Raw genomic sequence first — 113,841 nt, forward strand, 5'->3', positions numbered from 1 at the left:
AGATCCGGGCGCACGCCGAGAGCACGCACCAGACGCCGCGGGCTGCTCCACGAAGATCCGCCGGACAGGCCCTAGCCGGACCGCCTGTTCTGGCCGCCCGCGCGGCTATTCGACGTCGCCGCCCGACGCCGCAGGCGCCCAGGAGCCGGTCCAGCCCAGCAACTCGGGGCTGTGCAGGGCCGGTACCCACAGGTCGGCGTGTTCCGCCTGGTCGCCGTCCGGGCGGGGACCGAGTCCGACGACCCGCAGCCCGGCCCGGCGCGCCGACTCCATCCCGGTCAGGGAGTCCTCGACCGCCAGCGCGCGCTCCGGGGACACACCGCAGAGGCGGGCGGCGGTGGCGTACACGTCCGGCCATGGCTTGGGTCGTACCGGGGTGCCGTCCGGTCCCGTGGACGGGACGACGATGTGCTCGAAGTGCCCGCGCAGACCCGCCCGTTCGAGGCTGCCCTCCACCACCTCGGACGGGCAGTTGCTGGCCACCGCGAGCGGCAGCCGACCCGAGAGCGAGCGCACCAGCTCGACGGCGCCCGGCATCGTCACCGGGTCGTCGGCGACGAGGGCCAGGAAGTGGCGCAGGAGGGCGGTCGTGAGGTCGGCGGTCAGCTCGGGCTTGTGCACGGACTCGGCCATGAGCCGCCCGCAGTCGGCGTAGTGCACGCCCTTGGCCTGCTCCGCGAACCCCGCGGGGGCACGGAGTCCGAAGTCCCGGAACGCCTGGGCGCGGGCGTCCTGCCAGTGGCGTTCGCTGTCCATCAGGGTCCCGTCGCAGTCGAAGACGACGGCATCCGGGGACCAGTTGAAGAGGGGATGGGCCGTGGTGGTCACAGGGGCCTCCTGGGGAGCGAGCAGTCGCGCGCGGCAGAGCCGCGGTTTCGGTCTGGCGGTGTCCCGTGTGCCGGACGCGCCGGGAATGAGCGCCTGCGCGGCGGAGCCTGCTGCAGGAATGGGGTATTCCCGATCTTCAGTGACGAAACGGAAACATCGCAGTCATTACGTTATTTCCGCGACGGAGAGCCCTGCAATGACTACAAGGAGTTATCGACGGAGGTGGGTGGCGGGGTGTATGGGATGCGGGGGAGCGGGGTGGCGCAGGGTGAGGGGCGAGGCTCCCAAAACGGCTTGTTTCGAAGCGAGTTGAGGTGTGCTCGCGGGACGGCGCGTGTTCGTCGCGCCGGGGCTGCCGGGGAGGGGTCGGGTGCCGAAACGGCGGCGGATCGGGCCCATTGCCACTCGTCGGCGTTCATCCTCGAAAGAAATACGCAATAACCGCGCGAGTATGGGTGCGGGGCGCTCCGGGCGCACGCGGGCGCACTACATTCTCCGCTGTCACGCAGGCTGAGCGAGGGTGGACGGGACGTTGCAGGAACGGGCCAGGGTAACCCGCAGATCACTCCTGGAGGCGGCAGCCGGACTCTTCGCCGAACGCGGCTACGCGGGCACCAGCGTGAATGACATAAGTGCCAGGTCGGGCCGTACGAGCGGCTCCATCTACTTCCACTACGCCAGCAAGGAGGGCATCGCCCTCGCCGTCGTCCAGGACCGGTTCGCGAGTTGGCCGGAACTCGCCCTGCGCTACGCCGACGAGGAGGTCCCGCCGATGGACCGGCTCGTCGCGCTGAGTTACGAGATCGCCCAGGCTCTGGCCGAGGACCCGGTGACGCGGGCGGGCGCCCGGCTGTGGGCCGAGCGGGACACCATCAACACCACGCTCCCCGACCCCTTCGGGCTCTGGACCACCGCCGTCACGCGGCTGCTCGCACAGGCGCGGGTCGCGGGGGACCTGGCCACCCATGTGCGACCCGCCCAGGCGGCGCGCGCTCTGGTCCGGGCGTTCTTCGGATTGTGCTCGCTGACCGAGGCTCTCGAGGGCGCCGCCACCGTCAGCGACCGGGTGGCGGACTGGTGGCATCTGACGCTGCCTGCGCTGCGGGCGGCGGGGTGAGGGTGCGGGTCCGCGGGTGTGTGGATGCGTTCCGGACGGCGGGAACCGTCCGGAACGGATCATGGTCGTCACACGTGGGTGGCCCACACGTGGGTGGCCCACACGTGGGTGGCCCACATGGAGGTGGCCCACATGGAGGTGGCCCACATGTGGCCGCCGCCTGTGTCGTCACCCCACATGTGGTCGCCGCACACGTGGGCGGCACCTATGAAGCTGTCTCACAGGAGACCGTCACACGTGCGGACGGTGTCCCCGCTCCTGGTGCGGGAAGGTCTGCTCCTCGCCGGGAAGCGTGGGCTCCGGCAGCGTGGCCACCTCTTCCTTCGCCTTCTCCAGTTGCTCGGCGGTGTCGTCGGGCAGCCGGGGCGGGCGGTGGTGGCTGTCGCGGAAGCGGAACGCGCTTGTCAGGTCGCCGAAGGTCTCCCGGCGCCAGTCGCTGACGTTCGGCTCCTCGATCCCGGTGAACCGCTCCAGGAACTGCAGCGCCGAGGTGTGGTCGAACGCCTCGGAGGCGACCCAGCCCCCGATGGTCCAGGGTGATATGACGATGGCGGGAACCCGGAAGCCGCCACCGATCGGCAGCCCCTGGATGAACTCGTCCGGCGTTCCCGCGGGCGGGGTCGGCGGGACCACGTGATCGAACAGGCCGTCGTTCTCGTCGTAGTTGAGGATGAAGGCGGTCTTGCGCCACACCTTCGGGTTGGACGCGATCGCCTCGATCTTCGAGGCGACGAAGTCGGCTCCGGCGGCCGGGAGGTAGTCCGGGTGCTCCGACTGGGTGCTCGTCGGGATGATCCAGCTCACCGCCGGGAGGCGGTCGTTGCGGGCATCGTCCTCGAAGGTGCCCTCGGGCTGCGGACGCACACCGCGCTCGTACAGGTCCGAACCGGGCTGCGCGGTACGGAAGTTCTCGAACTGCTCCAGCAGGTTGCAGCCGTAGTCGTCGTCCTGCTGGTACACCTTCCAGCTCACCCCGGCCGCCTGGAGGCGCTCGGCGTACGTCGTCCAGCGGTACGGCGTGGGCGCCTTGTTGCTGATGACCGGGCCGCCGTTCTGGCCGGACGGGTCGATCGAACCGGTCATCCACATCAGGCGGTTGGGCCAGGTCGGACCCATCACCGAGCAGAAGTAGTTGTCGCAGACCGTGAAGGTCTCGGCGAGCGCGAACTGGAACGGGATGTCCTCGCGCGTGTAGTACCCCATCACATAAGGACCGTTGACGCCGTCGGCCTTGCGGTGGGCAGGCAGCCACTGGTCCATCTTGCCGTTGTTCCACGCCTGGTGCTGCACGGACCAGGCATGACTGGTGGACGGGATGGCCTGGGCGCTCGACTTGTGGGTGTCGAGGTGGAAGGGGAGTAAGTACCCCTTCGGGTTCACGGTGTCGGGCTGGTAGAAGACGGAGTTGCCGTCGTCCAGCGTGAGGGCGTGCCGGTCGGCGAAGCCCCGGACCCCCGAGAGCGTGCCGAAGTAGTGGTCGAAGGACCTGTTCTCCTGCATCAGCATGACGACGTGCTCGATGTCGCGCAGCGAACCGCGCCTGGGCCGGTCGGCGGCCACGGCCTTCTGGACGCTCGGCGGGAGGAGGGAGATCGCCGCGGCGGCGCCCAGCGCACCGGCGGAACCCAGGACTCTACGACGGGTCAACTCGGCCATGTTTGCCCCTTCTTGAGCGAGAGAAGCACTCCGGAACGTCGGTGGCCCGGGTGGCTCCGCGGGCCGCCGATCACTCTCCGCCCGGGACGGCGTGATGCATCAGGGGTGGGTGGTGAACATGTGGTCAACGTATGGGAAAGCGTTGGCCAAACGGTGATCTCAACAAGCCTGTGAGGAACGGGCGTTCACGCAGATGAGAGACCTTGCGGGCTCACAGAGGGGCGAGTTCACCGGGCTGCCGCTCGCGTAAGGGGTGTGAGGTGCTTTCGGTGATGACCAGAGCCCGGTGAATGTGTCGTACACCGAGATCGGCGCCCGGCCGATGTCCCGCTCCGCCGAACGGGCGCGTCCGTCATGCGCTCGGAGGTCCATCTCTGGCGGTGCGGCGGGGTCTCCCGCAGCGTGGAGGGGAGAGTGCGACCGGTCGGGCGAGAGGTGTGACAGATGGACGCGGATGTCTCCAGGCCGAGGGTCGTCGTCGGCATCGACGGGTCGCCGTCCTCGTACGCGGCCCTGCGCTGGGCCACGCGCTACGCCGCTCTGGTCGGAGGCATCGTCGAGGCGGTCGCGGTGTGGGAGCTGCCGGGGCTGTACGGCTGGTCGGCGCCCGCCGTGGACATGGACGTCGACGCCGAGGAGGCGCGCGACCGGATGCGGCTGGAGCTGACCGAGGTGCTCGGCGGGGAGGGGTTCGACGCGGTCGAGATGCATCTGGTGCACGGCAACGCCACCGACGTGCTGCTGCGAGCTGCGGAGGGAGCCGAGGCGCTGGTGGTGGGCAGCCGGGGGCGGGGCGGGTTCGCCCGCGCGCTGCTCGGCTCCGTCAGCCAGCACCTGTCGCACCACGCGACCTGCCCGGTGGTGATCGTGCGCGCCGAGACCGCCTGAGCGGGGCTCGGTCCGCACGCCGTGAGCCTCGCACCGAGCCGCACGTGCACGTGTCGTTCAGGGGGTCACGGCCGCGTGCCCCGCTCCTCCTGGGTGAGCCGGGCGCACTCGGTCACCACGTCCCGCAGACTGCCGGTCCGCTCCAGGACGGCGCGCTGCACCACCGCGCCGTTCCCGTGCCGGAGGAGCCCCGCCAGGATGTCCCCGGCGACCTTGGCGTCCCCGTGGTCGTCCAGGGCGTCGCGCACATGGTCGTACAGCGCGCGCACCACCGTCTCGGCGGGGGCGGGGCGCATGGTCCCGGGGTGGAGCAGCGGGCCCTCCAGTCCGAAGCGGGCAGCCTGCCACGCGGCCAGCCGCAGCAACGCCACTCCGTGCCGGGCCGGAGGCTCCCCGCCCCGCCACTCGCGCGCGGCCGTCTCCACGAGCGCGCGGGTCAGCACGGCCAGCAGCACCGTCGAGTCCGCGTCGAGGCACACGTCCCCGACCCTGATCTCGACGGTGGGGTACTGGTGGGAGAGGCGGGCATCGAAGTAGATCATCCCGTCGTCCCGCAGGACCCCGGTACCGACCATGTCCCGCACCTGCGCGTGATACCGCTCGGGGGACCCGAAGATCTCGGTGGGACCGGCGGAGGGCCACCGCCCCCACACCTGGCTGCGGAAACTGGCGTATCCGCTGTCCTGGCCCTGCCAGAAGGGGGAGTTGCCGCTCAGTGCCAGCAGGACCGGCAGCCAGGGGCGGATACGGTCGAGGACGGCGACGCCCTCCTCGTCGGACTCCACCGAGACGTGGACATGGCAGCCGCAGGTGAGCTGCTCCTGAAGGGTCAGCCCGAAGCGCTCGGCCATCCAGCGGTAGCGCCGGTCGGGGGTCAGCGCGGGGCTGACCGGCAGCGGAGAGGTGGCCAGCGCGGCCACGGCGGCGCCGGTGTGCTCGGCGTGGCGCGCCGCCTCCGCGCGGAAACGGCGGATCTCCGCCGCCAGCTCGTCCCGCCGGGTCTGCGGATGGGTGGCGAACTCCAGTTGCTGGCGCTGCAGCTCCGGCTCGAACACCTGGTCCTCGCCGTCCTCGGCCGCCCGGCCCGCCGAGGCCAGCACCGCCGCCGACACGGACCGGGGCTCGCCCGTCTCCGCGTCGACCAGGAGAAGCTCCTCCTCCACTCCCAAGCTCCGCACGCCTCATCCTCCCTCGACCGTCCGGCTCCGGCTCCCTGCGGCGACTCTCGCACGAGCGGCGGCGCCGGGGGCCGTGGAGACCGGGCGACGCCGACTCGTACGACCGACCGGACGTACGGGAGCCACCGGGCCATGGCTGCGACCCGGGTCATCCTCCGCTTGCCCTCGGTCGGGCGGGTCAGTCCTGGTGGGGGCGGGGTGCCGTGCGGCGGTGACGCGGGGTGGCTCCGAGGCGAGGCGTCCGTCTTCGGAGTCCGAGCCCCGCCCGCCTCGGCTCAGCGGACGGCCGCCGTACCGAACCACCGCGCCAACTGGACTTCCAGCTCATCCTGTTCGTCCCCGACCCATGCCACGTGTCCGTCCGGCCGGAGCAGTACGGCGGGTGCGTCCAGGTCGTCGCTCACGTCCACGACGTGGTCGACCCGGTCGTCCCAGCCCGCCGCCGAGAGCGTGCCGGTGCCGTCGAGCAGCAACCCGCGCCCGCCATGCAGGAGTTCGTACAGCCGACCGCGCTTCAGCGGCAGGTCCCGCAGACGCCGTCCGAGCAGCGGGTGGCCCTCGCCGAGGTCGTAGCGCACCGAGATCGCGGTGATCATCTCAGTCACGTACCGGTTCACCTCCTCGAAGTCCAGGAGGTCCGAGAACAGCTCCCGCAACGCCACCACGCCGGGGTCGGTGCGCAACAGCACGAACTGCGCACGGGTGTTGGTGAGCACCCGTGCGGCCACGGGGTGGCGCTCGGCGTGGTACGTGTCCAACAGCCCTTCCGGCGCCCACCCGTTGACCTCGGCAGCCAGCTTCCAGCCCAGGTTGAAAGCGTCCTGCACACCGAGGTTGAGCCCCTGACCGCCGACCGGCGGATGGACGTGCGCCGCGTCGCCGGCCAGCAGCACCCGCCCCACCCGGTAGCGCTCGGCCTGCCGGGTGGCGTTCCCGAACCGGGACAGCCAGCGCGGTGAGTGCACCCCGAAGTCGGTGCCGGTCAGCGTCCGGAGCGCCTGCCGGAACTCCTCCAGGGTCGGCGCGGTCGTACGGTCCTCGGCCACTTCCCGGGACGGCACGATGATCCGGTACACCCCGTCCCCGAGCGGCATCGCGCCGAAGCGGAGTTCGGTTTTGCGGACCTCCGCCGTCGCGGCGGCCAGTGTCGCCGCGTCCGCGGTCGCCTCCATCTCGCCCAACAGGGTGTCGACGGTGGAGGGTTCGCCGGGGAAGCCGACGCCGATCAGCTTGCGTACGAGACTGCGGCCGCCGTCGCACCCGACGAGGTAGCGGGCCTCCAGCCGGGTGCCGTCGGCCAGTTCCGCGCTCACCCCGTCCTCGTCCTGGCTCAGCCCCACCACCTCGCACCCGCGCCGTATGCCGACACCCAGTTCCGCGGCGCGCTCGGCCAGCAGTCGCTCGGTGACGACCTGCGGAATGGCGAGGCCGTACGGGTGCGCGGTGTCCACGCCCTGCGGCCACGGCGCGGCGAACCCCGCGAACGGGCCGCCGACCTGGAACTTCTTCCCCAGCTCAAGGAACCGGTCGAGCAGCCCGCGCTGATCCATCACCTCGACACTGCGCACATGCAGCCCCAGCGCCCGCACCTGCGGGCTCGGCTCCACCGCCTTCTCCAGCACGACCGTCCGCACACCGTGCAGCCGCAGCTCGGCCGCCAGCATCAACCCGGTCGGCCCGCCGCCGACCACGATCACGTCAACCATGAATCCCCTGTCCCACAAGAAGTCCGACCCGCCCGCCCTTCGCCGCCCGGCCGAATGCCCAGATGCCAGCGAATGCGTCGATACGTAGCGAAGCTCGGATTCCACCCGACTCCGGGCGTCGGCCGCCCATTCTGAGGCACCATGGGGGCCTTGCCGCAAGGGCCCCCATGCGCTATATGTTTAATAGGGAGAGGAGTGGCCCTTCTTCCGTCGTCCCGCTCATCGTGGACGCGCCGTCCTCCCCAAACCCCGCACCGGTGTCTTGATACGGCCGACATTTGCCGTGAACACGTGCCAACACCCCCGCATGATCTCTACGGTTGGTCCCGTCGGTGGACGATGGCGACCGGAGCGTGGGGAGAACGGTGGAAGCCGAGATGATGGCGCTGGCCGCCATGTGCGCCAGCAGCCTCATGGGACTGGTTCTCCAGGACCTGTGGGGGTGGGGCAAGAAGCGGTTCGTCTCGCTCCTCGACCGGGGTACACGCGGAGAGCACGCGTCCGTCGAGGCGGAACTGGAGAACCTGCGGCAGGCGTTGCTCGACGCGCGCCGCACCGGGGACGAGGACGCGGTCGAGGCCGCGTTCGCCGCGTGGGCGCAGCGCTTCGAGGGACTGCTCGCCCAGCATCCCGAGATCGCGGAGCGGGCCCGGGCCGTCGTCGGCGAGACCATCGAACGCAGCCCCGCCCCGGTCGCCTTCGCGAACATCGTCCACTACGTCAACAACACCGCCGTGCTCCGCGCGATGAACGACTACTGGGCGCGCTGCACCGCCGCGCACCGCATGACCGCGATGTTCCTGTCCGGCCTGCCGGGAGTGGGCAAGCGCACCACACTCCGCCAGTGGCTCCAGTCCCACCAGGACGCGCTTCCCCACGACGTCCTGCACGCCGACCTGGCGCCCGACGAACGCGGGCGCCCCGCCGATCTCGCCGCGATCCTGGAACGCTGGCTGGACGAACTCGGCGTCCCACGCGAGGACCGCCCCGCCGCTCTCGACCGAAAAGCCGAGGACGTACGGCGACTTGTCCGCCGACGACCGACGGTGGTCCTCCTGGAGAACGTGACCAGACTCGGCCAAGTACGGCCCCTGCTCCAGGACTCGCCGAGCTGCGTCCTGTTGATGACGGGTCAGCAGGTCCCGCCCGCACTGGAGTCGCTGCTCGACTTCGCACCCGTGGACGTGGCACCCCTCGCGGACGACCACGCCCTCGAACTCCTCGTCAAGGTCAGCCACAGCACCGAGCACCCCGAGCGACTCCGGCCCATCGTGCGGCAGTTGGGCGGACTTCCGCTGGCGGTGCGGCTGGTCGCGGGCCGTCTGAAGTCACCGGTCCCGGGCACGCTGGAGGACATCACCGCCCGCCTCGCCGACCGGACTTCGCGACAGGAGCTGCTGACCGTGGACGACGCGCCGAACCTCCCCAGCGCACTGGAGGCGGGCTACACCTGCCTCGCCACGGACGCCGCCCGGCTCTACCGCCACCTCGGCATCGTGCCCCGCGTCGACTTCCAGATGGACACCGTGCTCGCACTCGGCACCGACGGCGAACCGTCCACCGCGCGCCACGCCCTCCAGGAACTGATCTCCTCCCGGCTGGTCGAGTTCGAGGGCGTCGACACCTACCGGCTGCACCCCCTCGTCCACGACCACGCCGCGAGCGTCGCGGAGCGCGAGGTCGGCGAGCCCGAGCGCAGGGAGGTGGTGGCCCGCATGGTCCGCCACTATCTGCACACCGCCGAGTCCGCCGAGGCGGCGCTGTCCTCGCGCTGGCGCTACGACCCGATGAACGTCTACGCGGAGTACGCCCGCTCCGCAGGGCGCAACGCCCACGCCGAGCGCGAACTCGGCCGCCGCCGCGCCGGACTGCTCGCCGCCGTGCGGCTCGCCCACGACATCGGCCTCGACGAGGAGGCGTGGCGGCTGTGCCAGGGGCTGTGGACCTTCTATCTGCGCACGTCCGCCCACGCCGAGTGGATCGAGTCCCACGAGACCGGTCTGGCCGCCGCCCGGCGCGGCGCCGACCCCATGGCCACCGCCCGGATGCGCTTCCAGCTCGGCTTCGCGCACCTGGACCGCTGGAACGTCGAGGAGGGCGACGCGGGCCGGGCGCGCGAGCACCTGGAGGCGGCCCTCGACCTCGTCCGTCCCGACGCGCCGGACCGGAGCGAGGGAGAGCGGCGCACGGAATCCAGCGCGCTGGAAGCACTCGGCATGCTGGAGCTGAAACTCAAGCGCCCGCAGCAGGCCCTCGCCCGTCTCGACCAAGCCGGAGCGGCCCTGGACGGAGTCGAACACCCCCGGGGTCTCGCCCTCCTCGCCTACCACCGAGCCGCCGCCTGCACGGCCCTGCGCCGCCACGACGACGCCGAACGCACCCTGCGAGAGGCCCGGGACCGCTTCGCGGCGCTCGGCGCGGGCAAGGACATCGCGCTCAACATCGGCAAGAGCTGGCTCAGGTACGCCGAGGACCGGCGCGTCTGCGGACGGCTCGACGAGGCGGTCCGCGCCGCCGACTCCGCCGTCGCGGAACTGCCGAAGGCGGAGTCCGCGTACAACCTCGCCGTCGCCCATCTGCTGCGCGGCGACCTCCACCGTGACCGGGGTGACACCCTTCGGGCGGCGGCGGACTGGGAGAGCGCGCGGGAGCTGTTCACCGTGGCCCGCAGCGGCCGTGCGGACGAGGCGCAGGAACGGCTGGACGGCTCAGGGGGCGAGCCCGCATAGCGCCGGGGGCATTCCGTCGCCCGCCGTGACGGTGAGCCGGACCTCGGAGACGGGCAGACCGTCTCCCGCCCCGGCACAGCGGGCCCAGGCGTGGACCGCCGACGCGGCGACGGTGAAGTCCGCCCACTCCGGGCGGTCGAGCCAGTTCACCCGCAGCCGCGTGTCATCGGCGAACAGGACCGTGCACCCCCGGTCGTCGTCCTCCAGGGCGACCAGCTCGCACCCGGGGAACCGCCCCGCGAAGTCGGACCACTTCGCCTCCGCCGGACGCGGACACCGCTCGCGCGGCAGGACCAGCACCTCGGCCGACCGGGGCCAGCGGGGGTCCGGGTCGTCCGGGTCGGCGGCCAGATGAGCACCGACGAGGTGACCGCTCAGGGTGCCCTGGAGACCACCGGGAAAGCGCCTGAGGGACACGGCGGACCCTGCTTCCGCCTCGCTCACCTCGGCGGTGACCAGCAGGGCGGGGAGGTGGGGCTGCCGCCGGGCGTACGGCGACGACAGCGACGGCACGGGGATCGCCCGGGTCGCTGCCGGGTGGGCGGGCTCGGGCAGGTTCAGCCGGCCGTAGAGGAGACGGCGCAGGAGAGCGGCCGATCTGCCGGGTTCCGACGTGACGCTTCCGCGCAGTGCGGCGAGTTCCGGGTCGTTCGGCTGGGTACGGGCGGCGTGCGTGAGCTGGTCGAGCAGGGGGCGGGTGGGGTGGAGCCGGGGGAGAATTCCGCCCACTTCGCGCATGGGGGAACCGGGGGCGATCACGGAATCCTGGAACGCGCCCAGGATTGCGGGTATGCCGAGTTCGACGCCGTAGAGGGTCAGTGATCCGGCGTCGCCCATGAGGAAATCCGCTGCGCAGAGCGCGGCTTTCCAGGTTTCGGTTTCGGGGGAGGGGAGGAGAAGCCCGCTGTCGAGGAACGGGGCGAGCCAGGTGCGTATTTGCCAGGCGCCGTGTCCGTACCAGGCATTGGGGTGTATGGCGGCAAGAATTCGGAATTCGTCGGCGGGGAGTTCCGCGAGTGCGCGGCGCAGAATGTGGGCGCGCGGAGAGCCGAGGATCGAGCCCGGTCCCCAGGTCGAGGAGACGACCACCAGGCGCTGACCGGGGAGGAGACCCAGGGCCCGCCGGTAGGTCTCACGGAACGCCCGTCCGGAGGTGAGCTGGTCGAGGCAGGGGTCGCCCGCGACGTGGGCCAGGGGGAGGGCTTGCGGGCAGCCGTCGGCGAGGCGGTCGAGCTGCTCGGCGTGGGACAGCACGATGGCGGCGGGAATCAGCCGCCCCTCATGCACCAGCCATTCCTCCGTCAGCCCGAAAGCCCCGGGTTCCGGGTTCCGGGTTCCGGGTTCCGGGTTCCGGGTTCCGGGTTCCGGGTTCCGGGTTCCGGGTTCCGGGTCAATTTTTTATTGTAGCCAGCTCCGTGCGGTGCTCCAACGAGCGGGAACGGTATGTCGTGAAGATTTCCGCCCCGATTTGTGGCGATCGCCAGATCGAAAGGCTGGGTGATCGCCTCGTTCCAGGGGATTTGCAGCATTCCCCGTGCCGAGAGGAATTCGTCCGTCCCCTCGTCCAGCGCCGAGGACCCCGTCCGGGTGAAGAGGACCTGCACCCGCTCGTCCCCGTCGAAGACGGAGAGGAGGTCCAGGAGGCGGGTCGCGGAGGTCACGTTGTGGACGATGCCGAGGACGCTGCGTTCCGCGTGCACCGTGCTCCAGCGCTGCCGGTCCGGGTGCAGGGGCACCGGCAGCCGGCCAGGCTCTCGCACGCGTACCCCTCATGATCGTTCGGCTCGGCTTGGTAACACGATAACCACATGAGGGTGAGCGAAAGGCTACGGCTGGGTCGTGCGGCCGCGCAGGCGCAGGAGCTGGTCCAGGCGGGCGGCGAGTTCCGTCGTGTCGCGGACCGGGGAGGGGAACGTCAGGCGCACGTCCCGGTGGGTGCGGGCGTACTCGAAGCGCAGGACGAGTCCGTGGCGGTCGAGGGCGACGGGGCGGAGGCGGAGGAGGGAGTCGTGGAAGTGCGGGTCGGCCAGCAGGCTCAGCTCGGTGACCAGGTCGGAGTGGTCGTGGTCGAGGTGGGTGAGGAGGGCGGACTCCGCCGTGGCCAGGGGGTCCGGGCGGGCAGCGGCCAGTTCGCGCAGGCCGATGCGGGCCGCTCTGCCGTCGCGCTGGAGGGCGGCGCGGGCGAGGTCCAGGCGCAGGACCAGGATGTCGGGCTCGGCCTGGACCTCGGCCGGGGTGAGGCGTCCGGCGAGGGCGACACGGCTGCGCACCCGGTCGCGCACCGGGGTCGGGGCGACGTCGGTGAAGTGCAGTCGGCACGGCAGCGTGGCGCGCGGCGCGGACACCGCCTCGGCGGCGAGCGGGCTTGCCGCGGGGACGCGCAGGCGCAGCGTGCCGCCGCCGTCGACGGTGTGCATGGAGATCAGCTCGTAACGGGTGGCGTCGGTCGTGAGACTCAGGGAGTCGGCACGAGCCAGGACCGAGCGCACCCGCTCCGCGTTGGTGGGGCCGGGAGCCATCAACCCTCCTTAGGTTAGCCTCACCTAACCTATCACTTCGGCGACACCGATACGGGCGTCCACGCGTCCAGGGACCGGTTGTCGAAGGTGTCCCGCCAGGTCTCGATGTCGGTGAGCCGCAGGAACGCCCCGATCCCGTAGTCGCGGCCGGGCTCCAGTCGGCCCGCCGGGACGGTCAGGGGGACGGTGAAGGCGCCCCCGCTCGCCCGCAGCGCGTCGTGGTAGAGCTGTCCGCCACTGGTCTGCGGCGATGTGGCGATCCAGGCGCGCGTGCCCTGCCGCCCCGGCTGCCAGACCGCGGCGTCGAAGAGGCCCAGGTCGAGCGAGTAGGTGAGCGTGGGACTTGCCCAGTCCGGCACGTCGAAGCCCGCCCCGAGCACGGTCAGCCGGGTCGGGGTCGACGGGTCCACGGGATCGTCCGGTACCACCACGAGCTGCGGTCTGCCCGTCGCCGGGAACACGCGCACGGAGAACGGAGCCGACGTCACCGTCGTGCCCTCCGTGTTCGCCGCCCTCACGCGGGCCAGGTCTCCGTCCGCCGTCAGCGGGATCGCCGGGATGGTGAACTGCCCCGCGCCGCCGCCGTATCGGGCTTCCGTCCAGGGCTTCCAGGTGGCTCCGGCGTCCGAACTCCGCTCCAGTGCGACCGACTTGGGGTCGACCGCCGGGTTGCCGGTCACCCGGAACGTGACCGCCGCGTCCGTGCCCTGGATCGCCGCCAGGTCGTGGGGCTGCTCGGAGAAGACGGGTGCCGCGTACGGGGCGGTGGTCAGGCGCAGCGCGGCGGAGACGGCGCGGCCCGCGGAGTTGGTGGCCGCGAGGCGTATGTGCGTGCCGTTCCAGGAGGAGTCGAGAGCCTGGATGGTCAGGCTCTCGCCGGTCGCGCCGTCGACGGGGGACCAGGGACCGTTCGCCGAGGCGGCGCGCTCCCACTGGAGGGCGGTGGCGTGCCGGGCATCGGCTTTGATCAAGAGGTCGCGGCCCTCGATGTACGGCGCGGTGGCCGTGGTGGCGGGGTTCGCGCGGATCACGGGGACGTTCCGGATCTCGGGCGCCGAGTCGAACCGTACCGAGAGGTCGTACGGCGGCTTGTCCGGGTCGGCGCTCAGGCCGCTGGTGTGCCAGTAGCTGGACAGGCCCGTCTCGTACTGGAGGTCCACGAACGACTCGGGCCACGAACCCCAGTCGGGCTTCGCCTTCTTGACCGCGTCGGGGATCGCGGAGGTGGCCGAGCGCACCCCGTCGACGAGCGGGAAGTAGTCCACGCCCGAGAAGCGCGGGGAGATCTGTGCGCCGCCGCCCCGGCCGGTCGTGCGGGCGAGCCGTACCCGGTCGAAGGTCGCCACGGTGACGCGGCGGGGCGGGACCTTCGTCTGCTGTTCCGGGTCGTTCCGGTCGGCGCCCGTGCCGCCGCCGGTCGCGGTGAGGGTTCCCGAACCGTCGCGGGCGACCGTGAGGGTGGGGTCCTTGAGGTACCAGGTGACCAGGCCGCCGTACGCGTTCGCGGTGAAGGCGCCCCTCCAGCGGATCGTGGCTTGGCCGGTCGCGCGGTCGGCCCTCCCGGTGCCGTCCGTGAACAGCACGCGCTGGCTCAGGCGCGTCCCCGGGCCACCCGGTACGCACTTGGTGGCGTCGGAGACGCCCTGTGCGGTGCCGTCGGGCATCCGGTGGACGACGCGCACGTGCCCGCGCACGGGGCGGAACTCCTTCTGTGTCCCCGCCGAGAAGAAGTTGCAGTTCGCGTTGGCCGGATTGCCGCCCTGGTAGATGGCGTTGACGCCCCACTCCAGGCTCGCGTGGGTGACGCGGTGGAGGGTGTGCGCGGTGCTTGAACTCCCTTGTGCCGCAAGGGCGTTGGACTGTGCGTGGGCCGGTGTGGTGACGGCCAGGGCGAGGGCCGATGCCGCTGCGGCGATGCCGAGGGTCGTGCGTCGTGCGGGTAACGGTCTGGAGGGCACGGTGACGTCCGTTCGTCGGGGGGAGTACGGCTGACGCGTGTCCACGGGCCCGTCGCGACCTCTCGCCAGACCACGCGCCGACCGGATAACTTAGGTGAGCCTAACCTAAAAATTCTTGCCGACAAGGCGTCGGCAAGGTGTTGACTTAGGGGAACCTAAGTTGCAGCATGACTGCGAGCCCTGCTTGGGAGGAATCGTTGTCAACGCCCCTTTTCTCGACGGTCATTCGCGCGGCGAGTCAGGACCGGCACACCGAGGCCGAGAGCGCGCCGTTCATGCACAACCTGCTCAGCGGTCGTTTCGGTGTGGACGCCTACATCCGCTACACGGAGCAACTGCTCTTCGTGTACCGGGCCTTGGAGAGCGCCGCCGCGTCGCTGCGCGAGGACCCGGTCGCCGGGCCGTTCCTGCGCCCGGAGTTGATGCGGGTCGCGGAGGTCGAGCGCGATCTGCGGCACCTGCTGGGGGAGGGCTGGCGCGAGCGGATCGCGCCGCTGCCCGCGACCGAGCGGTACGTGGACCGGATCGCGGAGGTCGCCGCCAAGTGGCCGGCCGGTTATGTGGCGCACCACTACACGCGCTACCTGGGCGATCTGTCGGGCGGTCAGGTCATCCGGAGCATCGCGGAGCGCACCTGGGGTCTGGAACACAAGGGTGACGGCGTGCGCTTCTACGTCTTCGAGGGCATCGACAACCCGGCCGCCTTCAAGCGGCAGTACCGGGACATGCTCGACGCCCTGCCGGTGGACGAGCTGGAGAAGCAGCGCGTGGTGGAGGAGTGCCGCAACGCCTTCGCGCTGAACAGTGCCGTGTTCGCGGATCTCGACGCGCTGTTCCCGCTCGGAGCCTGAGGCGGGGTGCCTCCTCGGGGGGCGACGGTGACACGCGAGCGTTGTTCAATTAGGTTAGCCTTACCTAAGTTTCGCGTGGGGGGTTGAACCGGCGCCGTAGTCGGCCCGTGCCCCCGCACGTTCCGCCGCCCTACCTGGAGGCAGCCCCGTGACGGGCAGCAACAGACCGGCCCCGCACCCGGGTTCACCGCCGTCGGCACACGCCCACGGCGGTGGGCCACCCCGCCCGGCTGTCCCCCTGTCCCAACGCGCCCTTGTCGCACTCCTGTTGGTCGTCCCGCTGCTCCTCAGTGGCTGCCGGGCGACCGGCGGCGGCACGCACGCGGGAGCGGAAGCCACCGGAACCGCCCGCACCGTCCCCTGGAGCAAGGTGAAGCCGCTGGCCGACCCGCGCTCCCACGACGGTCCCACCACGGCCCGGGTCGCGGACCCCGGTATCACCCCGGTGACCCGCACCGCCCACCCCCGCCTCCCGGCCACCGTCACCGACGCGCAGGGCACCAAGGTGACCGTCCGCAGCGACGACCGGATCCTGGCGCTCGACCTCTACGGCAGCCTCGCCGCCACCGTCTACGGACTCGGGCTCGGGGACCGGCTCGTCGGACGCGACCAGTCGACCGGATTCCCCGCCGCCAGGAAGCTGCCGCTGGTCACCCGGGGCGGACACCAGCTCAACGCCGAGGCGATCCTCGCCCTGCACCCGACCGTGCTCATCACCGACACCACCCTCGGACCCTGGGACGCGGTGCTCCAACTGCGCGACTCCGGCGTGCCGGTGGTCGTCGTCGGCGCCAAGCGCTCGCTGGACACCGTCGGCACCCTCGTGGACCAGGTCGCCGCGGGGCTCGGCGTGAAGGCCGAGGGACGGCAACTGCGCGCGCGGCTCGATCGCGAACTCGCCGCCGAACAGCGGCAGATCGCCGACATCGTGCCCGCCGACGCCGCCCGGCGCCCGCGCGTCATCTTCCTCTACGCACGCGGACAGGCGGGCGTCTACTACCTCTTCGGCAAGGGCTCGGGCGCCGACTCCCTCATCTCCGCGCTGCACGCGGTCGACGTGGCGAGCGACTCCGGCATCAACGGCTTCACCCCGCTCAACGCCGAGGCGATGGCCAAGGCGAGACCCGACGTCATCCTGATGATGAGCGAGGGACTGCGTTCCGTCGGAGGCGTGGACGGCGCCCTCAAGCTCCCCGGTGTCGCCCAGACCCCGGCGGGGCGGCACCACCGCATCGTCGACATGAGCGACTACCAGGTGCTGTCCTTCGGACCGCTCACCGCCCAGGTCCTGGACGCGCTCGCCCGCGCCGTCTACGCGCCCGACTCCGTCCCCGGACCCACCGCCGGAGCGCGGCCATGACCACACTCGACACCACCCCGCAGGCAGACAGCGCCCTTGCGTCCCGGAAGCCGCCGACCGGTCCGCAACCGGTGAAGTCCGCCAACTCCACAGCCCGCATTGCCCTGTTCGCAGGGCTCGGCGCCGCCCTGATCCTGGTCTCCCTCGGCTCGGCAGCCGTCGGCCAGTACGGCATCGGGTTCGCGGACGTGGCCGACTCCGTACTGCACCGCCTCTCCGGACCGCTCGCTCTCGGGCACCCCGTCGGCGACTCCTTCGCGGAGTCCGCGCTCTGGGAGATCCGGATGCCCCGGGTCGTCATGTCGCTCCTGGTCGGCGCCGTCCTGGCGACCGCGGGCGCGCTGATGCAGGGCGTGTTCGGCAACCCGCTCGCGGAACCCGGAGTCGTGGGCGTGTCCTCCGGCTCCGCGCTCGGCGCCGCCTTCGTGATCGTGGCCGGGGTGGACGTGCTCGGTCAGTTCACCGTCCCGGTGGCCGCCTTCGTGACCGGACTCGTCGCCGTGCTGCTCGTGTATCTGCTCTCCCGCGCGGGCGGCCGTACCGAGGTGGTCACGCTGGTGCTCACCGGGATCGCGATCAACGCCGTCGCCGGGGCGGGGCTCGCCTTCTGCATGTTCTTCGGCAGCCAGACCGCCCGCGACCAGATCGTCTTCTGGCAGCTCGGCAGCCTCAACGGCAGCCGCTGGGCGTACGTCGGCAGTGTCGCGCCGTTCGCCGCCGTCGGACTGCTCGGCGCCTGTCTGCTGGCCCGCCGCCTCGACCTGCTCGCGCTCGGCGACCGGGCCGCCCGGCACCTCGGGGTCGACGTCGAACGCCTCCGCGTCACCGCCATCGTGCTCATCGCCGTCATGGTCGCCGCCGCCGTCGCGTTCAGCGGGGTCATCGGCTTCGTCGGGCTCGTCGTACCGCACCTGGTCCGCATGGCCGTCGGTCCCGGACACCGGGTGCTGATCCCCGCCAGCATGCTCGGCGGGGCGGTGCTCCTCGCCGTCGCCGACGTCGTCGCGCGGACCGCCGTCGCCTACGCCGACCTGCCGATCGGCATGCTCACCGCCCTCGTCGGCGGCCCCTTCTTCTTCTGGTTGCTGCGCACCACCCGCGCACGGGCGGGAGGCTGGACGTGACCGCCCGCACCGCGCCGAATGCCGGCACCGCGCCGAACGCCCCCACCGCGCCGAACGCCCGCACCGCGCCGAAGATCCGTGCCTCGCTGAACCCCCGCACCGCGCTGACCCGGTTCACCCGCCGCAGACCCGGACCGCCCCGCACCCCCGAACCCGGCGCGGTGCTGCTCTCCGCGCGCGGTCTCGGTCTGCGCGTCGGCGGCACCTGGCTGCTCAGGGACGTGGACCTGGACCTCGCCGCCGGTACCCTGCTCGCGGTCGTCGGACCCAACGGCGCGGGCAAGTCGACGCTGCTGTCCCTGCTCGCCGGGGACCGCCCGCCCACCACCGGGACCGTGCACGTCGACGGACTGCCCACAGTCGGCACGCGCCCCGCCGACCTCGCGCGCCGCCGCGCCGTGCTGCCCCAACGCCCCCTGCTGTCCTTCCCGTTCACCGTGGCGGACGTGGTGGCGATGGGCCGGGCGCCCTGGGCGGGGACCGACGCGGAGGACGACGACGAGGACGCCGTCGCGGGGGCACTGACCGCCACCGGCATGACCGGCTTCGCGCACCGGCGCTACCCCACGCTCTCCGGCGGTGAACAGGCGCGCGCCTCCTTCGCCCGCGTCCTCGCCCAGCACACCCCGGTCCTGCTGCTCGACGAACCCACCGCCGCACTCGACCTGCGCCACCAGGAACAGCTCATGCGCACCGCCCGCGAGCGCGCCGACGCCGGACACGCCGTGCTGGCCGTCCTGCACGATCTGCAACTCGCCGCTGCGTACGCCGACGAGATCGCCGTACTGCACGACGGCCGCCTGGTCGAACGCGGCGAGCCCGCGACCGTACTCACCGAACCTCTCCTCGAAGAGGTCTACCAGCTCCCCGTCGAGGTCCTCCGGCACCCCGTCACCGGCGCGGTGCTGGTCGGTCCCCGACGGAACGGCAAAGGAACGCCCTCCTCATGACCACGTCCACCGATCAGATACCGGCCCCACCGGGACGGCGGAGAACGGGACTTCGTCTGTTCTCCTACCTCGTGGCCGCCGCCTTCCTCGCCCTGGCCGCCATCCTCGCCCCCGCACCGCCCGCCATGGCGGCCGCCCGGGTGAGCGCGAGCCCGGCCACCGCCGATCCCGAGTACGCCACGCAACTGCGGTTGCACGGCGCGGGGTTCCAGTCCGTCAAGAACGGATTCGGCGGCGTCTACGTGCTGTTCGGCACCGTCAGCGGTACTTGGCGCCCCAGCCAGGGCGGTACCAGCGGCATCGACTACGTCTACGTCCAGGACTCCGAGACCAAGGACAACCACGGCTACCAGCGGTTCGTCGCCTTCCCCGGCGACCCCACCGCGTACGCCGCGAACGGCGGGACCGTCCGCGCGGACGGCACCTGGGACGCCACCCTGGTCGTGCCCGGCGCCGTCTTCCCCGCCAAGGGCCGCGACGGCGCCGTCCGTCAGATCGACTGCCGCAAGGTCCGGTGCGGAGTGATCACCATCGGCGCGCACGGCGTGGCGAACCCGCGCAACGAGACCTTCACTCCGGTCGACTTCGCGGCGCCCGGCGCCGGTCGGGCACCAGCGACCAAGTCGGCACACCCGAGTCCGTCCAAGGCGAAGCGCGCCGAGTCCGCGAAGCCGACGCCCGCCGCGAGCCCGTCCTCGTCCGCCGCCGCGGCGAGCACCTCCGCACCGGCCACCCCGACCGCGTCCCCCTCCTCGACGCCCGCCGTGGCGGCGGACCCGGTCGTGAGCGCCACCTCCGTCTCCGGCACCGGGCTGCTCGTGGCCGGATGCGCCGTCGTCGTGGTGGTGGCCGTCATCCTGTCCGCCCTCTGGCTGTCGCGCCGACGCAAGCGCGGTGGCACGTCCGTGAATTCGGGAGAGAAGTGAGTACCCAGAGCAAGAGACGCCGTGGCCCCGTAGTCCGCAGCGCCCTCGTGGGGGTGGTGCTGGCGTCGGGCGTCGTCGTCGGAGCCGGTTCCGCCTCCGCCGCCCCGGGGCAGGTGTCGGGCGCGTCGTTCGCGTGGGGTCTGAGCGGTGAGCAGGGAGGTGGCGCGTTCTTCGGAGGGTGCAACTTCCTGTCCGCCGGGAAGGCGGGGGACACCGGGTCGAGCCGCTTGTGGACCCAGTCGGACGGCTTCTACGCGACGCATGACGGCGATGTCACGGTGGAGAAGCCGGACAGCGCCGGCGCCTGGTCGGAGCCGACCTGGACGACCAAGTGCCAGGACCCCAACGGCAAGGCGGTGACCGCCGGTTCGACCACCTCGCTGACCGGGAACCGGGTGGTGTTCCACAACGGGACGGGAACGGTGGACCGTTCGGCGGGCACGGCGACGGTTCACTGGAAGGGTTCGTTCACGTCCGTTTTCTACGGCGGTCTGACGTACTGGTCCGCCACCGATCCGACGTTGACGGTGAAGGCGGACGGTACGGGGACGTTGACGGCGACCGCCTCCGGTTACGGCGCGGACATGAACGACCCGGGGAAGTGGGTGCCGTTGCCCGCGACGACGGTGACGCTGGCGCACCTGAGCCATGTGGAGTTGGGGGAGTCGGGCTTCACGGTGACGCCGGACTACCTGGGCGAGTCGGTGTCGGTTCCTTCGGGGACGACCGGACAGCCCGCCAAGTCGGCTGCCAACGAGGCGTATTGGGGTGCGTTCCCGCAGGACTTCGTGGGCTTCCAGCAGTTGACCGGGCAGTCCTCGTACTGGTTCACCTCCGGCGGCGCCCGTGACGCGGCCAAGCCCGCCACCCCGCTGAGCGTCTCCTACACCGCCGCCGGTGGCACCGACGACCCCACGCCCAGCGATCCCGCCACCACCTCGCCCACGCCCAGCACCACGGCGTCCACCCCGGCGGACAAGCCGACGGGCTCGCCCTCGGCCACCGCGACCGGACGGGGCGGCTGCGAGCTGACCGACGGGGTGAAGGGCGGCAGCCTGACCTGGGGGTTCAAGAAGAGTTTCCGGTCGTACGTCGGTGGTCCGGCGGGCAACAGCATCACGGCCGCCGACGGGCTGAAGATCCTCTCCGAGGACCTTGCCGTCACGGGCAAGGACAGCACGGGCACCTACCGCTGGCCGTTCGAGTCCAGCTCCGCGTACACCTCGGCGGACGACTTCACCGTGCAGTACGGCGGAAAGATCACCTACTCCTACCCGGCGCACTACTTCAAGGTCGTCATCGCCGACCCGCGCCTGACCGTGCACGGCAAGACCGGCAAGCTGTACGCCGACGTCAGCCTGACCGTCAGCGCCCCGGGCAGCAAGCCGACGACCGACGCCCGCGAGGACGTCGCGCTCGCCTCCCTCGACCTGACCGGCGGCACCCCGCGCACCAGCACCTCCGGCATCACCCGCACCGTGCACACCGCGATCCTGGACACCAAGGCGTTCACCTTCCAGGGCACGAGCTTCTACCAGAAGGGCCAGCAGCTCGACGACGCGACCGTGGTGCTGTCCGGCTGCACGGGAAGCGGGAACGCGTCCGGCGGCGGCACGGACGCCGGAAGCACGGGAGGTACCGGAGGCTCCGACGCCGACGACTCCGCGCTCGTCCCCGACCTCCAGTACCGGCCCGGCGACACGCTGGCCAGCACCGGCACGGGCACCCCCGTCCTCGGCACCTCCGCCGCTGCCGCCGCCTGCGTGGCGGCGGGTCTGGCGCTGGTCGCCCTCGCGCGCCGCAGGCAGCCCGCCGGGGCGCATCGCTGAGGACGCACCACTGAGGCGCGCCGCTGAGGGCGCCCACCACAAGCCGAAGGGGCCGGGCCTGCCCGCCCGGCCCCTCGACCGGTGGGACACCGCGTGTCCCACCTGATTTCTCTACGGGAGAGAAGAAGCAAATGTATCGAATCACTGCGCGCCGGTCCGGCGCGAGAACGCACACCCGCCGCACCCTCACCGGCGTGGTCGTCGGCGCCCTGGCCGTCTCCGGCCTGATCGCGGGGACCGGTCCTGCCTCCGCCGCCCCGGCGCAGGTGTCGGGCGCGTCGTTCGCGTGGGGTCTGAGCGGTGAGCAGGGAGGTGGCGCGTTCTTCGGAGGGTGCAACTTCCTCTCCGCCGGAAAGGCCGGGAACACGGGGTCGAGCCGTCTGTGGACCCAGTCGGACGGCTTCTACGCGACGCACGACGGCGATGTCACGGTCGAGAAGCCGGACAGCGCCGGTGCCTGGGCCGAGCCGTCGTGGGCGACCAAGTGCCAGGACCCCAACGGCACTGCCGTGTCGGCGGGTTCGACGACCTCGCTCACGCGGAACCGGGTGGTGTTCCACAACGGGACCGGCACGGTGGACCGTTCGGCGGGTACGGCGACGATCCACTGGCAGGGGTCCTTCACGTCCGTCTTCTACGGCGGTCTGACGTACTGGTCCGCCACGGACCCGACGTTGACGGTGAAGGCGGACGGTACGGGGACGCTCACCGCGACCGCCTCCGGCTATGGCGCTGACATGAACGACCCTGGGAAGTGGGTGCCGTTGCCCGCGACGACGGTGACGCTGGCGAACCTGAGTCACGTCGAGTTGGGGGAGTCGGGCTTCACGGTGACGCCGGACTACCTCGGTGTGGCGGTGTCGGTACCTTCCGGTACCACCGGTCAGCCCGCCAAGTCCGCTGCGAACGCGCCGTATTGGGGTGCGTTCCCGCAGAGCTTCGTGGACTTCCAGCAGTCGACGGGTCAGTCCTCGTACTGGTTCACCTCCGGTGGCGCGCGTGACGCGGCCAAGCCCGCCACCCCGCTCAGCGTCTCCTACACCGCGGCGGCGGGCGGTGACGACCCGGCGCCCTCGGAAGGGCAGCAGACCATCACGGCCACCGTGCCCGAGCAGGCAGGTGAGTTCACCTGGACCATCGACGGCACCGACCACGCCGTGACCCTGACCGACGCCGTCAACAAGGGGGCGTACCTTCGGTCCACCGGTGATCTGAAGCCGGTCAAGGTGACCGACACGCGCGCCGGAGCCCCCGCCTGGTCCGTCTCCGGTCAGACCGGCGACTTCACCGGCGGGCTGTCCGGCAAGTACCTCGGCTGGACGCCCTCGGTGCTCGCCGACGGCGCCGGGGCGCACGCCGGTGCCGCCGTGGCGTCCGGCATCGACAGCGGTGCGGGGCTGACCGGGTCCGCCGTGCTCGGCTCCGCCGACGCCGGGCACGCCAAGGGCACCGCGACCCTCGGTGCCGCGCTCGATCTGCGGCTGCCCGCCACCACCGAGTCCGGCACCTACACCACCACCCTCACGCTGACCGCGCTGAGCTGACACCCCTCACACCAGCACAACTCCCGGCACGGGCAACCGCCTTCACCCGCTGTGCCCGTGCCGGGCAGGCACCACGTCGCGAGCGGCCGGACCCGGCTCACCCCCCACGGCGCGGCCGGCCGTTCGACGACGGAGAGAACCATGAACCGAAGACCCGCCACACCCGCGCCGCCCCGTCTCCTCCTCCCGCTCCTCCTCGCCGTGGTACTGACGGCGCTCACGGTCCTGCTGGGCACCGCCACGAACTCCTGGGCCGCACCGCCGAGTTCGCCCGGCGCGATCTCCTGGGGAGCGGCACCGGCCGACAGCCACGTCGGCAAGGGGCGCAGCCGGTTCGTCTACCGTCTCGCCCCCGGCGCCCGCGTCACCGACGCCCTCTCCGTGGTGAACCGCGGCGACAGCACGATCCGCCTCCGCGTCTACGCCAGTGACGCGTTCACCACGCCCAGTGGCGGTCTCGACCTGCTCGCCGGTGACAAGAAGCCCCGTGACGTCGGCTCCTGGATCACCATGAAGTCGACCACGCTCACGCTGAAGAGCCAGCAGTCCAAGACCGTGCCCTTCACGCTCAGGGTCCCCGCCGACGCCACCCCGGGCGACCACTCCGGCGGTGTGGTGACCTCGCTGATCACCAAGTCCGAGGACGGCACCGTACGCCTCGACCGCAGGCTCGGCGCGCGCCTCTACCTCCAGGTCACCGGCCCGCTCAAGCCCGCCCTCACCGTGAGCCGACTGCACGCCGACTACGCGGGCACTCTCAACCCGCTCGGCGGCGGCAGTCTGCGGCTCACCTACACGGTCACCAACACCGGGAACACACGGCTGAGAGCCCGCCAACTCGTCCAGTCCGACGGGTTGTTCGGGCTGATCAGACAGAGCGCCCCCGTCGGCGACCTGCCGGAGATCCTGCCCGGCGACTCGCTCACCCGTACCGTCACGGTGAAGGGCGTCTGGCCCGCCGTCCGGCTGAACGCCGGTCCGGTCCTGGAGCCGGTCGCCTCCGACGGCGACGGCACACCCGTACGGGTCGCCCCGGCGATGGCGAGTGAGTCCGTGTGGGCGTGGCCGTGGGGTCAACTCCTCGTGCTCGCCGCCCTCGTGGCGCTCGCGGGCGGATACGTGCTCCTGCGCGGGCGCCGCAGGCGCAAGGTGGAGGAGGCTGTCTCCGCTGCCGTGGCCAAGGCGCTCGACACCGCGAGAGACACAGCCTCTCCGGACTCGCCGGACAGTCCGCGCGACTGAGGGGTCAGCCGCGCGGATCGTCCAGGCGCAACAGCCACACCCCCAGCAGGGTTTCGAGCGCTTCCGCCTCGGCGGGGCTCAACAGGCCCACCAATTGACGCTCGTTGCGCATGTGGTCGGTGAACGCCTCGTCGATCAGCTTGCGTCCGGGTTCGGTAAGGGCGACGATCCGGCCGCGCTGGTCGTCGCCCGAGCGGCGCCGGGTGACGAGTCCGGCGCGCTCCAGGCGGTCGATCCGCTTCGTCATCGCGCCCGTGGTCACCATGGTGTGCGCGGCGAGTTCGCCGGGCGCCCGCTCGTAGGGGGCACCCGCGCGGCGCAGCGCGCACAGCACGTCGAACTCGCCCTCGCCGAGGCCGTATCGGCGGTACACCAGACACAGTTCCTCGGTGAGCCGGTCCGCCAGCCGGTGCAGTCGGCCGATCACGCCCTGCGGGGAGACGTCGAGGTCGGGGCGCTCACGGCGCCACTCCTCCTGGATGTGGGCCACACGGTCCACGGGGTGCCGGTTCTCCATGCCACGGTTCTCCATGCCTCCACTTTAGCTTCCCGGGAAGTTATATTGGCTTCCATGGAAGCTAATGCGCGCTGGGTGGCGCTGACCGCGATCGCACCGGTGGCGTGGGGGACCAACTACTTCGTCACGCACGAGTTCCTGCCGCCGGACCGCCCGCTGTACGGGGCCGCGCTGCGGGCGCTGCCCGCCGGTCTCGTCCTGCTGGCCCTCGCCCGCAAGCGCCCGCACGGCGCCTGGTGGTGGCGGTCGGCCGTCCTCGGGCTGCTCAACGTGAGCGTGTTCTTCGTGCTCGTCTACGTCGCCGCGCAGCTCCTGCCGACGAGCGTGGCGTCGACCGTCATGGCGGTGTCGCCGCTGACGATGATGCTGATCGCCTGGCTGCTGGTGGGGGAGCGTCCCCGAGGTGCCCATCTCGCCGGTGCCGTGACCGGGCTCGCCGGGGTGTGCCTCCTGCTGCTCACCGGTGCGGAAGCCGTGAGCCTGCCCGGAGTCGGGGCGTCCGTCGCCGCCATGCTGGTGTCGTCCCTCGGCTACATCCTGGCCAAGCGGTGGAGCACCGGCACCGGTGGCCAGGCGGGCACCGACGTACTCGCCTCGACAGCCTGGCAGCTCACCGCCGGAGGGCTGATGCTGCTCCCGGCCGCCGTCGCCGTGGAGGGGACGCCGCCCGTGCTCTCCGCACCGGCGATCCTCGCGTTCGGCTATGTCGGGCTGATCGCCACCGCGCTGGCCTGCGTCGCCTGGTTCACGGGGCTGCGGCGTCTGCCCGCGGGCACGGTCGGGCTGGTGGGGCTGCTCAATCCCGTCGCGGGCGTGCTGCTCGGCACGCTGGTCGCCGCCGAGGCGCTGACCGTACAGCAGTGGGGCGGGCTGCTGCTCGTCCTGGCCGGAGTCGTGCTCGGGCGTCCCTCCCGTACGGCGGACCGGGCGCCGAAGTCCCGCCCCGCCTCACGGAGTTTGCGGCGCCCCGAGCGGCTCAGCCGTCCAGATTGCTGAGGAATTTCCGGGCAGGGACGAAGAAGGTCACCCCGGTCACCGCCCGCGAATAGTCCAGGATGCGGTCGTGCAGTGGCGGCGGGTCCCCGATGAACATGCGCTCCATCATTTTCTCGATGACCCACAGATGCCGCGAGTAGCCGATGAAATACGTGCCGAACTCGCCCCGGCCGGGATGGGCGAAGGGCATGTTGTCGCGCAGGATGTCGTGCTCGCCCTCGGCGTCCTGGATGGTGCAGAGGGTCTTGTGCGACTTCTGGCCCTCAGTCGCGTCGGGCAGTTCGATGTTGTCGAACTTGGTGCGCCCGATGACGGCTTCCTGGGTCTCCGTGGTCTGCGACCGCCAGGCGGTCAGGTTGTGCAGATACTTCTGGATGACCACGTAACTGCCGCCCTCGTAGGCGGGGTCCTCCTCGCCGACGAGCGTGGCCTCCGGCAGGTCCAGGCCGTTGGGGTTCGCCGTGCCGTCGACGAATTCGAGAAGGTCCCGGCCGTTGTAGTAACGGAAACCGGTGACGTCATCCACCGCCGTCACCGAATCGCCGAACGCCTCCAGCAGGATCTTCTCGAATTCGATGACCAGATCGACCGAATCACAGCGAATGTGGTAGAGAAGATCGCCTTCGGTGGCGACCGCGGTGTGCTGGGCGCCCCGGACCTCCTGGAAGGGGCGGAGTTCCTTCGGCAGCGGTTTCCCGGTCAGTGGTTCCCAGACGTGGTGGGAGATGCCGACATTGCAGGTGAAGACCGAGGAATTGACCTGCTGGATCTGGATGTCCTTGACGAGGTCGTCCGTGCTCGCGACCACGGAGCGCGCCTTGTCCATCGCCTGCTCGCCGGAATTGACGGTGAGGACCAGGAACGCGGCGGCGGCGGTGAGCGGCGCGTCGATGTACTGCGGCTCGGTGTCGAGGGCGTGCTTGGCGGCGGCGGATCGTGCGTTCTGCGAGGCGGAGTAGTCCATTGGCCTCTCCCGGTGAGCGTCGTGCGGCTGTCACGGTGCTGTGCGTGGTCACCCCGACGCCGTTCGTGACGGGGCGATCCGGCCAGACCAGCATCGGACACGCGACGGCGCTTCGCCACCGCCCGCCCGTCAGCGCCCCTGGAGGGCGCGGTGCAGGGCGGCGACGGTCCACACGAGCGGGCGGCGCGCGCCGAGGGCGACCTGAGCCGCGTTGGCACCGGGGGCGCCGTGCACCCCGCCGCCGGGATGCGCGGAGGACGAGGCCAGATACAGACCCCGGATCGGCGTCTCGGGGCGCCCGGTGCCCGGGATCGGACGGAAGACCGCCTGCTGGTGCAGATTGGTGGTGCCGCCGTTGAGGGCGCCCTCGTTCAGATTGGCGTCGGCCGCCTGGAGCGAGGGCGGTGCCAGGACGCGCCGGTTCAGGATGCGCTCGCGGAAGCCCGGCGCGTGCTCCTCCACCCGCTGCTCGATCCGGTCCGCCATGATCTCGCGCTCCGCCGCGTCCCAGTTCCCCTTGAGCGGACCGCCCTCCGCCGCGTCACCGCGCGGGTCACGGGGCAGATGGGTGTACGCCCACGCGGACTCGGTGCCCGCGGGCGAACGCGTCGGGTCGGCGGTGGTCATCTGGCCGAGCAGCAGGAAGGGGCGGTCCGGGACGAGCCGCATGGCGATCTGCGCCGCGAACCGGGTCAGGTCGTCGACGCTGTCGGCGATGTGGACCGTCCCCGCCCGCCCCGTCTCCTCGGCCTTCCACGGGATCGGGCCGCTGAGCGCCCAGTCGACCTTGAAGGTGGCGAAGTCCCACTGGAAGCGCTCCATGTCCGAGCGGACCCGCTCCGGCAGATGCTCGGGCGCGACCAGAGCGCCGTACAGGTCGGGCGCCGACACGTCGGCGAGGACTGCGCGGCGCGCCGGGATCGCGTCGCCGTCGGCCGTGCGCACTCCGAGGGCACGGCCGTCGTGGACGACCACCTGGGTCACCCGCGCGCCGCAGCGGATGACGCCGCCCCGGCGCTCCAGCCTGCTCTGCAGCGCGCGGGTCAGGGCGCTCGCGCCGCCGACCGGCACCGGGAAGCCGTACGTCTGCCCGAGCATCGACATGATCCAGCCGAAGCCCGCGCCGCCCGCCGATTCCGGGCCCAGGTCGGCGTGCAGGGCGGTGCCCGCGACCAGCAGCCGCGCCGCCTCGCTGTCGAACTCCTCCTCGCCGAAGCGGCGCACGGGCAGCAGCAGGCTCCGCGCGAGCTGGAGGCTTCCGTGGGCCCGCATCCGCAGACCCAGCGACACCAGCGGCTTCACCGGCGGCATCGTGGCGAAGATGGCGCCGAGCAGGTCCTTGCCCGCCCGGTCCCAGGTCTCGCACAGCGCCTGCCAGGACCGTCCGTCGCCGTCGGCGAAGCTGTCCAGGTTCTCAGCGGTGACCTCACGGTCCCGGTCCAGGACCGCGCAGCGCCCGTCCGGCAGCGGATGGGCCAGCACCGTCGGCGCGTGGGACCAGCGCAGCCCCTCCTCCTCAAGGCGCAGGCCCTCGATGACCGGGGAGGCGGCGGCGAGCGGATAGAAGGAGCTGAAGATGTCGTTGACGAAGTCGGGGTGCACGCCGTGGTCGCTGCGCACCGCGCCGCCGGGCGTGTCCGCCGCCTCCAGCACGGTCACGCTCCAGCCGTGGTCGGCCAGTACGTTCGCCGCCACCAGCCCGTTGGGTCCGGACCCGATCACCACCGCGTCAGTCATGACCCGCCTCCCCGCTCGCCGAGGACCGCGCGGGCGAGGCGGCGCCCTTCTCCCCGCGCGCCCTCGGATGCGTCTCCTCCACCACCCGGGCCAGCCGCGCGAGCATGCCCCGGTGGCGGAGCTGGATCACCGCGTCGAGCAGGGTGTTGTGCAGCCGGTTGCCCAGTCCGCTCAGCGGATGCTCGTCCACGATGACGAGCGTGTTCTCGCCCCAGGGACGGATCTCGAAGGCGATCCGCGCGCTGCCGATCCCGCTGCGCGCCTCCAGCTCCAGATACTGCGGCGGATCGAAGCGGCGGACCACGGTGTATCCCTCGGCCACCCGGGGACCGAGCGGGATCGTGTAGGAGAGGGACGAGCCGAGTTCGGGCCAGTCGCCCTCGCGGGGAGCGGTCTCGGCGGTGCCGACGACCCAGTCCGCGTAGCGGTAGGGGTCCGCCAGCACGCTCCACACGTCGGCGGGCGCGCGTTCGATGAGCTGGTACCGGATCGCCACGGTCTCCTCCTCGCGGACGGCGCTGCGTTCCCGGGTGCCCGAGTAACCCCGTGGGTACGGCTCACACGCCGCGCCCCCGGGCCGTACGGGTCAGTCGAATGCCTCGCGCAGGGCGGACAGCAGCGTCTTGCGCGACCAGTCGATGAAGTCCGGCTGGGTCTCGCCGCCGATCTGCACCAGGGCGACCTCGGTGAACCCGGCGTCCACGTACGGCCGTACCGCCTCCACGAACGCCTCCGGGTCGTCGCCGCACGGAATCGAGGCGGCGACGTCCTCGCGGGTCACGAACTGCGTGGCCGAGGCGAAGGAGTCCGGGTGCGGCAGCTCGGAGTTGACCTTCCAGCCGAGCCCGAACCAGCGGAACTGGTCGTGCGCGCGGTCGATGGCCGCCTCGCGGTCGGGACCGTAGCTCACCGGGAGCTGCCCGACCCGGGGCTTGCCCGCGCCGCCGTGCCGGTCGAAGGCGTCCAGCAGCTCCTTCTTGGGCTCCGTCGCGATGACCAGGTCGCCCAGATGCCCGGCCAGCGTGCACGACTGCTCGCCCGAGACGGCGATGCCGATCGGCGGCGTCTTCTCCGGCAGGTCCCACAGCCGTGCCGACTCCACGTCGAAGTACGTGCCGTGATGGGTGACATGACCGCCCTCGAAGAGCGCGTGGATGATTTCCACCGCCTCTTCCAGCATCTCGTGCCGCACGTCCACGGCGGGCCAACCGCCGCCGGTCACATGCTCGTTGAGGTTCTCGCCCGAACCGAGCCCCAGCCGGAACCGGCCCTCGGCGAGGAGTTGCAGAGTCGCTGCCTTCTGCGCCACGACCACCGGGTGGTAGCGGACCGTCGGGCAGGTCACGTACGTCATGAGCGGGATCCGCGAGGTCGCCTGCGCCGCCGCGCCGAGCACCGTCCACGCGTAGGGGGCGTGGCCCTGCGAGCGCAGCCACGGGAAGTAGTGGTCGGAGGTGACGGAGAAGTCGAACCCCGCCTCCTCGGCGCGGACCACATGGTCCACCAGTTCCCGGGGTCCGGCCTGTTCGGTCATCATCGTGTATCCGATTCGCACCATAGATGCCCGAGTCCCCGCTCTCGCTCACGGAAAACAGACGGGAGCGGGCCGAATCGACCCGGCCCGCTCCGGCAGGGGGACGCGGTCACACCTGGGGCGTGAACCGCTCCCAGACCCGGTGACCGCCCAGCAGGGTCAGGATCTGCTCCAGCACCTCGGTCGCGTTCGCGCCGGTCACCACGCCGGGCGCGTCCTGCGGAATGCCCGCCGCGCGCAGCGTCTCCTCGGCGCCGTTCCAGCCGCCCAGCGCCTTGCCGTGCCGGAACGCCTCGTCCAGCAGCAGCGCCACCCGGGGATCGACCCCGGTGCCGTCCGCGCCGCCCGCCTTCGCGTCACGGGCGCCGTAGGCGTCGTCACCGACCGGGGCGGGTCCGGCGAGGAGCACGGCGTCGAACTCGGTCGAGCGCGTCGTGGCGTACGAGCGCTGCACCGTCAGCGGATCGCCGTCGGCGGGCAGCTCGCCGCCGGTCGGGGCGACGATCAGCGGGACGACGTCCGCCGCCAGGGCCGCCTTCTGCACCGCGCGCACCGACTCCGGGTCGGAGTCCGGACCCGCGACGATCCCGATGACCCGCCCGTCCACCGGCCAGACCCGCCCCACCTGCGACAGCGCGGGCGACGGTTCCACGTCCGCGAGCGGCACCGTCGGCTCCGGGACGGGCAGCCCGAGACCCTCCGCCACGCCCGCGCACAGCTCCGGGTCGATGTTCGCGAGGACCTGGAGACCGCGCTCCTTGATGGCTTTCTCGTAGCACTTGCCCAGCTCGAAGGTGTACGCCGCGACGATGTGCTCCTTCTCGACCGGGCTCATGCTCAGCCAGAACCGGCGCGCCTGGCTGAAGTGGTCCGCGAAGGTCTCCGGCGCCTCGCGCACCTTCTGCCCCTCGGGCACGGTCACCGGGGTCTCCACATAGGCGTGCTGCGCCTGACCGGCCAGGAACGGGCAGCCGCCGTCGAGGGAGTTGGGCCGGTAGGCGGCCACACCCGTGTGCACGGCCGTCTGGTGCATCCCGTCGCGCAGCATGTCGTTGACCGGCGCCAGCGTGCGGTTGACCGGGATCTGCGCGAAGTTGGGACCGCCCAGACGGCTGATCTGGGTGTCCAGATAGGAGAACAGCCGCCCGGTCAGCAGGGGGTCGTCGGTCACGTCGATGCCCGGCACCAGATGCCCGGGGTGGAAGGCGACCTGCTCCGTCTCGGCGAAGTAGTTGACCGGGTTGGCGTTCAGCGTGAGCAGCCCGATCGGCTGCACGGGCGCCAGCTCCTCGGGCACGAGGTTGGTCGGATCGAGCAGGTCGATGCCCTCGAAGGTCTGGTCCGGTGTGTCCGGGAAGGTCTGGATGCCCAGCTCCCACTGCGGATACGCGCCCGCCTCGATGGCGTCGGCGAGGTCACGCCGGTGGAAGTCCGGGTCCATGCCGCAGATGAGCTGCGCCTCCTCCCACACCAGGGAGTGCACGCCCAGCCGGGGCTTCCAGTGGAACTTGACGAGGGTGGTCTCGCCGTCGGCGTTCCGCAGGCGGAAGGTGTGGATGCCGAAGCCCTCCATCGTCCGCAGGGAGCGCGGCAGACCCCGGTCGGACATGTTCCAGAGGGTGTGGTGAGTGGCCTCGGTGTGCAGGGTGACGAAGTCCCAGAAGGTGTCGTGCGCGCTCTGCGCCTGCGGGATCTCCCGGTCGGGCTGCGGCTTGCCCGCGTGGATCACGTCCGGGAACTTGATCGCGTCCTGGATGAAGAACACCGGGATGTCGTTGCCCACCAGGTCGAACGTGCCCTCGTCGGTGTAGAACTTCGTGGCGAACCCGCGCGTGTCGCGCACCGTGTCCGCCGAGCCGCGCGAGCCGAGCACGGTCGAGAAGCGCACGAACACCGGCGTCTCGACGCCCTCCTGGAGGAAGCCCGCCCGGGTCACCCCGGAGGCGTTCCCATATGCCTGGAACACACCATGGGCGGCGGCACCCCGTGCGTGCACCACACGTTCCGGGATCCGCTCGTGGTCGAAGTGGGTGATCTTCTCGCGCAGATGGTGGTCCTGGAGCAGCACAGGACCGCGCGCGCCCGCCTTCAGCGAGTGATCGGTGTCGTACAGCCGATTGCCCTGGGCCGTGGTCAGCCACTCGCCGTCCTGCTCCCTGAGGTCCCGTTCGGCTCCGCTCGGGCGGCCGGTGGGACCGACCGTGGGAGGCGCCGTCTGGTCGGGCTGGGCGGGCGGCGGTCCGGTGGGCTCGGTGGGTTCGTCGAACGAGGGACGGTCGACCCCCGGTCCGCTCAGGACGTCGGCGGCCGACTCGGGGGGTCGCTCGCCCGGGGTCTTCGAAGCGCCGCTGTCCTGCCCGTCGTTCCGCTGGTCGTTCCGGTCCTGCATCGCGGCCTCCCAGGTTGTCGTCCGCGTCGTGAAGCGTCCGTTCGCGTGCCGTCGGCGGGGAGCCACGGGGGGTGGACCGCACCCGTCGACAGGATCGCGTGTTCCGTCAGGCCGGCGAGCGGTACGCGCACGGCGCCCGCCCTCGCCGTCCGTACGGGTTTCCATCCGACGGGCGCCCACACACGCTCGCGCCCCGATTCCGGAAAAGCGGCGCGAGGAGGTCCGGGAGCGCGGTGTGCCGTGACCCGTCCGGCACGGGCCACGGCACACCGGGCGTCAGCCGCGCGGGAAGGCGTCAGTCGCGCGGGAAGGCGTTGAGCAGCGGCAGTCCCGCGGCGAAGCGGCGCACCTGCTCCACGATCAGCCGCTCGGCACGCGGCCGGAACGCCGCGGAACCACCGCCGACGTGCGGAGTGATCAGCACGCCCGCGGCGTGGCGCAGCGGATGACCGGCGGGCAGCGGCTCCGGGTCGGTCACGTCGAGGGCGGCGCGCAGCCTGCCCCGGGCGGTCTCCGCGAGCAGCGCGCCGGTGTCCAGGGTGCGCCCGCGCCCCACGTTGACCACCAGCGCGCCGTCGGGCAGCGCCGCCAGCTCCTTCGCGCCCAACAGCCCTTCCGTCTCCGGCGTTTCGGGCAGCACGAGGACGACGATGTCGGTCGTGCGGAGCAGTTCCGGCAGCTCCGAGACGGAGTGCACGTCCTGCTCCGGGCGGGCCCGCCGCGCGACCCGGGTGACCTGGGCTTCGCAGGCCAGCAGGCGCTGCTCCAGGGCGGCGCCGATCGAGCCGTAGCCGACGATCGTGACCCGCGCGTCCGCCAGCGAGCGGGTGAAGTGCGGCTCCCAGCGTCCGGCGGTCTGGTCGGCGGCCCACTGCGGCAGATCGCGCTGCGCGGCCAGGATCAGCCCGAGCGCGTGCTCGGCGGTGGAGGCGTCGTGCAGCCCGCGCCCGTTGTGCAGATCGACGCCGGGCGGCAGCAGCGGGAGCAGCTTCTCGACGCCCGCGCTCAGCGACTGCACCGCCTTGAGGTTCGGCAGTGCGGGCAGCAGCCGTACGGCGTCAGGAACGGCGTACGGCATGACCCACAGGCCGACGCGGGCGAGCGTCTCCGCGTCCGGCTCGCTGTCGGGCGTCACCCCGTCCCAGACGTGCGTCCGCACGCCCTCGGGCCAGGCGCCGTGGCCGCGGTCCAGGTCGGGCCAGGGGAGAAGCACGTCGGTGGCGGAGTCGTGCACAGCTCTGGTCAACGGGGTCTCCTTCTCGTACGGTTCTTCCCGTCCAGTGAAACACTTTCCACCTCACGGAAAACAGGGGGTGCAGGAATGACAGCGACGTCACCTGCCACCGAGACCGCGGTGCCCGAGGCGGCGCCCACCGGGTTCTGGCGTTCGGCGCGCGCCCGGTATCTGATGCCGGTCGCCTTCGTCACGTACTCGCTCGCCTACCTCGACAAGTCGAACTACGCGATCGCCTCGGCGGGCGGCATGGCGGACGAGCTGCATCTGTCGGCAGGCACCGACTCCTTGATCGCCGCGTCCTTCTTCCTCGGCTACTTCTTCTTCCAGATACCCGGCACGATCTACGCCGAGCAGCGCAGCGCCCGCCGACTGGTCGCCTGGTCCACCGTGACCTGGGGCGTACTCGCCGTGATCCAGGGCCTGTTGAGCAGCCCGGCGCAGCTCGTCGCGGTGCGCTTCGCGCTCGGGGTGGTCGAGGGCGCGGTCCTGCCCTCGATGGTGATGCTGCTCAGCCGCTGGTTCACCCGCGGCGAGCGCGGACGCGCCAACACCGTGCTCATCCTGGGCAATCCGGTCACCGTGATGTGGCTGTCCGCCGTCTCCGGCTGGCTGGTGTCGGTCTCCGACTGGCGGGTGATGTTCGTCGCCGAGGGCGTCCCCTCGATCCTGTGGGGTCTGGCGTGTCTGTGGCTCATCAAGGACCGCCCCGAGCAGGCGAAGCTCCCCGAGTCCGAACTCCGTCACCTCGAAGCCGACCTGGCCGACCAGCGGGCCACCGCCCAGCCGGTCGCGGGGACGCTGCGCGAGCAGTACGCGAGCGTCGCGCGCTCCTCCCGCGTCCTCCTCATGGCCGCCCAGTACTTCTTCTGGTCCTTCGGCATGTACGGCTTCGTCTTCTGGCTGCCCGCCATCATCAAGAAGGGCTCCGGCGAGGGCATCGGCGCCACCGGACTGCTCACCGCCATCCCCTACGCCTGCGCGGCCGCCGCCATGCTCTTCAACTCCCGCCTGTCCGACCGCAGCGGGCGCCGCCGCGCCGCCGTCTGGCCCTGGCTCGCGGGCGGCGGACTCGCCCTGCTCGCCTCCTACGCGGCCGGTGACGACTTCCCGCTGGCCCTCACTCTGCTGGTCGTCGCGGGACTGTGCCTCTACGCCCCCTACGGCCCCTACTTCGCCCTCGTCTCCACGCTCGCCCCGCCCGGCGTCGCGGGCGCCGCCGTCGCGCTGGTCAACTCCTTCGGCGCGCTCGGCTCCTTCGCCGGGACCTACCTGGTCGGCTGGGTGCGCGGCACGGACCTCGGCGACGCGGGCGCCTTCGTCCTGATGGCGGTCTGCGCCCTGATCGCGGCGGCCCTCACCCTCGCCGTCCCCGAGCCGAGGACCGCCGCCGTCCGGCCCGCCCCGGTACGGTGATCATCCAAGCGGCTGCCGGGCCACCCGCCCCGGCAGTCGCCCGGAGGGCCCGCCCCCCCCAGAGATCGCCCGCCCCCAGAGCCTGCCCGCCCCAGAGAACCGCCCCACCACGGAGGACCACACGGTGACCACACCATCCGGCGACGACATGCTGGGCCGGGGACTGCGCCTGCTGAGCGTGCTCGCCGAGCACCCCGCGGGACTCGGTGTGAGCGCCGCCGCCCGTGCCGCCCGGCTCCCCGTGAGCAGCGCCCACCGCATCCTCGGCCGCCTGGTCGAGGAACGCTTCGCCACCTACGACGAGGATGCCCGCCGCTACGCGCTCGGTTCCCGCGTCCTCGAACTCTCCCGGGGCTTCCAGCGCTCCGCCGCCGGATACTCGGCCGCCGCCGGACCCATGGGCCGCCTCGCCGCCCGCACCGGACTCCCCGTCATCGCGGGCGTCCTCGACGGCGCCGACGTCCTCCTCGTCCTCACCGTCCAGGGCACCCAGCACCTGCAGTTGCGCAGCGCCGAGGGCACCCGCAACCCCTGGCACGCCACCTCCCTCGGCAAGGCGCTGGTCGCCCAACTCCCCGAGGCGGAACGGGAGGAGCTGCTCAAGGGTCCCCTGCCCGCCGTCACCCCGCGCACGGTGACCGACCCCGGTCTGCTGCGCGCCGAACTCGCCCGGGTGCGCGAGCGGGGCTGGGCGGAGGTGGACGAGGAGAACGAGATCGGCGTCCGCTCGCTGGCTGCCGCCCTGCCCGGCGCGTCCCGGCGCGGTCCGCTGCTCGCCGTCTCCCTCGCCGCCACCGTCATCCTCACCGAGGCAGACCAACTGCGGGAGCAGGCAACGGCGTTGACGGAGTGCGCCGAGGACATCGCCGCCCGCATGGCGCCCTGACCGAAAACCCCCTGCCCGCAGGCGCTTTGACCGCAAGACCCCGGACGCACGAAGGCCCCCGCACGAGGCGGGGGCCTTCGTCATGGCCGGGACCGACGCCCACGAGGACGCCGCTCCCGGCCGGGACACCCGGTGATCAGGTGCGGTAGGCGTAGAACGCCGCCGTCGGGTACGACGCGACGAGGGACGCCACCGACCTGTTGTAGGTGTTGGTGGAGTGGTACGTCACGTACGGCACGCCCTGGGCGTCCCGCTTGGTGACGATCATCGAGTGATCCTTGGACCCGTCCTTGTTGAAGTCCATCTGGATCACGTCACCGATGTCGGCCTGGAACACGTTGGCCAGCGGGGTGACGCGCTTCGAGGACAGGGCGAACCAGGAGAACTCGTTCACACCGATGAAGGAGTCGGACTGGATGTCCTTGGTCCCGAACCACTTGTGGAAGTCGTCCGTGGAACCCGGGACGTGCTTCCAGCCGCCCGCCTTCAGGGACTGGCTGACGAAGTTGGTGCAGTCGCCGCCGGCCCCCTCCCCGTTGAAGTCGGGGTACTCGGTGTTGTAGTTGTTCCAGTACTTCGTGGCGTACGCGACCATGGCCTTGTAGTCGTAGCCCGACGCCGTCATGTTCTTCGGGTTCGCGGGCGCGGGCCGCGTCGTGGCCGCCTTGGGGGCGTCCGGCGGGCCGTCGTCGGCGGCGGTGGCCGGCTTGGCGACCTCCGGCTTGGCGACCTGGTTGACCGCCAGATAACCGTCGTCGGTGTCCTTGACGTCGGTGAGCTGCCAGTTGCCCTCGCGGTCCGCCTTGAACGTCAGCTCGTGGTGGGCCTGGAAACCGGTGGTCTTCGGCTGGTTGGCCTCGACCTTCTTGTAGGTCAGGGAGGTCGTCTCGGTGACGTCCACCGTGGCGCGGCGGCCCTTGACCTGCGTGGCGTCCAGCTTCACGCTCGTGCTGCCCGCGCTGTACTGCTCGCCCAGCTTCGCCAGGCGGTCCTTGCGGCCGCGCAGCTCGGTGAGCGCCGACTTCTCCTGCCGCGTCTGCGTGCCCGACATCCGCACGTCGCCGGAGAACCGGTGCGTGCGCTGCTGCGGCGCGCTCTGCGTGGTGCCACCCACCAGGGCCTGCGTGCGGTCGGTGAAGACCGCGTCCGCCAGCTTCTGGAAGGTCGCCTTGGTGGCCGCGTCCACGGTCGGATCGTCGACGACCGCCGCTCCCGCACTCCAGTTGGGCACGAGCGCGACGCCCGCGACCACCGAAGCGGCAGCGGCCGACACTATGGCGGCACGGCTGCGCTTACGGCTCAGTTTTCTCGACTTCAATGATGATCCCCTCTACTCCGGTACACAGACCGGGACTCCGGTTACAGAGACCGGGCGAACGCATCTTCGCATGCCGCATGTGACGGGTGTGAAGAAGGTGTGCACAAGTGGAACCAGACCGTTTCAAACGTCACTTGACGACCGCGGACCAGTCCGGCGACTGCGCCGGGTCCAGGCTGCGGAGGTTCGCCAGCGTCTCGGGCGTCTGCGCGTCCATCCAGTCCGCCATCTCCTTGAAGGACACGCACTTCACGCCCTTCTTGGTGCAGACGTTCTTGATGACCTGGTCGATCGACTTCATGTAGATGCCGCCGTTCCAGTCCTCGAAGTGGTTGCCGATGAACAGCGGCGCACGGCTGCCGTAGTACACGCGGTTGAAGCCCGCCATGTACGAATCCACCGTCTGCTGCTCCCACTTGGGGTACTCGGCGGGGTCGCCGTGGGTCTCGCCCTTGGACTGGTTGTAGAGGAAGTTGAAGTCCATCGACAGACCCTGGAACTTGCCCGACTCGTACGGCAGCATCTGCAGCGGGAAGTCCCAGACGCCGTTCTTCTTCGTCGGCCAGATCTGGAAGTCACCGGCGGAGCTGGCGTCGTAGCGCCAGCCGAGCGGCTTGATGGCCTTCAGCAGGTTCGCCTGGCCCTCCAGGCAGGGCGCCCGGCCGCCGGTGACCTCCTTCTTGAAGTCGAAGGGCAGCGGCGCGATGTCCTTGTAGCCCGTGTTGGTCTTCCAGTTCTCCACGAAGGAGTAGAACTGGTCGATCTCGCTGCGCCACTCCTTGACGCTCCAGTCGCCGCCGCCCTTGGCGCCGCAGAAGTGCCCGTTGAAGTGCGTGCCGATCTCGTTGCCGTCGTCGTACGCCTTGCGCAACTGCTCCAGCGTCTCGCGTATGTGCTCGTCGGTCGCGTAGTCGATGGCCGCGGCGCCCACGCCGTGCTGCGGCGGGTGGTAGAGGTCCTTCTTCGCCTTCGGCAGCAGATAGATGCCGGTGAGGAAGAACGTCATGTGGGCGTTGTACTCCTTGGCCAGCTCCCGGTAGTGCGAGAAGAGATGGTCGCTGCCCTCCAGCGCGCCGTCCCAGGAGAAGACGACGAACTGGGGCGGCTTCTCACCGGGCTTGAGCCGGACAGCCTTCAACTCACCCTTCTGCGGACCGGTGTAGGACGTGGACCCGTCGCCGAGCACCTTCGTCCTGCCGTCCCACTGCGGCTCCTTGGCCGTGTCGGGCTGCTTGGCCGAGGAGGCGGCCGAGGCGGTGCCGTCCTCGTGGGCCAGCAGCAGATAGCCCCCGACAGTGGAGCCGGCCACCAGCAGCAGGGCCAGGGCGAGGGCGCCGGGCCCCACGGCGCGTTGCGGGGTGGTGCGTTCCTTGCGGCGGCGGCCTGAGCTCGACTTCATACGGACTCAATCTCCGGTGCGGGTGCGGGTGACAAGTCGGGGGGAGGGGGCGGCCGGTGACGGCCCTCGGGATCAGCCGGTTCCCACGGCGCTCGACCAGATGCCGAACGGCACGCTGTCGGCGGTGGTGCCGGCCACGCCCTCGAGAGGCAGTGGCTCCAGGCTCTCGGACAGGTCGATGCGGTAGACGACGACGGCCGTGGACACCGACTTGAGGCTGCCCGTGTACCACAGGGCGGTGTCCTTGTCGGTGGTGCCGTCCTTGCCGGCCGCCGGGGTGGTGGCGGCCGCCGTGGGGTGCGCGGCGCGGAAGTTGTCCGCGAGCGCCTCGTTGACCTGCTGGGCCACCTCAGGGCGTACCGCCCGGCGCCGGTCGGGGGCGGTCAGCGGGACCTTGGCACCGTTGCGGGTGATGCGGCGCACCGAGTACGGCTCGGTGTGCACCCCGCTGCCTGCGAAGGTGGCGTACCCGCTGGCCATGCGGATGGCGCTGGGCGTGGAGTTGCCGAGCGACAGCGCGGGCACCTGCGGTCCGATGCTGGAGGAGAGCAGACCGGCGCGCTCTGCGGTCGAGGTCACCGCTTTGAGACCGGTGTCCATGCCGAGCTGCATGAAGGGGGTGTCCACCGACTTGGCCAGCGCCTGGCGCAGACTGAGCTGCCCGTAGGACTTGTTGCCGTCGTTGTGCGCGGCGACCTTGCGCCCGCTGCGGTCCCAGTACGGACCCTCGGGCGTGGTGACGGGCACGCCGTCGTCGCCGTTGTAGACGGAGTCCGGACCGACCGGGGTGCGGGTGCCCTCCCGGGTCTTCATCACGCCGTGCTCCAGACCCGCCGCGTAGACGAACGGGGTGAAGGCCGAACCGGCGGGCACCGTCGTCGCGTTGGACTCGTTGTAGCCCTGCTTGCGGTGGTCGGGTCCGCCGTAGACGGCGACGATCCGGCCGTCGGTGGCCACCGAAGCCGCGCCGTAGTGCGCCGACTTGGCGCCCTTCGGGTCCTTCTTCGCCGCCTCCTCACGCGCCTTGGTGACGGCTGCCGTCAGCTTGCTCTCCCGCTCGCGGTCGAAGGTGGTGTAGATCTGGTAGCCGCCGAGGTCGAACTGGCGGGCCGAGATGTGCGCGGACTTCTTCGCGTACTGCGAGGCCAGCTCGACCAGGTAGTCGCTCTGCTTACCGGTGTCGTAGACCTGCGCGGTCTTCAGCGGCTCGGGGAACTTGGTGTACTTGGCGCGCTCGGCGGGGGAGAGCTTGCCGATCTTGACCATGCGGTCGAGGATCCAGTTCCAGCGCTCCACGGCGCGGTGGTGGTTGGCCTTGCTCAGCGTGGGGTCGTACAGACCCGCGCCCTTGAGCAGCGAGGCGAGCATGGCCGCCTCGCTCGGGTTGAGCTTGCTGACGTCCTTGCCGTAGTACGCCTGCGAGGCGCGCTGGATGCCGTAGGTGCCGCGCCCGAACCAGCTCGTGTTGAGGTAGCCCTCGAGGATCTTGTCCTTGCTCATCCGGTTGTCGAGCTTGAGGGCGATCATGGCTTCGGTGATCTTGCGGCTGACCGTCTGGTTCTGGGTGAGGTAGACGTTCTTCACGTACTGCTGCGTGATGGTGGAGCCGCCCTCGGTGTCGCCCTCGCCGATCGTGCGCCAGACCGCGCGGCTGATGCCTTTGACGGAGATTCCGGGGTCGGTGTAGAAGCTCTCGTTCTCCGCGGCGAGGACCGCCCAGCGCACGCCCTCGGGGATGTCCTTGAGCGGCATCGCCTGTCGGCGCACCCAGCCGGTACGGGCCATCGGGGTGCCGTCGGACCAGAAGTAGACGTTGTCCTGCTGGGTGGCGTACGTGTTGAGGTTGGTCGGGATGTCGGTGGTCGCGTAGGCGACGGTGAGGAAGAGACCGGTCAGACCGACGGTGCTGAGGAAGGCGGCGAGCCACTGGCGCCAGGAGGGTATCCAGCGCCGCCAGTCGTCGCGTCCGGGGCGCGGATAGACCGGCCGCAGACGGCGGGCGTAGGGGGCGGCCTTCTCCGCGTAGGGGGCGAGGGCGCGGGTGACGGGGGCGAGCGCGGCGAGCACGGGGACCGTCACGACGGCGAGGCGTCCGGTCGGCTTCTCGGCGCGGCGACCGGGGGTGGCGGCCCCGGCTGGCTTGGTCTCCCGGTCCTTCGGGGCAGGGGGGAGGGCGAGCTGCATCGTTTCGTCGGACGGCGGCGAGACGATCTTGAGCTGCATGGTCTCGTCCGGGCGGATCGAGGCGACCCGGAGCTGCATGGTGGCCTCGGGCTCGAAACCGGGCTTGCCCGTGGTCGCACCGCCCGTGGTCGTTCCGCCCTCGTCCGTCGTCTCCGAGGCGTCGCCGGACACCGGCGTGTCGTCCTGGTCCGCCGGGGCGGCGTGGTCGGTGTCCCGCCCCTTGCGTCCCCACGACCGCTTCGACGCCGCGCGCCGTCCGTGCCCCCGCCGGCCGCCGTCCCTGGCGTCCGCCCCCTGCCCTGCCTCGGTCACGACAGAGTCTCCTCCCCGCTCGGTGGTGCTCGCGAGGGCAGACGCACTGGGCGGACCCGGTGACCGGAACTACGGCACCGGTGCCCTTTTTCTTTCCCCCTGGTCCTACATCTGCTCGCGAGCTTCACAAATTATCAGCTCATACTTTCGAGCCCAGGGGGTCAGGGTCTGTTACGCGTCGAAGGGCGCCGGGTATGTGATCGAAACGGTCGGGATGTAATTGGCAGGAGCATGACCGCGCATTGTGTGAGGGATGAACGACCTGCCCCCGGCTTTTGCGCGACGGCACTGGAAGACACCGCCCGCGCCCGCTCGGAGACGTTCCGTCCGTCACAACCGGAGTGCTCAACTCCCGTACAGAGCTTGCCGGATGATGTGCGACACTCGATGATCGTCAGCATTCATCCGGCCAATTTCTTGCGACGGAGTCCGCCATGACGACCGGCACCCCCGACCCTCGGCAGATCGACACCGGCGTGGCTCATCCGGCGCGCGTGTACGACTGGCTGCTGGGTGGCAAGGACAACTATCCGGTGGACGTCGCGGTCGGGAAGATGCTGCCCCCGGAAGCGCGGGACGGCGCCCGGCAGAACCGCGCGTTCATGCACCGCGCGGTCGCCTGGCTCGCCGGACAGGGCGTCGACCAGTTCCTGGACATCGGCAGCGGTATTCCCACCGAGCCGAACCTCCACCAGATCGTGCAGCGCGTCGTCCCGAGCGCCCGGATCGTCTACACCGACAACGACCCGCTCGTCCTCCGGCACGCCGAGGCGCTGCTCACCGGTCGCCCCGAGGGCGCCACCGACTATGTGCAGGCAGACGTCCGCGACACCGGCACCATCATCGAACGCGCCCGCCGCACCCTCGACTTCGACCGCCCCGTCGCCCTCTCCCTGATAGCGCTGCTCCACTTCCTCGGCGACGACCAGAAGCCCGGCACCCTGGTGGCGGACCTCCTCGCCGCCCTCCCCTCCGGCAGCCACCTCGTCCTCTCCCACGCCTCCTCCGACATCTACCCGGAACTCTCCGCCCAGGTGACGGAGGAGTACGCCAAGGGCGGCATCAAGCTCGCCTTCCGTTCCCGCTCCGAGGTCCTGCGCTTCTTCGACGGGCTGGAACTGGTGGACCCGGGGCTGGTGACGGCACCCGAGTGGCACCGGGGAGCGGAGGCTCCGGAGGAAGAGGGGAGCGGAATCTATGTGGGGGTGGCGCGGGTTCCGTAAGGCGCAGGGGCTCCGGTGGCTGCTCCTGCCGCCGGTCGTGACGGGCTTCAGTCCTCCCGCGCCCAGGGGCGCAGCTTCTCCGGGTTGCGGACCACCCAGATCCGGGTGACACGGTCGTCCGAGACGTCGAACGCCGCCACGGTCAGGACGACGCCGGACCGGCGGGCCACCAGTCCCGGCACCCCGTTGACCGACCGTTCGAGGAGTTCGAGCCCCGGAGCCCGGTCCGCGATGGCGAGCATGTACTGGGCGATGCGCGCGGCGCCCTCGACCGGGTGCAGAGCGGCACCGGCCAGTCCGCCGCCGTCGGCGGTCATGACGGCGCCGGGGTCGAGAAGGGCGACGAGAGCCGTGATGTCCTTCGCCTCCCACGCCTCTTTGACGCGCCGGACCATGTCGGCGCGGTCGGTCGCCCGTGCGGGAATCCGTGTGGTGCCCACGCGGCGCCGGGCCGAGGACGCGAGCTGCTTGCAGGCGGCGGGGGTGCGGTCGAGGACGGCCGCTATCTCGGCGAAGGGGTAGCGGAAGACGTCGTGCAGGACGAACGCCACCCGCTCGGCGGGCGTCATCGACTCCAGCACGACGAGGAACGCCATGGCCACCGACTCGTCCAGGACGATCTGGTCGGCGGGATCGGCGGCGTCCGTCCCGTCCCACTCGGTGCGGTCGGGCAGCGGTTCGGGCAGCCAGGCGCCGACATAGCGTTCACGCCGCGCCCGCGCGGAGCCGAGCAGGTCCAGGCAGATGCGGCTGGTCACCGTCGTCAGCCAGGCGCCGGGCGACACGATCTCCTCCTGGCGGCCCGGCGGCAGCCCGTACCAGCGGGCGTAGGCGTCCTGCACGGCGTCCTCGGCCTCGCTCACCGAACCGAGCAACCGGTAGGCGACATTGATCAGTTGACGCCGCTCGCCGGTCGTCCCGTCCGTGTGACCCCCGACACTCCCCATGCTTCCGGCAGCTCCCTCGCCTTACCTTTCGCGGGTCCGCGTCGTCGGACCGGTGAGACCTTATCGACCGACCCACCTGCCCGAGGGCGGAAAAGGGGACCGTGACATGGCCACCGACGCGACGGCGACACCCACCGCACAGCGCACCTCCTCGTTCCTGCGCACCGCGATCGCCCTGCAGACCCTGACCATCTTCCTCCAGGCGGTCTCCGCCGGACTGCTGCTGACCTCCTCCTACGGCGAGACCCTCCACAGCATCGGCGCCCGGGTGATGTACGCCGCCTCGATGCTCTACGTCCTCGCCGCGGTCCTCGCCTGGAAGCCGGGCGGCGGCTCCCTCCGCCCCGTCTGGCACGCCACCGGCTTCCTCACCCTCGCCTCCCTCCAGGTCGCCCTCGGCATCGCCCACGTCCCGTCGGTCCATCTGCCGCTGGGGGTGCTGATGTTCGGGCTGAGCCTGGTGGCGTTGGTCCGGCGTTAGTTCTCTCGCTAGTTCCCTCGCGAGTTTCCTCGCGGGGCGACGCCGAGCTGTACGCGGTGATGGCGCGGGGTGTCGATCTCGTCGAGGAGGGCGAGGGCGAAGTCCTCGGGTGTGATGCGGGCGTCCGGATCGGCGGGGGAGAGGCGGTAGCCGCCGGAACGGGGGCCGTCGGGGGCGAAGTCACCGGCCGGGCTGACGACGATCCAGTCCGGTGCGGCGGGGGAGTCACGAAGTACGGCAGCTCCGGCGGCGTGGGCGAGGGCGAAGGGGCGGTACTGCGGTGGGAAGGTCGGTGCGTCCAACAGCCGTGTGCCGTCCGGGGTTTCGAGCAGAGCCGCCAGACCGACGACGACCAGTCTGCCCACTCCCGCTCGCGCCAGGCCGTTGACGAGCGCACGGGCGGCGGCCTGAAAGAACACGTCGGCAGGGGAGCCGGCGTCGTACGCGGCATGGATCGCGGCGCTGTGACCGGCAGCGAGACGAGCCACCGCGTCCGGGTCGGTCACGTCACCGGATCGCCATCGCGCCGCTCCCAACTCCCTCTGCCCGTCCGGGTCTCGGACCACCGCCGTGACCCGGTGCCCCCGGCGTGACGCCTCGCCGACAGCCGCCCGGCCGATCCGTCCACCCGCCCCGAAGACGATGACCTCGCTCACGCCCGACCACCTCACCTCGTCGGACACCGCTCTCTACGGCACCCCTCTGGCAACGTAGTCGGACCCCTGGTTACCTTCCGGACACCACGTCCCGCGCTACCGTGACCCCGTGACCGAACCCCTGGATCCGGACATGTTCGACCCGCTCTGCCCCTCCGGTCTGATGCCGTTCCGGGTGGGGGACAAGTGGGCCGGGATGATCGTCCGGTGCCTGGAGGGCGGACCCCGGCGCTTCTCCGAACTCCGGGTGCCGCTGCGGGACATCACGGCCAAGGTGCTGACGCGGTCGCTGCGGGCACTGGAGCGGGACGGGTTCGTGATCCGTACGGTCCATGTGGGGCCCGCCCGGGACGTGCGGTACGCGCTGACCCCGCTCGGGCGGAGCCTGCTGCCCCTGCTCGACGCGGCCCGCGTCTGGGCGGAAGGTCATCTGGACGAACTGCTGGACGCGCGTGAGGGGCTGGGTCTCAGCCCGCCGTCACCAGCTCCACCGGATGACCCGGCTCCCCGGTGATGAACTCCAGCAGGCGCGCGGCTTCTTCGGCGACCGCCTCCTTGTCCCGCTCGGGTACGTCGGTGAACAGGGTGACGGTCAGGCGGGTTGTCGCGCGTTGGCGTTGCGTTTTCCATACTCCGGCGACGAAGCCGTCGAGCAGGACTGTGGGGAGGACGCGGCCGCCGGGGCGGAAGACGTGGGGGCGGTAGGCGTCGGGGATGACGCGGGTGCGGTCGTGGTGGGAGAGGAGGAGGTTGTCGTACTCGGGGAGGAGCCGTGCCGGGGCGGGGGTGTCGGCGTGGGGGAGGGGCGCGTCCGGGAGGTCGAGGAGTTCGATGCCGTTCTCGTCCCGAAGAACCGTCAACTCCCCGTGCATGCGCTTCAGTACCGCTGACATGCCCGTGAGCCCCGACCACACCTGGATGTCCTTGGCATTCGCCGGGCCGAACGCCGCCAGGTAGCGGCGCACCAACTCCTCGGGCTCCTCCGCGTCGTGGCAGGCGGCGCCCAGCCAGGCGTCCGCCGTCACGTAGGTGGCGCTCGATCCCGAACCCCAGGTTCCACCCGGCGGCCGCTGCACCACGGGCAGTTCGCAGCGCAGTGAGATGTAGGCGAGGGCGGAGGCGTCGCGGTCGGGGTGAGACTTCAGCAAGGCCTCGCCGAGTTCGCCCAGCGCGTGCGGGTGTTGGTCCAGCAACTCGCGCGCTGCGGAGGCGAGTTCGTCGAAGTCCAGCCCTTCCGCCCGCTTGCCCATGAAACCCCGCATCGCCTTGACGAGGGCGGGGCGCAGCGAGGTGCGCAGCCGTAGGTAGTCCTCGGCCGTCAGGACCTGGAGCGTGGCCCGGAGCAGGGTGGCCCGCACCACCTCGCGGCGCTCCATCGGACCGGTGAGGTCCGCCTTGTCGAACCCGTCGAGCCGCGACCACAGGCCGACGTAGGGGGCGTTGGCCACCTGCGCCTGGAGGGCCACCAGTCGGCCGAGCGCCTCGGACACGGACCGCTCGTCCCGGCGCAGCAGCAACTGGCGTTGCAGAGTCGCCCTGTTGAGCTGGCGGTTGGTCACGGCCCTGTCGCTCATCGCCTTGCCCCACTTCCTTCCGTGCGCCACGGTGGAACGGTCTTCGCGGCCATCCCATCACAGGCCGCGTCACCCCACCGGTCTCCGCGCACCCTCACGGACCGGTTTCAACTTAGGTAAGCCAAACCTAATGTCGACTACCATGCAGCTCACCGCACCGATCCCGGGAGTCCGCTTGTCCCAGACCATCGACACGACCGCGCCCCACCCCGCCGGTACCGACGGATACGTGGAGCTGGGCTCCAAGGAGGAGCTGCGGACCCTGCTGGGCGAGCCGTTCCCGCTCGTCATCGACAAGGTCCACGGCCAACTCGACGACCAGGACCGGGACATCCTCGCCCGCTCGCCCTTCTGTCTGCTCGCCACCTCCGACAGCCGGGGCAACTGCGACGTCTCGCCGCGCGGGGACGGACCCGGCTTCACTCACGTCCTCGGGCCCTCGACCCTGGCCATTCCCGACCGGCTGGGCAACCGCAGGGCCGACAGCTTCCACAACATCCTGGAGAACCCGCACGCCGGACTGCTCTACCTCGTCCCCGGCGGCACGGACGTGCTCCGCGTCAACGGCCGCGCCCGCATCCTGACCGACGCGCCGTTCTTCGACGCGATGACCCGCGACGGACGGCGCCCCCTGCTCGCGCTCGTCCTCGACATCGACGAGATCTATCTGCACTGCCCGCAGTCGCTGCGCCGTTCGGGGGTGTGGAACCCGGACACCTGGCCGGCGCGCTGACTCCGGGGGAGCGGTTCCGCGCCGGGGCTGACCAGCACAGGTAAGGATAGGCTAACCTTCCCTCGTGAGTTCCGGTGAAGAGAAACCCGAGGTCCCCCGTATGCGCGGTCACGAACTGGCCGCGCACGACGTGACCGTGGCGTACGGCGGCACGGACGTGGTGCACGGCGCGGCGATCACGCTGCGACCCGGCGAGGTCACGGTCCTGGTCGGCCCCAACGGCAGCGGCAAGTCGACGCTGCTGCGCACCCTGGCCCGCCTCCAGCGCCCCCGCTCCGCCACGCTCACGCTCGGCGGCGAGGGAACAGGTGAGGGACCAACCGGCGAAGGAGCGAGCGGCGGGACCGGCGGCGCCGGTCAGGACCAGCAGCCGCTGGACGGACTCGCCCTGACCGCCCGTGACTTCGCCCGCCGCGTCGCCCTGCTGACCCAGGGCCGCCCCACCCCGAGCGGGCTGACCGTGCGGGACATCGTGGAGTTCGGCCGCTATCCGCACCGGAGCCGCTGGTCCCGCGCCGACCCCCACGGCGCGGACGCCGTACGCCGCGCGCTCGCCCTCACCGACCTGGACGCGCTCGCGGACCGGGGCGCCGAGCACCTCTCCGGCGGCCAGCTCCAGCGCGTCTGGCTCGCGAGCTGCCTCGCCCAGGACACCGGCGTCCTCCTCCTCGACGAACCCACCACCTACCTCGACCTGCGCTACCAGGTCGAACTGCTCGACCTCATGCGGGACTTGGCGGACGACCACGGCATCGCCGTCGGCGCCGTCCTGCACGACCTGGACCAGGCGGCCGCCGTCGCCGACCGCGTCACCCTGCTCAGCGCGGGACGCGTCGTCGCCGACGGCCGCCCCGAGGACGTCCTCACGTCCGAGCGCCTGACCGAGACCTACGGCATCCGCATCGACGTCGACCCCGACCCCCTGACCGGCCGCCTGCGCACCCGCGCCGTCGGCCGCCACCACGCACGCACCGGAAGGCTCAGCACCACCTCATGAGACGCCACCTCATCGCCCTCGCCGCCCTGTCCGCGACCGCCGTCGCCCTGACCGGCTGCGGCACCACCGAGCCCGCCGCCAAGGACTCCGGCAAGGGCGCCGCCAAGAGCATCACCCTCACCGACGCCACCGGCGCGAAGGTCAAGCTGGACGGTCCCGCCAAGAAGGTCGTCGGCACCGAGTGGAACGTCGTGGAGAGCCTCGTCTCGCTCGGCGTCGACCCCGTCGGCGTCGCCGACGTCAAGGGCTACAAGGCGTGGGACACCGCCGCCCCCCTCAAGGGCGCCCCCAAGGACATCGGCACCCGCGGCGAGCCCAGCATGGACACCATCGCCTCGCTCTCGCCCGACCTCATCGTCGCCACCACCGACCTCCCGGCCGCCGCCGTCAAGCAACTGCGCAAGATAGCCCCGGTATTGGAGGTGCGCTCCGCGAAGGCGTCCGACCAGATCGGGCAGATGAAGACCAACCTCGACCTCATCGCGCGCGCCACCGGCACCACCGCCCGGGCCACCGAGGTGAACAAGGCGTTCGACGCCAAGCTCGCCGAGGGAAAGAAGAAGCTGGCCGCCGCCGGGCACGCCGGTGACTCCATCGCCTTCGCGGACGGCTACGTCGCCTCCAACCAGGTCTCCATCCGCCCCTACACCAGCGGTTCGCTCATCGGCGCCGTCAACGAACGCCTCGGGCTGAAGAACGCCTGGAAGCTCAAGGGCGACCCCGCCTACGGCCTCGCCTCCACCGACGTCGAGGGCCTGTCCGCCGTCGGCCACGCCCGCTTCGCCTACATCGGCAACGAGAGCGAGGGCACCGACCCGTTCAAGAAGGACCTCGCCAAGAACGCCGCCTGGAAGTCCCTGCCCTTCGTGAAGAAGGGCGACGTGCACCAACTGCCCGACGGCATCTGGATGTTCGGCGGTCCGCGGTCCATGCAGGCGTACGTCGACGCCGTCGTCACCGCCCTGACGAAGTAGCGCCATGGCCGCCACCGCAACAGCCCCCGCCGCCGCGGTACCGGCGGACAGCTCCAGGACGGGCGCGGTCGCGGTGGCGGCCCTGCTCGTGTGCCTGGTCGCCGTCCTCGCGGTCCTCGACATCACCCAGGGCACCTCCTCCGTCGGCGCGTCGGAGGTCTGGAAGGCGCTCACCGGCCGCGCCGACGAGGCAGACGCCTCCGTGGTCATCGCCTCCCGGCTGCCCCGCGCCGCCGCCGGACTGCTGGCCGGAGCCGCCCTCGGCATGGCCGGGTCCGCCCTGCAGACCGTCAGCCGCAACGTGCTCGCCTCCCCGGACACCCTTGCCGTCAACGCCGGTTCCTACCTCGGTCTCGGCGTGCTCGGCGCGAGCGGCGCCACGCTGCCCCTGTTCGCCTCCTCCGGCGTCGCCTTCACCGGCGGACTCGCCGCCGCGGCCGTCGTCCTCTCGCTCGCCGGACCCGGCGCGGGCACCGTACGGCTCGTCCTCGCGGGCAGCGCCCTCTCGCTCGGTCTGTCCGCCGTCACCGACGCCCTGCTGCTGCTCTTCCCCGAGCGCACCCACGGCCTCTACCTCTGGAACCAGGGCAGCATCAGCCAGAACGGCTTCGACGGCGTCCTCCAGATGACCCCCGTCGCCGTCGCCGGACTCGTCGGACTCCTCCTGGTCGCCCGCCGACTCGACGCCCTCGCCCTCGGCGACGAAGCCGCGCGCGGCATCGGCGTCCCGGTCCGCGCCACCCGGATCACCGTGGTGGTGTGCGCCGCGCTGCTCTCGGCGGCGGCCGTCACCCTGACCGGTCCCGTCGGCTTCGTCGGTCTGTGCGCCCCCGCCCTGGTACGGCCCCTGGCCCGCAGGCTCCGGCCGTTCGTCCGCGTCCGGGTCCATCTGCCCGCCGCCGGACTTGCCGGTGCGGCACTCGTGCTCGGCGCCGACCTGCTGCTGCGCGCGAGCATGTCGAAGGAACTGTCCGTCGCCGTCCCCACCGGCGTCGTCACCAGCCTCCTCGGCGCCGTCTTCCTCGTCGGCATGGCCCTGCGCGTGCGGGACACCACCAGCGCAGCCGCGCCCGAGCGGCTGCGCATCCCGAGCCGCGCCGCGTTCCTCGCCACGGTCGCCGTACTCGTCGCCGCCCTCGTCGGGATCACCATCGCCGGAGTGCTGCTCGGCGACACCAAGCTCCTCCTCGGGGACGTCGCCAACTGGGCCCAGGGGCAAGCCGGTCAGGCTGTCGGCTTCGTCCTCGACACCCGGGTGCCGAGAGTCCTCGCGGCGCTCCTCGCGGGCGCGGCCCTCGCCCTGTCCGGCACCCTCGTGCAGGCGGTCACCCGCAACCCGCTCGCCGAACCCGGCATCCTCGGCGTCTCCGGCGGCGCCGCCCTCGGCGCGGTCCTGCTCGTGACGACCGTCCCGGTCGCGGGGTCCTGGGGCATCGCCGGCGCCGCCTTCGCGGGCGCCGGGCTCGCCTCGCTGCTCGTCTTCGGACTCGCGGCACGCGGCGGCTTCGGGCAGAGCAGACTCGTCCTCGTCGGCATCGGCGTGTCCACCGCCGCCATCGCGCTGATCAGCCTGCTCATCGTGCTCACCGACCCGTTCAACGCGACCAAGGCGCTCACCTGGCTGTCCGGTTCCACCTACGGACGTACGCTCACCGACGCGCTGCCCGTCGCCGGGGCGCTGGTGCTCGGCATCGTCGTCGCCGTCGTACGGCGCACCGAACTCGACCTGGTCTCGCTGGACGACGACACGCCCCGGCTGCTCGGACTGCGCACCGCACCGGCCAGATTCGGACTCCTGGTGGTCGCCGTACTGCTCAGCGCGACCGCCGTCGCGGCAGCCGGAACCATCGGCTTCGTCGGTCTGGTCGCGCCGCACGCCGCCCGCGCCCTGGTCGGCCGCAGGCACGCGCGGGTCGTCCCGGTCGCCCTGCTCCTGGGTGCCGTGCTGGTCTGCACCGCCGATCTCCTCGGCCGCACCGTCATCGCCCCGGCCCAGCTCGGCGCCGGTCTGATGACCGCCGCGATCGGCACGCCGTACTTCCTGTACCTGCTCGTCCGCTCCCGCCGCTAGAGCCTGACGGGCAGTCAACTCAGGGCGTGCGTCCCCGGCAAAGGGGCGCACGCCCTGTTTGCCTGAGCCCTGGACGCGCCCCCGGGCGAGCGACGAGAATGCGCCGTGTCGACAGGCGAACGGCCGTTCCCCCGGCCGCCCGGCTTCCCAGGAAGGCAGGTTGGCCACGTGCTGCTGCGTCTGCCCACGTCCGTGTCCGAGGCGCGAGGACATCTCGCCGATGGAGCCGTCCCCGTAGGCGGGGCGACGCTGGTCTGGGCCACCTGGCAACGCGACGGCTTCCCCGCGCAGGCACTGTCCCTGCGCGAACTCCCCGAGGCCAACGTCCTCGGCCGCGAGGAACTCGGCGGCGCCGTCGTCCTCCACCGCATAGACGAGCGCGTCCCCGAGGTCCTGCGCAGGGCCGCCGGATCGGTCGGCACCGGCGCCGTGCGCCGCGCGGCCACCGTCGGCGGCAACATAGCGGGCAGCAGCCTGCGCTGTCTGCTCCCGGCCGCGCTCGTCCTGGAGGCTCGCGCCAAGGTGCTCACCGCGGACGGGGTCTACGAGACCGACTTCGCCGAAGTCCTCGCCAAGCGCCCGGTGTTGCTCAGCCTGCGCTGGCGTACGCCGGTCGCCAGCGCCTACCGCAAGCTCCCCGGCGAGCCGGGCGGACCCCCGCCGCTCGTCGTCGCCTCCGCGCTGCACGCCCTCGGCGGCGACCGCTACCGGCTGTGCGTCGCCGTCCGCGACGGCTACGAGGTCCTCAGCGAGTCCACCGAGTGCGGCGCCGACCCCCGCGAACCGCTGCGCGCGCTGCGGGCGACGCCGGTCGGCGAGGTGGCCGCGGCGTGGGAGACCGTACAGTCGCAGGTGGTCGAGCTGACGGGGCGCTGAGCGGGCGAGCTCCCTTGCGTGGCACATGAGTCGGGTCCCGGCGCGTTGTGCGCACCGGGACCCTGTCCTCTGCCGTGCCGTCTCAGACCGCGCTGTCGCGCAGCTTCGCCAGCGTCGCCGTCGTCACCTGCCGGGGCAGCCCGTCGCCCTCCACCAGGACCACGTCGCAGGACGCCCCGTGCGCCAGCGCGGCGGTCAGGCTGCCGTCCGCGAACTGGGCGAGCGCGCCGCGCGGCGAGCGGCCCACCGCCACCACACGGGCACGGACCCGGGCGGCGTGCTCGGCCAGCACCCGGCCCGCGGCCGCGTGGTCGCCCACGCTGGCCAGGACCTGACCGGTGGCGGCGATCCCGTGCGCCGCCAGCCGGTCGAGGTGCGCGGTGACGGCGGCTCGCGCCCGCGCGGTGCTCTCCGTCTCCGCCGCCTGCTCCTCCACCACGGCGGTCTCGTGCACATGCACCACCTCCAGTGGGCTGCCGGACTCGCGGGCCAACCGGGCGGCAGCGTCCACGATCGCGTCGGCACCGTCGTGCGCTCCCACGGCGACGACCACCGGCGGCACGTCCGTCGTGGCCGGAGCGCCCACGGCGGTGAGCGACGGCGTCAGCGGCGCGCCCTCTTCCGGGCGCTCCTCGGCCTGACGCAGCAGCCGGTGTCCGCCCGCCAGCACGGGAATCGCCAGCAGGAACGTGGTGGCACCCAGGTAGAACGGGACGCTCAGATCGGTCGCGTCGGCCAACTTACCCGCGACGTACGGCGCGAGACCGCCGCCGATGAAGCGCAGGAAGCCGTACGACGAGGAGGCGACCGGGCGCTCCACGGGGGAGACCAGCATGACCGCCTGCGTGGTCAGCGTGTTGTTGATGCCGATGAAGGCACCGGAGATCACGACCGCCGTGATCACGACCGTCGGACTGTCCACCCCCGCCGCGATGACCGCCATCACGACGCTGAGGCAGAAGAGATTGACGTACAGCACCGGCGCCGTGCCGAAGCGCGCCTGGAGACGAGGGGCGAAGAACACGCTGAACGCGGCGACGAGCAGCCCCCAGCCGGTGAAGACCAACCCGAGCTTGTGGGCGTCCAGTTCCATGGGGTACGGCGCGTAGCCGAGCATGGTGAAGAAGCCCCAGTTGTACAGCAGCGCCATGATGCCCATGGTCAACAGACCCCGGTGGCGCAGCGCCTTGAGCGGGGCCAGCGGCGAGGTGGGCCGGGCGGGCTTCGGCAGGGACGGTACGAAGGCGAGCGTGGCGACCAGCGCGATGGCCATCAGCACGGCGACGCCGAAGAACGGACCGCGCCAACTGATCGCCCCCAACTCGCCGCCCAGCAAAGGTCCGACGGCTATGCCGAGACCGAGCGCGGTCTCGTACAGGATGATCGCGCCGCCGAAGCCACCGCTCGCGGAGGCCACGATGACCGCCAGCGAGGTGGCGATGAACAAGGCGTTGCCGAGCCCCCAGCCCGCCCGGAAGCCGACGATGCCGTTGATGGAACCGCTGCACCCGGCGAGGGCGGCGAAGACGACGATGATCGCCAGGCCGATCACCAGCGTGCGCTTGGCGCCGAACCGGCCGGAGAACCAGCCGACCACCAGCATCGCGACCGCGGTGACGATCAGATAGCTGCTGAACAGCAGCGAGACCTGGCTGGGGGTGGCGTGCAGGTTCTTGGCCAGGGCGGGCAGGATCGGGTCCACCAGACCGATGCCCATGAACGAGATGACACAGGCGAACGCGACGGCCCAGACGGCCTTCGGTTGCCGGAACGGGCTGGCGGCCTTTCCATGCGGTGCAGTCATTACCGCTTCTCTCCAGTCATGACGTGACGGGGACAGAGACCTCAAGGGGATGGAGTTGAAAGGGGGTTGTGCGTTGTGGGGGTTGTGCGTTGTGTACGGGTACGGGACGGGCGCCTCGGGTCCGGCCGGGGGTGAGGCGCCCGGGGCGCTAGTGCGCTCCGTCCTCCTCGATCGCGCGGGCCAGTGCCGGGAGCGCCGTACGGATCGCCGCCCGCTCCTCCTCGGGCAGCCGCTCCAGGAGCAGCCCCAGCGCCTCCGAGCGCTCGACCCGGCGCCGCCGGAACACCTCAAGACCGGTCTCGGTCGCCTCGACCAGCACGCCCCGGCCGTCGGTGTGGTCGGCGGTGCGCCGCACCAGACCCGCGCGTTCCATACGGGTGACGAGCTGGGTCATGTTGGGCTGGGTGGCGTTCTCGGCCCGGGCCAGCTCGGTCAGCCGCTGCGGACCCTCGCGACCCAGCCGGCCGAGCGCGGAGGAGGCGGCGGTGCTCAGTCCGCCCGCCGTGGCGCTGCGGCGCACGTACCGCACCAGGTGCTCCACGGCGATCATCAGATCGTCGGCCGACGCGTCGTGCCGCGCCCCGCCGGAGTCCATAACCCGCTTATCCATAACTCCATTATGCAGATACGTGTAGCGTGAATCAATGGCAGGTCCCGCCCGCGCCCCGACCAGGATTTACGCCGCCGAAGTACCCGGGAACCTCCCCTTAAGCGCGCCGAAACGGCGGGGAAACCGCCTGCCGCGACCCTTCCGAGCACGCCTCCGGACAGTCCGGAGCGGCCGACGGAGAGGGATCAGCCGTGACGGAGATCGTCGACAAGCAGGCCGCCCCACCGGCCCCGCCCGGCAGCCGGACCTACAACGAGTGGGCCCGCAACGACACCCTGGAGGACTACTCCCTGCGCTACGCGCCGAAGTCCTTCCGCCGCTGGAGCCCCTACGTCGTGGCCACCACCGCGCTCGGCGGTATCGCCTACCTCGCGGACTTCGCCATCGGCGGCTCCATCGCCGTCTCCCACGGCTTCACCAGCGCCATGGTGGCCATCCTGACCGCCGCGGTCGTCATCTTCCTCACCGGCATCCCGATCTCGTACTACTCCGCGAAGTACTCGATCGACATGGACCTGCTGACCCGGGGCGCGGGCTTCGGCTACCTCGGCTCGACCCTCACCTCGGTCATCTACGCCAGCTTCACCTTCATCTTCTTCGCGCTCGAGGGCTCGATCATGGCGCAGGCCCTCGAACTCGGCCTGCACATCCCGCTCGCCCTCGGCTACGTCATCTGCTCCCTGGTCGTCCTGCCGCTCGTCGTGTACGGCATGACCGCGCTCTCCCGGATGCAGGTGTGGACCCAGCCGGTCTGGCTGGTGCTGATGGTCGCGCCGTTCGTCTCCATCGCCGTCCAGGAGCCGGAGAAGTTCGGCAAGTTCACCCACTTCGCCGGGAACTCGCCCACCGGCTCCAGCCTCAGCATGATCGGGGTCGGAGCGGGCGCGGGCGTGGCGCTCTCCCTGATCGCACAGATCGGGGAGCAGGTGGACTACCTGCGCTTCATGCCCGACAAGACGGCGGCGAACGGCAGGCAGTGGTGGGCCGCCGTGCTCAGCGCCGGACCCGGCTGGGTCGTCCTCGGCGCGCTCAAGCAGATCGGCGGCGCCTTCCTCGCCTTCTACATCGCGGGCAGTGTCGGGCTCGGCATGGCCAACGAGCCGATCCAGCAGTACGTCCACGGGTTCGGCACCTTCGCCGCGCCCGTCGCCCTGGGTCTCGCCACGTTCTTCGTGATCCTGTCCCAGATAAAGATCAACTCCACGAACGCGTACTCCGGTTCGCTGTCCTGGTCCAACTTCTTCTCGCGGCTGACCCACCGTCACCCCGGGCGCGTGGTCTACATCTTCCTCAACGTCGGCATCGCGCTCGCCCTCATGGAGTTCGGCGTCTTCGGCTTCCTCAACACCGTGCTCGGGTTCTACTCCAACGTGGCCATCGCCTGGATCGGCGCGGTCGTCGCCGACCTGGTCGTCAACAAGCCGCTCGGACTGAGCCCGTCGTACATCGAGTTCAAGCGAGCCCACCTCCACCACTTCAACCCGGTCGGCTTCGGCTCGATGCTGATCGCCTCGGCGGTGTCCATCGCGGCGTACTTCGGGGCTTTCGGCGCGTACGGCAAGGCGTTCTCGCCGTTCGTGGCACTGGTCCTTGCCATGGTGCTGTCGCCGCTGTTCGCGGTGGTGACGAAGGGGCGGTACTACATAGCGCGGGTGGATGACCTGGGAGCGCCGCACATGGTCGCGGCGCACATGGGCGAGCCGCACATGGACGAACCCCACATGGGCGCGCCGCACATGTCCGACGCCCCCGGCACCCTCGACTGCGCCGTGTGCGCCACCGCCTTCGAGCGTCCCGACATGGCCAACTGCCCCTTCCACCAGGGCACCGTCTGCTCCCTGTGCTGCAGCCTGGAGAAGGACTGCCACGACCGGTGCAAGAGCGCGGAGACGGCAGGGCCCGTGGCACTCGCCGCCCCCACGCTGCGCGCCACGGAGTGACACCGAGGCACGGGCGGACGGACGGCCCGGACCCGCCCCCAGGACGCGGCGGGTCCGGGTCATTCCTTGTATCCCCTGGCCCCCGCGCTTAGCCTCTGGCTCGACACGTCAGGACAGGCAGGCCGACATGACGCATCCGCAGGACCCCCGCCACAGCGGAGCCGACCGCCAGATCCATCTGGAGACGCAGGGCCTCGACGTGATCGGCGACGCCGACCGCAAGGGCACCCCGAGCACCCTGTTCTGGCCCTGGTTCGGCGCCAACGTCTCCGTCCTCGGGCTCAGCTACGGCGCCTTCGCGCTCGGCTTCCACATCTCCTTCTGGCAGGCTCTCGTCGCCGGAGTGCTCGGCATCGTCGCCTCCTTCGTGCTCTGCGGCCTCATCGCGGTCGCGGGCAAACGCGGCTCCGCCCCCACCATGGTCCTCAGCCGCGCCGCCTACGGCGTACGCGGCAACCGTCTGCCGTCCGTCGTCTCCTGGATACTCACCGTCGGCTGGGAGACCGCCCTCGCCACCCTCGCGACCCTCGCCACCGCCACCGTCTTCGCCCGGCTCGGCTGGGGCGGCGGCACCGAGACCAAGGCCGTCGCGCTCCTCGTGGTGGCCGCGCTCACCGTGGTCGGCGGCGTCATGGGCTTCGACCTCATCATGCGGATCCAGACGGTCATCACCCTGATCACCGGCGTGCTCACCGTCATCTACATCGCCCTGGTCGCCGACCACATCGACTGGGACACCGTCAGCGCCATCCCCGCGGGCTCCGCCCAGCAGTTCATCGGCGCGCTGGTCTTCGTGATGACCGGCTTCGGCCTCGGCTGGGTCAACGCCGCCGCCGACTACTCCCGTTACCTGCCCCGCGACTCCTCCAGCCGGGGCGTCATCGGCTGGACCGCCTTCGGCGCCTCCGCGGCCCCGCTGCTCCTGCTGGTCTTCGGCCTGCTGCTCGCGGGCTCCTCCGACAAGCTGAGCGAGGCGATCGCCGCCGACCCCATCGGCGCCCTGACCACCATCCTGCCCACCTGGTTCCTGGTCCCCTTCGCGCTCGTCGCCGTCCTCGGTCTGATCGGCGGCGCCGTCCTCGACATCTACTCCTCCGGCCTCGCCCTCCTCTCCGCCGGACTGCGCGTGCCCCGCTATCTGGCCGCGTTCGTGGACGGTGTCCTGATGATCGCCGGGTCCATCTACATCGTGTTCTTCGGCGGAGCCTTCCTCGACGAGTTCATGGGCTTCCTCACCACCCTCGGCGTGCCCATCGCCGCGTGGTGCGGGGTGATGCTCGCCGACCTCGCCCTGCGCCACCGCGACTACGACGAGGGCGACCTGTACCGCCCCGAGGGCCGCTACGGCGACGCGCCCGTCCTGCCCCTCGCCCTCACCGTCGCCGCCACCGCCGTCGGCTGGGGTCTGGTCACCAACACCGCCGCGAACTGGCTCACCTGGCAGGGCTATCTGCTCGGCCCGCTCGGCCTCGGCGGCAAGTCGGGGGAGTGGGCGTACGCCAACCTCGGCGTCCTCGTCGCCCTCGCGCTCTCCTTCCTCGGCACCCTGCTGTTCGGCCGGGGACGGGTGCGCGCACAGGAGGCGGCGCCGCCGAGCCCGCCGCCGTACGAGGGGAGCCCCGCCGTATGACCGCCCCGGTTTCGGCGCCCGCGGGACTGCTCGCCGTCATCGACATGCAGCGCGTCTTCGCCGACCCGGACAGCCCCTGGGGAGTGCCTCGCTTCGCCGACGCCGCGGCGGGCGTACGGCGCCTGCTGCCCGCCTACAGCGACCGCACCGTCTTCACCCGCTTCCTGGCCCCCTCCCTGCCCACCGGCGCCTGGCGCGCCTACTACGCCCGCTGGCCCTTCGCGCTCCAGCCCCCGGACGCCCCGCTGTGGCGCCTGGCCGACGACTTCGCGGACCTCGCGGGGCCGACCCTGGACACCGAGACCTTCGGCAAGTGGACCTCGGGACTCGCCGCCCGCCTGAGCCCGGATGAGCCCCTGGTCCTCGCGGGCGTCAGCACCGAGTGCTGCGTCCTGACCACCGCCCTGGCCGCCGCCGACGCGGGCACCGAGGTCCTGGTCGTCGCGGACGCCTGCGCGGGCGTGGACGACCACGCCCACCGGGAGACCCTGCGCCTGCTTGAGCTGTACGGCCCGCTCGTCCGTGTGGTCACCACCGCGGAGCTGGGCGCGCGCGAGCTCCCCTGACGCCGGGGACCGCCGGATGCCCGGGGACCGGCGGGTGCGCGGGAGCGCGCTGAGCCGTCCGGGGAATCGCACGCATGGTCCGTGCCCGATGGGGTACGCGGCGCGGGAGCGCGCCGGGCTCCCGTCCGCGTGCGTGGCCGTACGACCGCTCTACCTGGGGATGTGCCATGGAGACACCCGCTCACGACGACCACCAGACGCCGGCTCAGCAGGCTCTCGACGTGCTGGCCGTCAACACCGCCGACGAAGCGGCGCTGGACACCCTCGCGCACAGCGACGTTCTCGTCCCGATGCCGGACGACGCGGCCGAAATGGAGGGCGCCGACTCCTCGACGGTCGCCCTGCCCGTCCTCGAACAGCCCGGAGGCGAACAGGTCGTCCCCGTCTTCACCTCGGAGATCGAGATGGCCGGGCTGCTGCCGTCCATCTCCCGCTACCGGCTGATCCAGCTCGGCGCCCTCGCCGCCCAGTGGCCGGAGGAGGAACTCTCGCTCACGATCGACGGCAGCTCCGAACACGGACTGACGCTCACGTCGCAGGGAGTGCGGACGCTGCTCGCGCGATGAGCGGACCACCTGGAGACGGAGCCGTGCCGTACGGGCGGCTCCGTCTTCGGGGAGGCGTGCGTGCCTGTGGGGTGCGCACATGTGTGGTTCTCACATAGGTGGGTTCCACCTAGGGCGCGCCCACACAAACGGCGTGCCTCACACCGGAGCCGGGCGGCTCAGTCCTCCCCGGCCAGCATCTTCTCCAGCACGGCGCGCTGCAGGGGGCGTACCTCGGCGTACAGATCGCGGCCCTTGCGGGTGAGCGCGACCCACACCCCGCGCCGGTCCTCCGCGCACACCGAGCGCTTGACCAGGCCCTCCTTCTCCAGGCGGCCGATCAGCCGGGACAGCGCGGACTGACTCAGATGGACCCGCCCGACCAGGTTCTGCACCCGGCACTGGTCCCCCTCGGCGGGCGACTCGGCGGCCAGGATGTCCAGCACCTCGAAGTCGCTGGCACCGAGCCCGTGCGGATGCAGGACGCGATCGATCTCGCACAGGGTGCGCGCGTGGATCGAGAGGATGCCCCGCCACCGTTCTTCCAGCCGGGCGTCGGCCGTCTTGACTGCCATACCCGCACCGTAGCACCGATCCAGCCACTCCTTGAGTGTGCAAGTAGTACCGGTTCCGGCCCCCTCGCGGGTCCGCCGTATCCACCTTCTCCGCCCTGTCGCCCGGGGGTCCGGTCCCGGCCGCGCCGAGGGTCCGGTACCGGACAACGGACACCGAGACGCGGACGCGGTGCCACCGCCTGCGCCACAGTGGGACACGGCCCACGATGAGCCCGGGATCGGAGGCGGACGCATGATGGGGAGGCCCACGGGCCGCGTACGGCAGACCGTCCTGGAACTGCTCAAGGACCCGGCGGCCCACTTCCCCGAGGCGCGCCGCCACCGCGACCCCGTCGGCACCGGGGTCACCGCGCGGGCGATCGCCGCCCACCTCGGTCTGCCCCGCCGGACCGTCGCCGCCCACCTCGACTTCCTGGCCGGTCTCGGTCTGCTGCGCACACGACGGGTACGGCTGCGCACCCACTACCGCCGCGACGAACCGCGCATCGCCGAGGTCGCCCAGCTCTTCGAAAAGGGCTGGTGAGCGATCCGGTGCGAGCGCTGCCGCAGCCACGCCCCCTGCCACACCGGCTCGGGCAAAGCGGACTCACGCGGTAAGAAGTCGTTGTGAAACAGTCGGACGCCGGGGACGGGCGAGCGCCGGGACGGTAGCGCGTCCCCACCACGCCGCACCGCGCCCCCGCCTGGCACGCGCATGTGCGACGCGCGCCCCGGCCACCCCGGACGTCACCGCGCGGGCGGGTGCCTCTACGCTGCCGCCAGCGCCGGGGCCGTACGCGGCCGGGCATAGTAAGACTGACTACAGCACTGTCGACCTCCTCTCCCCAGAACTGGATTCCATGAGCGCCATCTCCGTCGGTCAAGCCGTCGTCCTCGGTGTAGTCGAGGGGGTGACCGAGTTCCTCCCCGTGTCCTCCACCGGCCACCTCAAGATCGCCGAGGGGCTCATGCACATCCCGGTCGACGACAAGTCCGTCGTCGGCTTCTCCGCCGTCATCCAGGTCGGCGCCATCGCCGCCGTGCTCGTGTACTTCTTCAAGGACATCAAGCGGATCATGACCGCCTGGTTCACCGGTCTGGTCCGTCCCCAGGAGCGCTACCGCCACGACTACAAGTTCGCCTGGTGGGTCATCGCGGCGACCATCCCGATCGTGGTGGTGGGTCTGGCCGCCAAGCCGCTGATCGACGGTCCGCTCGCCTCGCTCTGGGTGGTCGCCGGTTCGCTGATCGGCGGCTCGGTCGTCATGTGGTGCGCGGACCAGATGGGCCGCCACAAGCGCGGCGAGGACGACACCTCCTTCAAGGACGCGATGCTGGTCGGCTGCTCGCAGATCCTCGCCCTGCTCTTCCCCGGTTTCTCCCGTTCCGGCGCCACCATGTCGACCGCGCTCATCCTGGACCTCGACCGCGTCGCCGCCACCCGCCTCTCCTTCTTCCTCGGCATCCCGGCCCTGACCGGCGCCGGCATCTACGAGCTGAAGGACGCCCTCGGCGCCGGTGTGGGCGCCGCCCCGCTGGCCGTCGGCACGGGTGTCTCCTTCGTCGTCGCCTACGCCTCCATCGCCTGGCTGCTCAAGTTCGTCGCCAAGCACTCCTTCAACGCCTTCGTGATCTACCGCATCGTCATCGGCGCGCTGCTCTTCGGCCTGCTCGCCACCGGTGTGCTCAATAGCTGACCCCACCCTTCCGTCGCGCACGGGGTGCGGAGCCCATATGTGGGCTTCCGCACCCCGTGCGCGCTTTTGGGTGTGACGCCTTGACATGTTTTCCCCGCACACCGCAGGATCGCCTTCGTGAACCTGTCAGACAGCCAGACAACCGTCCCGGCTCCCCGGCGTGTCAGCGCCATGGAGGCGGTCCTCGGTCATCTGCGCGGCGCCATCGAACGCGGCACGTACGCGATCGGCGACAAGCTGCCCTCCGAGGCCGAGCTGTGCCGCACCCTGGAGGTCTCGCGGCCCGTGCTCCGCGAGGCGCTGCGCGCCCTCCAGACGATGGGTCTCACCGTCTCCCGGACCGGCAAGGGCACCTTCGTCGTCGCCCGTACGGTCGCGGACCCCATGTTCGGCGACTACACGGCCGGGCACCTGCTGGAGGTGCGCCGCCACATCGAGGTCCCGGTCGCCGGATACGCGGCACAGCGCCGGACCCCGGAGGACCTGGACCGGCTGACCGGACTCCTGGACCGCATGGACCGGGAGACGGACACCACTGCCTGGGTCGCCATGGACACCCTCTTCCACCTGTCCGTCGCCGAGGCCGCGCAGAACCCGGTCTTCCGCAAGGTGATCGAGGAGATCCGGGACGCCCTGGCCCGCCAGTCGGCCTTCCTCACCGAGCTGGCAGGGCGCCGCGAGCAGTCCAACCGGGAACACCGCGCCATCGTCGAGGCACTCCTCGACGGCTCGGGACCCGGCGCCGCCGACGCGATGAGCCACCACCTCGACCGCGTCGCCACCAGCCTCGACGGCATCGTCCGTCCGCCCGCCCCCGCCGACGCGTGACCCGCGCACACCGGCCCGCCCCACCTCGTGATTCAGGCAGAGATGTACAGCAGCTTCCCCGCCGACGCCCCCGTCGTCCGCGAACCCCGCCATGTCCCCGTCGCCCACCTCGTACGCGGCGGGATCGTCGAAGGCGTCCACCACGGCTCCGTCGTCGTGCTCGGCACCGACGGCCGCGTCGAGTTCGCCCTCGGCGACATCGAGGCCGCCTTCTACCCGCGCTCGGCCCTCAAACCCGTCCAGGCCGTCGCCATGCTGCGCGCCGGGCTGCCGCTCGACGGCGAGCTGCTCTCGCTCGCCGCCGCCAGCCACTCCGGCGAGGAGACCCACCTCGCCGCCACCCGGCGCCTCCTCGACCTCGCCGGACTCACCGAGGACGACCTGCGCAACGTCCCCGACCTGCCGTACGACCCCGTCGTCCGCGACGAGTGGATCCGCGCCGGACGCGCCCCCTCCCGGCTCGCCCAGAACTGCTCCGGCAAGCACGCCGCCATGCTGTGGACCGCCCGCCTCAACGACTGGTCCCTGCCCGACTACCTAGACCCGGCCCACCCCCTCCAGCGGGCCGTCGCCCGCACCGTCGCGGACCTGACCGGGCAGCCTCCCGCCCACGTCACCGTCGACGGCTGCGGCGCGCCCCTCTTCGCCGTCTCCCTGCACGGTCTGGCCCGCGCCGCCGCCCGCATCACCACGGCCGCGCCCGGCACGCCCGAGGCGCGGGTGGCGGACGCCATGCGCGAGCACGCCGAGACGGCGTCCGGCACCCGCCGCGACGTGGCCGCGCTCATGCGGGCAGTCCCCGGTCTGCTCGCCAAGGACGGCTTCGAGGGCGTCCAGGTGGCCGCGCTGCCCGACGGCCGCGCCGTCGCCGTCAAGATCGCCGACGGCGCCGACCGGGCACGCGTCCCCGTCGCCGCGGCGGCCCTGGCCCGCGCCGGTGTCGACCCGGCCCTGCTGACCGCCTTCGAGGGCCAGGCCCTGCTCGGCGGTGGCCGTCCGGTCGGCAGTGTCCGTCCGGTACCCGCGCTGACGGAGGCTCCGCTGACGCCCTGCGCGTGAGGGGTGGGGGCGGGGTAGGCGGGGGACCGGTCGCCCGTCAGACGTCCTTGGAGCGCGGTCCCTTCGACCGCAGGATCAGCGCCACCACCGCAGCGCCCAGCACCGAGATGGCCGCGACCGTGGCGGTCTCCGCCCAGTCCGTGTCGTCGGGCGGGGTCGGGGAGGTGGCCGCCGCGACCGGTACGGCGGAGTGCTTCGGCTTCGGGGCGGGTGCGGTGCGCAGCCCGTCCAGGGAGCCGACCGGGTCCACCCGACCATTCGCCGCGAACCCCCAGTCGAGCAGGGACCGCGCCTCCTCGTAGACCGCGAGACCGCCGCCCTCCTGGGGGTTCATCACGGTCACCACGAGGGTGTGGCCGCCCCGGCGCGCGGCGGCGACCAGCGTGTTGCCCGCGTTGCTGGTGTAGCCGTTCTTGATGCCGAGCAGCCCCGGATAGCGGGCCACCCCGTCCTCGCCGGTCAGCAGCCGGTTGGTGTTCTCGATCCCGAACGGCAGACCGTCCCCGGGGAACTCCGCCTGCGCGGTGGAGCAGTACCGGGCGAAGTCGGGGTTGCGCAGCCCCTCGCGCCCGAAGACCGCGAGGTCGAACGCCGAGGACACCTGGCCCGGCGCGTCGTAGCCGTCGGGGGAGACCACATGGGTGTCCAGGGCGCCCAGCGCGTGCGCCTTGGTCTGCATACGGCTCACCGTGCGCGGCACCCCGCCGTCCAGTGCGGCGAGCACATGGACGGCGTCGTTTCCGGAGCTGAGGAACACCCCACGCCACAGGTCCGACACCTGATAGGTGTGGCCCTCCTCCACACCGACCAGGCTGCTGCCCTCGCCGACGTCGGCCAGCTCCTCGTAGCGGACGGTGTGCTTCTCCGTCGAGGGGAGTGTCGGCATGACGGTGAGCGCGAACAGGGTCTTCAGCGTGCTGGCCGGGGGCAGCTTGCGGTGGGCGCCGTCGGCCGCCAGGACGTCGCCGGTCCCGGCGTCGGCGACCAGCCAGGACAGCGCCGAGACCTCCGGCAGCTCGGGCGCGCCGCGCAGGGGGCGCACCTGGGTGCCGGAGCCGTAGAGCAGCGACGGCTGGGGGACGGCCGCACGCGGGGCCGGGGGTGCCGGTTCCCCCGCGCCGTGTCCGAGGGCGGAGGCGGCCGGCGCGAGGGCCAGCACCCCTGCCGTACACAGGGAACAGAGGGACACGGTCGCCCGACGAGAGAATCCGGTGCTCATATGATCAACGTATGAAGGGGAGGGAGGTGCGGCGAGCCACCCGCGCCGGACGGCCCAGCGGAGCAACCCGGATGCCGCACGCGGGAACCCACCCGGCCCAGCCGGAGCCCCGGACCGGCGCCCCCTCAGGGGGTGTACGCCGTCACGAGCCCGCCCCGGACGTCCCCGGACCGTAACGATCCCGGACGTACGGGGACTTGACCCCGCGCTCCGCACTACCGTGACGACATGTCCACGCCACCGCAGCCATCGCAGCCTCCTCAGCCGCCCGGACAGCCTGGACCGCCGCCTCCTCCGCCGCAGGGACAGCCCGCCCCGCAGCCGGGCCCGCCGCCCACGGCGCAGCCCGGCTCGCCGCCTCCGGCACAGTCCGGCTCGCCCGCGCCGCAGCCCTCGGTGCCGCCGCAGCCGACCGCCTACTCCTACCCGAACCCGCAGTCGCCCCCGCAGGTCAACCCCTACGCCCAGCCGCCCCACCCCTACGGACCACCCGCCCAGTTCGGCCCGCCACCGGGTGCGCCGGTCGGTCCGCCGTCCGGGGGCGGGGGAGGCGCCGCCGGACGGGCGGTGCTGTGGGCCGTGGTCGGCGCCGTCGTGGCGTCCGCCGCGTGGGCGGCCGGAGTGTTCCTGATCGGCGCCCCGGGCGACGCCGACCTGCGCGGCTACGCCGCCCCCTCCGACCTGTGCACCAGTGCCGACTACTCGGCGTTCAAGGACGAGTACCCCGCGACCGACGCCGCCCCGACGCACAGCTCCCTCAAGGACCCGGCGCTGCACGAGAGTTACTGCAGCGTCAGCCTGAAGAAGACCGGCTCGTCCTACGCCGACGCCTATCTCTCCCTGCAACTGGACCTGCACCGCAAGACCGACCCCGCACCGGAGTTCACCGCCACCTGGAAGAACTACGACGACAGCCACACCGGTTACGACGTGAGCCCGGTCGCGGGCATCGGCGACGAGGCGTACCTGGTGAGCCGGGACACCACCAGCGGCTCCTCCAGCGGCTCCCGCTTCGCGACCCTGGCGGTACGGGACGGCTGGACGACGTACACCATGGGCTACAGCGTCTACCTCACCTCCTACGACAGCGACGACAAGCCGCCCGCCCTCGACGACGTCACCGACTGGCTGAAGACCGACACGAAGGCCACGTTGAAACGACTCAAGGACTGAGCGGACCCCGGTCACGCGCCCTAGGCTGAGGGCATGTTCAGCCCCGAAGGTCCCACCCTGCGCGAACTCGCCGTACAGGCCCTGTCGTCCGTGGAGCGGGGCTACGACCTGCTCGCGCCGAAGTTCGACCGCACCCCCTTCCGGACGCCGGACCCGGTCCTGGAGGCGGTCGCGAAGGCGCTCGGCCCGCTCGGTCCGTACGAGGACGGACTCGACCTGTGCTGCGGCACCGGCGCCGGGCTCGACGTGCTGACCGGGCTGTGCCGCCGCAGCGTCACCGGGGTCGACTTCAGCGCCGGGATGCTCGACGTCGCCCGGGAGCGCGCCGCCGCCGGGTCCGGCGAGCCGTCCGTCGCGTGGGTGCGCGCGGACGCCCGCGCGCTGCCCTTCACGGCCGCCTTCGATCTCGTCGTCAGCTTCGGGGCGTTCGGGCACTTCCTCCCCGCGGAACTGCCGGGGCTGTTCCAGCAGGTCCACAACTCCCTGCGCCCGGGAGGGCAATTCGTCTTCCCGGTGCTCGCCCCGCCCCGCCCGACGAGCCTCGCGTACTGGGCGCTGCTCGGCTTCGACGCGGCGATGCGGGTGCGCAACTCCGTGTGGCGTCCGCCGTTCGTCATGTACTACCGCGCCTTCCGACTCGGCCATGTCACCAGGGAGTTGAAGCGCACCGGATTCACTGTCGAGCTGCGGGACCTGCCCGAGTTCGGGCGGCGCGACGACGGCGCCCCGCGCGCCCGGCTCCTCGTCGCCCGGCGCGCGGCGGAGGTCAGCCCGCCGCCGGGAGCGTGAACTCGTAGACCAGCGTGTCCTCTTCGGCGTTCACCACCAGGTCCGTGATCTCCAGCGGACGCGCGTACTGGTCCCGCACCCGCCGGGTCACCCGCACCGAAGAGGCGTCGCCCACCTGGCTGATGGAGTCCCGGTGGTGCAGGGTCAGCCCCGCCTTGCGCATCCAGTCGTAGGCCCGGCCCAGTTGCGCCGGGGTGGCTCCGTCGGCCCGCTCGCGATAGCGCGCCAGCTCCGCGACCTCGGCCAGCGCCACCGCCGAGAACGACGTCACCGCCGTGCGCAGCGAGCGGCCGTCCGCCCCCGCCGACAGATAGCGGTGCACCAGCGTCGGCCGGTGCGGGGCGAGACCCAGCGCCCGCGCGTGCTCCGGCGGCGGCGCCTCCCAGGTCACCGTCGCCCGGTCGACCGCCCCAGGACCGGCGGGCACCGTCCCCACCGGGAAGGTCAGCGACACCGGCTCCTCGACCGGCCGCCCGGGCAGCGTGGCGTGGCTGCCCCGTCGGTCGGTGCTCAGCATCCCGCCGCGCCGCAGCACGTCCAGCGCCTGCCGGACGGTCGCCCTGCTCACCCCGAAGTGCCGCGCGAGATGTCGTTCCCCCGGCAGCCGTTCACCCGGTGGGATCGTCCCGTCGCGCAACTCCTCGAGCAACCGGGACGCGACCCGCTGATACAGGGTCTGCTCGTCGCTCTGCCGGGATTCCTGCGGGGTGGTGCGGGACATGCCGCCCCTCCTGTCGGTGACAAGACGTAGCCGCTCGGGCTCATTGCGCCACCGTATCTAGCATTGGTCTAAACCACTTGGGAAGGGAATTCCGGGTGTTCGGCCGAAATCCGTCGCTGTGCAGCGGGAGTTGAGGGGTTACCGCCGGGATGCCAGGTCGCCCAGACCGTTCTCGAGCAGCCTGAAGGCGTGCTCCGCGTCGGCCACCGCGCCCGCGTAGCGCTCGTCCGCGGACTCCCCGGACGCCAGACGGTCCGCGTTGTCCTGCGCCAGCGCCCAGTGCACGCCGACGATCTGCACGGCGGCCAGGCGCGCGGTGAGTTCCGGGGTGCCCGCCGTCTCCCGCAGGGCTTCGGCGAGGGCGCGTTCGGCGACGGTCTTGAACCGTTCCATCCGGGACATCAGGGAGGGTGCGTCGACGATCATCCGGTGGAGTCTGCGCACCGGGGGGAGATCGTTGAGCCCGGTGATCGGGTCGCGCTCGCGCAGCCCCCGTAGGAAGTGCTCGCGTACCGCGCTCAGCGGATCGGTGCTGGGCACATGGGTCCGCACCACACGAGCCAGCTCGGTCTCATGGTCGGCGAGCCTGTGGACGACGAGGTCTTCCTTGGTCGGGAAGTACGCGAAGAGCGTCCGCTTGGACACCTCGGCCGCCTCGGCCACCTGGGCCACCGAGACCTGGTTGAAGCCGTGCTCCAGGAACAGCGAGATCGCGGCGTCGGAGATCGCCTCCCGCGTGCGCTGCTTCTTCCGTTCCCGCAGTCCTGGCTTGCCGTCCACGGCGCCACCGTAACAGAGAGTTGCCCCGAGGAGATTTCTGCACCTGGTATACATTTAACCTCAGGCGAGAGAATGGACCGAGGATGATGCCGACAGAGACCGAGACCCAGGTCGTCGTCGCGGGCGCGGGTCCCACCGGACTGACGCTGGCGTACGAACTGGCCCTCGCCGGGGTCCGGACCCTGGTGCTGGAGAAGCTGCCGCAACGTGTCGACCAGGTGAAGGGCGGCGGAGTGCAGCCCCGCACGGCCGAACTGCTGGAGAACCGCGGTCTGTTGGAGCCGCTGCTGAAGCGCGCCACACCCCGCGAACAGGTGGGCGGCCACTTCGCGATGCTCCCCGTCCCGCTGGACTGCACCCCCTGGAACACCAGGCACCCCTTCCCCGTCGCCATCTCCCAGGGCGACATCGAGGACGTGCTCGAAGAGCGGGCGACCGCCGCCGGGGCGCGGGTGCTGCGCGCCACCCCCGTCACCGGGGTCGAACAGGACGACGACGGCGTGCTCGTGACGGCGGACGGGGTGCGCGTGCGGGCGCGCTACCTGGTCGCGTGCGACGGCGGCCACAGCACCGTGCGCAAACTGCTCGGCGTGCCGTTCCCCGGCAGGCCCGGAACGCATCAGGCGGTGCTGGCCGACATCCGTCTGACCGCCGTATCGGCACTGGTGCCACGGCAGTTGGGCCACATGAGCACCCTCACCCGGCAGGGCGGCGGCCACTGGGCCATGCTGGCCCCGCTCGGCGGCGACCGCTACCGGATCACCTTCGGACGCGCGGGCGAGGCCGACACCTCCCGCGACACCCCCGTCACCCCCGAGGAGATCACCACCGCCCTGCGGGCCGTGTACGGACCCGGGACCACCCTCGGCGTCGTGGACAACGCCTCCCGGTTCACCGACGCCACCCGTCAGGTCGAGAACTACCGCACGGGTCGCGTCCTGTTCGCGGGCGACGCCGCGCACATCCACCCACCGCTGGGCGGCCAGGGTCTCAACCTCGGGATGCAGGACGCCTTCAACCTCGGCTGGAAACTCGCCGCCGTCCTCCAGGACCGGGCACCGGGCGACCTCCTGGACAGCTACCACGCCGAACGCCACCCGGTCGGCGCCCAGGTCCTGCACCACACCTCGGCACAGCGGGTCCTCGCCAACCCGAACCCCGGCGAGGACGTCGCCGCCCTGCGCGACATCGTCACCGATCTGCTCCGCCTGCCCGACACCAATCGCCACATCGCGGGCCTGATGTCCGGACTCTCGCTGCGTTACGACCTCCCCGGCGACCACCCGCTCACCGGCGACCGCGTGCCCGACACCGACCTCGTCACCGAGGACGGTCCCGTCCGGCTGTCGGCGCTCCTCGCCCCGGGCCACGCGGTACTGCTCGACCTGGGAGGCGTCACCCCGGCGGGTCTCCGGCTCCCGCCTCGCGTCGACCTCGTCCCCGCCACGTCCGCCGAGGATCTGGGCGCCGCCGCGCTGCTCATCAGGCCCGACGGATACGTCTGCTGGGCCACCGACGGCGAATCCGGCTCCGGCGCAGACCTCTCCGACGTGCTCGCCGAGCGCCTCGTGGGCGCGCGCGGCAGTGCCGTGGTCTGATCCCGCGCCCGGGGCTCAGGCGCGTGGCCGGGTCCACTTCGGGCCCGTGCGGGCCCAGTCGCGGTCCCATTCGGCGAGGCGGCGGCGGAGGGCGAGGCGGCGTTCGGCGGTGCGGGCGAGGAGGGCGGCGGCGACGGTGACGCCCGCCGCGCACAGGCCCACGGCGACCGTGTGCTGCCAGACGGAGATGTCGTTCGCCGGGGGCGCCACGCTGTGGCCGCGCCGGTCGAACCAGACCGGCACCGTGTCCTCGGTGCGCGTCCCGGCGGGCACCCGGGCCAGGGCGGTACGGGTCGTGCCGTGCGGGTCGGTCCAGCGGACCTCGGCGCTGTAGGTGTGGCCCCGGTCGCGGTGGACCAGCGGCGAGTGGTCGGAGACCGGGCCGACCACCTTCGCGTGCACCTGGTGCCGTTCGGCGCGCTGCGCGACGGCGCGGGACTGGGCCTGGCCGTGGGCGTTCAGGCCTGCGACCGCCCCAATCAGGGGCGCCACCACGCACACCAGCACGGCGACGAGCAGGACCGTCCACGCCTCCACCACGTCCGACCTGCGGCGCAGCGGATTGTGCCGCCAGCGCCAACCGCGCACCCGGGTACGCATGTCCACCTCCTCGCCGCGGCGGGCCGGACCCGGGTACGCCCCGGGAGTGGCGGGGGACCGGGTGGCCGTCGCCCGCGTACGCACACGAGCGTTCCCACCCGTTCCGTACCCCGAATGGCGCACCTCGCTCCTCGTGCGCGTCGCCACTTCACCTCTGGCCGGAAGACGGGCCGTTCGGCCTTCCCCGTTCGGCCCATGTCTCCGGCGCTTCTTCCCCGCGTCCGCCCATGACCCGTGCCCCGATCATTGCGGTCCCGTGAACTGCGTACGGCGCCGGGAATAGCGACACCGGTGTTCACACTTGGGGCGATTACCGGCGCCGTCGCGCCGGGCACGAGGCGAGGGAAGCGAGGACAGAGGATGCCCGAGGCGTACGTCTCCACGCGGCACAGCGACCGGGAGGCGGAGGTGACGGCGGGCGCGGACCGGCCGGTTCCAGCCCCTGGCGGGTCAGCCGCCCGCACGGGCACCGCCACCGGACCGCTGCCCGCCACGCGACCCGAGCCCGGACCGCCGCCCGCCACCGGTCCCGCGCCCGGACCGCTGCCCGGCAGTGATCTTCGCGTCCTCGACAACCCCGCCCTCGCCGCCCTGACCGGACCGCACGCCCACTTCGCCGAGCGGCGCGGCCGGATCCTGCGCTACCCGGCGGACGTCACCCCGTGGCTCGCGCTGCCCGACGAGCCCGACGCGCGGGACTGGGCCGACGCCGCCGCCCTGAGCGGACCCGGCGCCGAGGTGCCGCTGCTCGGCTTCCGAGGAGACGTGCCGGAGGGCTGGGAGGTCACCTTCCGGATCGAGGGCGTCCAGTTGGTGGACGACGGACTCGTCACCGCGCCCGAACCCGAGGCGATACGGCTCGGTCCGGCCGACGTGCCCGAGATGCTGGACCTCGTCGAGCGCACCCGCCCGGGACCCTTCCTGCCCCGCACCGTCGAACTCGGGACCTACCTGGGCATCCGCCGCGACGGCAGGCTGATCGCCATGGCGGGGGAGCGGCTGCACCCGCCGGGCTGGACCGAGATCAGCGCCGTCTGCACCGACCCCGCCCACCGGGGCGAGGGACTGGCCACCCGGCTGATCCTCGCCGTCGCGCACGGCATCCGCGAACGCGGCGAGACGCCCTTCCTGCACACCGGCGCCACGAACACGACCGCCATCCGGCTCTACGAGTCCCTGGGCTTCCGGCTCCGCCTGCGCACCTCGTTCGGCGCCGCCCGCGCGCCCGAGCACCTGGCGATCCCGGCGGTCTAGCGGTACCAGTTGGTTCGGCGGTCCGGGGCGTGGTCCACAGCCGCTCCACGCCCCGCGCCGGGGTCCGCCCTCAGCCGGTCCCGGTCCCCGACGGACCGGCGTTGTACCGCTCCAGATAGGCGGCGAAGCGGACCAGGTCCTCCTCCGGCCAGTCCGCGAGCCGTTCCCGGAAGGCGGCCCGGCGGCTGCTGGTGACCTCGGCCAGGATCTCCCGGCCCGCGTCGGTCAGACGCAGCACCTGCACCCGGTGGTCCTCGGGATCGTGCCGCCGCTCGATCAGCCCGTCCCGCTCCAGCGCCGCCACCTGGCGGCTCACCGTCGACTTGTCCAGCGCGTAGTGCGCCGCCAGGTCGGTCGCCCGGCAGTCGTCGCGCTCCTCCAGATGCCCGAGCAGGGTGTACGACACGAGCGAGAGCTGGGGGTGCATCCGGCCCGCCGAAGCCCGGGCGCGACGGGCGAACGCCGTCATCTCGCGATGGATCGTCTCCACCGCAGTCTCCGCCGCCGTCATGGGCGTCCACCTCCGCCGAATGCCTTCCACGCCATCTCGTTGTATAGTACAACTTGAATCGAAGGTTGTATAAGCCAACTGTCGGAGGTCCTGCCCGATGAAGTCCCCGGTGATGTCACCGGCCCTGCGCCATGTGCTCACGCATCTGCTCACCCCGCTGCTGATGTGCATAGGCATGGGGCTGGCCTACATGGGTGCGTTCGTCACCCCGGAGCCGCACCACATGCCGGTCGCCGTGGTCGGGACGGGTCCGCGCACCGCTGTGTTCGCTCAGACGGTCAAGGACACCGCGGGGGACAAGCTCGACGTGCGCACGGTTCCCGACCGTGCCGCCGCCGTCTCCCTGCTGAAGTCCCGGCATGTCACCGGCGCCTATGTGCCCAGCGCACATACTCCCGAGCTGCTGGTGGCGAGCGCCGCCTCCGACATGGGTGCCACCGCTGTGGAAAAGGTCTTCACGCCGGTCGCCGCCCACGAGGGTGCCCCGCTGAAGGTCACCGACGTGGCCCCGCCCGTTAAGGACGACCCCACAGGACAGGGTCTGTTCTTCCTGCTGATCGCGGTCAGCATCGGCTCCTACGCCTCGGTCGCCGCGATCGGCGCCGCCGGTGCCGCGCTGCCGATGCGTATCCGCGCGCTGCTCGCGGTCGGGGTGTCCGCCGTGGTCGCCGGGATCGGCGCCCTGCTCGCCGGACCGGTCTTCCACCTCGCCCACCACGCGCTCGGCGCGGTGTGGGGCATGGCGTGGCTCTACTCGGCGGGCATCCTGCTCATCGGCGTCGGTCTGCACACCTTCCTCAAGCGCTGGACCACGCTGACCATGATGGTGCTGTTCGTGATGCTGAACTTCACCAGCTCCGGCGGTCTCTTCCGGCCCGAGCTGCAGAACGGCTTCTTCGGCTCCCTGCACGCCTTCTGGAACGGCGCCGGGTTCGTCGAGGGCGTCCGCTCGCTGCTCTACTTCGGCGACGACGGCATCGGCAGGAACGTGTGGACCCTCGCGGCGTGGCTCGCCGTCGGCCTCGTCGTCACCGGCATCGCCGCCGCCTGGGAACGCTCCCGCGTCGCCCTGACCCCGGCCGCCGAGCCCCGCACCGCCTCCGCCGCCGAGAAGACCGACCGGGAGGCAGCGCGGGTGGCAGAGCAGGACGCCGAGGAAGAGACCGAGGAGACGGTGGCCGTCTGAGCCACCCCCACCCCCACCCCCACCCCGCCCCGAGCACCCCAACTCCCGGGAGCACCCCAACTCCCGTCTCCCGCACCCCCCTTACGGCAGCTCCGCCGCCCGGGCGATCAGCACCGCCACGTCGTCGTGGTTCTCGGCGTCGTACAGCCGGTCCAGGAGGAGGTCGCAGATCTCCTCCAGCGGCCGGGGCCGGGTGTCGAGCACGGAAAGCAGCAGGTCGAGCCGCTCGTCCAGGGAGTGGGAGCGGGTCTCCACCAGACCGTCGGTGTAGAGGACCAGCTCGTCCCCGGGCTCGAAGGGCACCGTGACGGCGGAGAAGCTCACGTCACCGACCCCGAGCGGCACCCCCGTGGGCAGACTGAGCAGTTCCGGCGGTCGCCCGGGCCGTACCCGCACCGGCGGCAGATGACCGGCGGAGGCGATCCGGCACTGGCGCAGCTTCGGGTCGTAGACGGCGTACACACACGTGGCGATGGAGTCGTCCAGCGCCGAGGTGGCCTTGTCGAGGCGCTCCAGCAGAGCCGCCGGGTCCAGGTCCAGCGAGGCGAGTGTGATCGTGGCGGTGCGCAGCAGACCCATGGTGGCTGCGGCGTTGATGCCGCTGCCCATGACGTCCCCGACGACCAGCGCGGTCTTGCCGCCCGCCACCGGGATGACGTCGAACCAGTCGCCGCCGACCTCCCCGGCCGCGCCCGCGGGCTGGTAGCGCGAGGCCACCTCCAGACCGGTCGTCTCCGGCGGGCTGCTCGGCAGCAGGCTGCGCTGGAGGGCGAGCGCGGTGTTGCGGGCGTTCTGGTACCAGCGGGCGTTGTCGATCTGCACGGCGGCGCGCGCCGCCAGCTCCCGGGCGAGCAGCACGTCGTCCTCGTCGAACGGCACCGGATTGCTGGTGCGCTTCAGGTCCAGGGCGCCCAGCACCTCGCCCCGGGCGATCAGCGGCACCGCGAGATAGGAGTGCAGCCCCGCCCGCTTCAGCATCTCCGCCGCTTCCGCCGAACGGGCGATGCGCGGCAGATCCTCCTCGGTCACGGCCCGCACCAGGACCACCTCCCCGGTGCGGACGCACTCGGTGACCAGACGGTCCGGCGCGTACCGGGCGATCCCGCCGGGCGTATCGGCGGCCCGCACCGCGTCGCCGCCGTCCTCCGGGCGCACCGCGAGGGCGCGGATCACGGCCGTCTGGGTGGGGGTCAGCGTGCTGCGCCGCCCGTCGAGCACCGCGTCCAGCAGGTCGACGGCGGCCACATCCGCCAGCACCGGCACCGCCACCTCCGCCAGCTCGCACGCCGTGCGCTCCAGCTCCAGCGTCGTACCGACCCGGGAGGTCGCGTCCGCGATCACCGCGAGCCTGCGCCGCGCCGCCTCCACCTGCACGAACGCACGATGCTGCTCGGTGATGTCGTCCAGGGAGAGGGCGACGCCGAGCACGTTGCCGCTGGAGTCCTCCAGGCGGTACAGCGACAGGGCCCAGGTGTGATCCGCGTCCGGATCGGCGGGGGTACGGCCGACGACGCTGCGGTCGATCACCGGCTCGCCCGTACCGAGCACCCCGCGCGCCGTCTCCTCCACGGTCTCGGCGTCAAGGAGCGGCAGCACCTCGCGCGGCGTACGTCCCTTGTGGCGCCCGGCGGAAAGACCGCTGAGCCGTTCCATCGCCGGGTTGACCGACACGAACCGCAGCCCCGTGTCCAGCACGGCGAGCCCGATCGGCGACTGGTGCACCATCCGCTCGGAGAGCGCCACGTCCTGTTCCAGGCGCCGTACGGTCGACTGATCGGCGGCCAGCCCGAGCGCGTACACCTCGCCCCGGTCGTTGAGCAGCCGCATGTTCCGGAACTCCACCAGGCGCGTGCTGCCGTCCTTGTGGCGGACCGGGAAACCGCCCGCCCAGCTCTGCCCGGTGCTCATCACGGTGGCGAACAGCTCTTTGACCAGCTCCAGGTGGCGCTCGTGCACCATCAGGCGCGCCGCGTACTGGCCCAGCGCCTCGCGCGCCGTGTAGCCGAACAGCTCCTCCGCCTGCGGGCTCCACAGCACGATCCGCCCGGTGGGGTCGAGGACCACCGATGCCACGCCGAGCACGTCGAGGAGCCCGCCGGGGCGCTCCGGACCCCGTTCGGGCTCGCCGCCGTCCCGCGCGCCGGTCCCGGCCGTACTCATCCCACGCACCGCCTCCGCCCGTCCGCCCGGCACGCCGTCACCGGGGCCGGCTCCCGTCGCTCCACCGTGCACATCGACTCTCCGCCGCCGTGGCCGTCTGACTCCACCATCCCTCAACACGCGGCCGCGCGAACGTCGGCGCCGCCGCGTGCGGGGACACGCGGGACCGCGATCGTCTCCCGTGGCGACGGATGTCACACCCCGTTGTGCACACCACGTTCCCGGATTGGTATGTACATGCCCGTGCGGCCGGGCCAGACTGTCCGCCGACCGAATGTCCCACCCCCCTTTTTTTCAAGGAGTAGGCCCATGCCCGCGCCTGCCCGGCTGCGCTGTCAAGCGTTAGTCACCGGCCTCGTCACCCTGGCCACCGCCGCCGTCATGTCCCTCGGCGCCACCCCCGCCTCGGCGGCGGACACCTGGACCGAGACCGGCTCCGACCGCGCCGACCCGCTGACCGAGAGCCAGGGTCTGACCTCCGTCGAGGTCCCCGCGAACAGCCCCAACCGCTACACCGGCATCGGCACCATCCCGCTGGGTCTGTCCACCCGGGGCTGGAACCACGTCGGCGACCCGGACGCCTCGTACAACGGCTACTACATCGAGCCCTACCAGCGGGACTCCGGCAACTCCAAGATGTACCGGGTCCAGGCACCCGGCGGCGCCTGGTCGGAGTACGTCCACACGCTGGCTCCCGGCGAGGCGATCAACAACTCCTGGGACGCCATCTCGCCCGACGGCCAGTGGATGCTCTCGGGGGAGTGGGGCACGATGAACCGCCTCCTGGTCTTCCCCACCCCCGGCATCAACGCCTCCACCTCGCCCTCGGCGGACCTGCCGCTCGCCTCCACGGTCCAGTTGGACCACCCGGTGCGCGACGTGCAGGGCTGCGACTTCTCCGGCCCGACCACGCTGCTGTGCTCCTCCGACGACCCGGAGGGTTCGCTGTTCGGCATGACCAAGCCGCTGCTCCAGATCGACCTCTCGGCGCAGCCCGGCGGCAACGGCAACGTCTCCGGGCACGTCACGGCGCTGCGCCAGTTGCCCCTGCGCAGCTCCTGCTCCGGGAACTTCGAGGCGGAGGGCATCGACTACGACCGCCGCACCGGCACCCTGCGGGTGATCGTGGTGTCGCCCGGGTTCTGCGTGCTGACGGACAGCAAGACGTACAAGTTCACGCGCGGCTGACAGCCGTACGGGGCGCCACGGCCTCCTCTTGACGAGGTCGGCCGTGGCGCCCCCTTTTTTTGTCGCTCCGCTCCTCGTGCGTGGCGAGCGTCCCTCGGGGTACCCGTCCGGGCGGCACGGCCAGGGAAAGGAGCGGTCATGAGCAATCCGGAGCCGTCGCACCCGGAAAGCGTCTCGGTGGAGATCAGCGGATGCTCCAAGGAGGACGCCCGAGTGGTCTTCGACGTACTGAGCGCCTGCTTCGCCTCCGACCGGGACACGGACGAGGTCCCGCAGCAACTCCACGAGACCCGTCCGATGGTGTGGCTCGGCACCTATGTCGTCACCGAGGCCCGCGAGGGCTGTGAGCCCGCCCGGCTCGAGTCGTCCGTCCTCGCGGACGTACAGGGCGGCTACTGGGCGGTGGACCGGTTCCGCCACACCCTCGACGACATCTTCACCGTCGAGGAGACCGGCACCGCCTCCGGCGACCAGGAACGCGAACTCCACTTGCGCCTGGAAAGCCGCTGACGCGGACCGAGGTCCCCCGTACGCCCCGGCCGGTTCACGTACCGGCCGGGGCGAACTGCGCCTCGCCGTTCCCGAACGACCAGTCCACCGGCTCGTTCTCGGTCACGGTGATCAGCACGTTGCGCGGCTCGGTGCCCGCGTACGCCTGTGCCAGCTCGGCGATCCGCCCGTAGAGGGCGCGCTTCTGGTCGGGGGTACGCCCCGAGCGCATCGTGATCGCCACGAAGACGATCCCCTCGTCCCGGTGGACGCCCAGGAAGTCGTCGTAGCGCAGGGTGCCGTGCGAGCCGTCGTGCCCGGTGAGCACCTGGAAGCGGTCGTCGGGCGGCACGCCGAGCGTCTCGACCAGCGCCTCCTGCACGGCGCGCCCGAGCGCGTCCAGGCGACCGGGGTCGACGCCGATCGTGTCGATACGGACGAAGGGCATGGGAGTTCCTTCCGTTGCTGCCGCGATCTTCTTGCTCCGTGAGTGTACATACTGGTAGTTACAGAAACGAGCCGCTCTTTGTGCAACTAGTTGCACAAACCCGGGAGCTTGCTCTACAACAAAGGTCGACCGCATTTCGCACGGAGGGCCCGATGAGCCGTTACCCGCACCTGATGTCCCCGCTCGACCTGGGATTCACCACACTCCCCAACCGCGTGCTCATGGGCTCCATGCACGTGGGTCTGGAGGAGGCCGAGCGCGGGTTCGAGCGGATGGCGGCGTTCTACGCCGCCCGGGCACGCGGGGGAGTGGGTCTCATCGTCACCGGCGGCATCGCCCCCAACGACGAGGGGCGCCCCTACGAGGGCGGCGCCAAGCTCACCACCGAGGCGGAAGCCGAGCGGCACCGCGTCGTCACCGACGCCGTCCACCACGAGGGCGGCCGGATCGCGATGCAGATCCTGCACTTCGGCCGCTACGCCTACCACCGCGACCTGGTCGCTCCCAGCCCCCTCCAGGCGCCGATCAGCCCCTTCGTACCGCGCGAACTCACCGACGCGGACGTGGAGCGGACCATCGACGACTACGTCCGCGCCGCCCGCCTCGCCCGGCACGCCGGATACGACGGCGTCGAGATCATGGGCTCCGAGGGCTACCTCATCAACGAGTTCATCGCGTCGGGCACCAACCACCGCACCGACCGCTGGGGCGGCTCGTACGAGAACCGGATGCGGTTCCCCGTGGAGATCGTCCGCCGCGTCCGCGAGGCCGTGGGCGAGGACTTCGTCATCGTCTACCGGCTCTCCATGCTGGACCTGGTCCCCGGCGGCTCCTCGCTGCCCGAGGTCGTCACCCTCGCCAAGGCCGTCGAGGCGGCCGGAGCCACGATCATCAACACCGGCATCGGCTGGCACGAGGCGCGCATCCCCACCATCGCCACCTCCGTGCCGCGCGGCGCCTACACCTGGGTCACCAAGAAGCTCATGGGCGAGGTGTCCGTCCCGCTGGTGACCACCAACCGCATCAACACCCCCGATCTCGCCGAGCAGTTGCTCGCGGACGGCGTCGCCGACATGGTCTCCGTGGCGCGCCCGATGCTGGCCGACCCCGACTTCGTCGCCAAGGCAGCCGCGGGCACCCCGGAGGCCATCAACACCTGCATCGGCTGCAACCAGGCGTGCCTGGACCACACCTTCAGCGGCAAGATCACATCCTGCCTGGTCAACCCGCGCGCCTGCCACGAGACCGAACTCGTGCTCTCCCCGACCAGGCTGCGCAAGCGCGTCGCCGTCGTCGGCGCCGGTCCGGCCGGCCTCGCCTGCGCCGTCACCGCCGCCGAACGCGGCCACGCCGTCACCCTGTTCGACGCCGCGAGCGAGATCGGCGGCCAGCTCAACGTCGCCCGCAAGGTCCCCGGCAAGCAGGAGTTCGACGAGACGCTCCGCTACTTCCGCCACCAGCTCGACGCCCACGCGGTCGACGTACGCCTGAACACCCGCGCCAGCGCCGACGACCTCGGGGAGTACGACGAGGTCGTGGTCGCCACCGGCGTCACCCCGCGCACCCCCGACATCCCCGGCGCCGACCACCCGACCGTCCTCGGCTACCTCGACGTGCTCCGCGACGGCGCCCCCGTCGGCGACCGCGTGGCCGTGCTCGGCGCGGGCGGCATCGGCTTCGACGTCGCCGAGTTCCTCACCGACGGCGGCCACAAGGCGAGCGAGGACCCCGCGACGTACTTCCGGCACTGGGGCGTCGACACCGACTACACCGCACCCGGCGGGCTCACCGCCCCGACCCGCCCCGCGCCCCCGCGCACCGTCCACCTCCTCCAGCGCAAGACCAGCAAGGTCGGCGCCGGACTCGGCAAGACCACCGGCTGGATCCACCGCACCGAGCTGAAACACCGGGGCGTCACCATGGTCCCCGGCGTGCGCTACGACCGCATCGACGACGCCGGACTCCACATCACCGTCGACGGCGAGAGCACGGTCCTGGAGGTCGACACCGTGGTGCTGTGCACCGGGCAGGAACCCCGCCGCGACCTCTACGACACACTGATCGCCGCCGGACACCACGCCCACCTCATCGGCGGCGCCGACGTCGCGGCCGAACTCGACGCCAAGCGCGCCATCAAGCAGGGCACCGAGCTGGCGGCGAGCCTGTAGCGACCGTCTCCCTAGGATGAGCCCCATGTCACTCCCGCACGCCATCCTCACCGCCCTGCTGGAGAAGCCGTCGTCCGGTCTCGAACTGACCCGCCGCTTCGACAAGTCGATCGGCTACTTCTGGTCCGCGACGCATCAGCAGATCTACCGTGAGCTGGGGAAACTGGAGGCCGAGGGGTTCATCCGCGAGCTGCCCGCCGCGCAGCCGGCCCGGGGCCAGAAGAAGAGCTACGAGGTCCTGCCCGCGGGCCGCGCGGAACTCGCCCGCTGGACCGCCGCCGCCCAGGACCCGAGGCCCCTGCGGGACACCCTGCTGCTGCGGCTCCGGGCGGCGGCGGTCGTCGGCACGGCGGGTCTCGAAACCGACCTGCACCGCCATCTGGAGCTGCACCGACGGCAGTTGGCGGAGTACGAGGAGATCGAACGGCGCGATTTCCCGCCGGACCGGGACACCCCCGAGGACCGGCTCCGGCATCTGGTGCTGCGCGCGGGGATCGACCTGGAGACTTTCTGGACGGGGTGGCTCGCGGGGGCGCTGGAGGAGGTGGCCGCGCTGTCTGGAGGGGCTTCGGCGGACGCGGCGGACGCGGTGGACACGGCGGACACGGCGGCTTCGGCGGACTGAGGGCGCCGTGTCCGGGCCAGTCCCGGGCCGCTTCCGAGTCGCTCGCGCTCAGTATCGCCGACGCGCCTTCGGGCGGCGCAGGAACCAGGCCGTCGCGATGACCGCCGAGCCCACGAGACCCGAGCCGATGCCGAGGGTGACCGGGCCGTAGTCGCTCACGGCGCCGCCGAGTCCGCCCGCCACTCCACGGGAGGGCGTGACCGCCGTGCGGGAGGGGGTTGCCGTACCGCGAGAGGGAGTTGGCGTGATGCGGGAGGACGCCGCCGCGCTGCGGGAGGGGGTGGCCGTACCGCGCGAAGGTGAAGGCGCCGCCGCGCTGCGGGAGGGTGTCGCGGTGGGCCGGGAGGTCGAGGAGGTCGTCGGCGCGGAGGCTGTCCCCACCGTGATGGACCTGGTGCCCGCGCTGACGCCGTTGGCGCAGATCACCATCACCGTGTACGTCCCCGGGCCCACCCCCGACCAGGCCGCGGACTGGCTGCCCGCCGTACCCGACAGCGCCGACCGCACCCCCTGCTCGAAGCTCGACTGACCTCCGACGAGCAGCGAGGCGTTGCCCCAACTCCCGTTGGTCTGGGCGGAACACGCGCTGGTGACCACCGAGACTATGGACCCGTTGGCGCTCACCGAGATACCGGAGACGGCGGCGGACGGACCGGCACACAGGACCGGCAGCGCGGCGGCGCCCGCCAGGGACAGACCGGTGCGGAACAGGGGTCGCGGATTGCGCATGACTGGCCTCCGGCGGCGGGTTCGGCGGTACGTCCCGTGCGCCGCCGAGATCGCGAAACGTCCGTGCTGCCTCAACGGCAGCAAACGCGCCCCCGGACCGCGCCGCACCCGTAGCGCGCCCGCACAGGTGACGGACTGGGCCGTCCGGTGCGGGAGTTCCGCGCCCGCGCTCCCTCGTGGAGGTCAGCCCTGCGCGCCGGTCGTCACCGTCCACTCCGCCGACAGTCCGCCCCAGGTGCCGTCCGGCAGCCGCGCCCGCAGCCGTACCCGGTGCTCGGTCCCCGCCTCCCGCCCGGCGTAGAAGCTGTAGCGCGCCCGGCCGCGCGGCGGCTCGCCGCCCCACACGAGCGAGGTGGCCGTCTTCCCGTCCAACTGGATGTCGTACTCGGTGATCACCCCGTCGACGCGCGGCGGGTCCCAGGCCAGGTCGATGTAGTACGCGCCGCCGGACCGGTGTGTCGTGGCGGTGAAGTCCGTCGGCGCGGTGCCCCGGCCGTCGTCGGTGCCCGGGGTGGTCAGCCGGACCGGGGTGCTCGCCGGTGAGAGGTTGCCCGCCGTGTCCCGGGCCCGGACGGTGAACGTGTACCGGGTGCCCGGCCGCAGACCCGTCACCACGGCCGTGGTCCGCTCCCCGTCCACCGTGTGGATCTCGGTGCCGCCCTGGAGGACGGCGTACGACCGCACACCCCGCTCGTCCCGCGCGGCCGACCAGGACAGCCGGACCGCCTTGCTGCCGACCGGTTCCCCTGCCATGTGCCCCGGCCGGGTCGGCGCCGAGTCGTCGGCGGCCACCTCGACCGGCGTCCGCGCCCGGACCCGGCGGCTCGGCGGGCCCACCCGGCCGTCGGCGTCCCGCGCCCGCACGGTGAAGACATACATGGTCGACGGCTTGAGTCTGGGGACATCCACCATGTGCTGCGAGCCCGGCACTTCCGCGACTTTCGTGGTGCCGCGATACACCTCGTAGGTGTGCGCACCGGTCCGCTCCGCGAAGGCGTTCCACATGACGTGCACGCTGGTGGCGCTCCCCGCCATGGCCGTGACGCCCGTCGGAGCACCCGGTGCCCGGCCGTCGTCGCCGTCACCGCCGTCCGCTCCGCCGCAGGACGCGACCAGCAGCAGCGCCGTACAGACCACCAGTAAGCGGAGCGGAACACAGCGCACGGTGCTGCCTCCCGGGGGACGGCGTCACGGCAAAGGTCCGGACCAATATGCCGGGCGGGACCGGTCACGGCAAGGGGGCGCGGTGGTGAGTTATGTGGGGGAGTTACGTATGCTGAGAGCACCCTGTGGCTGAACTCCACCGGAAACGGCAGGAGTTCAGTGGGACGCGGACACGCTGTCGTCGCCTGAGCCGCGCCGTCGCGGGTGGCCGGGGCGAGCCGCCGCAGGCTCGGACCCCGGCCCCCGCCGGTTTCTCGTCGAGTGTCAGGACGCTGCTCCATCCGGCCCCAACCGGGTGGACGAGCACGTTGCCGCGCACCCCGATTGTGCAAGGTGGGCCGGAAATGTCCCCCACGAAAGGGTCCACAGAGTGCGTGTCCGGACGCTGACGCTGGCCGCCACAGGCGTTGCCCTTCTCGCCCCGACCGTGTGTCCCGCCGCCGCATCCGTGCCGTACCCGAAGCGCGTCGTGTTCCACGAAGTGGTCGGGGTGAGCGCTGCCCAACTGCGGCGCGCGGTCGGCGGATGCGACCAGATCTCGCGCGGCCGGTACCGCGAGGACGCCGGAGCCCCGGCCCGGGTCCGGATCTGCGGCACCCGCGAGGCGGTCCACTGGAAGGCGGACCTGGACGTCGACTGCGACGGCCGCCCCACCGTCCACTGCAACCACCGCACCGACCCCGCATTCGCCGCGACCACCGCCTTCCGGCAGTCCGACGGCCGGATGCTGAACGCCGAGAAGCTGCCCTACATCGTCCTCCCGCCCGCGGGACCCCGCTGGAACTTCCGCGCCCACGGCATCCGGGGCGGCTCGGTCGCCGCCGTGCTGTACCGGAACCGGGTCGCGTACGCCGTCGTCGGCGACACCGGCCCCCGCGACGTCATCGGTGAGGCGTCCTACGCGACGGCGCGTGCGCTCGGCTTCGACCCCAACCCCCGCTACGGGGGCGTGCCTTCGGGTGTCACGTACATCGTGTTCAAGGGCGCGCGGGCCAGGCCGATCGAGGACCACGCGGAGGCGGTGGCGCTGGGAGAACGGTTGGCTCGGCGCCTTGTGCGGCACGCGGGCTGAGGGGGCGGGGGCGGTCCGGCTCGGCTTTCTGGCCGGCGCGAGGGGCGCCGTACTCTGCGTACAGCCTGTGCAGCCCGTGTGCGGGACCGCTCACACCTTCCGGTAGTCGTACGCCTCCTCGGCCGCCGCCGCCACCGCGTCCAGATCGGCGCCCGTCCCCGCCGTCACCACCGCGGCCACCGCGCCCTCCAGGAACGGGGCGTCCACCAGGCGGGTGTTCGCGGGGAGTTCGTCGCCCTCCGCGAGCAGTGCCTTCACGGTGAGGACCGCGCTGCCGAGGTCGGTGAGGACGGCGACCCCGGCTCCCTGGTCCACGGCGGCGGCAGCGGCGCCGATCAGCTCGGCGCTCGTCCCGAGCCCGCCGCCCTCGGTGCCGCCCGCCGCCGCGACGGGCACCGACTCGGCTCCGCCCGCGAGCCCCTTCGCCAGCTCCGCCACCGACTCCGCGACACCGGCACTGTGCGACACCAGCACGATCCCGACCAGCGCTCCGTCACTCACCGGACACCTCCGCCGTCTCCGCGAGCGCCGCGATCAGCAGGGCGGACGACGTGGCGCCCGGGTCCTGGTGGCCGATGCTGCGCTCGCCCAGATAACTGGCCCGCCCCTTGCGGGCGAGCAGGGGAACGGTGGCCACCGCGCCCTCCTCGGCTGCCGAGCGCGCGGCAGCGAAACCGTCGGCGAGCGCGTCCACGGCCGGGACGAGGGCGTCGAGCATCGTCTTGTCACCGGGCGCCGCGCCGCCGAGCGCCCGCACCCCGTCCACCCCGGCCCTGAGCGCCTCGGCCAACTGCGCCTCGCTCACCTCGGTGTCGTCACCGAGCGCCTTGCCCGCCCGGCGCAGCAGCGTGCCGTAGAGCGGTCCGGAGGCGCCACCGACCGTCGATATCAGCTTGCGCCCGGCCAGCGTCAGCACCGCACCCGGGGTGTCCGGCGCCTCCTCCTTCAGGGCGGTCACCACGGCCGCGAAGCCGCGCTGCATGTTGCTGCCGTGGTCGGCGTCACCGATGGCCGAGTCGAGAGCGGTGAGCCGGTCGGCCTGCTGGTCGATGGACGAGGCGGCCGCCGTGATCCAGCGGCGGAAGAAATCGGCGTCGAGCACTGGGCCTCCTTGAAGGGGCGGGACGGTGTGCCTCCGGCGGTGGCGGGGAACACCGGGCCGCGGGCGGTGGGGACGGTCGGGTCACCGGGCGCGCGGGCGGGCGGGCTGGTGGGTTGCCGGGCGGCGGTTCACATCCCCCAGCGCAGCGCCGGGGTCTTCACCGGCGCGTCCCACAGCCGCAGCAGCTCCTCGTCGGCCTGGCACAGGGTCACGGAGGCGCCCGCCATGTCGAGGGAGGTGACGTAGTTGCCGACGAGGGTACGGGCCACCGCGACCCCCCGTTCCGAGAGCACCCGCTGCACCTCGGCGTTGAAGCCGAACAGCTCAAGCAGTGGGGTGCCGCCCATGCCGTTGACCAGGAGCAGCACGGGGTTGCGCGGCGGCATGTCCTCCAGGATGGCGTTCACCGCGAAGTCCGCGATCTCGCCGGAGGTCATCATCGGGCGCCGCTCGCGACCTGGCTCACCGTGGATGCCGATGCCCAACTCCAGTTCGCCGGGCGGCAGATCGAAGGTCGGGGACCCCTTGGCCGGGGTGGTGACGGCGCTCAGCGCGACACCGAAGCTGCGCGCGTTCTCGTTCACCTGCCGCCCGATCGCCTCGACGCGCTCCAGCGGCTGTCCCTCGGCCGCTGCCGCCCCGGCGATCTTCTCCACGAACAGCGTCGCCCCGGTGCCGCGCCGCCCGGCGGTGAACAGGCTGTCGGTCACCGCCACGTCGTCGTTGACCAGTACCTTGCCGACCTGAATGCCCTCGTCCTCGGCCAGCTCGGCCGCCATGTCGAAGTTCAGCACGTCGCCGGTGTAGTTCTTCACGATGAACAGCACCCCGGCCCCGCTGTCCACGGCGGCAGCCGCCCGGGCCATCTGATCCGGCACCGGCGAGGTGAACACCTCACCCGGACACGCCGCGGACAGCATCCCCGGCCCGACGAACCCCCCGTGCAACGGCTCGTGCCCCGACCCCCCGCCCGACACCAGCCCGACCTGCCCCTCGACCGGCGCGTCCCGCCGCACGACGATCCGGTTCTCCACGTCCACGTTCAGATCCGGATACGCGGCCGCCATACCCCGCAGCGCATCCGCCACCACGGTCTCCGGGACGTTGATCAACATCTTCATCGGTACCTCCTGATGAGGCTGACAGACGGGGCCCCTGCTGTCGGCAGTATCGACCTTGTGGCAGCGAAGGTCACGTGGAGTGCGGAAGGTGGTCGTGCTTGCGCTGCGCGCACGCCGGGGGTCAGCTCAAAGATCGTGACGTGCCCGCCGGCGTGCTCGGCCTGTGGAAGCGTGGTGTGTGCTGGTCATACAGTCGGTGCGGGTGCCCGGCGGCATCGACTTCAAGGTTCAGGGGGGCGCGCGTCAGCCATACGGGTGGTCCTGGCGTGAGAAGCAGGCGCGTGGATGCTTCATGGGGGAGTGGCGATATCGGCAGGCTTTGTCATGAAGCGCCGGGCTCCGTGAAAGCGCGCCGGTCACTGGCGCCGCCGCCACAGCAGGGCTCTGGCCAGGAGAGCCACCTCGACGTCCAGGCGGTCCTCGGTCAGCGGACGGCCGAGCAGTTCCTCGGCCTTGCGGATGCGGTAGTGCACGGTGTTCTTGTGCAGGTGCAGCCGCGCCGCCGCCTGGGTGTAGCTGCCCCCCGACTTGAGGTACGCCATGACGGTGTCGCGGAGTTGACCGTTGCCGGGGGCGTCGGTCACGAGAGCGCCGAGCACGCGAGTGACCCAGCGTTCGAGGTCATCCGCATTCTCCGTGAGCAACGCGGCGACCGCGATGTCATCGAAGGCGAGGACAACGGGTGAGCCGTTCTGCCCGGTCTCGGCGACCGCCTTGGCGCGCATGGCCTCACGCAGCGAGCCGCGGAACCCGTCCAGTCCTGGTGCCTGGCCGCCGAGTGCGACCCGCACGTCGGTGCCGAGACCGAGCACGCCCTCGCGAAGCCGGTCGAGGTCGAGGCGCCGGGGCGCCGGGTGCTGCGTCCAGATCCACATCGTGCGCTCGTCGTTGAGCAGCGTCAGAGGTGTTCCGGATCCGGAGACCTCCTGCATCAGGCGCGCGGCGGCGTCGAGGGACCCAGCCGTGTTCGGTCCCTCGGCGGGCAGCCACACGACCGCGGCGGTGTGCCAGCACGTCATCGGGATGCCGAGGAGGTGACAGACCTCCGCCTCCGACAGGTTCTCCGACTGCAGCACGAGGCGGATCTGCGCGGCTCGGGCAGCTCCGATGCGGCTGTTCCAGAGCCGTCGTTCCGTCTCGTAGATCGCGATCAAGCCCTCGATGACCTGGTCGATGTAACTGTTGGTACGAACAGACAATTCGGCGACGGCGGCGAGCGCCAGCCCGGTCGGGACTCCGTCGAGCCGGTCCAGTGCCGTGATGCCCCATGTCGTGAACCGGTTCTCACCGAGCCGGTACGCCCGCAGCAATGCCTCCAGGGACAAGGAGTGCTGGGCGAACCGGCGGGCGTACTCCGCGGCGGCCGTCGGGACGGAGATCTGTTCGACGGGGATGGAGTGCCTGAGCAGGTCGACGATGGCCACCAGATTGGACGACGTGCTCGCCACCATGAGTCCGCGGACCGTCTCGTCGTGCTGGAACTCCGGGATGACCTCCGTGAACCAGGTGGTCATCTCCTCGGTGAGCGCGGGCAGGTCCGCCTCGATGGCACGTGCCACCTCGGCCACGAGAGCGTCGACAGCAGTGGGCATGGCGCGCACCGTAGCAAGACCTGCCCTCATGCGGCAGACGCGCGCGAGTCACCTCGCTGTAACGCCGTTGTGACGCCGGCACAACGTCTCGTGGAAGCTTCGGTTCCCCGGCCCATGGTCCACGTCACATCCGCTTTCTACGGTCCTATCGCACAGTGACGCGACGGCGCGGCACCCGGGGACCACGTGGTGTCGCGGCCGTAGACGAGAGGACGACGCCCATGCACCTTGCCCTGCTGCCCGAAGAGCGCGCCGCGCGCGACCCGCTCGGACCCGGTCTGTCGGACGATCGGACCACCCTGGACAACACCGCGTTCGCCGTCCGGGTGCGTACCGCCGCGGCCGTACTGCGGGCCCACGGGGTGTCCAGGGGCGATGTCGTCGCCGTCCTGCTGCCCAACCGTGCCGAGCTGGTGATCGCCCTGTTCGCGGCCTGGCGGCTCGGCGCGGCGCTCACGCCGGTCAACCCCGCCCTCACCGTGGACGAAGCCCGCTACCAGATCGCGGACGCCGGCGCCCGTGTCGTCGTCGGAGAGGCCGGCGGGGAACTCGTCACGCTGGACGTGAACGACCTCGCCGACCCGCGGAAGACCGGGGACCCGGGGGACGACGCCTCCTCCGACCACCCGGACGACTCCGCACTCGCCCTGCTCATCTACACCAGCGGCACGACCGGCCGCCCCAAGGGCGTGATGCTCGACCACGGGAACGTACGGGCCATGACGGAGATGATCGTCTCCCGCTTGGACATCGGCCCCCGTGACCACAGCCTGCTCATCCTGCCCCTGTTCCACGTCAACGGGATCGTCGTGAGCATCCTGTCCCCGCTGCGGGCCGGCGGACGGGCCACCATCGCGGGGCGGTTCAGCGCGACGACCTTCTTCGAGACGGTCGAACGCGTGCGGCCCACCTATTTCTCGGCCGTCCCCGCCATCTACGCGATGCTCGCCGGACTCCCGGCCGACGTCCGGCCCGACGTGTCGTCGCTGCGCGTCGCCGTGTGCGGTGCCGCGCCGATGCCCGCGCAGCTCATCGCGCGGTTCGAGGAGCGCTACGACGTGCCCCTGGTGGAGGGCTACGGGCTGTCGGAGGGAACGTGCGCGACGACGACCAACCCCCTCGACGGCCGCCGCAAGCCCGGCACGGTCGGACTCCCCCTGCCCGGTCAGCGCGTCGCGCTGATGGACCCGCAGGGGCGGATCGTCACCGACGGCACCGGCGAGGTCGTCGTCCAGGGCCCGAACGTGATGCGCGGCTACCTCAACCGGCCGGAGGAGACCGCGGCCACGATCGTCGACGGCTGGCTCCACACCGGCGACGTCGGCCGGTTCGACGAGGACGGCTATCTGGTCCTCGTGGACCGCATCAAGGACATGATCATCCGGGGCGGCGAGAACCTCTATCCCAAGGAGATCGAGAACGCGCTCCACGCGCATCCCGCGGTGCTGGAGGCGGCCGTCGTGGGAGCCCCGGACGCGGTCCTCGGCGAGATACCGGTCGCCTTCGTGACGCTGTACCCCGGCGCGCACGCCACGGTCGACGACCTGACCGCCCACTGCGCCGAGCGGCTCGCGAAGATCAAGATCCCGGCCCGCATCGACATCAGGGACGAGCTGCCGAAGAACCCGGTCGGGAAGCTCGACAAGCCGACGCTACGACGTGAACTGGCGCCCACCGGCTGACAGACCCGGAGAACGGAATCACCCGGCACACCCCGCGCAACCGCTCTGCCCTGAAACACGCTCGAAGGAGAGCCAGAATGGGCTTCAAGACGGGGAACTTCCCCCCGGTCGATCCCGAGACCTTCCTCGACCAGCCACTGTTCGAACGAACGAAGACACTCGCACTGCACTGGGTGCAGTACGGCTTCGGCAGCCCGAAGATGATCCACACCGTGTACGTCGTGAAACTGCTCGTCCTGTACGTGGGCGTCGGTACCGCGCTGGCCACCCTGACCTCCGGCACCGCCCCCTTCTGGGACGTCGCCGCATGGTGGAACGAACCGATCGTCTACCAGAAGCTCGTGCTGTGGACCGTATTGCTGGAGGCCGTCGGGCTGGCCGGCTCCTGGGGACCGCTGGCGGGCAAGTTCACACCGATGACCGGCGGCATCCTCTTCTGGGCACGCCCCGGAAGCATCCGGCTGCGGCCGTGGAAACGAGTGCCCTTCACCGGCGGTGACACCCGGGGCGTCATCGACGTGATCCTCTATCTCGCCTTCCTGGCAACCGCGTTGACGGCCCTCGTGCTGCCCGGCGTCCACAGCGGCACCCTGGCGGCGGCCCTGCCGGGCAACACCACCGGGCTGGTCGATCCGAGGCTGCTGTACGCGCCGATCGTCCTGTACGTCCTGATCGGCCTACGGGACAAGACGCTCTTCCTCGCGTTCCGCGGCGAACAGTACCTGCCCGCGCTGGTGTTCTTCGCCTTCCTGCCGTTCGTCGACATGATCGTCGCGGCGAAGCTGCTCATCGTGTGCGTCTGGGTCGGTGCCGGGGTGTCGAAGTTCGGGCGGCACTTCAGCAACGTCGTCCCGCCGATGGTCTCCAACAGCCCCTGCGTGCCCGGCAAATGGATCAGGCGGGCGCACTACCGCGACTTCCCCCGCGATCTGCGCCCGTCGAGGCTCGCGACGTTCATGGCACACGTCGGCGGCACGACCGTGGAGGTCGTCACCCCGCTGATCCTGCTCTTCTCCACCGATCACCGGCTCACCGCCGCCGCCGTGGTGCTCATGGTGGTGTTCCACCTGTTCATCACCTCGACGTTCCCCCTGGCGGTTCCGCTGGAGTGGAACATCCTCTTCGGCTACCTCGCGGTGTTCCTGTTCCTCGGGTTCCCGAACGACGGTGGCTACGGCGTCACCGACATGTCCTCCGTCTGGCTCACGCTGCTGATCACCGCCGGGCTGGTGTTCTTCCCCGTCCTCGGCAACCTGCGGCCGGACCTCGTCTCCTTCCTGCCGTCGATGCGGCAGTACGCGGGGAACTGGGCCTCGGCGCTCTGGACCTTCGCCCCGGGTGCGGAAGCCAAGCTCAACACCGTGGCCCACCGGCCCACGGTGAACCAGATCGATCAGCTACGGGCGATGGGCTACTCCCCGGAAGCGGCTGAGATCACCATGCAGCAGCCGGTGGCGTGGCGGTCGATGCACAGTCAGGGACGCGGCCTGCTCAGTGTGCTGGCGAACACTCTCCCCGACCTGGACTCCCGGACCATCCGTGAGGCCGAGTTCGGATGCAACTCGCTGATCGGCTTCAACTTCGGCGACGGCCACCTGCACGACGAGGATCTGATCCGTGCCGTGCAGCGGCGCGTCGGCTTCGCGCCGGGGGAGTGGATCATCGTCTGGGTCGAGTCCCAGGCCATCCACTCCGCGGTGCAGCACTACAAGGTGATCGACGCCGCTCTCGGAGTCGTCGAGCGCGGCTACTGGAAGGTCACGGACGCGGTGAACGAGCAGCCGTGGCTGCCGAACGGGCCGATCCCACTGACCGTCACGTTCCGACGAGAGCAGCGGGAGGCGGACCCCGCCGCGGGCCACGACGGCGCTGCCCTGGGGAGTTCGGCGTGAACGGCAGCCGCTGCACAGTGGAGGAACGATGACCACCGCGACGGTAGTCGGCAGCGGTCCCAACGGCCTGGCCGCCGCCGTCGTACTGGCCCGCGCGGGAGTCGACGTCACCGTGCTCGAAGGTGCCCCCGAGATCGGTGGCGGCACGCGCACGGTCGAGGCGATCGTGCCGGGTCTCCTGCACGACCACTGCTCGGCCGTCCACCCCATGGCCGTGGGATCCCCGCTCCTGACCGGCCTGGAGCTTCACCGCTACGGGCTGCGGTGGCGTCTGCCGGAGATCGACTGCGTCCATCCGCTCGACGACGGCACGGCAGGGGTGCTGTACCGCTCGGTCACCGAGACAGCCGCCCACCTGGGGCCCGACGAACGTCGTTGGCGCACCCTGTTCGAGGCACCGGTGAGGGGCTACGACGCGCTCAGCGAGGACATCCTCGGCCCGTTGCTGAGGCTGCCCGCTCATCCGCTGAGGCTCGCCCGCTTCGGCGCGCCGACCCCGCTGCCCGCGCTCGCCCTCGCCCGGGTGTTCCGTACGCCGCAGGCCCGTGCCCTGTGGCTGGGCGTGGCCGCACACGCCTTCCGTCCCCTCCACGAGCCGTTCTCCTCGGCGATCGGGCTCGGCATCCTCACCGCCGGCCACCGGCACGGCTGGGCGGTGGCCGAAGGCGGATCGCGCGCGATCACCCATGCGCTGGCCGCACTCCTTCGCGACCTCGGCGGCAAGGTCGAAACGGGGGTGTGGGTGCGGTCGGCGTCCCGGATTCCTCCCTCGGACGTCGTCCTGTGGGATCTGGCCCCGACCGCACTGGCCCAGATCCTGGGCGATCGACTGCCGCCGCGCGTCCGGCGGGCCTACGAACGGTTCCGCCACGGTCCCGCGGCCCACAAAGTCGACTTCGCGGTCGAGGACGGCGTGCCGTGGCGAGCCGAAGCCGCACGCAGGTCCGGCACCGTGCATCTCGGCGGGCCGCCCGCCGAGATCGCCACCGCCGAACGCGCGGTACACGCCGGACATCTCCCTGAGCGGCCCTTCGTCCTCGTGGGCCAGCAGTACCTGGCGGACCCCTCCCGCTCGGTCGGCGACGTCCACCCCGTCTGGGCCTACGCCCACGTCCCCCACGGCTACGACGGCGACATCACGCAAGCCGTCGTCGCCCAGATCGAACGGTTCGCTCCCGGCTTCCGGGAACGGATCGTCGGAGCCGCGCCCCATCCACCCGCCGCCTTCGCCGCGGACAATCCCAACTTCGTGGGCGGCGACATCCTCACCGGTGCGAAGGACGTCCGGCAGATGCTGCTTGGACCCGGCGCCGTGACCCACCCGTACGACACCGGCGTGCCGGGGCATTTCATCTGTTCGGCGGCTACACCGCCCGGTCCCGGCGCCCACGGCATGTGCGGTGCTCACGCCGCCGCCAGGGCTCTGAAACACCTCACCTCACGGAAAAAAGATCTGCTACAGAAACATGTAGGAGAGCGGCGCTGGGGCGAAGCAGCGGGCGCGTAGGTTCGTCATGGAACTCAACCGGCTCCTCCCTTCCGGAAAGAAGGGGTGTACAAGGCAAGGGGATGATCATGAGCAAGCTCATAGTGCGAGCAGCGTAGGCGGCCGCCTCCGTGGCGATTGCCGGATGTGCTCTGCTTGCCGCGGGTGGCTCCGCAGCGGCGGCCACCGCGCCGGTGGATGGACACGGGCCGCGTGTGACCGTGGCGGAGAGCGCCGTACGGAGCGGCTCCGACCACCGCCCCGCCCACTGCGCGGACGTCTACGCGGAGCACACCGTCGGCCACGACTCCCATGACTCGTCCTGGACTCGGACTGTTCTCGACAGTCGCTACTACCCGTGGGTGTACGACCAGTTGGTGCAGTTCTGCGACGATGAAATGCCCCATCGTTAGCTCGGCAAGAACGCTGATGGATGTTTTCATCGAGGATGTCTGCGAAATGCGGCTCGTGGCCGCACCGGGTCTGGACATTCCCGTACCCACCCGACTGTCGTACAGCCCCTACGACCCCTATGCCGTCCATTTCACCTTCGCCGCGGGCACGGCCAGCGCGGCCACCTGGGTCTTCGCACGGGAGCTGCTCGCTCTGGGAGTGCGGGAGCCGTGCGGTGAGGGCGATGTGCGGATCCGGCCGGGGCGGAGTCCCAACGGCGACATCGTGAGCATCGCCCTTTCCGCACCCGGCCAGGAGGCTCTGTTCGAGGGTCCGCTGGAGGACGTGCGCTCGTGGCTCGCCAGAACCTGTGAAGAAGTGCCGCCAGGCCGGGAGTCGAAGTTTCTCGACCTGGAGGACGAGCTGCGTGATGTGTTGGAAGAAGTGGGCTGAGGATTTACCCGCCGACTCGACAAAATCAATCAGCGCCAACAATGAGTCCACATTAAGGAGTGGTTATTGTGTCCCTCGTCATCGTTGCCCATCTGATCGCGAAGCCGGGCCAGGAGGATCTCGTGGAGAAGGTTCTTCGGGAGGCGGTGCCGGATGTGCATGCCGAGCCCGGCTGTTCCCGTTATTCCTTGCACAAGAAGCAGGGAACGGAAGGTCACTTCGTCATGGTGGAGAAGTGGGAATCCGAGCAGGACCTCCAGGCGCATCGCAAGGGACCGGCGATGGCCAAGGTCGGAAAGGCCCTCGCTGACGCCCTGGACGGGGCTCCTGATGTCGTCGTCCTCGACGCGCTCCCGGCCGGCGTCCCGGACAAGGGCAGTCTCTGACACTCGCCCTCACCAGCGGTGCGTGGGGCCGCAGTCGGCACGGTGTGTGCCGACTGCGGCCCCTGTACGTGATCCGGCACGCCGACGAGCATGACGGTCGGCATCGTCGAGGCGCTGTGCCGCCGTGCCGTGGACGGCGGCAGCTTCCGCGGCCTCGTGCTCCGGCTCGGCGATCACCATCCGGCATCAGGCTGCGGGTGCCGTCGTGGCTGCGGCAGTGGGTACCGCGTTCGGACCTCCGTGGGCCGACTGGGCGATCCGTGCTGAGGGGGTGGGGGAGTTCGCGCCCCGCCTCGGCAGGAACGCGGAGATCAGCAGCGCCAGCACGCCCGTCACGCACGCGATGGCCGGCGAGGTGCGCAAGCCGTTCATGGAGGGCAGCGGAACACCGTTCAGCGGCTGTGCCATGTGGGAGAGAACAACTCCGATGACCGCGCTGGCACTTGAGGTGCCGATGGCCCGCATCAGGGTGTTGAGGCCGTTGGCGGCGGCTGTCTCCGAGGGCGGCACCGCGCCGGAGATCAGGGCGGGCATGGCGGCGTAGGCCAGTACGATGCCGACGCCGATCACGGCCGAGACGATGGCTGTCTGCCACACCGCGTGCACCATGCCGAGAGCCACCGAGATCTTGGCGGCGACCGGGCCGAAGAGCCACATCGCCACTCCGACCGGCGCCACGGCCAGTCCCGCGACCACCATGGACTGCTCCGGCCCGTACCCGGTGGCCGCGGGCAGTTGCGTCAGCCGGGGGAGCACCAGGGACTGGGCGAGCATCGCGAAACCGACGGCGATCCCGGCGAGGTTGGTCAGCGGTACCTGGCGGCGTGCCGTGGTCCGCAGGTCGACCAGCGGGTGCGGCACGCGGAGTCCGAAGGCGCCCCAGGCGAGGAGGATCACCACCGAGGCGGCGAACAGCCCGAGCGTCGTACCGCTTCCCCAGCCCCAGTCGCCGCTCTTGGAGATGCCGAGCAGCAGACAGACGAGACCCGCGGACAGCCCGCCCGCTCCGATGATGTCGAAGCGCCCGGGGGCGCGCACGGGCGACTCGGGCACGCACCGCCAGACCAGAAGCACATGCTGACACCGAGCGGAATCACGCCCATCGAACCGCCCTGCAGGATCCGCCGCTTGCCGAACATGTCGCCGAGGCGGCCCGTGACGGGGGTGGCGACCGTTCGGCTTATCTGCTGCTCAGCCGCATCGACACCCAGGGCCCCATGTCCATCGGACAACTGACGGACGCCTTCGGGCTCGACACGTCGACCGTGAACCGCCGGACAACGGCGCTGCTGCGCGCCGGTCTGGCCGAACGTGTCCCTGATCCGGAAGGCGGCATCGCCCGCAGGCTGCGGATCACCGATGAAGGTGAGCGCAGGCTCACTGCCGACCGTGAGGCCAGCCGTTCGTTCCTGAGGCAAGTGGTTGCGGACTGGTCGGAGGACGAGGTACGGGAACTGGAGAACGTTCTCCTCCGCTTCAACCGCAGCGCCGAGGCACTGGAGGAACGCCCCTGGCCGCGCCCGGAAGCCCCAGAAACCCCGGAGAGTCAGCAGCACTAGGGACGCCAACCCCACGGCTTCCGTGACCGGTCCCCGAGGCCGATTCTCAGCCGTGCAGACGCGGTGGACCCGCCGAAGTCACGAGCGAGAGCACAGGTCCGAGATCGTCGCCCGGCCGCTCGCGCCGCACGGTGCCGGTGGGAGCGCGTCGCCCGGCGAAGGCGTAGACCGTGCCGACCAGCAGCTCGCCCACGAGGTTGCCCAGACCGACAAAGAGCAGGTTGCGGGTGAAGGCGCCGACCGTCACACCGGGCACGTCCTCGAACAGGCCCAGGGAGAAGGCGGTCATGTTGGCGACCACGTGCTCGAAACCGGAACCCGCGAAGGGCAGCACGCCCCAGAAGATCAGTATCAGTCGTGGCGACACCGAACACCGCGCCCTGGATCAGCCCGGTCCATCCGGAGCGGGCCGCACACCATGAGCATCAGCACCACCGCCATGCCGTTGAACGCCCCGGCGAGCCGGCGTGCGCAGCAGGGACGCCGACTTGTCCTGCGCGGCGATGACCTGCCGGTCCAGGGCGTCATGAAGCGGTAGGGGCACGTCGGTCCTTTCGCCGGGAGGAGCGGGGGCGTCGAGTGGAGGAGGGACCTCTCGGTGGCACGGACGGCTCAGCCGCCCGTGCCACCGAACAGCCCTGCTGTCATGGAGTGGCCGTCACGCCACCGGTGTGGTCGTTGCCCGCGGCGAACGACAGGCCACCTGCCCGGTCGGCGCGCCGCAGTCGCGGCTGGGGGAGGGCGGCGTCGACGAACGCGTCCCGGGGGTGCGCCATCTCCGGCAGCGCGACGGTCTCGCGGCGCAGGAACATGGCGAGCGTCCAGTCGAGGAAGACGCGGATCTTGCGGTTGACGGTGGGCATCATGGCGCCGTGGTAGAGGCGGTGGAACCACCAGGCGGGCAGACCCTTGAGCTTGATCTTGCCGAACATGATGGCCACGCCCTTGTGGACGCCGATGCTGGCGACCGCGCCGAGGTTGGCGTGCTTGTACTCCTTCTGCCGACGACCGCGCAGATGGGCGACGATGTTGTCACCGAGCACCTTGGCCTGGCGGTAGGCGTGCTGGGCGTTGGGCGGGCACCAGGCGCCGTCACCGACGGCGAGGTCGGGCACCTGGGCGTTGTCGCCCGCCGACCAGACGTAGTCGAAGCCCTGGACCTGGAGGGTGGCGGCGGTGTCGATGTGCCCGCGGGGACCGAGGGGCAGTCCGAAGCCGGTGAGGAGCGGGCTGGGCTTGACACCGGCGGTCCACACGATGGTGGAGGCGGGGGTCTCGACGCCGTTCTTGAGGATCACCTGCTGGTCGGCGCAGGACTCCATCGAGGTGTTCAGGTACACCTCGACTCCGCGCTGCTCCAGCTTCTCCTTCGTCCACACGCCGAGGTCGGGGCCCATCTCGGGCAGGATGCGGTTGGCGGCTTCGACGAGTATGAAGCGCATGTCCGCACGGCTGATGTTGCGGTAGTTCTTCACCGCGTCGCGGGCCATGTCCTCGACCTCGCCGACTGCCTCGACACCGGCGAAGCCGCCGCCGACGAAGACGAACGTGAGGGCCTTGCGGCGTGCTTCGGGGTCCGTGGTGGAGTCGGCCTTGTCGAGCTGCCAGAGCACGTGGTTGCGCAGGGAGACGGCTTCTTCGACGGTCTTCAGACCGATGGCGTGCTGGGCGAGACCGGGGATGGGGAAGGTGCGGGAGACCGAGCCGGTGGCGACGACCAGGTAGTCGAAGGCGAGTTCGTACTCGTCACCGGCCGCGGGGACGACCGTCGCGGTCTTGCGGGTGTGGTCGACGGCGACCACGTGTCCGGTGACGACGTCGGCCTTCTCCAGTGTGGGCCGCAGTGGGGCGACGAGGTTGCGGTCGGCGACGTTGCCCCCGGCGGCCTCGGGCAGGAACGGCAGGTAGGTCATGTAGGAGCGGGGGTCGACGACGGTGACCGTGGCCTCGTTGCCGCGGAGCTTCTTCAGTACGCGCAGCGCGGTGTACAGACCGGCGTAGCCGCCGCCGACGATCAGGATCCGGGGAGGCTGGGCCGCGTGAGCGGGGGACATGGCGTTTCCTTTCGGGGAGAGCGCGGCGGACGTCGTCGCGCCAGGGATGTGCTGAGTGCCGATGCGGCGGCGGAACACCCAGTAGGTGAAGGTCTGGTAGGCCATGACCAGGGGGGTGACCGCGAGGGCGACCCAGGTCATGATCTTGAGCGTGTAGTGACCGGATGCCGCGTCGGTCACGGTCAGGCTCCACGCGGGGTCGAGCGTGGAGGGCATGACGTTCGGGAAGAGGGACAGGAACAGCGAGGAGAACGTGGCGACCACGGCGGTGCCGGACAGGGCGAACGCCCAGCCCTCCCGGCCGCGCCCGTTCAGCACAAGGGCGGCGGCCAGGGCGACACCCGCGATCACCACGGCGACCAGACTGCGGGCCCTGCCGTAGTCGGCCTGGGTCCAGACGAGGAACGCCGCCCCCAGGGCCAGTGCGAGAAGGCCCAGGACGCGGGCCTGGCTCCTGGCCCGTGCGCGGATGTCCCCGAGGGTCTTGAGGGTGGCGAACACCGCGCCGTGGAAGGTGAACAGCACCAGGGTGAACACGCCGCCCAGCAGGGCGTAGCCGCCCACCAGGTCGCCCAGGTCACCCGCGAAGTTCTTGTCGGCGTCGATCGGCACGCCGCGGACGAGGTTCGCGAAGACGACGCCCCAGACGAACGCGGGGATCAGGGAGCACCAGAAGATGGCGCGCTCCCAGTTGCGCTGCCAGCGCTCCTCGCTGCGCTTGTGGCGGTACTCGAAGGCGACTCCGCGCACGATCAGGCAGACCAGGATGAGCAGGATGGGCAGATAGAAGCCGCTGAGGAGGGTGGCGTACCAGTCGGGGAAGGCGGCGAAGGTGCCGCCGACGGCCGACAGCAGCCAGACCTCGTTGCCGTCCCAGACCGGGCCGATGGTGTTGATGAGGACGCGGCGTTCGGTGCGGTCCCGCGCCAGCGTCCCGGTCAGGACGCCGATACCGAAGTCGAAGCCCTCAAGGAAGAAGTAGCCGACCCAGAGGAAGGCGATCAGTACGAACCACAGGTCGTGAAGGTGCATGACCATGTCTCCTTTCGACAGGTCAGTAGGCGAACGACAGAGGCTTGTCGGCCTCGGCGTCCTCGGGGGAGCCCGGGCCGGTGCCGCGGGACCGGAGACTCGGATCCGTGGTGGGCGGCACTTCGGCGATGTCGGGTCCGGCCTTGGCGTACTTGGCCATGAGCCGGACCTCGATGACGGCGAGAATCGCGTACAGCGCCGTGAACACACTCATGGACGTGATCACCTGGGTCGTGCTGACGCCGGGGGAGACGGCGTCGGCGGTCCGCATGAGGCCGTTGACCACCCAGGGCTGACGGCCCATCTCGGTGAAGATCCAGCCGAAGGAGTTCGCGATCAGCGGGAACCCCATGGTGAGGACTCCGATCCGCCAGAACCACTTCGTCAGGAGGGGGTTCAGTTCGCGCTCTGCCGTCAGCATCAGCCGCGGCACCTCGTCCTCGCGGGTACGGAACTTCGGTGCGAGCAAGCGCCGTTGACGCGTGAGCCACAGACCGGCCAGGCCGAACGTGAAGGACGCCATGCCGAACGTGATCATCAGGCGGAAGGCCCAGAACGTCATGAAGATGTTCGGCAGGTAGTCGTGCGGCACGCCGCCGTAGAGCTTCGCCTCGTGCGCGGCGATGTCGTTGATGCCGGGCACGGCGTCGTGGAAGTTCTTGTGGGCGAGGAAGGAGAGCAGCCCGGGGATCTCCACCTCGACGCTGTTGCGGCCCTCGTTGACGTCACCGACCGCGAACGCGGAGAAGGGAGCGGGGCTCTGGGTGTCCCACAGGGCTTCGGCGGAGGCCATCTTCATCGGCTGCTGCTCGAACATGATCTCGCCCATCTTGTCGCCGCTCAGCGCGGTGCCGAGGCCGGCGATCACCGCGATGACGAGACCGGTCCGCAGCGACATCCGCATCGCCGAGACCTGCTTGGACCGCTTCTTGTCCGGCAGTTCGCCCGCGCCCTCGGCACGCCTGGCCCGCCACAGGTGGAAGCACGAGATACCGACCATGAAGGCGGCGCCGGTCAGGAAAGCCGCGGTGAGGACGTGGGCGAACCCGACGACCGTGGTCTTCTGGGTGAGCGCCGTCCAGATGCCGGTGAGCTGCGCCTTGCCCGTCTTCTTGTCGATCGTGTAGGCGACCGGGTGCTGCATCCAGGAGTTGGCCGCCAGAATGAAGTAACCGGAGAGCATGGTGCCGAGCGAGACGATCCACATGCAGGCGCAGTGCAGCTTCCTGGGGAGTTTGTCCCAGCCGAAGATCCACAGCCCGATGAAGGTGGACTCGAAGAAGAAGGCGATCAGCGCCTCCATGGCGAGCGGGGCACCGAAGACGTCGCCGACGAAACGCGAGTAGTCGGACCAGTTCATGCCGAACTGGAACTCCTGGACGATGCCGGTGACGACGCCCATCGCCATGTTGATGAGGAAGAGCTTTCCCCAGAACTTCGTGGCGTGGAAGTACTTCTCCTTGCGCGTGCGTACCCAGGCGGTCTCCAGGCCCGCCGTGATCGCGGCGAGGCTGATGGTGAGCGGGACGAAGAGAAAGTGGTAGACGGTGGTGATGCCGAACTGCCAGCGGGCGAGCGTCTCGGGCGCCAGGGCGAGATCCATCATCCTTCACCTCCTTCGTGAATGTGAACACATTCACAAGCTGTCGGGAAAAAAGGTTGTTCCGGTTCATTCCTGCTCCCACCCTCCGATGGCGAGCTCCTGCGTCGCGGACTTCCGCAGGGCGTCCTGGTCGGTCCGGGACAGCGGCTCGCGGCGCTTCTCGGCGAGCGCTGCCAGAAGGGTGAGTACGACTCCTGCGCCCAGCCACAGCGACAGGGCGAGGAAGTGGGAGCCGAGTCCGGTGTTGTCGAAGTAGAGGACGCTGCGGACGCCTTCGACGAAGGCCGCGCCGTTCCAGAACGAGTGCAGCGACCCGTAGAAGTCGTTCTGCAGCTCGGGGCCCATCAGACCGCCGGCGCTGGTCAGGTTGAGCATGACGAACAGGCCCATGAGGACGAGCGGGGTCAGTTGCCTGAGGAACGTCTGCAGCCCGAGTCCGATGGCCACCACTCCCGCGCTGTAGAGCAGGCACATGCTCCAGACGGTCGCGCGGGAGCCGTCGATCACATCGAACCCCGGTCCCGCGACCAGGATCCCGACGCCGCTGATGACGAACGAGACGGCGAGACCGGCCGCCGCTCGCCAGCGCATGGACAGGGAGCCTGCCATGGGCGCGAGCGCGAGCACACTGATGTACGAGGAGACGCTGAGGGCGATCAGGAGGAAGAACGGGCCGCTGCCGTTGGGGTCCTTCGCGGTGGGCGGGGCGACGTCGGTGACCTTCAGGGGCACGCCCTGTTCGTCGGCGACCGTGCGGAAGACGGTCTGCGTGGCGCTCGCGGTCGAACTGGAACCCGCTGTCGCCACCAGCAGTTCGGGGTGGGACTTGGCCGGGATGTACGCGCCCGCGAGGTCACGGTCCATCATCTGCGCGCGAGCCGCTCGTCGGTCCGGCAGGGTGATGACGTTCAGGCCGTCACCGGCCTTGTCCTTGATGGTCTGCGCGAGAACCTTGGTCTCGGGCGTCGTGCCCACGACCGCCACCTTGAGCCCGTTGGGCTGCGGGTGGTGAAAGGCGCTGAGGTAGGTCGTGGCCAGCCCGAGACACACCAGTACCGGGCCTATCAGTACAACGGCCAAGTGGATCACTTTGGCGCGTCGGTGGGGCGCGGCGTGGTGATTCGGTACGGGATCGGAGTGGGTGTCGGTCGGAGTGGTCATGAAGAGGCCGGCTCCCTTTTACGTGAATGGCGGCGCGCTGACGGCGGTGGCATGGCGCGAAGACTTCGGGGCGTGCCCGCCCCGGACACCACCGCGCCCGCGTCTCGGGCATGGTGGTCGTGGCGAGCGACGCGACCGCGCCGGATCGGTTGTGACCGCTCCGGCGCGGGCACGTCACTCGTGGCACTTCGGCCGGACGATCAGGCGGTGGTCAGCCATTCCGGGCGCTGTGAGCCGCGGGGGACGAGGATCTGGCGGTAGGAGCCCGGGGTGTCCGACATCCGCACCTGGTCGGTGATGCCCTGGTAGTGGCCGAGGGGGGTCTCGGCGGTGAAGATCTCCGGGTCGGGGTAGGCGTGGAGCTCGCCGGTGCCCGCGATCTGCTTCGCGTAGTCCTGGTCGAAGATGCCCATGGACAGAATCCACAGGGCCACGCGGGAGAGCGAGACGTGGACGCGGTAGCTGCCGCCGTCCACTGCGCGGCGACGCAGCGCCTCGGCGATCCCGGCCGTCATGAACCAGGACACCAGGTAGTCGTTGACCACGGTGATCGGCGGCAGGGCGGGCTTGTCGCCGTCGCCCTCCAGGTGCAGCAGACCCGTGAGGGCGCCCGCGGTCTGGTCGAAGCCGAGGTAGTCCTTCCACGGACCGGTCTTGCCGTTCAGCGAGACGGTGGCGTAGATCAGGCCGGGGCGGCGCTCGATCGCCTCCTCCTCCGACATACCGATGCGGTCCAGGAATCCCGGGCGGCGGTTGGCGTAGAAGACGTCGGCCTCGGACTGGCGCTGGTGGATGAGGGCCAGGCCCTCCTTGGTGTACGGGCTCACCGTGGCCGAACGGACACCCACGCTCGTCGTCAGATAGGTGACGTCGTGCTCCAGCTCGTAGGGGCGCCACAGGTTCAGCACGTCCGCGCCGTGCAGGGCCATGGCCCGGCCCGCGCCCGCGCCCGCGATGATGTGGCCCATGCCGAGCGCGCGGACGCCGTCGAACGGGGCGATCGGGTCGGCGGGCAGCGGCTCGGGGTCGCTGTCGCCGACGCGGGTGATCTCCACCAGCGGCAGCTTGGAGAGGACCTGCTGGTACTGCTGCTCCTCCAGGATCTCCCGGGGCGTGCGCACCATCGGCATCACACAGCCGGCCTCGGCACCGGCCTGCTCCAGCTCCCGGGCGTTCCACTTCGAGATCGCGGCTTCGACGTGCTCGGGCACCTCACCGACACCGAGCAGCCGCTGGGCGGCGACCCTGATGTTGGGATAGATGTTGAACGGCATCATCCAACGGCCGTCCGCGCTGCGGTAGAAGGAGTTGACGAACGCCTGGTTCTGCAGGGACGGGGTACCGCCGACGTAGCCGTTGAGGAGTTCCCACTTCTGCTCGTAGAAGGGGCACAGGCGGTGCGGGCCCTTGCGCAGGTCCATGTGGATGTCCTGGCCGCGACCGGTGCGGTCCTTCCACAGCGCGGCGATGGCCGCGGACTTGGCGACCAGGGAGATGCCGGAGGCGGCGCCGAGGCGCAGGGTGCTGGGTACGACCGGGTCGGCGCCCTCGAAGGTGATGTGGCCGCCGGTGTCGCCGGGCTTCAGACCGATGCCCGCGAGGACCTCGTTCGTCTCGGCGTGCACGTCGAACGCGTCGTCGGTCGCCGGCTTGTCGATTGCCTTCTTGATCTTGTCAGTGAGGTTCATGACTTCTTTGCTTTTCACGTGTGTTTCGGTGGGGGGAAGGTCAGGCGCGGCTGTGCGCGTCCGGGGTCTCGCCCAGGGCGCGCATCAGCGCGATCTGGGCGCGGTCCCGCTCGGCGGCGAGCTCCTCGACCGTGCCGTTGCCGAAGGCCGCGTGGGCCTGCTCGGTGAGTAGGGCGACCGTGGCGTCGTCGAAGGACGGCGTGCCCAGGACCGGCCACAGCCCGGTCTCCATGGCGCGGCCGAGGTGCGTGATGAAGTGGGGCAGCCCCTCGGGACCGCCACCGAGGTGGAAGGTGCGGAAGGGACCCGCGACAGCCCAGCGCATACCGATGGAGGCGGTCACGATGTCGTCGAGCTCCTGCTCCGTGACGACGCCTTCGGCGACGAGGTGCACGCACTCGCGGAAGATCGCGGCTTGCAGACGGTTGGCGACGAAGCCCGGCACTTCCTTGCGCAGGACCTGGGGCTTCTTGCCGAGCGCGGCATAGAACGCGTCGGCCTGGCGGACGGTCTCCTCGGAGGTCTTCTCGCCCGGCACGATCTCCACCAGCGGCACCAGGTGCGGCGGGTTGAAGGGATGTCCCACGACGAGTCGCTCGGGCTGCCGCATCGCCTCGGCGATGGCCGAGGCCGGGATGCTGGAGGTCGAGGTGGCCAGCAGTGCGTGCGCGGGCGCCGCGTCCTCGATGGTCCGCCAGATCTGCTGCTTGAGCTCCAGCCGCTCGGGGCCGTTCTCCTGGACGATGTCGACGTCGGTGACGGCGGTCGCGAGGTCGGCCTCGAAGGACAGACCGTCGGCGAGGTTCTCGGTGGGGAGCCCGAGTTCCTCCAGAGCCGGGGTGATCTCCTCAAGGCCGGCGAGCACGAGGTCGGCGATGTCCTCGCGCGGGTCGTTGATGACCACGTCGATGCCACGGGCCAGGAAAAGACCGGCCCAGGAGATACCGATCACGCCACCGCCGATGATCGCGGCACGCTTGTAGGAGTCCAGTACGGGCTCAGAAGTGGGGGGCATGTTTCGAGCCTTTCTCGAAGATTGGGAGTGCGTACGAGTCGACGCGGATGCCTAGGGGGCGAGGGCTCCGCCGTCCGCTGCCGGCTCAGTCGGCGAGGTAGTCGTAGACCGGCTCGGCGGGGTTGAGGGTGAGGTCGGTGACGATGTGGCTGGCGCCCACGACCTCGAGGACGGGCAGGTCGGCGAGCGGGGCCATCGCGTGGGCGAAGAGCTCCAGACGTCCCGGCGCGGTGAAGGCGCTCTTCACGGTGACGTCTTCGATCTGGGTGCGGACCAGGTCGCAGACGCGCAGGCTGCCGTCGTAGTTCGGGATCGTCTTGATCATGAAGGTCGGCGTACAGACCTCGGCCCGCGCCTCCTCCAGATCCATGGCGTGATGGTTGTAGCCCATGGTCGCGGTGGCCACGCGCAGGGTGCCGTAGTCGAGCGTGCCGACCAACGTGTCGGAGTCCACGTAGAGGGAGGGCGAGCCGGACTTCTTCGGGTACGCGCTGTACTCACGGCCGCTGGAGATGGCGGGCACGCTGTCCACGTACATGGCGAGGTTGAACTCGCCCTTCTCGCCCTCGTGCTCGACGGCGATGAGCTGGCCGGCCTCGGTGTAGTCGCCCAGGCCCGTGGTGTCAGGCATGCGCATGACCTCGAAGCGGACCACCGGGTCGGTGACGGTCAGCGGCTCCGGTACGAGCCGGCGCAGCACCTCGGGGTCGGTGCGGTAGTAGATGTTGAGGTACTCGCGGTTCGTGAAGCGGTACCGGGCCGGCGCGTAGGCGGGGGAGTCCACCGGAGTGGTGAAGAGCCGGGCGACGTCTTGCTTCTGCATGAGAGTCTCCAAAGAGACGGATCTGTCGGCAGAGCGGAAAAAGTAGCTCTACGTGATGGACAAATCGGTCTCTTGCGTATCAAATCTTCGACGCTGAGTGGGGCGTTGTTGTGTTGCGTAACGCCCACGACCCAGTGGACACTCATCGACGCACGTCTGTCCAATATACGATTGGCTCATGATCCATATGGTCGAGGATATCAATCTGACGAAGCGCCTGCTGGAGCAGTTCCTGGTGGTGGCCGACGAGAAGCATTTCGGGCGCGCCGCGGAACGCCTCGGCATCAGCCAGCCGCCGCTGAGCCAGTCGATCCAGCGACTGGAGCGCGGGTTGGGCGTCCAGTTGTTCGAGCGCGGCCCGGGCGGGGTCTCCCTGACCTTGGCGGGCGAGGCGTTCCGCGTCGACGCTCCGCGCCTCCTCGCCGCGCAGGCGGCGGCCATCGAGCGGGTGCGGCGCGTGGCCAGCGGCCTCGACGGCGACATCCGGATCGGCTACGTGACGATCCTGAGCCACCAGTACCTCCCGAAGCTCCTGAGGGTCGCCGCCGAGGAACTGCCGGGCCTGCGGATCCATCTCCATCAGGACTCGGCGGCGGCTCTCGCCGAACTCGTCCGTTCCGGGGAGCTCGACCTCGTCTTCCTCCGCGACCCCTCGAATCTCTCGACCGATCTCGTGAGCGAGACCTTCGCCACCGAACGCATCGCCGCCGCCGTGTCGGTCGATCATCCGCTGGCCGCAGCCGAGGAAATCGGTCTGAAAGACCTGCAGAACGAGGAGTTCGCTCTCCCCGACCCCCGGTCACTGCCCGCCCTGGCCCAGCAGGTTCACCTCGCCTGTCACGAAGCGGGATTCCTGCCGCGTACCCGGGCCGTGTCCGACGACCTCAGCGGACTCATCAGCTACGTCGCATCAGGGCTGTGCGTCAGTCTCCTCCCCGAACTGCTGCGCGACTTCGCTGTCGCGGGAGTTTCCTTCGTGCCGTTGCGCGGAGATTCCGGGTATCTGGAAACCAAGATTGTTGCGGTGCGTCACCCGCAGGCCGACGCCGCCGTGCTGCGCCTTCTCGAAATGATCACACGTCGCACCGTCGTCGACAGTTGATTCCGGGCTTCGGCTCAGGGGAGCGACGTCAGCCATTCGACGGCGGTGAGGCTGGGCAGGAAGAAATACTCGCCGCCCCGGACGGTCACGAATCGCGGCAGGCCGGTGAGGCGGCGCCGGATCGGCTTGTCGGGAATGGTGTAGCTGTCACTCCCGTCGTGGTTACCGATGAGCGGGTCCTTCTCGGTTCCGAGCGCGGCGAAGTCGCCGTCGTTCATCCACACCTGCTGGATGAACTCGAACTGCCGGGAGAGGCTCGCGCCCATGAAGATGAAGATGATCCCCCGGTCCACTCCGTCGTCGTCGAGTACCCCGTCGGGAAGCGGCGGGCCGTATGCGGCGCCCCGCCGGACCAGTCGGTGCGTCTCCACCGCGACCACGCCGTCCTTGAGGCTGTCCCGGGGATTGGCGCGCCGGATGTGCGCCCCACGCGGTACGCGCTGTCCGTGAGGGTCGGTGTCGTAGTACGTGAAGTCGTCGTTGCGCGCCGGATCCGCCGCCAGCTCGGGGTCGTCGTGGTCCGGTGAAAGAGCGAGGGGGGCACCGCTTCGCCAGCGACCCACGATCTTCGCCGCGACCAGTTCCTCGTCCTCGGGCGACCGGGCGTGGTCGCGCAGATACCGGCGGAACCCTGCGACGTCGGAGTGGAATTGCCGGAACGCGACATAGGTCCCGTTCTTGCCGAGCTTTTCCGGCTGCGGGGCGGCGGGGAGCGCTCCGGACTCGTCCGGGTAGCCGAAGATGAACTCGCCGGGCCACACCGGATCGTGCCCTGGGAGCGGCTTGTCCGTGCTGCCGATGATGTGAGGACCGCCGATGCTGTCGCGGTACCCGAAATGCTCGCGACCTGTCTTCGGGACGCTGACCTCGATCTGGTAGAGCGTGCTCACCCCGGCAAGGCGTCGCGCGTTGCTCATCGGCTCCCGCAGATCGTCGGCCTTGGTCGAAAAGATGAGCACGCCGATATGCACGTCCCGGCTGCCCAGCGGTGTCTTCCAGTTCTTGGGATCGTTCGCCCCGGTGTCACCGAGAACCGCCTGACGGGAGGCCATGCCGTCGCGGAATTCCGGGGAGAACGTGTCGAGGGAGTCCTCAGGAACTCCCAGCCGTTCGAGTCCGCTGTAGGTGAAGGCGATATTGAGAGTGAAGGGGCGAGGGGTCTCCCACTCCGCCGCATTCGTGATTTTGGGCAGAAGATCGCGCAGTGACTGCTTGGCCGCCTCGGGGTCATCGATCCGGTACAGCGCGTACACGCCGTGGTATTCATCCGGTCGATGGCGCAGTACGGTCCCTTGGATGTCGTCCAACTGCAATTCGGGGACTGCGTTCATTCCTGCACCGTGTCGAGGAGCCGACCGAATGCCTCGGAGGTCTTCAAGCTGCGCGTGATGTCGCGAGGGCTTGCGTCGGGATCAGGTCCTCCGTACCAGACGCCTGCCTCCACCTGATACTTCGCGATGTACGGAAGCGCCTCGTCGGAATTCAGGCCGGGGAAGCCCTCGGCGACGTCGGTGAAGATGTAGTCGATCCAGGGCTGGGCAAAGCGAATGACGTCCTGCACGTACGGCTTGAACTCGTCGCTGTAGGTGGCCGCGAACAGGATTTGCTGGTCGTTGTTGATCAAGCAGACACGCAGGTCGTGAACGGTTCCGAGGCGTCCTTCCCCATACGGCGCCTCGACTTGGGCCTTCTTGATCCGCTCCCGGAAAACCTTGGGTCCGTCGGGCTGACTCACCGGAGCGACCAATGCAATCCCCTCAGGGGCGAGAGTCCCAGTCCGTACCACGATACGTGCGGAAGGGGATCTCACAACCGGACGGCCGGGTCAGGAACAGAAGACGCCCGCACTCGACGAGCCTGCCGCGGGGCAGGGACATAGCATCAGTCAGAAAGAGTTCCAGCAAGGGAGGTTGTCGTGTCGGACCACCTGTCCAGCGTCCGTGCGCTGCGCGATCCGGTCATCGACCTCACCGACCTCTACTTCTTTCCCGCTCCCGACGCGCCGGGCCGGTTGACCGCAGTTCTGAACCTGTTTCCCGCGGCACAACCAGGAGCTGCTTTTTCCGACGCGGTCACCTATCGAATTCGCATGGCGCCCGCGACTGTCGGAGATGACGGTGTGATCCGGGCCGACGCGCAGGACGAAATCGTCTTCGACGTGACGTTCGACGATGTCGGGCCGAACGGTGATCGGTCTGCGGCGGGACCCCTTCTTCATGGACGTGGCAAAAGAGGTCCGCACGCGCGCCACCCGGCAGCTCGCGTTCACCGACCCCGGTGAGGACAGTGTCGCCGGGTTGAACGTCCTGAGCATCGTCCTGGAGTTTGACGCGGACGCGGTACTCGGTGCTGGACGCAGCCCCTCTGTGGGCTGCCGCGGCGGAGTCGCTCAGCCGTGGCACGCCGACAGCTCGCTTCGAACGCATCGGACGGCCGGAAGCGAAGAACGTTCTCCTGTCGGTCAACGGAAACGACGACGTGAACAGGACCGTCGACTTGCGCGACCTCTACAACCTGGACGATCCCTTCGACGTCCCGCCGGAGTCCGCGGACGCCTACCGAAGCCGTCTCGACGCCAACCTCGCCATGTTCGATCGGCTCGACGACGCCATCGCGTGGCCTGTCGCGGACGGTGCGCACCACCCGCTCACCGAGGTGATCCTGCACGACCACCTGGTCCTCGACACCACGAAGCCCTTCAGCGAACGCGGCTACCTGGACATCGAGCGGGCCGCGCTCACGGGCCAGGAGCACGACACATGCGGTGGCCGCTGGCTCAACGACGACGTCATCGACACCCTGTACTCGGTGATCGTGGGGGGCTGGGACGGCACCCGGGTGCGCGACGGAGTGGACGCCGCCGTCGTCCCCGCCGCGCGGGATTTCCCCTATCTGGCCGAGCCCAATCCCCACCCGCACGTACCGACGCTGGGAGCCCTGTTTGACGCCTCCGACTGATTGCGAAGCGATGGAAGACCCGTGCCTGCCGCGGTGCACCTCCTCCACGATCGCCCTCGGGAATCTGGACGCCCAGATCGCGGGGCTCGTCCAGCAATACGGGCAAGAGGCGTCGCCCGATACGGGGTCACGTCTCATCGACGGGCTGCTCGCGCGGCACGGCGTCACAGCCGATGACCGCGACCTGAACGCCGCCCGTCGGCTCGCCGCGGAACTGGTCGAGCGTGCCTGCGACGACTCGACGAGCTGGATTGCCCGCGCTCGGGTCGACATCGCGACGCATCACCATGACGACGCCGGCCAAGCCCTGGCACGAGCCGTGCGACTGGGGGTGTCACCGGCAGCGGTGTCCGAGGAACACGCCGATCTTCTGGAAGCCCGCGGGCGGAATGCCGCCGCGCTGAGAATCCGCCTTGCAGAACGCACCGGCCACACCGAACCGCAGCAGATGGCCCGCACAGCGTGTCTGCACCTTCGTGCCGGGAACGAGGAACAGGCGCGAGAGCTTCTCGGGGAGGCTCTGCGGACTTACACGAGCCCGTCCCCGCTGCCGCTGGCCTCCATGCTGTTCAACTGGGGACACACACTTCAGCACCAGGGGCAGGACGAGCAGGCGGCGAAGGCGTACCGCACGGTGACCGCATACCTTCCTCCTCACGCTCGGGCACGTCGCGCTCTGGCCGAGCTCGGTGCCCACCCGTGACGGCTGTGCCGCCTCCGTGATCACTCGCTGCCGGAAACGGCCGGTGGCCAGGCGGCCGGGTCGAGTACGCCGGTGACGTAGGCGCGGGCCACCAGCGCCGCCTTGCCCCGCACGCCCCAGCGCTGGGACAGTTGGGTCAGGTGGTAGTTGACTCCGTCCGCGGTCAGGCCGACCGCCTTGGCGATCCGGGCGGTCGTGTCGCCGACCGCCGCCAGGGCGAGGATCCGCGCCTCGATCTCGTTGACCAGCGGCTCCTTTTCTGCGGCGCCGCCGCTCGGGCGCTCGCCCCCGATCCGCAGCAGCAGCATCAGCGCCGGTGCGGCTTCCGGAGTGTCGCTGACCGGGTCCACGTCGATCTCGCCGTACCGCTCCGTGCCGTCCGGGGTCGACCACGTCACCTCCACCGGATAGCGCGACCTGCGGCGCAGCCGGACCGCTTCCGCGATCGGATGGAGCCGCGTGGGGGTGCGGGGATGGAAGAAGTCCAGAGCGTTGCGTCCCTGCAACTGGCCCGACAGCATGCCCCATTCCGCCGCCATCGCCGGGTTCGCCACGATGATCACACCCTGGGGGTCGCAGAGCGCGACCGGGAGCGGCAGATGGTCCAGGAGAAGCATGACGCGATTACGCCAGGTGATCGCCTGCCGATGCCATTCCCGCGAGGCCGGAGAATCGTCCGGCGGTCCGCTCGCTCCGAGGTCCATCCGGGCTCCTTGGACGTGCTTCCTCCACGGCGCTGCGCATCCCGTCCGCCTTCGCAAGCCCGACACGGGGCAGCGCACTACACAATTATTGAGGATTTCGCGGACTCGTGGTGCTGGAGGTGGGCGACCTTTGAAGGGACTGCCGGAATCGCCCTCGTGAACGGTCCCGGTCTCTCCCGACCCACGGAAGGTGGTTCGCCTCCATGACCGCGACTCTGCTCCCCCCGCAGCCCGAAAGCCACGACGGAACTCCGGTCGTCGACGTCTCCCACTCTCCGACCAGCACGCCCATCCTGAGGACCATGGACCTGGCCCGAAAGAACGGTCCGGCGTTCATCCAGCGCCAGCACGGCCAGGACACCCTCTTCGTCAGCAGCCTGGACCTGGTCACCGAGCTGTCCGACGAGCAGCGGTTCGGCAAGGCCATCGGACCGGCCCTGGAGAACGTCCGCGAGTTCGCTCACGACGGCTTGTTCACCGCGTACAACGACGAGCCCAACTGGGCCAAGGCGCACGACATCCTGATGCCCGCCTTCGCGCTCGGCTCGATGCGGACGTACCACCCGGTGATGCTGAAGGTGGCCCGGCGCCTGATCGAGAGCTGGGACGTCCACAGCGCCGCCGGTACCCCGGTCGACGTGCCCGACGACATGACCCGCATGACCCTGGACACCATCGGTCTGGCCGGTTTCGGCTTCACCTTCGAGTCGTTCGACCGCGACGAGCCGCATCCGTTCGTCGACGCCCTGGTGCGGGCCCTGCAGTGGTCGATGAACAAGCTCAGCCGCGCCCCCGGCGCCGACCACACGGCGGCCGACGAGGCGTTCCGCGCCGACTCCGCCTTCCTGGCCTCCGTGGTGGACGAGGTCATCGAGGCGCGCACCGCGCCGGGCGCGGCGGCTCCGGAGCACGAGGACCTGCTGGGTCTGATGCTCAACGCCCCTCACCCCTTCGACGGCACCACCCTCGACCAGGTCATCACCTTCCTCATCGCCGGACACGAGACCACCTCCGGCACCATGTCCTTCGCCCTGTACAACCTGGTCAAGCACCCGGCCGCGCTGCGTCTGGTCCAGCGCGAGGTGGACGAGCTGTGGGGCGACGAGACCGACCCCGAGCCGACCTTCGAGGACATCGGCCGCCTGCGGTACACCCGCCAGGTCCTCAACGAGACGCTCCGGATGTTCCCGCCCGCCCCGCAGTTCTCACGCCAGGCGCGCGAGGACACCGTCCTGGGCGGCATCCCGATGAAGGCGGGCCAGTGGGCGGCGGTCGTGACCCCGATGCTGCACCGCGACCCGGTCTGGGGCGACAACCCCGAGCTGTTCGACCCCTCCCGCTTCGCCCCCGCAGCGGAGGCGGCTCGCTCGCCGCACGCCTTCAAGCCCTTCGGCACCGGCGAACGCGCCTGCATCGGACGGCAGTTCGCCCTGCACGAGGCCACCATGCTGCTCGCCATGCTGGTCCACCGCTACCGGCTGCTCGACCACGCCGACTACCGGATGAACCTCAAGCAGGCGCTCACCATTAAGCCCGACGGCTTCACCCTCAGCCTCGCCCCGCGCACCCCGGCCGACCGCGCCGCCAACCGCGCCGCCCTGCCCACGTCCGGCGCCGCCGTGTCCACCGACGCGGCACCCGCCGACACCAGCGGGCTGCCCACCCGGGTCCAGCAGGACACGGGAGTACTGCTGCTGCACGGCTCCAACTACGGCACCTGCCGCGACTTCTCGGACCGACTGGCCGACGCGGCCGCCGAGATCGGCTGCGACACCGCCGTCGCCCCGCTCGACGCCCACACCGGCGCCCTGCCCACCGACCGACCGGTCGTCATCACCGCCGCCTCCTACAACGGCCAGCCCACCGACGACGCGGCCGCCTTCGTCCAGTGGCTGGAGACCGCCGAACCCGGCGCCGCCGACGGCGTCACCTACGCCGTCCTTGGCATCGGCGACCGCAACTGGTCCGCCACCTACCAGCGCATACCCACTCTCATCGACGACCGCCTCGCCGCCCTCGGCGGCACCCGCCTCCTGGAGCGCGCCGAGGGCGACGCCGCGGGCGACCTGACCGGCGGGGTCAAGACGTTCACCAGCACGCTGCGCACCGCCCTCCTCGAACAGTACGGCGACCTGGCCACCGTCGGCGCCGTCCCCGAGACGCCCTCGGACAGCCCGGCGTACACCGTCACCGAGGTCACCGGTGACGCGGTGGACGCGCTCGCCGCCCGGCACGGCATGACCGCCATGACCGTCACGGAGACCGGCAGCCTCACCCGGCCCGGCCACCCGCGTGCCAAGCGCTTCGTACGCCTCGCCCTGCCCGAGGGCGAGACCTACCGCACCGCGGACCACTTCACCGTGCTCCCGGCCAACGACCCCGCCCTCGTCGAGCGCGCCGCCCGGATTCTGCGGGTGAACCCGGACACGGTCCTCACCATCGGCGCCGCCCGACCGCGCCGCGACGGCATCGCCGTCGACCGTCCCGTGACGGTACGCGAACTGCTCAGCCGGTACGTCGAGTTGCAGGACCGCCCGACCGCCGCGCAGGTGACCGTCCTCGCCGGTCTCAACCCCTGCCCGCCCGAGAAGAAGGCGCTGCAGGCCCTGGCCGAGGACGCCGACGCCCTCGCCGCCGACCACCGCAGCCTCCTCGACGTCGTCGAGGACAATCCCGCGCTGGGCGAGTTCCTGACCTGGCCGGTTCTGCTGGACCTGCTGCCGCCGATCCGCCCGCGCCACTACTCGGTCTCGTCCTCTCCGGCCACCGACCCCCACCACGTCGACCTGATGGTCTCTCTCCTCCAGGCTCCCGCCAGGTCGGGTCGGGGCGCCTTCCGCGGCACCGGTTCGGGCTACCTGAACGGCGTCCGCGCCGGTGACACCGTGTACGCCCGTATCCAGCCGTGCCGGGAGGTCTTCCGGATCGAGCACGACGCCACGACCCCGGTGATCATGGTCTCGGCGGGCACCGGTCTGGCGCCCTTCCGGGGCGCCGTCGCGGACCGGCTCGCCCTCGCCGTCAGCGGTACCGAACTCGCCCCCGCCCTGTGCTACTTCGGCTGCGACGCACCCGACGCCGACTATCTGCACAGCGCGGAACTGCGCACCGCCGAGCTGGCCGGGGTGGTGAAGATGCGCCCCGTCTTCAGCGAGGCACCCGTCGACGGACACATGTTCGTCCAGCACCGCATCGCCGCCGAGGGCGACACGGTGTGGAAGCTGCTCGGCTCCGGCGCGAAGGTCTACGTCTGCGGTGACGGCGGTCGGATGGCCCCGGGTGTGCGCGACGCGTTCCGCGCCGTGTACAAGGAGCACACCCCCGGCGCCGACGATGGTGAAGCCGCCGCCTGGCTCGACTCGTTGGTGGCGCAGGGCCGTTACATCGAGGACGTCTACGCCGCAGGCTGAACCGGCGGTCCCCCCATCCCACAGGAGGTTTCATTTCATGGACACCATGCTCGCCGGCCGTCTCCACGTGCCCAGCGGAACGTTCCGCGTCGAAGAGGTCCCCGTGCCCGTCCCCGGACCGGGGGAGGTGCTGATCGAGGTCAAGGCCGCCGGGGTCTGTCTGTCCGACGTGCACCTGATCGACGGCAGCCTGAAGCCGTTCGGGCCCATCGAGGACCTCACCCTCGGACACGAGGTCTCCGGAGTGATCCACGTCCTCGGCCCCGGACTCCTCGGCGACTGGACCCCTGGTACGCGCGTCGCGCTCCAGGCCGGCCAGAGCTGCGGTGCCTGCGCCAACTGCCGACGCCGCCGTACGCCGTGCCTCAACTCCCGTACCCGGGGCGTCGACTACGACGGCGGCTGGGCCCAGTACGCGATCGCTCGCGAGGACACCCTCGCCCCGATCCCGGACGACCTGCCGTTCGACCAGGCCGCCATCATCCCGGACGCGGTCTCCACCCCGTACGCGGCCGTCGTGACCACGGGAGAGGTACGCCCGGCCCAGTCCGTGGGCGTGTGGGGCGCGGGTGGTCTGGGAGCCCATGGCATCCAGCTCGCCCGGCTGGCCGGTGCCGCGCCGATCGTCGCCGTCGACCCGCTGCCCGGCGCCAGAAAGCGTGCCCTCGCCTTCGGCGCCGACCTCGCCCTGGACCCTGCCGCCCCGGACTTCGCCGAGGCAATGCTGCGAGCCACCGGGGGCCGGGGTCTGGACGTCGCTCTCGACTTCGCCGGTGTACCAGCCGTGCGGGAACAGGCAGCCAAGGTCCTCTGCCGCGGCGGGATCATGGTCCTGGCGGGTCTCACGCCTCATCCGCTCACCATCACCGAAGGCACGCGGTTCAGTTGGAACCGCAATCAGATCCGCGGTCACTACGGCTCCTCGCCGGAGCACGTCGAGCAGTTGATCCGCCTGGCCTCCGTCGGCCGCCTCGACCTGTCTCCTTCCATCA

Annotated in this window: 101 protein-coding genes and 2 pseudogenes (1 of these 103 only partly in view); 53 read left to right on the forward strand and 50 right to left on the reverse strand. The window is 71.0% G+C overall.

The genetic code is table 11. From position 1 onward, the window contains the following. Nucleotides 1-105 precede the first annotated feature (105 nt). Nucleotides 106-828, reverse strand: a complete 723-nt coding sequence (locus IF655_RS20115) for an HAD family phosphatase (RefSeq protein ID WP_199586322.1) — start codon at nt 826-828, stop codon at nt 106-108. A 520-nt stretch (nt 829-1,348) separates the two neighbouring features. On the opposite strand from IF655_RS20115, the gene IF655_RS20120 reads away from it, so the two are divergent. Beyond that, on the forward strand, nt 1,349-1,945 hold the full coding sequence (locus tag IF655_RS20120) for a ScbR family autoregulator-binding transcription factor (RefSeq protein ID WP_199586323.1): 597 nt from the start codon (nt 1,349-1,351) through the stop codon (nt 1,943-1,945). A gap of 68 nt (nt 1,946-2,013) precedes the next feature. Here the strand turns inward: IF655_RS20120 and IF655_RS31515 are convergent, their stop codons facing one another. Together IF655_RS31515 and IF655_RS20125 are read right to left on the reverse strand one after the other, a co-directional pair. Further along, complete coding sequence (locus IF655_RS31515; RefSeq protein WP_277952698.1) at nt 2,014-2,139, reverse strand: hypothetical protein; 126 nt, start codon at nt 2,137-2,139, stop codon at nt 2,014-2,016. Between the two features lie 37 nt (nt 2,140-2,176). Continuing rightward, on the reverse strand, nt 2,177-3,601 hold the full coding sequence (locus tag IF655_RS20125) for an alkaline phosphatase family protein (protein ID WP_199586325.1): 1,425 nt from the start codon (nt 3,599-3,601) through the stop codon (nt 2,177-2,179). Nucleotides 3,602-4,045: 444 nt separating this feature from the next. Between IF655_RS20125 and IF655_RS20130 the strand changes: the two genes are divergently transcribed. Then, on the forward strand, nt 4,046-4,489 hold the full coding sequence (locus tag IF655_RS20130) for a universal stress protein (RefSeq protein WP_199586327.1): 444 nt from the start codon (nt 4,046-4,048) through the stop codon (nt 4,487-4,489). A gap of 65 nt (nt 4,490-4,554) precedes the next feature. On the opposite strand, the gene IF655_RS20135 is transcribed toward IF655_RS20130, so the two are convergent. Continuing rightward, a complete protein-coding gene (locus IF655_RS20135; protein ID WP_199586330.1) occupies nt 4,555-5,667 on the reverse strand; it encodes a glutamate--cysteine ligase in 1,113 nt (370 codons plus the stop codon). Between the two features lie 275 nt (nt 5,668-5,942). Next, complete coding sequence (gene rox / locus IF655_RS20140; RefSeq protein ID WP_199586332.1) at nt 5,943-7,373, reverse strand: rifampin monooxygenase; 1,431 nt, start codon at nt 7,371-7,373, stop codon at nt 5,943-5,945. A 365-nt stretch (nt 7,374-7,738) separates the two neighbouring features. Between rox and IF655_RS20145 the strand changes: the two genes are divergently transcribed. Next, a complete protein-coding gene (locus IF655_RS20145) occupies nt 7,739-10,102 on the forward strand; it encodes a hypothetical protein (RefSeq protein ID WP_199586333.1) in 2,364 nt (787 codons plus the stop codon). Here IF655_RS20145 and IF655_RS20150 read toward each other — a convergent pair. The 4 genes from IF655_RS20150 to IF655_RS20165 all read right to left on the reverse strand — a co-directional run bounded on the left by IF655_RS20150 (nt 10,082) and on the right by IF655_RS20165 (nt 14,579). After that, nucleotides 10,082-11,389: a hypothetical protein gene (locus IF655_RS20150; RefSeq protein ID WP_199586335.1), complete on the reverse strand. Its 1,308-nt coding sequence runs from the start codon at nt 11,387-11,389 to the stop codon at nt 10,082-10,084. The genes IF655_RS20145 and IF655_RS20150 overlap by 21 nt on opposite strands. A 14-nt stretch (nt 11,390-11,403) precedes the next feature. Then, nucleotides 11,404-11,763, reverse strand: a complete 360-nt coding sequence (locus IF655_RS20155; protein ID WP_199586337.1) for a hypothetical protein — start codon at nt 11,761-11,763, stop codon at nt 11,404-11,406. 165 nt (nt 11,764-11,928) lie between these two features. Then, nucleotides 11,929-12,621 (reverse strand): DUF2470 domain-containing protein, encoded by a 693-nt coding sequence (locus IF655_RS20160; RefSeq protein WP_199586339.1) that lies wholly within the window; start codon nt 12,619-12,621, stop codon nt 11,929-11,931. 32 nt (nt 12,622-12,653) lie between these two features. Further along, nucleotides 12,654-14,579 (reverse strand): hypothetical protein, encoded by a 1,926-nt coding sequence (locus tag IF655_RS20165; RefSeq protein ID WP_199586341.1) that lies wholly within the window; start codon nt 14,577-14,579, stop codon nt 12,654-12,656. Nucleotides 14,580-14,746: 167 nt separating this feature from the next. Between IF655_RS20165 and IF655_RS20170 the strand changes: the two genes are divergently transcribed. From IF655_RS20170 to IF655_RS20205, 8 genes are all read left to right on the forward strand, one after another. Continuing rightward, the gene (locus IF655_RS20170; protein ID WP_199586343.1) at nt 14,747-15,430 is read left to right on the forward strand and encodes a heme oxygenase (biliverdin-producing); all 684 of its coding nucleotides are present in this window, start codon (nt 14,747-14,749) and stop codon (nt 15,428-15,430) included. A gap of 268 nt (nt 15,431-15,698) precedes the next feature. Further along, a complete protein-coding gene (locus IF655_RS20175) occupies nt 15,699-16,790 on the forward strand; it encodes a hemin ABC transporter substrate-binding protein (protein ID WP_242488837.1) in 1,092 nt (363 codons plus the stop codon). Continuing rightward, nucleotides 16,787-17,914 carry an iron ABC transporter permease gene (locus IF655_RS20180; RefSeq protein ID WP_199586347.1) on the forward strand — a complete coding sequence of 376 codons (1,128 nt, stop codon included), beginning with the start codon at nt 16,787-16,789 and terminating at the stop codon, nt 17,912-17,914. The genes IF655_RS20175 and IF655_RS20180 overlap by 4 nt, the downstream gene beginning before the upstream one ends. Nucleotides 17,915-18,000: 86 nt before the next feature. Next, nucleotides 18,001-18,864 (forward strand): heme ABC transporter ATP-binding protein, encoded by an 864-nt coding sequence (locus IF655_RS20185; protein WP_199586498.1) that lies wholly within the window; start codon nt 18,001-18,003, stop codon nt 18,862-18,864. Beyond that, nucleotides 18,861-19,790, forward strand: a complete 930-nt coding sequence (locus IF655_RS20190) for a hypothetical protein (protein WP_199586348.1) — start codon at nt 18,861-18,863, stop codon at nt 19,788-19,790. The genes IF655_RS20185 and IF655_RS20190 overlap by 4 nt, the downstream gene beginning before the upstream one ends. Then, nucleotides 19,787-21,619 (forward strand): HtaA domain-containing protein, encoded by a 1,833-nt coding sequence (locus tag IF655_RS20195; protein WP_199586350.1) that lies wholly within the window; start codon nt 19,787-19,789, stop codon nt 21,617-21,619. Before IF655_RS20190 ends, IF655_RS20195 begins: the two co-directional genes overlap by 4 nt. Before the next feature lie 131 nt (nt 21,620-21,750). Continuing rightward, nucleotides 21,751-23,163 (forward strand): HtaA domain-containing protein, encoded by a 1,413-nt coding sequence (locus tag IF655_RS20200; protein WP_199586352.1) that lies wholly within the window; start codon nt 21,751-21,753, stop codon nt 23,161-23,163. Nucleotides 23,164-23,304: 141 nt separating this feature from the next. Continuing rightward, complete coding sequence (locus tag IF655_RS20205) at nt 23,305-24,405, forward strand: WxL protein peptidoglycan domain-containing protein (protein WP_199586354.1); 1,101 nt, start codon at nt 23,305-23,307, stop codon at nt 24,403-24,405. Nucleotides 24,406-24,409: 4 nt separating this feature from the next. Here IF655_RS20205 and IF655_RS20210 read toward each other — a convergent pair whose 3' ends face one another. Continuing rightward, nucleotides 24,410-24,922, reverse strand: coding sequence for a MarR family winged helix-turn-helix transcriptional regulator (locus IF655_RS20210; protein WP_199586499.1), 513 nt, complete (start codon nt 24,920-24,922; stop codon nt 24,410-24,412). A 54-nt stretch (nt 24,923-24,976) separates the two neighbouring features. Between IF655_RS20210 and IF655_RS20215 the strand changes: the two genes are divergently transcribed. Beyond that, nucleotides 24,977-25,918, forward strand: coding sequence for an EamA family transporter (locus IF655_RS20215; protein ID WP_199586356.1), 942 nt, complete (start codon nt 24,977-24,979; stop codon nt 25,916-25,918). Here the strand turns inward: IF655_RS20215 and IF655_RS20220 are convergent. From IF655_RS20220 to IF655_RS20245, 6 genes are all read right to left on the reverse strand, one after another. After that, nucleotides 25,899-26,882 (reverse strand): Dyp-type peroxidase, encoded by a 984-nt coding sequence (locus tag IF655_RS20220; protein WP_206776191.1) that lies wholly within the window; start codon nt 26,880-26,882, stop codon nt 25,899-25,901. The genes IF655_RS20215 and IF655_RS20220 overlap by 20 nt on opposite strands. 129 nt (nt 26,883-27,011) lie before the next feature. Continuing rightward, nucleotides 27,012-28,619 (reverse strand): NAD(P)/FAD-dependent oxidoreductase, encoded by a 1,608-nt coding sequence (locus tag IF655_RS20225; RefSeq protein WP_199586358.1) that lies wholly within the window; start codon nt 28,617-28,619, stop codon nt 27,012-27,014. Continuing rightward, nucleotides 28,612-29,115, reverse strand: coding sequence for an SRPBCC family protein (locus IF655_RS20230; protein WP_199586360.1), 504 nt, complete (start codon nt 29,113-29,115; stop codon nt 28,612-28,614). Before IF655_RS20230 ends, IF655_RS20225 begins: the two co-directional genes overlap by 8 nt. A gap of 90 nt (nt 29,116-29,205) precedes the next feature. Further along, nucleotides 29,206-30,177 (reverse strand): LLM class F420-dependent oxidoreductase, encoded by a 972-nt coding sequence (locus tag IF655_RS20235; RefSeq protein ID WP_199586361.1) that lies wholly within the window; start codon nt 30,175-30,177, stop codon nt 29,206-29,208. Between the two features lie 85 nt (nt 30,178-30,262). After that, a complete protein-coding gene (locus tag IF655_RS20240) occupies nt 30,263-32,542 on the reverse strand; it encodes a catalase (RefSeq protein WP_199586363.1) in 2,280 nt (759 codons plus the stop codon). Nucleotides 32,543-32,837: 295 nt separating this feature from the next. Beyond that, complete coding sequence (locus IF655_RS20245; protein WP_206776192.1) at nt 32,838-33,788, reverse strand: 2-hydroxyacid dehydrogenase; 951 nt, start codon at nt 33,786-33,788, stop codon at nt 32,838-32,840. Nucleotides 33,789-33,863: 75 nt separating this feature from the next. Between IF655_RS20245 and IF655_RS20250 the strand changes: the two genes are divergently transcribed. Both IF655_RS20250 and IF655_RS20255 read left to right on the forward strand, forming a co-directional pair. Continuing rightward, a complete protein-coding gene (locus IF655_RS20250; protein WP_206776193.1) occupies nt 33,864-35,192 on the forward strand; it encodes an MFS transporter in 1,329 nt (442 codons plus the stop codon). A gap of 124 nt (nt 35,193-35,316) precedes the next feature. Then, the gene (locus IF655_RS20255; protein WP_307814980.1) at nt 35,317-36,078 is read left to right on the forward strand and encodes an IclR family transcriptional regulator; all 762 of its coding nucleotides are present in this window, start codon (nt 35,317-35,319) and stop codon (nt 36,076-36,078) included. Between the two features lie 136 nt (nt 36,079-36,214). Here the strand turns inward: IF655_RS20255 and IF655_RS20260 are convergent, their stop codons facing one another. From IF655_RS20260 to IF655_RS20270, 3 genes are all read right to left on the reverse strand, one after another. Beyond that, nucleotides 36,215-37,330, reverse strand: coding sequence for an amidase domain-containing protein (locus IF655_RS20260; protein WP_199586504.1), 1,116 nt, complete (start codon nt 37,328-37,330; stop codon nt 36,215-36,217). A gap of 196 nt (nt 37,331-37,526) precedes the next feature. Next, nucleotides 37,527-38,795, reverse strand: a complete 1,269-nt coding sequence (locus IF655_RS20265; RefSeq protein ID WP_199586365.1) for a hypothetical protein — start codon at nt 38,793-38,795, stop codon at nt 37,527-37,529. Between the two features lie 72 nt (nt 38,796-38,867). Continuing rightward, a complete protein-coding gene (locus IF655_RS20270) occupies nt 38,868-41,291 on the reverse strand; it encodes a transglycosylase domain-containing protein (RefSeq protein ID WP_374100308.1) in 2,424 nt (807 codons plus the stop codon). Nucleotides 41,292-41,725: 434 nt separating this feature from the next. Between IF655_RS20270 and IF655_RS20275 the strand changes: the two genes are divergently transcribed. Continuing rightward, the gene (locus tag IF655_RS20275) at nt 41,726-42,514 is read left to right on the forward strand and encodes an SAM-dependent methyltransferase (protein ID WP_199586368.1); all 789 of its coding nucleotides are present in this window, start codon (nt 41,726-41,728) and stop codon (nt 42,512-42,514) included. A gap of 47 nt (nt 42,515-42,561) precedes the next feature. On the opposite strand, the gene sigJ is transcribed toward IF655_RS20275, so the two are convergent. Further along, on the reverse strand, nt 42,562-43,461 hold the full coding sequence (sigJ, locus tag IF655_RS20280) for an RNA polymerase sigma factor SigJ (protein ID WP_199586370.1): 900 nt from the start codon (nt 43,459-43,461) through the stop codon (nt 42,562-42,564). Nucleotides 43,462-43,567: 106 nt separating this feature from the next. Here sigJ and IF655_RS20285 point away from each other — a divergent pair, with 106 nt between their 5' ends. Beyond that, nucleotides 43,568-43,942, forward strand: a complete 375-nt coding sequence (locus IF655_RS20285) for a hypothetical protein (protein WP_199586372.1) — start codon at nt 43,568-43,570, stop codon at nt 43,940-43,942. An 8-nt stretch (nt 43,943-43,950) separates the two neighbouring features. Here IF655_RS20285 and IF655_RS20290 read toward each other — a convergent pair whose 3' ends face one another. Beyond that, entirely contained in the window at nt 43,951-44,598 is a 648-nt protein-coding gene (locus IF655_RS20290; protein WP_199586374.1) for an NAD(P)-dependent oxidoreductase, read from the reverse strand. Between the two features lie 109 nt (nt 44,599-44,707). Between IF655_RS20290 and IF655_RS20295 the strand changes: the two genes are divergently transcribed. Beyond that, complete coding sequence (locus tag IF655_RS20295; RefSeq protein ID WP_199586376.1) at nt 44,708-45,112, forward strand: helix-turn-helix domain-containing protein; 405 nt, start codon at nt 44,708-44,710, stop codon at nt 45,110-45,112. Here the strand turns inward: IF655_RS20295 and IF655_RS20300 are convergent. Further along, on the reverse strand, nt 45,066-46,172 hold the full coding sequence (locus IF655_RS20300; RefSeq protein ID WP_199586378.1) for a winged helix DNA-binding domain-containing protein: 1,107 nt from the start codon (nt 46,170-46,172) through the stop codon (nt 45,066-45,068). The genes IF655_RS20295 and IF655_RS20300 overlap by 47 nt on opposite strands. 175 nt (nt 46,173-46,347) lie before the next feature. On the opposite strand from IF655_RS20300, the gene IF655_RS20305 reads away from it, so the two are divergent. The 5 genes from IF655_RS20305 (at nt 46,348) to IF655_RS20325 (ending at nt 51,823) form a co-directional block, all read left to right on the forward strand. Next, nucleotides 46,348-46,905 carry an MSMEG_1061 family FMN-dependent PPOX-type flavoprotein gene (locus tag IF655_RS20305; protein ID WP_199586380.1) on the forward strand — a complete coding sequence of 186 codons (558 nt, stop codon included), beginning with the start codon at nt 46,348-46,350 and terminating at the stop codon, nt 46,903-46,905. A gap of 64 nt (nt 46,906-46,969) precedes the next feature. Then, on the forward strand, nt 46,970-47,902 hold the full coding sequence (locus IF655_RS20310; protein ID WP_199586382.1) for an ABC transporter ATP-binding protein: 933 nt from the start codon (nt 46,970-46,972) through the stop codon (nt 47,900-47,902). After that, a complete protein-coding gene (locus IF655_RS20315) occupies nt 47,899-48,876 on the forward strand; it encodes an ABC transporter substrate-binding protein (RefSeq protein WP_199586384.1) in 978 nt (325 codons plus the stop codon). Before IF655_RS20310 ends, IF655_RS20315 begins: the two co-directional genes overlap by 4 nt. Before the next feature lie 4 nt (nt 48,877-48,880). Then, entirely contained in the window at nt 48,881-50,947 is a 2,067-nt protein-coding gene (locus tag IF655_RS20320) for an iron ABC transporter permease (protein WP_199586386.1), read from the forward strand. Between the two features lie 168 nt (nt 50,948-51,115). Next, complete coding sequence (locus IF655_RS20325; protein WP_199586388.1) at nt 51,116-51,823, forward strand: FAD binding domain-containing protein; 708 nt, start codon at nt 51,116-51,118, stop codon at nt 51,821-51,823. An 82-nt stretch (nt 51,824-51,905) separates the two neighbouring features. Here IF655_RS20325 and IF655_RS20330 read toward each other — a convergent pair whose 3' ends face one another. Further along, nucleotides 51,906-53,627, reverse strand: coding sequence for an MFS transporter (locus IF655_RS20330; RefSeq protein ID WP_199586389.1), 1,722 nt, complete (start codon nt 53,625-53,627; stop codon nt 51,906-51,908). A 148-nt stretch (nt 53,628-53,775) separates the two neighbouring features. Next, nucleotides 53,776-54,237, reverse strand: a complete 462-nt coding sequence (locus tag IF655_RS20335) for a MarR family winged helix-turn-helix transcriptional regulator (protein ID WP_242488840.1) — start codon at nt 54,235-54,237, stop codon at nt 53,776-53,778. Nucleotides 54,238-54,428: 191 nt separating this feature from the next. Between IF655_RS20335 and IF655_RS20340 the strand changes: the two genes are divergently transcribed. The 4 genes from IF655_RS20340 to IF655_RS20355 all read left to right on the forward strand — a co-directional run bounded on the left by IF655_RS20340 (nt 54,429) and on the right by IF655_RS20355 (nt 58,939). Beyond that, the gene (locus IF655_RS20340) at nt 54,429-56,177 is read left to right on the forward strand and encodes a cytosine permease (protein WP_199586391.1); all 1,749 of its coding nucleotides are present in this window, start codon (nt 54,429-54,431) and stop codon (nt 56,175-56,177) included. Nucleotides 56,178-56,304: 127 nt separating this feature from the next. After that, a complete protein-coding gene (locus IF655_RS20345) occupies nt 56,305-57,807 on the forward strand; it encodes a cytosine permease (protein ID WP_199586392.1) in 1,503 nt (500 codons plus the stop codon). Beyond that, complete coding sequence (locus tag IF655_RS20350; RefSeq protein WP_199586394.1) at nt 57,804-58,373, forward strand: cysteine hydrolase family protein; 570 nt, start codon at nt 57,804-57,806, stop codon at nt 58,371-58,373. Before IF655_RS20345 ends, IF655_RS20350 begins: the two co-directional genes overlap by 4 nt. Before the next feature lie 167 nt (nt 58,374-58,540). Then, entirely contained in the window at nt 58,541-58,939 is a 399-nt protein-coding gene (locus tag IF655_RS20355) for an SseB family protein (protein ID WP_018546259.1), read from the forward strand. 158 nt (nt 58,940-59,097) lie between these two features. Here the strand turns inward: IF655_RS20355 and IF655_RS20360 are convergent, their stop codons facing one another. Beyond that, nucleotides 59,098-59,493: a MarR family winged helix-turn-helix transcriptional regulator gene (locus tag IF655_RS20360; RefSeq protein ID WP_199586396.1), complete on the reverse strand. Its 396-nt coding sequence runs from the start codon at nt 59,491-59,493 to the stop codon at nt 59,098-59,100. A 232-nt stretch (nt 59,494-59,725) separates the two neighbouring features. Between IF655_RS20360 and IF655_RS20365 the strand changes: the two genes are divergently transcribed. From IF655_RS20365 to IF655_RS20380, 4 genes are all read left to right on the forward strand, one after another. After that, nucleotides 59,726-60,016 carry a helix-turn-helix domain-containing protein gene (locus IF655_RS20365; RefSeq protein ID WP_199586398.1) on the forward strand — a complete coding sequence of 97 codons (291 nt, stop codon included), beginning with the start codon at nt 59,726-59,728 and terminating at the stop codon, nt 60,014-60,016. Between the two features lie 316 nt (nt 60,017-60,332). Continuing rightward, complete coding sequence (locus tag IF655_RS20370) at nt 60,333-61,169, forward strand: undecaprenyl-diphosphate phosphatase (RefSeq protein ID WP_199586400.1); 837 nt, start codon at nt 60,333-60,335, stop codon at nt 61,167-61,169. 117 nt (nt 61,170-61,286) lie between these two features. Further along, complete coding sequence (locus IF655_RS20375; protein WP_199586402.1) at nt 61,287-61,997, forward strand: FadR/GntR family transcriptional regulator; 711 nt, start codon at nt 61,287-61,289, stop codon at nt 61,995-61,997. A 42-nt stretch (nt 61,998-62,039) separates the two neighbouring features. Next, nucleotides 62,040-63,056, forward strand: a complete 1,017-nt coding sequence (locus IF655_RS20380; protein ID WP_199586404.1) for an asparaginase — start codon at nt 62,040-62,042, stop codon at nt 63,054-63,056. A 37-nt stretch (nt 63,057-63,093) separates the two neighbouring features. Here IF655_RS20380 and IF655_RS20385 read toward each other — a convergent pair whose 3' ends face one another. Continuing rightward, nucleotides 63,094-64,275, reverse strand: a complete 1,182-nt coding sequence (locus tag IF655_RS20385; protein ID WP_199586406.1) for a D-alanyl-D-alanine carboxypeptidase family protein — start codon at nt 64,273-64,275, stop codon at nt 63,094-63,096. 228 nt (nt 64,276-64,503) lie between these two features. Here IF655_RS20385 and IF655_RS31235 point away from each other — a divergent pair, with 228 nt between their 5' ends. Together IF655_RS31235 and IF655_RS20395 are read left to right on the forward strand one after the other, a co-directional pair. Then, nucleotides 64,504-65,448, forward strand: coding sequence for a hypothetical protein (locus tag IF655_RS31235; RefSeq protein ID WP_242488841.1), 945 nt, complete (start codon nt 64,504-64,506; stop codon nt 65,446-65,448). 33 nt (nt 65,449-65,481) lie between these two features. Next, entirely contained in the window at nt 65,482-66,237 is a 756-nt protein-coding gene (locus IF655_RS20395) for a class I SAM-dependent methyltransferase (protein ID WP_199586408.1), read from the forward strand. Here the strand turns inward: IF655_RS20395 and IF655_RS20400 are convergent. Further along, entirely contained in the window at nt 66,215-66,958 is a 744-nt protein-coding gene (locus IF655_RS20400; protein WP_199586410.1) for a GntR family transcriptional regulator, read from the reverse strand. The genes IF655_RS20395 and IF655_RS20400 overlap by 23 nt on opposite strands. Before the next feature lie 138 nt (nt 66,959-67,096). Then, nucleotides 67,097-67,738: a TetR/AcrR family transcriptional regulator gene (locus IF655_RS20405; protein WP_199586412.1), complete on the reverse strand. Its 642-nt coding sequence runs from the start codon at nt 67,736-67,738 to the stop codon at nt 67,097-67,099. An 86-nt stretch (nt 67,739-67,824) separates the two neighbouring features. Between IF655_RS20405 and IF655_RS20410 the strand changes: the two genes are divergently transcribed. Then, a complete protein-coding gene (locus IF655_RS20410) occupies nt 67,825-69,336 on the forward strand; it encodes an FAD-dependent oxidoreductase (RefSeq protein WP_199586508.1) in 1,512 nt (503 codons plus the stop codon). 15 nt (nt 69,337-69,351) lie between these two features. Here IF655_RS20410 and IF655_RS20415 read toward each other — a convergent pair whose 3' ends face one another. Beyond that, nucleotides 69,352-69,936 carry a hypothetical protein gene (locus IF655_RS20415; protein WP_199586414.1) on the reverse strand — a complete coding sequence of 195 codons (585 nt, stop codon included), beginning with the start codon at nt 69,934-69,936 and terminating at the stop codon, nt 69,352-69,354. Between the two features lie 360 nt (nt 69,937-70,296). Here IF655_RS20415 and IF655_RS20420 point away from each other — a divergent pair, with 360 nt between their 5' ends. Further along, nucleotides 70,297-71,190 carry a GNAT family N-acetyltransferase gene (locus IF655_RS20420; RefSeq protein ID WP_374100309.1) on the forward strand — a complete coding sequence of 298 codons (894 nt, stop codon included), beginning with the start codon at nt 70,297-70,299 and terminating at the stop codon, nt 71,188-71,190. A 70-nt stretch (nt 71,191-71,260) separates the two neighbouring features. On the opposite strand, the gene IF655_RS20425 is transcribed toward IF655_RS20420, so the two are convergent. Beyond that, entirely contained in the window at nt 71,261-71,701 is a 441-nt protein-coding gene (locus tag IF655_RS20425; protein WP_199586416.1) for a MarR family winged helix-turn-helix transcriptional regulator, read from the reverse strand. A 97-nt stretch (nt 71,702-71,798) separates the two neighbouring features. On the opposite strand from IF655_RS20425, the gene IF655_RS20430 reads away from it, so the two are divergent. Next, a complete protein-coding gene (locus tag IF655_RS20430) occupies nt 71,799-72,887 on the forward strand; it encodes a hypothetical protein (RefSeq protein WP_199586418.1) in 1,089 nt (362 codons plus the stop codon). Between the two features lie 81 nt (nt 72,888-72,968). Here IF655_RS20430 and IF655_RS20435 read toward each other — a convergent pair whose 3' ends face one another. Beyond that, the gene (locus IF655_RS20435; RefSeq protein ID WP_199586420.1) at nt 72,969-75,047 is read right to left on the reverse strand and encodes a SpoIIE family protein phosphatase; all 2,079 of its coding nucleotides are present in this window, start codon (nt 75,045-75,047) and stop codon (nt 72,969-72,971) included. A 309-nt stretch (nt 75,048-75,356) separates the two neighbouring features. On the opposite strand from IF655_RS20435, the gene IF655_RS20440 reads away from it, so the two are divergent. Then, nucleotides 75,357-76,235, forward strand: a complete 879-nt coding sequence (locus IF655_RS20440; RefSeq protein ID WP_199586422.1) for a hypothetical protein — start codon at nt 75,357-75,359, stop codon at nt 76,233-76,235. 138 nt (nt 76,236-76,373) lie between these two features. Further along, nucleotides 76,374-76,745 carry a hypothetical protein gene (locus IF655_RS20445; protein ID WP_199586424.1) on the forward strand — a complete coding sequence of 124 codons (372 nt, stop codon included), beginning with the start codon at nt 76,374-76,376 and terminating at the stop codon, nt 76,743-76,745. A 34-nt stretch (nt 76,746-76,779) separates the two neighbouring features. Here the strand turns inward: IF655_RS20445 and IF655_RS20450 are convergent, their stop codons facing one another. Beyond that, the gene (locus IF655_RS20450; protein ID WP_199586426.1) at nt 76,780-77,172 is read right to left on the reverse strand and encodes a tautomerase family protein; all 393 of its coding nucleotides are present in this window, start codon (nt 77,170-77,172) and stop codon (nt 76,780-76,782) included. A 152-nt stretch (nt 77,173-77,324) separates the two neighbouring features. Here IF655_RS20450 and IF655_RS20455 point away from each other — a divergent pair, with 152 nt between their 5' ends. Together IF655_RS20455 and IF655_RS20460 are read left to right on the forward strand one after the other, a co-directional pair. Then, complete coding sequence (locus IF655_RS20455; RefSeq protein ID WP_199586428.1) at nt 77,325-79,340, forward strand: NADPH-dependent 2,4-dienoyl-CoA reductase; 2,016 nt, start codon at nt 77,325-77,327, stop codon at nt 79,338-79,340. A 25-nt stretch (nt 79,341-79,365) separates the two neighbouring features. Next, nucleotides 79,366-79,965: a PadR family transcriptional regulator gene (locus IF655_RS20460; RefSeq protein WP_199586430.1), complete on the forward strand. Its 600-nt coding sequence runs from the start codon at nt 79,366-79,368 to the stop codon at nt 79,963-79,965. A gap of 48 nt (nt 79,966-80,013) precedes the next feature. Here IF655_RS20460 and IF655_RS31805 read toward each other — a convergent pair whose 3' ends face one another. Continuing rightward, entirely contained in the window at nt 80,014-80,694 is a 681-nt protein-coding gene (locus tag IF655_RS31805) for a hypothetical protein (protein ID WP_199586432.1), read from the reverse strand. Nucleotides 80,695-80,877: 183 nt separating this feature from the next. Next, nucleotides 80,878-81,858 carry a fibronectin type III domain-containing protein gene (locus IF655_RS20470; RefSeq protein WP_199586434.1) on the reverse strand — a complete coding sequence of 327 codons (981 nt, stop codon included), beginning with the start codon at nt 81,856-81,858 and terminating at the stop codon, nt 80,878-80,880. A gap of 370 nt (nt 81,859-82,228) precedes the next feature. On the opposite strand from IF655_RS20470, the gene IF655_RS20475 reads away from it, so the two are divergent. Continuing rightward, on the forward strand, nt 82,229-82,930 hold the full coding sequence (locus IF655_RS20475) for a glycoside hydrolase family 75 protein (RefSeq protein WP_199586436.1): 702 nt from the start codon (nt 82,229-82,231) through the stop codon (nt 82,928-82,930). Between the two features lie 90 nt (nt 82,931-83,020). Here the strand turns inward: IF655_RS20475 and IF655_RS20480 are convergent, their stop codons facing one another. The 4 genes from IF655_RS20480 to IF655_RS20495 form a co-directional block, all read right to left on the reverse strand. After that, the gene (locus tag IF655_RS20480) at nt 83,021-83,431 is read right to left on the reverse strand and encodes a PTS-dependent dihydroxyacetone kinase phosphotransferase subunit DhaM (protein ID WP_199586438.1); all 411 of its coding nucleotides are present in this window, start codon (nt 83,429-83,431) and stop codon (nt 83,021-83,023) included. Next, complete coding sequence (gene dhaL / locus IF655_RS20485) at nt 83,424-84,032, reverse strand: dihydroxyacetone kinase subunit DhaL (protein WP_199586439.1); 609 nt, start codon at nt 84,030-84,032, stop codon at nt 83,424-83,426. The genes IF655_RS20480 and dhaL overlap by 8 nt, the downstream gene beginning before the upstream one ends. 128 nt (nt 84,033-84,160) lie before the next feature. After that, complete coding sequence (gene dhaK, locus IF655_RS20490) at nt 84,161-85,153, reverse strand: dihydroxyacetone kinase subunit DhaK (RefSeq protein ID WP_199586440.1); 993 nt, start codon at nt 85,151-85,153, stop codon at nt 84,161-84,163. Nucleotides 85,154-85,509: 356 nt separating this feature from the next. After that, on the reverse strand, nt 85,510-86,745 hold the full coding sequence (locus IF655_RS20495) for a CdaR family transcriptional regulator (protein WP_242488842.1): 1,236 nt from the start codon (nt 86,743-86,745) through the stop codon (nt 85,510-85,512). A gap of 221 nt (nt 86,746-86,966) precedes the next feature. Here IF655_RS20495 and IF655_RS20500 point away from each other — a divergent pair, with 221 nt between their 5' ends. The 6 genes from IF655_RS20500 to IF655_RS20525 all read left to right on the forward strand — a co-directional run bounded on the left by IF655_RS20500 (nt 86,967) and on the right by IF655_RS20525 (nt 93,037). Next, on the forward strand, nt 86,967-88,427 hold the full coding sequence (locus tag IF655_RS20500; protein WP_199586442.1) for a class I adenylate-forming enzyme family protein: 1,461 nt from the start codon (nt 86,967-86,969) through the stop codon (nt 88,425-88,427). Nucleotides 88,428-88,504: 77 nt separating this feature from the next. Further along, nucleotides 88,505-90,319 carry a DUF3556 domain-containing protein gene (locus IF655_RS20505; protein ID WP_199586443.1) on the forward strand — a complete coding sequence of 605 codons (1,815 nt, stop codon included), beginning with the start codon at nt 88,505-88,507 and terminating at the stop codon, nt 90,317-90,319. A gap of 28 nt (nt 90,320-90,347) precedes the next feature. Beyond that, on the forward strand, nt 90,348-91,826 hold the full coding sequence (locus tag IF655_RS20510; protein ID WP_199586444.1) for an NAD(P)/FAD-dependent oxidoreductase: 1,479 nt from the start codon (nt 90,348-90,350) through the stop codon (nt 91,824-91,826). Between the two features lie 194 nt (nt 91,827-92,020). Beyond that, nucleotides 92,021-92,218 carry a hypothetical protein gene (locus IF655_RS20515; RefSeq protein WP_199586445.1) on the forward strand — a complete coding sequence of 66 codons (198 nt, stop codon included), beginning with the start codon at nt 92,021-92,023 and terminating at the stop codon, nt 92,216-92,218. 16 nt (nt 92,219-92,234) lie between these two features. Then, the gene (locus IF655_RS20520; protein WP_199586446.1) at nt 92,235-92,651 is read left to right on the forward strand and encodes an SsgA family sporulation/cell division regulator; all 417 of its coding nucleotides are present in this window, start codon (nt 92,235-92,237) and stop codon (nt 92,649-92,651) included. Nucleotides 92,652-92,719: 68 nt separating this feature from the next. Continuing rightward, nucleotides 92,720-93,037 (forward strand): putative quinol monooxygenase, encoded by a 318-nt coding sequence (locus IF655_RS20525; protein WP_307814984.1) that lies wholly within the window; start codon nt 92,720-92,722, stop codon nt 93,035-93,037. 186 nt (nt 93,038-93,223) lie between these two features. On the opposite strand, the gene IF655_RS20530 is transcribed toward IF655_RS20525, so the two are convergent. Next, complete coding sequence (locus tag IF655_RS20530; protein ID WP_307814985.1) at nt 93,224-94,090, reverse strand: hypothetical protein; 867 nt, start codon at nt 94,088-94,090, stop codon at nt 93,224-93,226. Nucleotides 94,091-94,149: 59 nt separating this feature from the next. Between IF655_RS20530 and IF655_RS20535 the strand changes: the two genes are divergently transcribed. Next, a complete protein-coding gene (locus tag IF655_RS20535; RefSeq protein ID WP_242488850.1) occupies nt 94,150-94,596 on the forward strand; it encodes a MarR family winged helix-turn-helix transcriptional regulator in 447 nt (148 codons plus the stop codon). A gap of 46 nt (nt 94,597-94,642) precedes the next feature. Here the strand turns inward: IF655_RS20535 and IF655_RS20540 are convergent, their stop codons facing one another. The 8 genes and pseudogenes from IF655_RS20540 to IF655_RS20575 all read right to left on the reverse strand — a co-directional run bounded on the left by IF655_RS20540 (nt 94,643) and on the right by IF655_RS20575 (nt 103,972). Next, nucleotides 94,643-94,963, reverse strand: coding sequence for a formate/nitrite transporter family protein (locus IF655_RS20540; RefSeq protein WP_199586449.1), 321 nt, complete (start codon nt 94,961-94,963; stop codon nt 94,643-94,645). Nucleotides 94,964-95,240: 277 nt separating this feature from the next. Continuing rightward, nucleotides 95,241-96,650: an NAD(P)/FAD-dependent oxidoreductase gene (locus IF655_RS20545; protein ID WP_199586510.1), complete on the reverse strand. Its 1,410-nt coding sequence runs from the start codon at nt 96,648-96,650 to the stop codon at nt 95,241-95,243. Nucleotides 96,651-96,734: 84 nt separating this feature from the next. Beyond that, nucleotides 96,735-97,688, reverse strand: a pseudogene (cydB, locus tag IF655_RS20550) (cytochrome d ubiquinol oxidase subunit II); the annotation flags it as partial. Nucleotides 97,689-97,704: 16 nt separating this feature from the next. After that, complete coding sequence (locus tag IF655_RS20555) at nt 97,705-99,285, reverse strand: cytochrome ubiquinol oxidase subunit I (protein ID WP_199586511.1); 1,581 nt, start codon at nt 99,283-99,285, stop codon at nt 97,705-97,707. A gap of 66 nt (nt 99,286-99,351) precedes the next feature. After that, complete coding sequence (locus IF655_RS20560) at nt 99,352-100,374, reverse strand: hypothetical protein (RefSeq protein WP_199586512.1); 1,023 nt, start codon at nt 100,372-100,374, stop codon at nt 99,352-99,354. A gap of 272 nt (nt 100,375-100,646) precedes the next feature. Then, the gene (locus tag IF655_RS20565) at nt 100,647-102,134 is read right to left on the reverse strand and encodes a CoA transferase (protein WP_199586450.1); all 1,488 of its coding nucleotides are present in this window, start codon (nt 102,132-102,134) and stop codon (nt 100,647-100,649) included. 40 nt (nt 102,135-102,174) lie between these two features. Further along, nucleotides 102,175-103,149, reverse strand: coding sequence for a 3-hydroxyacyl-CoA dehydrogenase NAD-binding domain-containing protein (locus IF655_RS20570; RefSeq protein ID WP_199586451.1), 975 nt, complete (start codon nt 103,147-103,149; stop codon nt 102,175-102,177). Between the two features lie 85 nt (nt 103,150-103,234). After that, nucleotides 103,235-103,972 carry an acetoacetate decarboxylase gene (locus IF655_RS20575; RefSeq protein WP_199586452.1) on the reverse strand — a complete coding sequence of 246 codons (738 nt, stop codon included), beginning with the start codon at nt 103,970-103,972 and terminating at the stop codon, nt 103,235-103,237. A gap of 178 nt (nt 103,973-104,150) precedes the next feature. On the opposite strand from IF655_RS20575, the gene IF655_RS20580 reads away from it, so the two are divergent. After that, the gene (locus IF655_RS20580) at nt 104,151-105,074 is read left to right on the forward strand and encodes a LysR family transcriptional regulator (RefSeq protein WP_242488843.1); all 924 of its coding nucleotides are present in this window, start codon (nt 104,151-104,153) and stop codon (nt 105,072-105,074) included. A gap of 14 nt (nt 105,075-105,088) precedes the next feature. Here IF655_RS20580 and IF655_RS20585 read toward each other — a convergent pair whose 3' ends face one another. Then, nucleotides 105,089-106,405, reverse strand: a complete 1,317-nt coding sequence (locus tag IF655_RS20585) for a Dyp-type peroxidase (RefSeq protein ID WP_199586453.1) — start codon at nt 106,403-106,405, stop codon at nt 105,089-105,091. Beyond that, nucleotides 106,402-106,809 carry a hypothetical protein gene (locus IF655_RS20590; RefSeq protein WP_199586454.1) on the reverse strand — a complete coding sequence of 136 codons (408 nt, stop codon included), beginning with the start codon at nt 106,807-106,809 and terminating at the stop codon, nt 106,402-106,404. Before IF655_RS20590 ends, IF655_RS20585 begins: the two co-directional genes overlap by 4 nt. 180 nt (nt 106,810-106,989) lie before the next feature. Between IF655_RS20590 and IF655_RS20595 the strand changes: the two genes are divergently transcribed. The 3 genes and pseudogenes from IF655_RS20595 (at nt 106,990) to IF655_RS20605 (ending at nt 108,735) form a co-directional block, all read left to right on the forward strand. Further along, nucleotides 106,990-107,355 carry a DUF4331 family protein gene (locus tag IF655_RS20595; protein ID WP_199586455.1) on the forward strand — a complete coding sequence of 122 codons (366 nt, stop codon included), beginning with the start codon at nt 106,990-106,992 and terminating at the stop codon, nt 107,353-107,355. Then, nucleotides 107,291-108,032: pseudogene (locus IF655_RS20600) on the forward strand (DUF4331 family protein). The gene IF655_RS20595 and the pseudogene IF655_RS20600 overlap by 65 nt, the downstream one beginning before the upstream one ends. Next, nucleotides 108,016-108,735, forward strand: a complete 720-nt coding sequence (locus tag IF655_RS20605) for a hypothetical protein (protein ID WP_199586456.1) — start codon at nt 108,016-108,018, stop codon at nt 108,733-108,735. The pseudogene IF655_RS20600 and the gene IF655_RS20605 overlap by 17 nt, the downstream one beginning before the upstream one ends. A 20-nt stretch (nt 108,736-108,755) precedes the next feature. Here the strand turns inward: IF655_RS20605 and IF655_RS20610 are convergent, their stop codons facing one another. Further along, the gene (locus IF655_RS20610) at nt 108,756-109,352 is read right to left on the reverse strand and encodes a PAS domain-containing protein (protein ID WP_242488844.1); all 597 of its coding nucleotides are present in this window, start codon (nt 109,350-109,352) and stop codon (nt 108,756-108,758) included. Between the two features lie 290 nt (nt 109,353-109,642). Between IF655_RS20610 and IF655_RS20615 the strand changes: the two genes are divergently transcribed. Both IF655_RS20615 and IF655_RS20620 read left to right on the forward strand, forming a co-directional pair. Then, nucleotides 109,643-112,849 carry a bifunctional cytochrome P450/NADPH--P450 reductase gene (locus IF655_RS20615; RefSeq protein WP_199586458.1) on the forward strand — a complete coding sequence of 1,069 codons (3,207 nt, stop codon included), beginning with the start codon at nt 109,643-109,645 and terminating at the stop codon, nt 112,847-112,849. Between the two features lie 37 nt (nt 112,850-112,886). Further along, nucleotides 112,887-113,841 carry the 5' portion of a zinc-binding dehydrogenase gene (locus tag IF655_RS20620; protein ID WP_199586459.1) on the forward strand. 92 nt of this gene lie beyond the right edge of the window, so only the first 955 of its 1,047 coding nucleotides appear in the window; it begins with the start codon at nt 112,887-112,889; its stop codon lies beyond the right edge, outside the window.

Origin of the sequence: Streptomyces sp. DSM 110735 (genome assembly GCF_016482685.1) — a bacterium.
Taxonomy (GTDB): domain Bacteria; phylum Actinomycetota; class Actinomycetes; order Streptomycetales; family Streptomycetaceae; genus Streptomyces.

Excerpts from the sequence above, each read along its gene's own strand:
- IF655_RS20575 (WP_199586452.1), bottom strand. The coding sequence starts at position 103,972 with ATGCAGAAGCAAGACGTCGCCCGGCTCTTCACCACTCCGGTGGACTCC.
- IF655_RS20300 (WP_199586378.1), bottom strand. The coding sequence starts at position 46,172 with ATGAGCGACAGGGCCGTGACCAACCGCCAGCTCAACAGGGCGACTCTG.
- IF655_RS20190 (WP_199586348.1), top strand. The coding sequence starts at position 18,861 with ATGACCACGTCCACCGATCAGATACCGGCCCCACCGGGACGGCGGAGA.
- IF655_RS20440 (WP_199586422.1), top strand. The coding sequence starts at position 75,357 with ATGCCCGCGCCTGCCCGGCTGCGCTGTCAAGCGTTAGTCACCGGCCTC.
- IF655_RS20335 (WP_242488840.1), bottom strand. The coding sequence starts at position 54,237 with ATGGATAAGCGGGTTATGGACTCCGGCGGGGCGCGGCACGACGCGTCG.
- rox (WP_199586332.1), bottom strand. The coding sequence starts at position 7,373 with ATGGTTGACGTGATCGTGGTCGGCGGCGGGCCGACCGGGTTGATGCTG.
- IF655_RS31805 (WP_199586432.1), bottom strand. The coding sequence starts at position 80,694 with ATGCGCAATCCGCGACCCCTGTTCCGCACCGGTCTGTCCCTGGCGGGC.
- IF655_RS20585 (WP_199586453.1), bottom strand. The coding sequence starts at position 106,405 with ATGAACGCAGTCCCCGAATTGCAGTTGGACGACATCCAAGGGACCGTA.
- IF655_RS31235 (WP_242488841.1), top strand. The coding sequence starts at position 64,504 with ATGTCCACGCCACCGCAGCCATCGCAGCCTCCTCAGCCGCCCGGACAG.
- IF655_RS20385 (WP_199586406.1), bottom strand. The coding sequence starts at position 64,275 with ATGAGCACCGGATTCTCTCGTCGGGCGACCGTGTCCCTCTGTTCCCTG.
- IF655_RS20220 (WP_206776191.1), bottom strand. The coding sequence starts at position 26,882 with ATGGACTACTCCGCCTCGCAGAACGCACGATCCGCCGCCGCCAAGCAC.
- IF655_RS20315 (WP_199586384.1), top strand. The coding sequence starts at position 47,899 with ATGAGACGCCACCTCATCGCCCTCGCCGCCCTGTCCGCGACCGCCGTC.
- IF655_RS20505 (WP_199586443.1), top strand. The coding sequence starts at position 88,505 with ATGGGCTTCAAGACGGGGAACTTCCCCCCGGTCGATCCCGAGACCTTC.
- sigJ (WP_199586370.1), bottom strand. The coding sequence starts at position 43,461 with ATGGGGAGTGTCGGGGGTCACACGGACGGGACGACCGGCGAGCGGCGT.
- IF655_RS20160 (WP_199586339.1), bottom strand. The coding sequence starts at position 12,621 with ATGGCTCCCGGCCCCACCAACGCGGAGCGGGTGCGCTCGGTCCTGGCT.
- IF655_RS20215 (WP_199586356.1), top strand. The coding sequence starts at position 24,977 with ATGGAAGCTAATGCGCGCTGGGTGGCGCTGACCGCGATCGCACCGGTG.
- IF655_RS20250 (WP_206776193.1), top strand. The coding sequence starts at position 33,864 with ATGACAGCGACGTCACCTGCCACCGAGACCGCGGTGCCCGAGGCGGCG.
- IF655_RS20555 (WP_199586511.1), bottom strand. The coding sequence starts at position 99,285 with ATGGATCTCGCCCTGGCGCCCGAGACGCTCGCCCGCTGGCAGTTCGGC.
- IF655_RS20235 (WP_199586361.1), bottom strand. The coding sequence starts at position 30,177 with ATGGTGCGAATCGGATACACGATGATGACCGAACAGGCCGGACCCCGG.
- IF655_RS20570 (WP_199586451.1), bottom strand. The coding sequence starts at position 103,149 with ATGCCCCCCACTTCTGAGCCCGTACTGGACTCCTACAAGCGTGCCGCG.
- IF655_RS20345 (WP_199586392.1), top strand. The coding sequence starts at position 56,305 with ATGACGCATCCGCAGGACCCCCGCCACAGCGGAGCCGACCGCCAGATC.
- IF655_RS20130 (WP_199586327.1), top strand. The coding sequence starts at position 4,046 with ATGGACGCGGATGTCTCCAGGCCGAGGGTCGTCGTCGGCATCGACGGG.
- IF655_RS20510 (WP_199586444.1), top strand. The coding sequence starts at position 90,348 with ATGACCACCGCGACGGTAGTCGGCAGCGGTCCCAACGGCCTGGCCGCC.
- IF655_RS20565 (WP_199586450.1), bottom strand. The coding sequence starts at position 102,134 with ATGAACCTCACTGACAAGATCAAGAAGGCAATCGACAAGCCGGCGACC.
- IF655_RS20615 (WP_199586458.1), top strand. The coding sequence starts at position 109,643 with ATGACCGCGACTCTGCTCCCCCCGCAGCCCGAAAGCCACGACGGAACT.
- IF655_RS20435 (WP_199586420.1), bottom strand. The coding sequence starts at position 75,047 with ATGAGTACGGCCGGGACCGGCGCGCGGGACGGCGGCGAGCCCGAACGG.
- IF655_RS20365 (WP_199586398.1), top strand. The coding sequence starts at position 59,726 with ATGATGGGGAGGCCCACGGGCCGCGTACGGCAGACCGTCCTGGAACTG.
- IF655_RS20410 (WP_199586508.1), top strand. The coding sequence starts at position 67,825 with ATGCCGACAGAGACCGAGACCCAGGTCGTCGTCGCGGGCGCGGGTCCC.
- IF655_RS20330 (WP_199586389.1), bottom strand. The coding sequence starts at position 53,627 with ATGACTGCACCGCATGGAAAGGCCGCCAGCCCGTTCCGGCAACCGAAG.
- IF655_RS20285 (WP_199586372.1), top strand. The coding sequence starts at position 43,568 with ATGGCCACCGACGCGACGGCGACACCCACCGCACAGCGCACCTCCTCG.
- IF655_RS20500 (WP_199586442.1), top strand. The coding sequence starts at position 86,967 with ATGCACCTTGCCCTGCTGCCCGAAGAGCGCGCCGCGCGCGACCCGCTC.
- IF655_RS20445 (WP_199586424.1), top strand. The coding sequence starts at position 76,374 with ATGAGCAATCCGGAGCCGTCGCACCCGGAAAGCGTCTCGGTGGAGATC.
- IF655_RS20360 (WP_199586396.1), bottom strand. The coding sequence starts at position 59,493 with ATGGCAGTCAAGACGGCCGACGCCCGGCTGGAAGAACGGTGGCGGGGC.
- IF655_RS20380 (WP_199586404.1), top strand. The coding sequence starts at position 62,040 with ATGTACAGCAGCTTCCCCGCCGACGCCCCCGTCGTCCGCGAACCCCGC.
- IF655_RS20400 (WP_199586410.1), bottom strand. The coding sequence starts at position 66,958 with ATGTCCCGCACCACCCCGCAGGAATCCCGGCAGAGCGACGAGCAGACC.
- IF655_RS20395 (WP_199586408.1), top strand. The coding sequence starts at position 65,482 with ATGTTCAGCCCCGAAGGTCCCACCCTGCGCGAACTCGCCGTACAGGCC.
- IF655_RS20200 (WP_199586352.1), top strand. The coding sequence starts at position 21,751 with ATGTATCGAATCACTGCGCGCCGGTCCGGCGCGAGAACGCACACCCGC.
- IF655_RS20430 (WP_199586418.1), top strand. The coding sequence starts at position 71,799 with ATGAAGTCCCCGGTGATGTCACCGGCCCTGCGCCATGTGCTCACGCAT.
- IF655_RS20125 (WP_199586325.1), bottom strand. The coding sequence starts at position 3,601 with ATGGCCGAGTTGACCCGTCGTAGAGTCCTGGGTTCCGCCGGTGCGCTG.
- IF655_RS20265 (WP_199586365.1), bottom strand. The coding sequence starts at position 38,795 with ATGAAGTCGAGCTCAGGCCGCCGCCGCAAGGAACGCACCACCCCGCAA.
- IF655_RS20415 (WP_199586414.1), bottom strand. The coding sequence starts at position 69,936 with ATGCGTACCCGGGTGCGCGGTTGGCGCTGGCGGCACAATCCGCTGCGC.
- IF655_RS20545 (WP_199586510.1), bottom strand. The coding sequence starts at position 96,650 with ATGTCCCCCGCTCACGCGGCCCAGCCTCCCCGGATCCTGATCGTCGGC.
- IF655_RS20455 (WP_199586428.1), top strand. The coding sequence starts at position 77,325 with ATGAGCCGTTACCCGCACCTGATGTCCCCGCTCGACCTGGGATTCACC.
- IF655_RS20520 (WP_199586446.1), top strand. The coding sequence starts at position 92,235 with ATGGATGTTTTCATCGAGGATGTCTGCGAAATGCGGCTCGTGGCCGCA.
- IF655_RS20580 (WP_242488843.1), top strand. The coding sequence starts at position 104,151 with ATGATCCATATGGTCGAGGATATCAATCTGACGAAGCGCCTGCTGGAG.
- IF655_RS20170 (WP_199586343.1), top strand. The coding sequence starts at position 14,747 with ATGACTGCGAGCCCTGCTTGGGAGGAATCGTTGTCAACGCCCCTTTTC.
- IF655_RS20610 (WP_242488844.1), bottom strand. The coding sequence starts at position 109,352 with ATGCTTCTCCTGGACCATCTGCCGCTCCCGGTCGCGCTCTGCGACCCC.
- IF655_RS20320 (WP_199586386.1), top strand. The coding sequence starts at position 48,881 with ATGGCCGCCACCGCAACAGCCCCCGCCGCCGCGGTACCGGCGGACAGC.
- IF655_RS20450 (WP_199586426.1), bottom strand. The coding sequence starts at position 77,172 with ATGCCCTTCGTCCGTATCGACACGATCGGCGTCGACCCCGGTCGCCTG.
- IF655_RS20420 (WP_374100309.1), top strand. The coding sequence starts at position 70,297 with ATGCCCGAGGCGTACGTCTCCACGCGGCACAGCGACCGGGAGGCGGAG.
- IF655_RS20425 (WP_199586416.1), bottom strand. The coding sequence starts at position 71,701 with ATGACGGCGGCGGAGACTGCGGTGGAGACGATCCATCGCGAGATGACG.
- IF655_RS20180 (WP_199586347.1), top strand. The coding sequence starts at position 16,787 with ATGACCACACTCGACACCACCCCGCAGGCAGACAGCGCCCTTGCGTCC.
- IF655_RS20240 (WP_199586363.1), bottom strand. The coding sequence starts at position 32,542 with ATGCAGGACCGGAACGACCAGCGGAACGACGGGCAGGACAGCGGCGCT.
- IF655_RS20210 (WP_199586499.1), bottom strand. The coding sequence starts at position 24,922 with ATGGAGAACCGGCACCCCGTGGACCGTGTGGCCCACATCCAGGAGGAG.
- IF655_RS20350 (WP_199586394.1), top strand. The coding sequence starts at position 57,804 with ATGACCGCCCCGGTTTCGGCGCCCGCGGGACTGCTCGCCGTCATCGAC.
- IF655_RS20275 (WP_199586368.1), top strand. The coding sequence starts at position 41,726 with ATGACGACCGGCACCCCCGACCCTCGGCAGATCGACACCGGCGTGGCT.
- IF655_RS20370 (WP_199586400.1), top strand. The coding sequence starts at position 60,333 with ATGAGCGCCATCTCCGTCGGTCAAGCCGTCGTCCTCGGTGTAGTCGAG.
- dhaK (WP_199586440.1), bottom strand. The coding sequence starts at position 85,153 with ATGAAGATGTTGATCAACGTCCCGGAGACCGTGGTGGCGGATGCGCTG.
- IF655_RS20495 (WP_242488842.1), bottom strand. The coding sequence starts at position 86,745 with ATGCCCACTGCTGTCGACGCTCTCGTGGCCGAGGTGGCACGTGCCATC.
- IF655_RS20460 (WP_199586430.1), top strand. The coding sequence starts at position 79,366 with ATGTCACTCCCGCACGCCATCCTCACCGCCCTGCTGGAGAAGCCGTCG.
- IF655_RS20355 (WP_018546259.1), top strand. The coding sequence starts at position 58,541 with ATGGAGACACCCGCTCACGACGACCACCAGACGCCGGCTCAGCAGGCT.
- IF655_RS20225 (WP_199586358.1), bottom strand. The coding sequence starts at position 28,619 with ATGACTGACGCGGTGGTGATCGGGTCCGGACCCAACGGGCTGGTGGCG.
- IF655_RS20205 (WP_199586354.1), top strand. The coding sequence starts at position 23,305 with ATGAACCGAAGACCCGCCACACCCGCGCCGCCCCGTCTCCTCCTCCCG.